The sequence below is a fragment of the Mycobacterium hainanense genome (assembly GCF_041890355.1).
GTDB lineage: Bacteria > Actinomycetota > Actinomycetes > Mycobacteriales > Mycobacteriaceae > Mycobacterium > Mycobacterium hainanense.
Window position 1 is genome coordinate 5,244,314 of record NZ_CP169059.1, and the last position, 113,706, is coordinate 5,358,019.

The window sequence follows — 113,706 nt, forward strand, 5'->3', positions numbered from 1 at the left end:
GGCTTACGCGCAGGTGGGCAAGAACATGCTCCCGGGTGACCCCTACGACATTCCCGGCTTTGACCGCGCTCTGGTGAAGCTGGCTGGCCTTATCAGCTTCAACGCGCAAGACAAGAGGGACGCGGCCGGAGCCGTCATGGGGGAGTCCGGATGCAGCTACGACGAAGCCAAAGCGGTAATTAGGGCCGTCCGTCGCAAGCACTACCACATTAAAGACTACTTCTACTCCGACGCCGGGGCCCGGCTGATGCGGATCGACTCCGATATGGCGGTGGAGATTATGAACCGGGTGATGACCATCACCGGTAGGTGCCCCCTACCTATGCACGACTCTTTCCTCGTGCCAGTCTGTGACGCTGGGGTATTAGCTCAGCTAATGGAAGCAGTAGCTGCTGAATATGGGGTGAGGGCGGACCTCTCTATTACTCGTGCTCATTCAGACGAGAAAGATGACAATACCTCCTCTATCCCTACCCCATATATGGCAGATCATTCCACTGAGCTGCTCATCTCCCTCATTCCCCAAACAGCCTCCGACACCTCCGACGACCCAGTGGACCCCCGATCCGCTTCGCTGGATACCGATAAGGAAGCCCACACCCCACCGGTAGAGACCTCTAGGGAACAGCCGCCAGAACTGACCGCCAAGGCGGGTGGTCGGCACATTCATGTGGGCGGCCCCTACCCGTGCCAAAAACGCCGAGGTTATGTGGGGATCCTTCCGGGGAAGGTCTGGACTGCGCTGGCAAGGCTCACCGGTGACTGGGCAAACGGGACGCCCAGCGATTACGCCACAGTGCGGGAGTGGGACAAGCTAATGTACGGCGCCAGCGAGTTCAGGGATACCTTCAAGCTGTTTGCTCCAAAAGCTGCGGACCTGCCTCCGCTTTTCCCCCTGAATTCGTTCGAGGCTCAAGAAATCGCGGCCCGGAAGGTCTACCGGAACGTCGGCCCGGTCGACCCCGAGACAGAGCACTGGCTCTTCCTGGACGTGCTGGCCGAACAGCACGAAGAGGATGCTGCCCCGCCACGTTGTGCCCAGATCGGCTCAGACAAGATCGTCCAATATGCCAGGTACATCAGGCGCCAGGAAAGGGAAAACGCCGCCGCTCGCGAGAAGGCTAAGAGGAAGGCATTGCGGGAGTATCTGCGTAAGTGTCGAGCGGCGAGGGTAAAGATTGAGAGGCCTGAACGGAGCCCGAAGCTGACGGGGATGGAGTGATGAAGCGCAGAAGTTGGATACCGGACCCCGCGACCATCGCTGATCAACTCGTCGAGGATTACCGCAACGCCACCGACGGCAGCCATGGCGACTTGGACGCAATCAGCACGATGGCCTCGTGGTTCGAGATCGGGCAAGGCCACGGTGAAGAGTTCACAGAGGATGACTGGATAGCTCTTGTGCAGGAGTTAGCCCGACGTCTGACGGACACCGAGAGAGACGATCACCAATCGCCCCAATGAGTGACGCCTCGGCCTGGATCTCGGCAACGTACTCGCGCCCGGGAAGCATGTCGATGAGCGACTCGATGGCGACGAAGCCACATGATTTCGGTAGGAATATTCCGCTGGCGGGACTGTCGCGGATTGGGTGCGCCGTGCCAGCCGACTTGGTCAGTTGGTTAGCTAGCGAAGTTCCGCATTAAGCAGCTCAGAAAAGACGAACCCACTTGATTTTCCGTAGGGATTGTTTTCGCGTTGGGACGGAGCCGGTCATCTGGCCCGCCGGGGCGGCGGTGCCAGTACGTATTCGTGCGTGGACGGTCTACACCAAAATGGGTAGCTTGAGCCCATTGCAATCCGGGAAACGATTCGGTCGCAAAGGCTTGACCCCCTGCCGATCTAACTGAGTGACGGAAATCGACCTCTCCCCAACGGGGGCTGCAGATCGCGAAGCTGAGCGGCCTTCTTCCGAGGGTCGCATCGTAGGATCCGCCTGTGGCCCCAGTCATCTACGCCGCCGACATCGGATCCATCAAATCCCGTAATTTCGGGTGGGCTCGCCTCGATCCCGAACAAGGCTCCGCTCAAATCGAGCGAGACGAGGGCACTGAGATCGCCGAACTCGTCGACGCCGTCGCGCACGACCTCGACGCCGGAGCGCGAGGTGTCGCCCTTGGGTTCGAATGTCCTCTGTTTGTCCCCGTCCCCGAGAATCCGATTCGGCTCGGTGCTGCACGCCCCGGTGAGGGCAACCGCCCGTTTTCCGGTGGCCCCGGTACGGCTGCTCTAGTGACTGGACTGGTTGAGACAGCGTGGATTCTTCGATCGCTACGACAACGATGCCCCGAGGCCATCGCATTCCTGGACTGGGACGAGTTCACCCGTGCTGGACGGGGTTTGTTCCTTTGGGAAGCGTTCGTCACCGGCGACGCCAAGGCGGCAACGCATGTCGACGACGCTCTGATTGCGGCGACCACGTTTTGCGGCTGTCTCCCAAATCCAGCGGCGGCCAATGCCGTCGCAGCCGAAAGCCCTCTGTCGTTGATCTCGGGCGCGCTTCTGTGGAGTGGTTGGTCACAGGAGCCAGCCTTGCTTCACCAGCGTTGTCTTGTGATCAAAGCGGCAGCACCCGAGCGTGCCGCCCCCTCGGCAGAGAAGGCGCATAGTACTGCGGTGGCGAAGTCCTCAAGCTCCCTGCGGGACGGGGTCAGCCAGGTCGCCAAGCAAATACCCGTAGGCAAGTGGACTACTTATGGCGACATCGCGAAGGCAATCAACGCGATTGCGATTGGTGTCGGCGCAGTGGTCGGTGTTGGCGGTATCCCCAATGAGCATCGGATTCTCAACGTCAAGGGGAAATTTCCTGAAGGGGCCCCCGCCAGCCACGTCCAAAAGCTGAAAGCCGAGGGTGTCGGTTTCATCGACGGTCGCGCTGATCCTCAGCGGCGATGGCTAGCCGGTCAATTAGCCCCAGAGCCAGACCTCACATGACGGCGCCTGCTGGCTATCCGCGAGCGCGGACCCCGCAAATACGCTCAACGCCTCAGTGCACCAACCCGCCGGTCAACCAAGGGGTCTACCCAAAAATGGGTAGTTTGAGCCCCTCTGGCACTGGCTGATCTTGCTCGGATTGGCGGGCATGGACTCCAACAACTTAGCCTCGGGCGTGAGCGTTTCGCTCAGTGTTTACGAGTTGGGCTTTCGTACGGCCAAAGAGTCATCCCGCTTTCGCCGGATCAAATCGTCGAGTTCATCAGCTTGGACGAACGACCGGCGGCCGATCTTGATGAGCGACAGTTCACCTTTCTTGACCAGCGCGTAGAACGTGCTGGGGCTGATGCCGCCCAACCACGCCCTGGCCTCGGAGACACTAATTAGGCGCCGCTCACCCCAGACCTTAGGCGCAGGTTCTCCGAACCTCTCCTCATAGTCTCGGCGGATCTCCTCATCGACCGGATCCTCTGGCCGCTCTCCGGGCTTCGGCATATAGCGCGTCGTGCCTTTGATGTTCATGTTTCGCAGATGGGCCTGGCTGCGGGGGGTCATGCTCGTCATACGCCGTGGCGCTTCTTGGCGGGCGATTGCTAATTCGACGGCCTCGTTGATGAGGTCGCGTAGTGCCTGGGCGAGGCGGTCAACGGCATCGCTCATATTTGCTATGTCGGCTCGTCGGTACGTTGAAACGTGTTGCTTTCCAACCATTCACACTGATTTCCCTGCGGGTCCTGCGCTTGCCGTGGGGGACAAGGACGGATCGTGAGCTGAGTCCATGCGAGTTGTTGACGGGCCAGCGAGGTAGCTCCCCGTGAACGTCCGCCGTAGCTACTATGATGCCGGTCATGCGGCTGGCAATGCCAAATCGAGCTTACCTCGCGGACATCGAACGGTTTCTACGGAACCGAAAGGACGACGGCAGCCCAGACCTAACCTTTGATTTGGCGCAAGGGTTCTTCAGTGTTCATCCGCTCGTACTTTGCACCATCGCTGCGATGGCAGCCCACACGCGGCGAAACGGTGGCGACGTTGTGTTACTGAATGACAAATTAGCTCCAAGTATTCGTTATTTAGAGCGCATGAAGTTATTTGATGTGATCGGTTGCGAGAGTGTATGCAGTGTTCAAGAGCACGACCCGGCTGGGCGATTTATACCTGTCACACGAATAACTACTGGAAAAGAATTAACGGATTTCCTTACTGATTTTATTCCTCTGCTGCATGCGGGGCCCGAAGAATCGATGACCATCCGATACGTTCTCGCGGAACTGGTAAGAAATACTCTCGAACATTCGGGACCACCAAGCGAAGCGTTTGTGGCTGCACAAGTCATAAAAACAGATAATCGGCTCGCCGTAGCTGTTGCCGACAGCGGCATTGGGATTCGCGAATCCATCACGCGATACCACGTAGCAGCTAACGATCGCGAGGCTATAGTAAAATCATTTGAGCCGGGGATTTCAGGCGCCACCGGGACATTCGGTGGCAACGAGAATAACGGTGGCGCAGGATTATTTTTTATGAAAGCCATGGCAACGATGGCGCGATGCCATATGGTGACCGTAACTGGCGATAGCGCAATGAAACTACGGCGAACGCCTATCGGGCCAGTTAAGGTACAACCGTCTCTGCTTGACGACAAAGTTTACTGGCGGGATGCAATACCGCCATACCAAGGCACAGCAGTTGGCATAGATATTAAGGTAAGTCCCGACATCAAATTCAACGATTTACTAAGCGAGATTCGAAAAGTCTACGGAATCAGAATCCGCGAGCAGAAAACAAGCAAACGACGGGCGCGCTTTGTCAAAACACATTAAGGTCTTCGACGCAACTGGATCTTTCGCCGAAAATAAAGATGCTGCTGCGAAAATCCGTGAAAAGTCCCTCATGCCTACGCTGACAAAATCAGGCTATGACGTCGAACTGGACTTTGCAGACGTTGAGTATGCAACGCAATCATTCATACACGCCCTGATTGCCAAAGTAATACGAACTAACGTTGAGTGGCTCGATCGTATTACCTTCAGCAACTGCACAGAGGCGGTGCAGGGCATCATCGAAATTGTTGTCGACTATGCGCAAGAAACGGATTAGCTGATGGGTCGATGCGCGCGTTGATTCCCCGTCGAGTCGTCTCCGCGCCTAGCTCCTGGCCTTCCAGCGACATATCTGGCGCCGACCTGTAGGGACAGGATATGGCTGAAGTCGAGCTTGCGCAGTTCGGCGTTCTTGGCCTCCTGCTCGGCCCAGATTTCCAGGACATGAGCATCAGGGGCAGCACGGACCTTCTGCCGTTGGGCATTGGAACAGGCGCATTTGATCGGCCATTGTTTGAATCGGGTCGCAAACCCGCACCGTGGACAGGCGGAGTGAAGGTGGCGATCACTCAGACCTCTTACGCTCACGCCCATTTCCCCTCCCACCGTCTGTGGCGTCCCGGTTATCGACGCTCTTTCGTGAGACTTCAAGACTGCCAGGGTTCTTGCCTCGGCAGCATCGCGCTCGGCCGATAACTCCAGAGGTGGCGACCACGCCTCTTGACCCAGGCGATGCCACTCTCTCGTGGGCTGCGGTAGACCTGTCCAGCCGCACTCAGCACTCGTATGTGCCTCCGTCTGACCGTCGAGACCGACATTGAGACTCCGTGCTTTCCGAACCTTCGCAAGCGAGGCGCACTTGCCAAGACCGGTTGGTGCTCGGCCGCTTCGTCACCCGGACCACCCACGAGCGTGGGGTTGGTATGCGCCGAGCCGGGGCTTGTTGGCGCATCTCGTAAAGCAATGCCAATTCTACTTCGGAAGAAGCCCGGCCGTCGGTGAGAGGTTCGGCAGCTCAAGACATCGCGCAGCAACCGGGTGCCGCCAGGAGTTCGCGTAGGAAGACGACACTCGCCGGTCTGCCCGTCATCGTCTCCGATCAGGTGGACGCCGACACGAAGTTCTGGACATCCCGAGGCGCATGTCGTCCTGTTGGTCCGCGAGAGCACGACGGTCGAGCGGTTCCGGAACGTCCAAAGGACTGCATCTGGGTCCGTGCGGTGTCGCGTATGGGTCTCAGTCTGAACGAGCCCGGTGTGGCTCGCGCCTATGAGATCTCCTGAGCTACGCCCTAACGGGCACAACTGAATACGCAACAATAACGCCGAGGAGGTATGGCCCAACTGGGCCTCTTCCGCCGTCCAACCGCTATGGCTTCTAGAGGGCTACGCGAGCCCCGCCCGAGAACATCGAGTCGTGGAACTCAATAGCTTCCGGCACCGCCCCTGGCGGGATGTCGAACGACACGCTGCCCTCGGTCCCGAGACCGGGGTTGATGTCCTGCATCCATGTGTTGTCGCTGAGCGAGGTCGTCGCGTCGTACTTCTTGCCGTCGATGATCAGCTTCTGGTTGGAAGCGAAGAAGCTCTGGGCCTTATCACCGATGTTCGTCACGCGGATGTTGACGACGAAGAACTCGCCCTTGGCGTGCTGCGGGCTCATGACCCCCTCCTTCGTGGCTGACCGATCGACACCGAGCACCTGGAACTCGAACTTGCCATCGCGCACCGAGGATCCAGGAGCAGCCACCGCAGGCCCAGCGGGCTTCGCCGGGGCGATGGTGCTCCCCGTTGAGGGGACCGACGCGGCCGTGTTCGTCTCGACGGGCTTCTTGTCTTCAGTGCTGGCGATGGCTATCAGGATTACCACTACGGCCCCGACGCCCAGGAAATACTTCTTGTCGAACTTCTTCTGGGGGACCGCGTTCGCGGGCTGGCCAGCGCCGATTTGCGGTGCGGGGAATGGCGCGTAACTCTCGGTCCACGCTGTGCCGTTGAAGTACCGCTGGCGGCTCGGATCAGATGGATCGGGATACCAACCCGCTCTCGGCTGCGTCATTAAGTCCTCTCTATTAGCTGCGCTACCTACAGGCCGAGACAGCATAACCACAGCGTCAATTAGGGCGCAGCCGAATCACGTCGCGACTTACCCAGCCGCTGCAAAGACGTCGCCGTTGTACCCGAAACTTGCCAGCCTTGTCTTTGCTGATCTCGAACTTCGCTGGCATTGCAGTTCTCCCGCTCGCTTTGCCGAACAGTGGGAAACGCCACGCCGGGTCAGGGCTCGCCAGAAGGGTTGTGCTTCGAGCACACCACCCGGACGCTCACTGAGCGGCAACTTGCCTATGCGGTTTCCAACGGGGTGAACTCGGGTAGGCGACACCCGTGACCACCGCCGAACAGCCGCCGCCCGAAGGCGACGGACAACCCCCGCAAGCCATGGATGGCGAAGATGACTCCGACACGCCAGCCTCAGAGTCCGACTACCCGCAAAGGTAAAACATGTCGCGCACCGAGCACCCCGACATGTCGGATTACGAGCGCACGGCATGGCGCGCTCTAACTGCTGAAGCCTCGGCGCCGGATGTAATAGAGGGGCCGCTTCAGCGCCTTGGCAAGTGGCGCCGAAGCGCGGGTTCGCCGAGCTGCCGGACGTGCCAAAGTCACTGCCCTTCGAGTGCCCGGCGCGGATCAGGCGATCGATGCCGTTGACACTGCGATCCGCAAAGCCGTTGACGGGCTTCACACGATGTTCGTTGAGCGGGGCTTGCATTCGGTCACTCCGGGGAAGATCTATCAGACCTTCGCCGCTGAGGGCGTCAATGTTGGCTCCTACGACGACATTTGCAAACTTGATCTGAAACTATGCGACAGGACTGTGCCCCGCCGCAAAGAGCGCTATATCGCCTTGGCAGCCTCGCAGGGTGCGGCCACCTCGCTCGCGGTAACCGGAGCTACCGTGTCCTCTACCGTGTCCGGCGGCACCACGGTCGGCGTCGCGGTAGGAGCAGTCGCCTTCGATGTCGCCGCAGTCCTAACCGGGATGGGTCGCATCGTCGCTTTGGTGGCCGCCCACTACGGCTATGACGTTCGTGAGCCAGAAGAGCAATGTTTGCATCGGGCGTGTTGGCATACTCAACGGCAGGCAACGCGACCGAGAAAGCTACTGCGTTGGCCGCACTTTCGCGACTCACTCAAGAAATGATGCGCCGTGCGACTTGGCGCCAACTTCAACAGCACCAAATCGTCACGGTCATCCAGAAAGTAGTTTCCTCGTTGGGCTTCAAACTGACGCACAGGAAACTTGCTCAGGCCGTGCCGATCGCGGGGACCCTGATCAATGGTGGGCTGAATGCACGCATCGCATAAACACCTTCGAGCGGGCGCAACGTGCCTACCGGCTCCGCTTTCTCACCGGAAAGTAGGATCTAGACCCCACGGCCTGGGAACCCGAACTTGTTGATGGCGAAGTCATCGATGTCCCCCGCGTCGACGCCCTTCTGGAAGAACAGCTCCGACTGGACCCAACCGAGGCAGATCCCGGCGAGGAAGACTTCAGTTGACCAAGTCGCATACCACCTCTATCGGGCAACGCCCGTTCGTGAGAATCATTTTCATCCCGTTGCAATCTGCAAGCTAATGCAAACGGTTACCATGGCGGAGGTCGTGAGGCCGAACACCTATCCGGCCGCCTTCAATGCCTTATAGATGATCGGCACCAGCTCCCCCATGAGCTTCCGTGAAATCTCGGAGTTGTTGAGAATCTGTGTGGACAGGTCAGTGTGGGATTCCATGGCACCGATCACTGCGGTAACGAACTCGCTTTGCAGGTCTGGACTTGCCGAGAACTGTGCCAGCGAGTTGTTCTGTGCCTGCTCTTGTAGGGTCTCGCTCTCTTCGAGCCGGTCCTTAACGTGGCTGACCACGCTGCGCACGCTGGAAGCGGAATGATCCCCGGAGAACAGGTCGTTGATCTGTGCGATGACATCTTCGAGAGCCACCATTTCGGGGTCGCGTGCCGTGCCGGTGCCTGAGTCCTTGGCCGGTTGAAGAGGAACATCACCGGTGAGTTTGCCTGAGGCGGTATTCTGCTTGTGTTGGCCGATATAGTCGAAGTCGACTGTCGACAAATCAATTTCGTGGTGTAGCTGCTGATCAGATATGACCGGTGCAAGATGCCGCAGATAGATGGACAGCTTCTCCAAGGAGGCGTCTTCGTAGTTGACGATCTGTGAGAGGAAGTCGTACTGGCGCAGGAAAGTGCTGACGTCTTTACGGAAAATCTGCAGTCCATCTAGGGCAAGCGTGTCACCGTGGTCGACGGCTTCTCGTTCTCGATCACGGAACCGGTCGCGTGCGGGGGTGACCCATTTGGTCAGTGCGTTGTTGCCCTTATTCGCCAGGTAGTCCGCAACCAGGCCGTTGATTTCGGACTCCTGGTAGATCCCGGCGGCATCGAGCTTGTTCATGGTCTCATGGACGATGTTGGGGTCCGTGACGTCGGCCAAGGTGGTGGCCTCGTAGTAGGGCTCGAACGCTTCGACGATGTCCTCGGCGGCATTGGCGAAGTCCAATACGAAGGTCTGGTCCTTGCCCGGCGCCACCCGGTTCAGTCGGGAGAGAGTCTGCACCGCCGCCACCCCGGACAGTCGCTTATCGACGTACATCGCCACCAGCAGGGGCTGGTCGAATCCGGTCTGGAACTTGTTGGCTACCAACATCACGTTGTACTCATCCGTGGCAAATGCATCTCGGAGATCGCGGCCCTTCAGACCAGGATTCATCGAGTGCTCGGTGACCTTCTCAAGGCCGGACTCGGCATCGGTAACTTCACCGGAGAACGCCACCAATGCCGTGACGTCGGTATAGCGCTGTTCGGCAATGTACTTATCGAACGCGAGCTTGTAGCGCACTGCCGCCTTGCGCGACGAGGTCACGACCATGGCCTTGGCCTTACCCTCCAATCGCCAGCCGACATTCTCGCGGAAGTGCTCGACGATGATCTGCACCTTCTGCGAGATGTTGGTGGGGTGGAGCTTTACCCAGTTCATTACCGACTTGATCGCCGCCCGCTTATCCACCAGCTCCCCACCGGTACCGCCGGATACCTGGATAGTGCCCGCCGCTGCGGTGTCTTGGGTTTCGTAGGTCTGGCCGTTGTGGGTGAGCCGGAAGGCCGTCTTGTACGGGGTGTAGTTGCGCAGCACGTCGAGGATGAATCCCTCCTCGATCGCCTGTTGCATAGAATAGAGATGAAATGGGTGCGGTAAGCCGTCAATGCCTTTGTGCCCGAACAGTTCCAGGGTCTTGGCCTTCGGGGTGGCAGTAAAGGCGAAGAACGACAGGTTCTTGGATTCGGCCCTAGCGGCCATCTCCGCCGCCAACACATCCTCGGCATCCACGGTGCCGCCGTCGGCGAGTTCGTCAAGCTCAGTGGCCGTCAGGGCCGCTTTAAGCCGCTTGGAAGCTTCCCCAGCCTGAGATGAGTGGGCTTCGTCGGCGATGATGGCGAAGTTCTTGCCCTTCAGGTTGGCTTGAGTCTGGATGAGGTCCAGGGCAAACGGGAAAGTTTGGATGGTGACGATGATGATCTTGGTTCCCCCGGCCAGAGCATCGGCTAGTTCCTGCGACTTGGCCCCGCCCAGTCCGGCGATGTGGGCGACAACCCCTGGGGTGCGGTCGATCTGACGGATCGCCTCCTGAAGCTGGGCGTCCAGCACGTTCCGGTCGGTGATGACGATGACCGAGTCGAACACCGGCTTATTGGTGTCGTCGTGCAGTACGGAAAGCCGATGGGTTAGCCAGGAAATGCTATTGGTCTTGCCTGAGCCCGCCGAGTGCTGAATCAGGTACCGATGTCCGGGTCCTCGGTCGCGGGCTGCCTCGACAAGACGGGTGACAGCTTCCCACTGGTGGAAGCGAGGAAACAGCATCGTCTGTTTGCGAATCTTCTTGTCGGAGAGCGGGTTGACGTAATCGTCTACCTGCAGGTGCATGAAGCGCCCGAGGATGTCGAGCCAGGTGTCGCGCTGCAAGATCATCTGCCAGAGATAGGCCGTTGGTGAGCCGTGCGAGTCCGGCGGATTACCAGCGTGCCCGTGGTTACCCCGGTTGAAGGGGAGAAATGCGGTGTCCTTGCCCGCCAGTTTGGTGGTCATCTGCACCTCGCTGTTCGAGACCGCGAAGTGCACCAGCGCCCGTGATCCGAACTGCAGCAGGGGCTCCCCTTTGGGGAGGCGATGGTTCTTGTATTGCAGCATCGCGTCGGTGATGTTCTGCTTGCTTAGATCGGTCTTCAACTCGGCGGTGGCCACGGGAATCCCGTTGACGAATAACACCAAGTCGATGCTGTTGCCATTTTGCGTCGAGTAATGCACCTGCCGCATCACCCGAAGGCGCACAGCGTCATAACGCTTCTTGGTGGTTTCGTTTAATGAGGTGTTAGGCCGGAATTGGCACATCTGGAACTGGGCGTTGAGGTCTTTGAAGCCCCGACGCAACACGCCCAGAGTGCCTCCATTGGCCTTCGGATCAGCACCCAACATCTTCACCAAGGTCGCCAACACCCCGGTCTGGGCCTTCACCAGAGCGTCACCCGACAGGTCCGGCTTGACTCGCTTCGCCAATTGGTCCGGTTGCGTATCGGCGAGCCAGCCGAAGATGTCCTCGGGGAACAACGCGAGTTCGCGGTCGTAACCCGTATCTGTGGCGGAATACAGCCAGTCATGTTGGCCGAGGTAGTCGCAGATCTCGGCCTCGAACGACGATTCGTGATGTTGTTGCGCCACCGCTACGCCGCACCCCGCACATCAATCTTCCCGGTCACTGCATCGGTGACCAGCGCAGACCGATACTCCCGCAGAGTGCGGATCACCTCCTCAGCCTTCGCTATCAATGCGTTGATGCTGGCGCATCTGTCCTCGAGGAAGCTAACAATCTCCTGCTGCTCAACGGGTTTCGGATGAGGCCATTCGAGGCTTTCGAGCTTTTCGGCGGTGAAGTGCGGGATGGTCGCCTTGCCGCACAGAATCGAAACGTGACCGATCTCAGTCGCCGACCGGATCAGATACGCAAGAAAGCGAATACTGTCATCCCCTCGTGCCCGCACCCTATTCAGCGATTTTTGGAAACCCCACCCCGGCAGGTCTTCCCGCACGATGGCGCATCGACCATATGTCGCTCCCCCTTCTACAACCAGGAGGTCATCCTTGCGTACCGAAAGCTTTCGCATCTCCTCAGGCGTAAACCAGCAGAGCATAGGGTCGTCGAGATCGAGTTCAAGCGCCTCATTCAGGCTGCCTGCCTTAAGGTGTGGGAGAAGCTGGTCATTGGACGACTGCCGCGCACCTTGGTACATCTTGCCCAGAACTACTGAGAAGCCGTGCTTAACCTTGCCCAGCGTCCAATGAGACGGAATCTGCCCAAGCCACGGGATACCTGAGTCCACCATCTCCACATCAGGGTCGAGTCCCTTGGTGACGGCGTGGGTGATGGTGGCGATGCGATCCTCGCGAAGGGTGGCGATAAGCTGCTCCTGCTTGGCGATCAACGCATCGATCTTGGCGGTCTCACGATCGAGGAAATCGGCGATGGCACGCTGCTGCTCCATGGTCGGGATGAAAGCGTCGATGGTTTTGAGGACGCTAAAAGGCACTTCGGTGGTGCGGACGTTCGTCTGGTCGCCTGATCCGATACCGCGCTCGCGAGCTATAAGTTCGGCGATGAACGAAGTCGACTTCATCAAATAGACGATGAACCGCGCATCGTTGTCCGGCAGGGGCCGCATCACTTCATAGTGATAGGTAACCAACCCATCTTCCGCAGCGACGCCAAGGGCGCCAGCACGGATGCTCATCTTGTTGAAGACGATGTCGCCAGCCCTGCAAACCTTGTACACGTCCAACGACTCCGCCCGAGGGGGCTTGTCTGTTAATTCGGATCGGCGAATCACACCCCGCGTCTGGGACACGGACATAAGCGGTAAGTCAATACCGGGGATCCGCTCGTCAACCCGACGAACCGACGACCCGACGCGAGTCACGCTCCAACCTCACGGAGCATTACCTGTATCTCCGACACCAAGATTCGGAGGTCCTTCTGAATTTCCTCCAGCGGCCTAGGGGGTATGTAACGGTGGAAGTTTCGGGTGAAGGGGATCTCGTAGCCAACTTTGGTCTTTGCGTAGTCGATCCAGGCGTCGGGGACATGCGGTAGAACCTCGCGGGCGAAGTACTCCTCGATGTCGTCAGTCAGTGGAACATTCTCGGTGTCCCGGATGGTTGGGTCAGGTTCGGGGTTGCCCATAGAGTCAGTGACGACGGTGGCAGTGTCATCGTGCTCGCCGATTGTCGACCAGATTGCCTTTATCAGCGGTGCAGGAGGTTTGGTCAAACCGGCTTTGCGGAGTGCATCCTTGGCTTCGGTAACGAACTCGTCGCGGTCCTTCCATTCCCACCCGATCAACCCGGCGAGGGCATTGCCGATCGCGGCCCGCTCGCCGGGAGAGAGCTTCTCGATGCTTTTCTGGGCCAAGACTTCATCGACCTTGTCCTCGGTAGGGGTGAAGCGCAGCTGCAGGGGCCGTTCGACGGTGATGGTGGAGTAGCCGAACTCCTCACCTTTGAATACCTTTGACAGCGCTGGGCGCTCATCACTGCCTTGCTCATTGCGGAAGCTGTCGTAAAGGTGGCAGATCCGCGTAATGTCCTTGTCCCGCAGTTCTTTCCTCTTGGATCCGAGCGACTTGCGCATCTTTCCGTACATGTCTACGCCGTTGATCAGTTGGATCTTGCCCTTGCGCTTGGCAGGCTTGTTGTTGTCCATGATCCAGATGTAGGTCGCGATGCCTGTGTTGTAGAACATGTCCGTCGGTAGCGCGATGATGGCGTCGAGGAGATCGTTCTCGATAATCCATTGCCTGATGTTGGACTCTCCGGATCCCGCGCCCCCGGTGAAGAGGGGCGAGCCGTTGAGCACGATGGCCAGGCGGCTACCGCCCTCCCCATTCTTGACGGGCTGCATCTTTGATATCAGGTGCATTAGGAACAGCAGCGATCCGTCCGAAACCCGTGGGAGGCCGGGTCCGAATCGCCCTGCGAAACCTCGCTGCTCGTGCTCATCGGTGACTTTCTTCTGTTGGGTCTTCCATTCCACTCCGAAGGGCGGATTGGATAGCAGGAAGTCAAAGTGCTTTGTTCGGAAGCCGTCATCCGTCAGGGTGTCGCCAAGGTAGATGTTGTCGACGTCCTGGCCCTTGATGATCATGTCGGACTTACATAAGGCATACGAGCGCGGGTTGACGTCCTGCCCATAGAGCACCGGTCTGGCTTTGGAGTTCATTTCGACGAGGTGGTCAAAAGCTGTCGAGAGCATGCCGCCGGTACCAGCGGCGGGGTCGTAGATCGTGCGGACGGTGCCCGGTTTGGTGAGCGCGTCGTCTTCAGACAGGAACAAGATGTCGACCATCAGGGCGATGACTTCGCGGGGGGTGAAGTGGTCACCGGCCTGGGTGGCATTGGAGTCGGCGAACTTGCGGATCAACTCTTCGAAGATGATGCCCATGTCGTGGCCGGAGACGGCTTTGGGGTGGAGATCAACGGCGGCGAACTCCTTGACGATCAGGTACAGCCGGTCGGACTTTGCCAGTCTCGCGATCTCGTCGATCAACCCGTAGCCGTCGAAGACATCGCGCACGTTGGGCGAGAACTGCTCGATGTAGTCGATCAGGTTATCGGCGACGCCCTCGGGGTCGCTGGTCAGGGAGGCGAAGTCCCAGCGAGAGGTGTTGTAGAAGTGCAGCTTGAACTTGGCCTTCAGCAGCACGTCCGGGTCGACTTTGGTCGACCTGATCTTCGTGTACTCCGCAAGTACGTGATTCTTGGTGGACTCAAGGATGCAGTCGAGACGACGCAAGATCGTGAAGGGCAAGATCACGTCGCCGTACTGATTGGGCTGGTATGGACCTCGTAAAAGGTCGGCGATCTTCCAGATCAAATTGGCATTGGTCTTCGCCATTGCGCCGCCATCCCCTCCGTTCGACCGGTGAGTGCGAAGTTACCCCAATCTGATCTGGACCTTGCGAGATTGCCGGTCCTATCTCTCTCGTGGTCGTCAAACCCGTTTGGCCTGGGGTGATCGCGGCCAGTGAGCCACATGTCCAGTTACCATCGCCCAATGGCAACGGGGGGGTCCGACCGCCGCTACGCACCCATGACCGTCGAGCATCTGAAGCGCCTTGAGAAGATCGCCAAGCAAGATCGCCAAGAAATGTTCGCCAAGAACCCGCGTCTCGCCGTGTACCGCGACCGCATGTTGCTCGTCGCTCTCTGCCAGGGCGCGGCGCTGCACTACGTCGATGGGAAGAACGGCGTGAAAGACATCGACGTCTACACGTTCTACTCGGCAGTGCCTGGCGTCATGCTCACGCCTCGTCGAAACGTGCCTGCCGACTTCGGGGAGTCGGAGTTCGGCTATTGGTCCAGAGAGGAGCCGATCAAAGGTGAGCGCTACGTAGGCCGGAGGGTTGATCTGCTCCAACGTTCGCTGAAGGTGCCTCCGGATATCGATCCGGTCGAGGCTGTGCGGACTTGGCTTCAAACCAATGGCGGTACACCAAAACGATTGCGACAGGAGGCCGTTGTGGGCATCTGGCCGAGGAAGTATCTCGGCAAGGTGATCTGGCCGATAGATCGCATCGTCTGACTTCACAGAGCGATCAACCCTGCTCCTAAGCTGACAGTATGTCGTCCAACTGGGTGCCAACTCTGGGTACGGTCATCGTGGCTCTTCTTGGATTCGCGGGCGTCCTGATTGCGCAGGTAATCGCCAACCGCCGAGCGGATAAGGAGTGGGAGCGAGAGCGTTACCGCGAAGAGCAGCGGTGGGAACGGGAAACTCAGAGCAGAAGGCGTCGAGAGTTTGCCGAAGCGATCGCTGACTATGCATCGGCCGTGACGTCGCTCAGGCGAGCTGAGTTCAATCGCGGTAGGCAACGAATTGACCAGCTCCCCGAAACGAAGCACGAGCTAGCGAAACAGGAGACGTATCAGCTTCGGGTTGAGGCGGAAAGTAAGCGGTTCATGGTTGTCCTTTTGGCCGACCGCGAAAACGATCAAGACCTGCTGACGGCGGCGCGCGACGTGATCGAAAAATGCCACCAGATCTCGGCGGTATCAGAGTCCATGGCGGACCTGCAGAGCCACGACCTAGCAGCGAAGGAGGCCTTGGACGAGTTGATCGAAGAAGCCAGTCGGCGAGTTTAGGGCAACTGAGCCGTCGCCTCGCCCGCCGTCATTGTCGCGGTCTGGGGCGACTGGAAGCCGTTGTCCCGGCCCCAGGCCGAAGTCTCCTCCGCGAGGTATCGGTACAACGTCGCCCGGCTCACCCCGAGGAACTTGGCAATGTCCCTGCCGGTGTGCCCGTCTTCTTTCATGCGCTTGGCCGTGGCTAGGTCCTGGATTTCCCGAACCTTGCGGGGCCTACCGAACTTGGTGCCGTTGGCGCGGGATGTGGCTCGCTTGAGGGCGGTGCGTTCTTTGATCAGCTCCCGCTCGTACTCGGCAAGGGAGCCCAATACCCCGATCATCATCCGACCCGCCGCAGTCGACGAATCGATCCCGTCGGTAACTGAGATCAGAATGACGCCGCGATCCGTGAGGGTCCTCACGGTCTCCAAGATGTGCAAGGTGTTGCGGCCTAGGCGGTCGAGTTTCCAGACCACGACGGTGTCGCCTTCCCGGAGGTATTCCATCAGCGCGGCCAAACCGGGGCGGTCATCGCGGGCGCCGGACATGGTGTCGGAGAACGTCTTCGTCGTGCCCGCCGCTTCGAGGGCGGCGTTCTGCTGATCGAGGGTCTGCATGACGGTGGAGACTCGCGTGTAGCCGATGCGTTGGCCGGTCGGACGGCGGTCGACGCCGTTCTCATGACTCATATGTACTGGAATCGCAGATTTGAGAAAGTTATTTCCAAGACAAAGTTTTGAGACAACTCGACGTCGGCGAACGCAACGGAGTCGGAGCGCTCGATCGATGTCTCGAATGTGGTCTATTTCAAGACGACTTGGCGGGCCCCCTGTGGATGCCTGGCATCATGCCATCGCCGCCCAAGTGATATGCCCCGCGAAGCCCTACGATGTCGCCGTGTCACGGTAGCCACCCCGGAAATCCGCGTAGGCCGCGAGGTCGCCGCAAGCCCGCGCCAGCAGCGTCCGGGAATGCAGCAACCGGATCTCGCGTATCACTACAACCTTGTTCACCCGCCCCCGTTTTCCGTCTCCTCTCGATCGCGGCGGGTTCGAAAGGCGCCATGCCGAATAACGCGGCTCCAACATCAGCGTTGCGCGGGAGGAGGGTCATCCCCCTCCGGAAACTTCTTCAGGAAATAATTCGAGACCTGATTACGCTCGCGCTCGTACCGCAGGCCCGTGTAGAGAAGCGCAATGGCGGCAGCGATCACGCCACTGGTGATGATGCCGTTGAGCGCCGACTGGAACTGTTCTCCCCGATGGCCCAGTAAGCCTAATACCATTTGAGCCAAAAGAAGTCCCTCCAGAAACACGAAGGATATGAAGGCTTGTCTTCTGAAGTTCCGGACCGCAGGTTCCTCGTGTATCACTACCCGCTCGATCCGCTCCGCTACCGACTGCTCGAGGAGCCTCTTCTCCCGCGCGCCGTCTCTTAGTTCCTTGACAAGTTCGATGTCTCTCTTCAGGCGGTCACGTTCATCACCCTTGGAAACGCGCCGATTAATGAGCGCTACCACGACGGTTGCCGCAGCCGCTGCAAACCCCACAAGCAACGCAACTGCGGGACTACCCATGTCAGGGGTCGCCATGGGGGAAATTCTTCCACCGGGACGCCGGTGTCAGCGGCCCGACTCGCCGTGCTTCCGGCGAGGTGCCTGGCGGGTGCTGCCGTAACCCTGCCAGGTCGCCGCTTTGCATAACGGTTGCCGGTCTGTGAAGAATTCCAAACATTTGGTCGAGGAGTTAGTGACGTGGCAATACGTAGCCGCCGACCGGCCAGTCAGGGGTCTCACGCAAGCAGCACGCGCCAGCGCATCGATGGGCCGATGTGAAAGACGAGGCGTTCACGGGTGCCCCGTCGTTGCCGCCGCGCAGGGGTTAACTGACAACCTTGGTCGCCAGCGCTGGGCGGCGTGGTCATCGATGCCGCATTGCGTTCTGTGGAGATCGGCGGCTTGGGATTTCGCACTCGATACACTTGAGGTCGCTGCCCGGTTCTACCGTGCGGCCAACGGTCTCATCGCACGGAACTGCGGTACCGTGACAAGGTAATGGGCACGACTTACGTTGCGCGCCAAAGAACGCGGATCCGATACGTCGAGCCCGAGGCGGTGATGCAGCAGTGGCTGCGGTGAGTATCGACTAGTATCGCGACCTCTAGCTCTACGGCCGGTTATCGCCTACCCGACCTCTTCGGGCTGGCCTTCTTGACCGGCGCCTTCTTGGCGACGGCCTTGCTGGCCGCCTTCTTGACCGGCGCCTTCTTGGCGACGGCCTTGCTGGCCGCCTTCTTGACCGGCGCCTTCTTGGCGACGGCCTTGCTGGCCGCCTTCTTGACCGGCGCCTTCTTGGCGACGGCCTTGCTGGCCGCCTTCTTGACCGGCGCCTTCTTGGCGACGGCCTTGCTGGCCGCCTTCTTAGTCGCCGCCTTCTTGGCAGGCGACTTCTTGGCGGCTGGCCCCTTATGGGCAGCCCTGTGGATGTTGCCCCAGGTGTCCGTCACGCTATACCTGTCCCATTTTCAATGGCGATAGTGTGAACTACGAAACAACAAGGGGCACAGAAGAAGTCGCGCCGTATCGTCACGATGTCTGGTCGCTCCTTCTCTTCCTGTTCTCGGCTCTCTTCCTTCTCGCGGCGACGATGTTCCGCCTCCTCGCTAGGGTCATTGATGTTGTTTCGTAATCTGTCACGTCAAACGACCTACCTCACAATCAGAACCCATACCAGTAATGCGACTTCGGCAACCAGAAGAATCACCGCTACGCGAAACGCGAGTTGGCGTCGGTCGAGCTTTGGCTGATTTTCCTTGCCACCCTGGATCATTGCGTCGGTAATGAGTGTCCGAATCTGGTCCTCGGTCTTGTTAGCTCGAATGTTCTCCATGATGATTGACGCCGAGGGCACGAAGTGCCATCCCGTCGCTGTCCAAACCACGTAAAACACGCAGCCGCCGAGTAGGACCACGATGATCAGCAGCGCGACGCTCGCGCAGGACGGAAAGACCGCGCCCTTTGTCGGATCGTTGTTGAGCAGTCCTATGCCTGCTGAGAACGAGGTGAACAACGCAGCAGTCGCAAGCAGGGTATTGGCTCGCGTTCGCACGTTACCGAGAGTCGTATCCTGCATCGCCAATTTCTTCTGGGCCGCGTCATACGCGAGCTCTAAACGCTTGTCGGACGTTTGCTCAGCCACCCGCGAAAGCTCCAATCCCGCCCGGCCGTGTCGGCGAACTAACAACGCGTCCGCAGAATAGGACCCAGCGCGGCGGCTTTGAAGGACTCTGATCGGCGCGTCGCGAACCCTGCGATATCCGCTTCGATGACCATCTCAGGCAACGGGCGATATAGACCGCCAACACCGGCACACCGCCCGCCTCGAAAGGTGAATTGACCAGCAGGTCGGCGCCAGTAGTCTTGGCGCCAGCGTGGAAGGGGTTGCGATGCGTATCAGTGCAGGACCGCAGCGTCGTGTCGCCGACCAGTCGTCAGCAACTGCAGCCCCGCTGGAAATTCCGGGCTAATCGAGAACTCCTGACGATTCGATGCAGCTCAAGTACATAAGCATCCCGGCGCTAATCGCCTTCGCGGGCGGTGACCCGTGGGCGGTCAACCGGACTCTGCAAGCAGGCCAGCCGGGGCAGATTTCGAGCCTGGCGAATGCGTTTAAGGCTGCGGGCCACTCCACCGCCGAAGCCGACCATGCCTTCGAGCAGGCGCGCTCTCGCTTCGATGCTGCCTGGAATCATCAGGATGGTGATCATCCGATCAACGACTCCGCTGAAGTGCAGCGGGTGGCGAAGTCCCTTGGGGCGCAGTCCCTCCAACTGCCCAAAATAGGTGCGGATCTGGAAAACATTGCCGCATCGTTGGCCGAGGCCCAAAAGGCCGCCGCTGGCCAGATCGCCTCGCTGGAAGCCCAGCTGAAAGGGCTCGACGACATGATCGCCGAGGCCGTCGAGTTAGAAAACGAGCACCCCGACCTCAGCGCGGCCGACCGAAACGCGCTCAACACCTACATCACCTCACTCGAAGACGACGCCATCCGCGACACGAAGGCCGCGCTGGGCCAGCTCCAAGCAACCCGCGACGGCTACTCGAGCACGTTGCAAAACGCGCTGGGAAACCTCAAAGCTGAGGGATACGACCCGGCAGGTATTAGGGCGCAAGAGGGCCCACTGTCACCAGCACCCCCGTTGCCGGATGACCCCAATCAGTTCGCCCAAGTGTGGAACTCGCTCACTCAAGAGCAAAAAGACGCCGAATACAATCGCAATCATTTCATCGGCAACCACGGGGGCATGCCCTTCGTCGATCGCGACCACTACAACAGGCTCCACCTCGACGAGCTACAGAGTGCCAACCAAGCCGACCTGGACCGGCTGCGTGCTCAGCACCCAGACTGGGCCAATGGGAAGACGCCGTTCCTGAAGACCAACGAGTTTCTGAACTGGCGACGGCAATGGGACGCCGCCAATCGTGCCCGCGATGGGTACTCGAACGTGAAGAGCACTCTCGGCCCGCCACCGGACAAGGTGCCGCCCGGAAAACTGCCGAGATACCTCGGTGTCATCGACGACAAGGGCCACGCCGCTGTCTCCATCAATAACCCCGACACGGCCAAACGGGACGCCACCTTCGTACCGGGTACGGGCCAAGATCTGACGCGTTTCGACGCGAGCGCCTTGAAATCTGAGCGGATGTTGTCGGCTACGCTTGCCGCCGATAAAAGCCTTCGGCCACAAGATGTCTCAGTAACCACGTGGATGGGCTACGACCGACCAATGAGCCTTGTCGACGCGGCCTCAACCAGCTACGCCCACAACGGCGCCGCCGCACTCGACGACTTCCAATCCGGACTGCGCGCCTCCCACAACGACGCGGTTACCGGGGGCCCCTCACTGAACACGGTCATCGGGCACAGTTACGGGTCCACCGAAGTGGGCGCGGCGGCGCTCGGTGGCCACCACCTCGACGCCAACAACGTCGTCGCGGTCGGCAGCCCCGGGGTACTGGCCGGACATGCTAGCGACCTCAACCTCGATCCCGGGGCACACGTGTTTGCCACTAGAGCACAAAACGACGTCATCGGCGTCGTCACGGGCATGACATTAGGCCCGGACCCCATGAGTTCGAAGTTTGGAGGCATCCCGTTTGAAGCGGCCCCCGGACCGGGCTGGCCGTTCGGCCTGCCGACAGTGGCGGCCCACAGCAGTTACTGGGACCCGGGCAACCCGGCGCTTGACAATATGGGCCGTATCATCGCAGGCAGAGTCGATGTCACCGCACCTACCTTCACCCCCTAGACACCCATGCTGAAACCGATCAACCGCACGCTGCCTTGCTTGCTGGCCGTCCTGCTCGCAGCGGGGCTATGTGGCGCGGCGTGCTCATCAGGATCGTCACCTACTTCCACAAAACGATCGGCGTCCGGCACACCGTCTGGTGCAACGATGATCCCAGGAGGTCCAATGGAGTCGACACCAGCCGCTCCGTCACCGAAAGTACCTGCGAGCCAAGAAGAAGCGCAGAATATGGTAGTTCGCTACATCCAGAAGACCGTGGACGCGCTCCCCCCCGGAACCAATGTCGATGGAACCCGCTACAGCGGGGTCGGTTCCGGGATCGCCTACTGTGAAGACGAGCCGAAAGACAAAAACTCTCCCGTCAACTACTCCTACTGGGGTGATCTGAACCTTCCGCAAGGTACGGACGTCGACGCCGTCTTCAGTCAGGTGGAAAACATTTGGAAGGCCTGGGGCTGGCAGGTCCTTGAGCGACAAGGCTTCGAGAAACCCAACAGGTTCGGCTACGCCCCCGACGGTTACGTCGTGCAAATCAAGGCCGCCTATCCGCCCGGTTCGCCCCCAACGATCATCGGGACATCGCCGTGCTTCCCGGGCAACTTGCGCAAAGAAGGGACCCCTGTTCCCACCGTTATAAATCAAGCCTCTCCCGCGAGATGAGCCGACGGAGCGGGATTGGACACCGATCTGGCTGATCGCCGATCAGGTAAGCCATCAACGACTCCCCTTATCGACGCCATGACTCTTGGGGGGACCGACCCCTAGAACATGTGGCCTTAACCCTCACGATCGATCTGTTGAACGTCATGGCCGGTCAGCTGCACTGGTGATGTCGGTGGTTATCTCTATGCTGTGGCCCATGGTGCGACGCAAGCAGGTCTTTAAGATCACTTATCCCAACGGGAAGATCTACGTCGGCTTGGACCTGACTGGGAAGGTCTCTTACTTCGGTGGCCCGAGCGCCGACGAACCCATATCCTCCGACCTTGCTGAGCACCGCCTCGACCTAGCCGTACGCAAGCAAATCTTGTGGGAATCGGACACTGCCACCGACGCTGAAGCTCGTGCAATCGAGACCACGTTAATTCGCGAATATTGCTCTGCTGACCCGAAAGTCGGTTACAACGTTGCGGCCCAAGTTCTGCCGCCTGCGAAGGAGTCGGCGGTACCGCCGATGCGCTGGTACTGCCGCCCCGAAGGTGACAAGCAACAACTGAGAGTCACGCCTCGGCTGGCATCCTGGAATAAGGCCGACGATCCCGATCAAGTTCGGCTGCGCGCTTATCTCGATGACACCGAAGAGCTGCTCGCGGGTTTGCGGGTCGTTGGCCCGTGGGCGCTCCGGCTCGATGTGGGACTCCCGACTGGACGGGACCTACTCAACATGGCGGACCTCGACAACTACGCGTATCCGCTTGCCTATCGCCTCAAGGACCCCGACCTGGTGTCGGTGTGGTGCACGAAGCAGCACAGCGAACAGTCGTTCGTGCGCATCGAACCCGCCCGCGAGATCCCCCCGCCGACAGGGGATGTGCTGGTCGCAAGAACGACCGCATCGACTCAGACGGTCACCTATAAGCAGCAGATCCACGCTGCCGTCGCCGACGCTTCGGAACTGCGGGGCGGACCAGTCAGGCTTGAACTCGCCTTCGTCGTCAGCCCCCGCAGGAACTGGCTGAACCTGTGGAAACAGACCATCGACTCGCTCGAACCGCTTCTGGGGCGAACCTATCCAGACCGCACCTGGAATCCGCTCGACGGCAGGATCATTGAGTTGGGCATGCACCTGACTACTGACCCTACTGCTCGCAACGATGTGGTCATCGGCATAGCTGCCTCGTGCGCGTAATGAGCTATACCAATCGCCGTACGGCGACCGTTCTGCGGAGCAAGCTGCGCATTGTGGTGACTAGAAGTTTCGTCGATTCTTGTACTTACCCGGTTGCACCCACGGCGCAACGCGAAAAGCCAGGTCTTTCTGAGACCAACAATTAGACGACGCGGCCACGGATGCCAGGGCGACGGTGCTCACTTGCGGGCGGTTTCGCATATGCGGCCAGTTTGCCGCACGGCGGCGCAACTTAACATTGCGGACCAGTCAAGCAGGTTGCACCCTATCGAATCTTATCCGAACTATCTCCGCTATAATGGAACCCACTTGCGATGCTGGAATCGAGTAATTCGGGACGGTATATGTCCCCCAATAGGTCGGCTCTCAACACCGCCTTTTGATGATTCTTGGCACACAAGTATAAGCCAAATACATCGGGCCCAATAGCAAAAGGAACGTAGCCAGCGACCCGTCCTTGGTCTGCTATTGTCTGCAGTAGCAAAATATCAACCTTCAACCGCTCATCAACAAGGCCTGATAGGTTGGCGTAGTCGAGCAATTGGACGGCCTCTACTAACCTCTCGAAGGCTTCAGTTTCGCGCTTGTTGCCCAGCTTACCTTCGAGCCGAGTGAACTTTCTCCAACCGCACTGTTCTGCCAAACCGCTCAAGCCATGCCAATCAAAGTTGGTTATCTCTTTGAAAGAATCAACGTTAAATATATTTTTGTTATGAGCTTTCGGTCTTGCTGCATCCCCTTGCGGGCCATCGTTTAACGATTCAATGCTCTCCTTATACTGATCGAATTGAATGTCGCCCGCCTCAAGAATTGCTGCAATTCTGTGGAGGGCGCGCTTCGCATCCGACGGCGCGGTCGTTTCGTTCTTATAGTCGAGCGAATGGCTGATCGACGCCCACGCGTGTTGCAGGATTGTCCTAATCTGCACCTCAGCACGCAAATTTTCAAACGCTTCATTTTCGAGGAGGCTCGCTCGTCCGGGCGACAACTTAACGATCATGTGATATCCGGAGTATCCGAACTCTTCCGCCCGAGTCGATCTACGATCCTGTTCGTCCAGCACCAGAAATTCAGAGGCAATCAGTTCTCGAACTCTAGCAATATCACTTAAATGCCTCACCACGACTCGGACTCCGCACAAGTCTTGTACGCTTCGGTGCGATGTATAATTCTTGCTCTGCATCTTTTTAAGAGCGCTCTCGATATCTTTCGCGCGGGAAGTTATCTGGTCGAGCGGAATCTCGTTACGAGCACAAATATTTCCTAACACACCCTCAAGGTATAGCCCTAGTAAGCGATGATTCTCGCGCACCCCAACGAAGTATTCTTTAGCGTCTGCCGGGCTCATACTTTCCCCATCTTCCGGTGCCACTCAATATGTCAAACACGTAGACCACTCAGCTGCTTCTTGGGGCAAGTCTTTACTCTGCCTTTGCATGGCTCGTAGCACCGCTATGCGTACAACGGAGATTTTTAATCGCGCACCGACACTGCTTTCTATCTGGACATGCCCGCGATGACACAAGAGTCGGCTTATGCATTGAGGATCAGCTTCCCGCGTACTCGATCATTGGTTCGGAGTCGACCTGGCCGCTCGGCGACGTAATTGAGATTCCGTTGGGACGCACCTGATAGCGAGTTCCATCGACCGGGTTGGTGACGTCGAATCCGCCCGAAGACCGGACGGCGTTGGCCAGTTCGATGCTGGCGCCGTCGCTGAGACGAACGCCGCGATAGTAGTAATTCGCCGGTCCGACTTCGCAGACCACGATCAGCGATTGGGTGGTGCGCCCCATCAGCGCTGGCGTGCTTCCCGGATCACAACGACCGCCGGGATAGCCCACGAAACCTTGGGCATCGGTATCCGGCAGGGAGATTTGAGGCTTCGATGTCCTCGTAGCGGATGGTCGGATGGTTGAGGATTCCGTCGTGATATCGCTGCTACTCGGTGCCGTCGACGACATCGTGTCGGAAGCGCTCGTCGGAGCCCCCTGGTTATTTCGCAAGATCAGGAACGCTGCTATTGCTGCGGCAGCCAAGAATGCAGCCACTGCTCCGGCGACCAGTACCAGTCGCCCATGTCCGAACCTGGGCTCTGGTGGTGGAGGGGCGTGAAGGTGATCGGCATAGGGGGTCTCTCCGGTCCCGTCCGGATTCGGCCATCGAGTCGAGAACTCGCGGGTGCCTACTGGCTGTCGAGGGAAGAAAGCGAACGCGGTTGGTGCTTGGGAGGACTCTGCCGCAGCCCTTGCTGCCCCGGCGAGTTCACCTGCAGAGAGGAAACGATCCGCTGACTGTTTCGCCATGCCCCGCGAAATCACGTAGTCAAAAGCAGCGGGGATAGCCGCGTTGAGGGTCGACGGCTTCGGTGGATCAAGGGTGAGATGTGCGGTGATCTGTTGCTCGGCGCTATCACCGGGATAGGGCTGGCTGCCCGTGAGGCACTCGTGCAGCAAGCAAGCTAACGAGTAGACGTCGGCTCGGGCGTCTGCAACTCCGGTGGTGAAACGCTCGGGGGCCATGTACGCCAAAGTGCCAATGATGGTGCCGGTTTTGGTGACTTTGGTTGCTGCGGCGTCGTGGGCGATGCCGAAGTCGATCAGGTACGTGAAGTCCCCTTTGGTCATCAGGGCGTTGGACGGCTTGATGTCTCGGTGAACTAGTCCAGCGGCATGTGCAGCGTCTAGTGCCGCTGCGAGCTGTTCAATGACTCGAACAGCTCGCTGTGGGGTCATTGGACCTTCTCGTTTGAGGAGGGTGCCTACATCGGTGCCGTTGATGATCGGCATGACCAGATACAGTCGGCCGTCGACTTCTCCGGTGTCGTGGACGGGGATGATGTGCGGCTCGGTCAGCCGGGCGGCCGTATGGGCTTCGCGTCGGAAGCGTTCGCGAAACCCGGGCTCAGTGGCTAGTTCGGTGGACAACACTTTCACGGCGACATCGCGGTCGATCACGGTGTCGTGGGCTTTGTAGACCTTGCCCATGCCGCCCTCGCCGATCACCTCGATCAGCCGGTAGCGCCCGAACGCCACCTCATCCATTGCTATGCGTTCCCATCAGACCCCGCAACCTCGGCCCCGCCAGACTGCGGAAACGAAAATTTGAGCCCGGCGTCGGCCTAGTCGTCCCGCCTACTTCGGTCCGGTGTTTATCCGCCTCGAGTCGAGGTGCCTGTGCGAACGAAATCGCTTGCAACACAGGCATTTAGAATGAGGAGACGCTATCGATGCTGACGAACATGCCGTGCCCGGTGGCGTCGTTCGTGAAGCGTGTGCCGTCACTGCTTGGCAGAATCTTCCATCCCTGGATGTCGTATGCCTGGCCGTAGTTCAGTACCAAGTCGTTTTGCGGCTCACCACCGCCGCCGATATTTCCGTCATCCCAATTGAAAGCTCCCGAAGCATGGATGACCGCGAGGTCGAGGTGATTGCCGTACTGACCCATAGGAGCCTGGGGGAAGCCCGGTCCATGTTCACAAGCGACTGCCGGGCCCCCGCCGTGCCCTTGATCATTCACCATCACCAAACAACGCACTTGCCCCGACTGAGTTCGGACGTACTGGCCGGGGTCGGCGAGGGCCGAAGGGACCACCCCACTCATGAATGCAAGGCAAGCCGCCCCACTGGCCGCCGACGCGATCCCCCTAATCACGGCTCCGAGCGTAACTAGCGACTCTCGACACTCGCAGCAGAATGAGCGGGACTCGGGTCATGCAAGACGCGAAATTATGACCTCGACAGTCGTGCCGATCGCCTTGGCAACATGACGGAGTTCGATGACATCGAGTCGACGCTCACCGATCTCGTACTTGCTGACGAACGATTGAGGAACATCTAGCAGCTTGGCTAAGTCCACCTGGGTGAGTCCAGCTTCTTTGCGCAACTGCCGCAGTACGGTACATAGCTCCTGGTACTCCGCCGAGTAGATGGATTTCTCCACCTGGCCAGCGCACCTTGCAGGCAGATCCTATCCCAATTTAGGATATTTTGGGGGGCCGCTCATCGACGTCGGGAAGGCCGAACCCAATGACTCAAAAGCGAGCCTCGCTCGGTATCCGGAGCGCCCTGATCACGGCAGCGACTATCTCGGCCGTCTGCCCGACCGTCATTGTCGCCAGCTCGATAGTTCTAGCCCCCGTGGGCCACGCCGACAAGGGAGAGAATGATTTCCTGCAGGACGTCGCCAATACCGGGATCCCTGTCAACTCACACACCATCAATGCTGGCTACCAGGTCTGCATGGATGTGGCTTCTGGTCAGCCGCCCAGTTTGGAGGCTGGACTTCTCAGCACCAAGAACCACCTCGACCAGGATCGTGCAAATAGGTTTGTCAGGGCCGCACTGCAGGATCTATGCCCCGGGGTAACGTCGTGAAGACCGTCCCGGCCGTTGGCTGGGACTCCGGGAATTCGCGACCGCGTCACTCATCCTCGTCGCAACCACACCGATGGGCGATGCATGGGCTTCGGCTGGCCGTCTGCGAGCGAGAGGGTGGTTCACCCGGCAACCTGGCCTGCACTTCAGTCCACTTCTTGGGGAAACAATGATTCTCGGAGAACCCATGAAAATGATCACTTGGGGCGTCGCCGCGCTGTCGGCCTTCGTTGTTCTGGTGACGTCGGCGCCGGTCGCGCTGGCAACCCCTGCCGACGGCTGTTACGGCAACAACTATTTCAACCGAGACCACTGGCGCTGCGAACAGATAAATCCGGCCCCGCCACCACCAGGGCCGGTAGGGCCGCCGCCACCATGGGCTTGGTGCTATTGGTGTCCCAGCGCCGCCCACTGACCCACCGCTTTAGCGGTGCCACGACTCATCACCCGAGTAGCAAACGAACCGATGCTTGAGTCCTGGTCTGGTCAGAGACCATGCCCGGTCAAATGCAAACCACATCAGTGTCAAACGGGAGTGCAACCCGGCCGGGAATTCTGGTACTTACCGGGATTTTCCGTACTTACTGGTACTTGTTTGGACTATTCACTGCACCTTGTTATTCCCTGGTCGCATTCCCAGCATTTTGTCGATCCGAGCTTGCCAATAGTCCGCTATCCCGGCCGGGTCGTGGTGCCGCTTGGCGTGGATTCGAAGGCTGTCATAGGTTATCCGGTGCCTCTCGTCACGACCCGCATTCAAGGGCTCCACCTCGCGCAAGATATCCATATAGGTGACCGTGTGAGCCTTGCCGCCAAGGCTGAGATAGATTGGGGCACCACGCCAGTCGAGCAACTCGTTGACGTGAACGCGGACTGTCTCGTCACGGCAGATTCGACAGCGCGGTTCCTTGGGTTCGACGGCCTCCTGAGGGAGTTTCGTCGCCTCGTCCATCATGCTCGTCACAAACTCTTCGATGGACGCGAGGTAGGGATCGGATATGGTCATTGCTTTTTCTCGCCAGCCGAATGCGGAGGTAATCGATGGCTCTATTCTTCCACAAATAGTACGTTTGGCCAATGCCGAAGCGATACGATGTCAATAAAGACGGTGTCAAAAATATCTAAATTGAATTCTGCGCACTTTCGCGTTAGTTGCCGATGGGCACCACTTCTGTGACGACCAGATCCCGAGCTGACGGCCTTCGACCACGATCCACAAGCGGGATCACACGAAATGGTGTGGCCTGGCAGCGCTCCTAGTGATGACAGAGGACGCTAAGCTGCGCCGCGATGGCTTCTTCCCGGAGCTGATTGCCACTCGAAGCCGTTGGACCACGGTGGCTCGCTAGTTCACAAAACCACGATCACGTCCCCGGCGTGTAGGGGTGTAGTCCGCCTGCCTCGCACAAGCTCACGATGGCCAATGTGACAAGCTCGTCATAGGGATCGGCGGTCTTTCCACCGGTCAACGTGTCGTCGAGACGACGCACCCGGCAGCGCTGCGATCGATGCCATAGCCGCCTTTGCGGTAGGCCCAGGAAGCGATCATGCCGTCGCTCACTAGTTGACGATCGCTGGTTTGTCCGCCAGTGGGGTGGCTGACTAGCTGGCTGTTGTGGACGAGGGCTAAGAAACCGTCAATACAGTTTTTGCTCGATATAGTGCCCTCGCCGCCGTCCTGGCGCTCCCAACTGATTGTGCAGCCGCTGACGTCGTAACCCCCGGCGTAGACATCTGCGTAGACCGGCGGTGCCAGGGCCAGGAACGCGACGAATGCAAGGAGGATGGAGAGTCTGCACATGGCGTCCCCCACGGAACGTTCCACAAGTCCAATCAGTTTGAGCCTAACGTGACTCAGCGGCTCGTGTCCCGTTTTGTAATTGCTGTGACTTGGCGGTGGGGTGTGCACATTGTGATGCTGTGACCAGTGTGATTTGGCGGCGGGTTCACTGCGGCCCGCATCCGATTCCCGAATGGTGCCGGGGTGGGGTTTCCATCTAGGGATTGACCAGGCAGCTGGTCGTGCCGGGAATGACCAGCGGGCCAACCAGCCCCACGCCGTCGCGGAACCGGCCGCAAGGCGGCGCTGGTCCTGTCGATCTGAACTCCGGGTGCGGCTGTCCGCTACCGGCAATCGTCCGCAGACCGTCCGCAGCAGAACTAGCGGCAATTCATCAAAGCCATCAGAGCCAACAGTCTGAGCTGCAACTTCGCAGCACTACCAACGCAGCTTGGCGCACCAAACGCCCAGATAGGTTCGTCAGCCTCGACAAGGTCAACACGTTCTAGTCCGGACCGCCGATCGCCAACTCAGCCGTCCCATACCAGGTGGCCGTCGGCGCGGCGGCGAGCGCCGTCGGCGGGGCGGTGCGGGCGCAGCCGGCCATCCGGCATGAGGTGTCGCACCGGCACCGCGCGGCCAAGCTCCGCTACATCGGCGATCAGCCGGCGGTGGCAGCGCCACCAGACGCTCTCGCTGCACATCACCGCGGTGGTGCGCCGGGCCGCGTCGCCCAGGACCTCGTCCAGCGCGCTGTCGAACTCCGGGGTCCGGGTGTATGCGGCGTACGCCCGGAATGCGGCCACCGTCCACCAGCTGTCCGGCTCCTCATCTCCCGCCGCGACATGGCGCCGGCCGCCCAGGCGGGGCTCCCACCGGTAGTCGATGCCGCGTTCGGGCAGCCAACTCTCCAGGGCCTCCCGCCGGACATCCGGATTCGTCCAACTGGCCGGATATCGCCGCACATCGACGACCAGCCCAACTCCGGCGCCGGCAAGCAACTCCCCCAGCCGCTCTCGGTCGGCCGTCCCGTGCCCCACGGTCAGCAACGCCCGCCCCACCCGACCAGTCTGCCCGGCAGTCGACACGCGGACCGGACCGATCGAGGATGGTGCGGTGATCCTCGCCGTCGACTTGGGTAAGACGTCGTGCCGCGCGTCGGCACGCGGCCGCCGGGCGGAGGGACCGGGCGCGCCGGGGCTGGCGGCGCCCGGCGGCGTGCGGGCCGCGGAGGCGGCGATCCTTAACGTGGCCAGCCAATTAGCACGCCAGCTCGGCGCGGTCGACGAGGTGATCGTGGGCGCCGCAGGGGCGGAGGCGGCGCCGGACGCGGCGCGTGCGCTGGGCGATGCGCTGCTGACCTCGCTGCGTGCGGAGCGCGTCGCGGTGACCAGCGACGCCGTGACCGCGCACGCCGGCGCGCTGGACGGGCAGCCGGGCGTCGTGCTGATCGCGGGCACCGGCGTCGTGGCGCTCGCGATCGATGCGGATGGTCGGTGGCGGCGCGCCGACGGCTGGGGCCTGTGGCTGGGTGACGAGGGCGGCGGCGGGTGGATCGGCGCCGCCGGGCTGCGCGCGGCGCTGCGCGCGCACGACGGCCGCGGCCCGTCCACCTCGCTGCTCGACGCCGCCCGCGCCCGCTTCGGCGCTCCGCAGACCTGGCCCGCGCGGCTCACCGGCGCCGCCGAGCTCGCGTCCTTCGCACCCGACGTCCTCGCCGCGCGGGGCGACGCCGTCGCGCTGGCGATCGTCGGCGCGGCGGCTGAGGCGCTCGCCGCAACCGCTCGCGCGGCCGGGGATGGCCCGGTCGCGATGGTCGGCGGCCTGGCCAAGTTCAAGGCGCTGCATGAGCGGCTCGACGTCGTCCCCGCCGCCGGTGACGCGCTCGACGGGGCGCTGCGGCTGGGGGCGATCCACGAACCGCACGTGATCCGCGTGCAGGCGGCACCGAAAACCGTTGATGCGCAAGGACTTGACACACTCGCGACCGAAGCCGTGCGTCCGGGTCTGCACGACCTCGACGCGCGGCCCATCGGGGAGGTCGTCGCGCTGCTCGTCACCGCCGAGGGCGAGGCGCACCATGCGGTGGCGGCGGCGGTGCCGCAAATCGCCGCGGCGGCCGAAGCGATCGCCGCGCGGCTCGAGCGGGGCGGCCGGCTGATCTACACCGGCGCCGGGACGCCCGGACGCCTCGGCGTGCTCGACGCGGCCGAGTGTGCGCCCACGTTCGGCACCGACCTCGTGCGCGGTGTGATCGCCGGCGGGCCGGTGGCGCTGACCGAGGCCATTGAGGGCGCGGAAGACGCGTTCGACCCCGCCGACCTCGCCGGCCTGACCGCCGCCGACGCGCTCGTCGGGATCACCGCGTCGGGCCGCACGCCCTACGTGCTCGGGGCGCTCGAGCATGCGCGCGCGGTGGGCGCGCTGGCGGTCGCGATCGTCAACAACCGCGGCAGCAAGGCATCGGCCGACGTGGTGATCGAATTGCTCACCGGCCCTGAGGTTCTCGCCGGATCCACCCGGCTGACCGCGGGAACCGCTCAGAAAGTCACGCTCAACGCGCTCTCGACGAGTGTGATGATCGCGCTCGGCAAGGCCTACGGCCCGCGGATGGTTGACGTGCGGCCGACGAACGCGAAGCTGCGCCGCCGCGCGGTGCGGATCGTGCGCGATGCGGCCGGTGTCGACGAGGAAACCGCGACCGCCGCGCTCGGCGCCGCGGGAGGTCACGCCAAGACGGCGATCGTCGCGCTGCTCGCGGGCGTCGACGCGGCCGAGGCCGTCGTCCGGCTCGACCGGGCGCGGGGACGCGTGCGGGACGCGCTCGGTGGGAACTGAGGCGCCGACGTCCGAGGGCTCACGACGTTGGCAGCCGGCATCAGTACCATCGGTGCCGTGGCACGCAACGGCCCACCCGACGACTTCCACGAACAGGCGACCCGGCATGCCGACTACGGCGTCGCCGAGCCGCCCACCACCGGCGAACCCCCGGTGAACCCCGCCGCCGGGTTCGAGCAGCCCGAAGCGTTCGGCGACCTGGACACCGAACCCACCCCCTGGTACCGCAGGCCGCCGCTGCTCATCGCCTGGCTGGTATTCGTCATCATCCTGATCGGGTTGATCGTCTACGGCATCACCGAACTGCTCAGCGGCGGGCAGGGCACCAGCCCGAGCACCAGCAGCACGAGCACGACGACGACCACCACCACGACCCCGCCGACGACCACCGCGACGACGACCCCGAGCACCAGCGGCGCGGTCGAGCCGCCGGCACAGCAGCCGACGGGGCAGCAGCCCACGCGTCAACCCGGCCAGCAGGAGCCGACGCATCGGCATCACCTGCCCCAGGTGCCGTCGGTGATCACGATTCCGGGCGTACCCACTGTGATCACGGTCCCGCCGGGCCTGCGCTGACCCCCTCGACCGCTAGGGTGAGGACCACCGGGCGATCGGAAGTGGGGTGCGGGGCATGAGCGAGTCGCTCGGGCTGTCGATTGGGGCGGCCAACTTGGTGGCGGCCCGCGCGGGTAGCGCCCCGGTGGTCCGCAGCGCCGTGTTGACCCTCTTCGAGCACCGACCGACCGAAGTTGGCCTGCCCGAGGAAAACCCGAACCTGACCGAAAACGGGATGGTGCTGCGCGGGTTCGTCGAGCGCGTCGGCGACCGAACCCCCGTGGTTGCCCCCGACGGGACGAAGTACCTCGGCGAGGTGCTGACGGTCGAGGCGATCGAGGCCATGGCCCGGGCCGTGGGCTACGGGACACCGATCACCATCGCCGTGCCCGCGTATTGGTCCGACGCGCAGTTCACCGCGCTGCGCGAGGAGTTCTTCGCCCAGCCGGATCTCGCCCGCGGCGGGGTGGCCCCGGTGCTGGTGTCCGACGCCACCGCCGCGCTCGCCGCGCTGCGCGGCCGACCGGGGTTCCCGACCGCGGGCGTCGTCGCGTTGTGCGATTTCGGCGCCAGCGGCACCAGCATCAGCCTGATGAACGCCGGGGCCAACTTCGCCCGCATCGGCCCGTCGGTGCGCTACGCCGATTTCTCCGGCGACGGAATAGATCAACTGGTGCTCGGCCGCCTGCGGGCCTCGGACGACACCATGGCCGACCTGGGCAGCACCGTGCGGATCGGGTCGCAGAGCCGGCTGCTCGGCGAGTGCCGGCGCGCCAAGGAGCAACTGTCCACCGCCGCCACCGCCTCGGTCGCGGGCACGCAATTGACCCGTACCGACCTGGAGCAGCTGATCTCCGAACCGCTGGACCGATTCCTCAATGTCCTCGAGGAAGCCTTGCGCCGCAACGGGATTCCGAAGTTGGCCGCGGTCGCGACGGCCGGCGGCGGCGCCGCCATCCCACTCCTCACGGCGCGGCTGTCAGGGCGCTTCGGCGTGCCGGTCCACACCGCGCCGCAGCCCGCGTTCAGCGCGGCCATCGGCGCGGCGACGCTCGGCGACCAGCAGGCGTCGGCGGGTGTCCCGACCGCCGCGGGCGCCGTCGTGGAAACGCCGACCGAGATGGTGGGCACCGGCGGGATCGACATGACGCAGGCCGCCTGGGCCGCCCAGGCCACCGACGTGGACGGCGCCCTGGCCTGGTCCCAGGACGCCGACGGCGCGGACGAACCGGTGCCCTACACCGGGCGGGACGCCACCGGCGAATATGCCGGCGCGGCACGGACCTTCGACGACGACGGCGATAGCCGCTACCCGGCCCGGGGTGGCGGGCTGCCCTGGTACAAGCGCACGGCGCTGGTCTTGACCGTCGCCGGCGCCGCGGCGGCGGTGCTGGTGGCCGTCCTGTTGGCGATCAACCTGGGGCTCACGAAGTCCAGCCCGCCCAAACCCACGACCCCGAGCCAGCCGGCGCCGCCGCAAACGTCGCAAACCGTGACCATCACCGGGCCGGACAACAGCACCACCGTGACGGTCCTCCCCCCACCCCCGCCGCCGCCGTCGTCGTCCGAGCCGCCGCCGGCCACCACCACGACCGAGCCGCCGACCACGACCACCACCACGACGGCGGCGCCGACGACCACGACCGCCGCGCCCACGACGACGTCGCAGGCACCCACCACATCGCAGGCGACCACCACCGCGGCGCCCACGACGACCCGCTTTCGGCCGCTACTGCCGCCCTTCGTGCCCCAGCCCCGGCCCTGACGCGGTGGCGCAGGTCACGGCGACGAAGCTCACACCCCCGCGCCGCCCTAACGAGGCAGGCCACGGGCGGCCTGAGCTCCCAACTTAGGGCAGCCTTTCTCGCGGCGGAAGCTGCGGAGATGTAACTATGAGCAGGGCTAAGCAGGCAAACAAATCGCAGGCTGAATCAACGATGCATTGGGGAGACCTTCCGTGACGACGCAAATGCTCATCAGACTGATAGTGGGCATGGGCATGACGCTGGTCGTGGCAGCACTCGCTGCCCGGCGCGTCCTGTGGCTGTTCAAGTTGGTCACGTCCGGGAAGCCGGCGCCCGGCCACACGAACGACCCGGGCAGGCGAATCTGGACCGAGATCGCCGAGGTCTTCGGGCAGCGCCGCCTACTCAAATGGTCGATCCCCGGCCTGGCCCACTTCTTCACCATGTGGGGCTTCTTCATCCTGCTGACGGTCTACATCGAGGCCTACGGCCTGCTCTTCCAGGACAACTTCCACATCCCGATCATCGGGCGCTGGGACGCGCTGGGCTTCCTGCAGGACTTCTTCGCCACCGCCGTCTTCCTGGGCATCACCACCTTCGCCATCATCCGGCTGCTGCGCAGCCCCCGCGAGATCGGCCGCTCGTCGCGGTTCTACGGCTCCCACACCGGCGGCGCCTGGCTGGTGCTGTTCATGATCTTCAACGTCATCTGGACCTACGTGCTGGTCCGCGGGTCCGCGGTCAACAACGGCACGCTGCCCTACGGCAAGGGCGCCTTCCTGTCGCAGCTGTTCGGCGCCATCCTGCGTCCGCTCGGGCAGCCCGCGAACGAGATCATCGAGACGACGGCCCTGTTGCTGCACATCGCGGTCATGCTGGCGTTCCTGATCATCGTGCTGCACTCCAAGCACCTGCACATTTTCACCGCGCCGATCAACGTCATCTTCAAGCGGCTGCCCGACGGGCTGGGGCCGCTGCTGCCGCTGGAGCACGACGGCAAGCCGATCGACTTCGAAAACCCGCCGGACGATGCCGAATTCGGCCGCGGCAAGGTCGAGGACTTCAGCTGGAAGGCCATGCTGGACTTCGCCACCTGTACCGAGTGCGGGCGTTGCCAGTCGCAGTGCCCGGCGTGGAACACCGGCAAGCCGCTGTCGCCGAAGCTCGTCATCATGGATCTGCGCGACCACTGGATGGCCAAGGCGCCCTACATCCTGGGTGACAAGGAGTCGCCCGCCGAGAACACGCCGGAGGGCGGTCTCGGCGAGGAGCTGTCCGGTGAGAAGCACGCCGAGGCGCACCACGTGCCCGAGTCGGGCTTCGGCCGCGTGCTGGGCTCCGGACCCGAGCAGGCCACCCGCCCGCTGGTGGGCACCGAGGAGCAGGGCGGCGTCATCGACCCCGACGTGCTGTGGTCCTGCGTGACCTGCGGCGCCTGCGTCGAACAGTGCCCGGTGGACATCGAGCACGTCGACCACATCGTCGACATGCGCCGCTACCAGGTGATGATGGAGTCCGAATTCCCGTCCGAGCTGTCGGTCCTCTTCAAGAACCTGGAAACCAAGGCCAACCCGTGGGGCCAGAACGCCTCCGACCGGACCAACTGGATCGACGAGGTCGACTTCGACGTGCCGGTCTACGGCGAGGACGTCGACAGCTTCGACGGCTACGAGTACCTGTTCTGGGTGGGCTGCGCCGGTGCCTACGACGACAAGGCCAAGAAGACCACTAAGGCCGTCGCCGAGTTGCTGGCCGTCGCCGGCGTGAAGTACCTGGTGCTGGGCGCCGGCGAGACCTGCAACGGCGACTCCGCGCGACGCTCGGGCAACGAGTTCCTCTTCCAGCAGCTGGCCGCCCAGGCCGTCGAGACGCTGGACGGGGTGTTCGAGGGCACCGAGACCGTCGACCGCAAGATCGTCGTCACCTGCCCGCACTGCTTCAACACCCTCGGCCGCGAATACCGGCAATTGGGCGCGAACTACTCCGTGCTGCACCACACCCAGCTGCTCAACCGGTTGATCCGCGACAACAAGTTGGTGCCGGTCAGCCCGGTGTCTCAGGACATCACCTACCACGACCCGTGCTACCTGGGCCGGCACAACAAGGTGTATGAGGCCCCGCGCGAGCTGATCGGGGCCGCGGGCGCGACGCTCACCGAGATGCCGCGCCACGCCGAACGCAGCTTCTGCTGCGGCGCGGGCGGCGCGCGGATGTGGATGGAAGAGCACATCGGCAAGCGCATCAACCACGAACGCGTCGACGAGGCCCTGGCCACCGGGGCGTCCACCATCGCGACCGGTTGCCCGTTCTGCCGGGTGATGGTCACCGACGGTGTCAACGACCGCTCCGAGGAGGCCGGCCGGACCGGGGTCGAGGTGCTCGACGTCGCCCAGGTGCTGCTCGGCTCGCTCGATTACGACAAGGCGACGCTGCCGGAGAAGGGCACCGCCGCAAAGGAAGCCGAGAAGCGGGCGGCGCAGGCACCTAAGGCCACCGCGACGGTCGAGGCACCGGCCAAGGAGACCGAGGAGGCGCCCGCCGAGGCGGCCCCGAAGTCCGAGGCCGCCGCCGCGCCCGCCGCGCCGGTCAAGGGGCTCGGCATCGCCGGCGGGGCCAAGAAGCCCGGCAAGAAGGCGGCCGAACCCGCCGGGGACGGCAAGGCCGAGGCGTCCGCGCCCGCCGCGCCCGCCAAGGGGCTGGGCATCGCCGGCGGGGCCAAGAAGCCGGGCGCCAAGAAGGCCGCGCCCGCGCAGGCCGAGGCCAAGGCGGAGGCGCCCGCGGAGGCGCCCGCGGCGCCGGTCAAGGGGCTGGGGATCGCCGCCGGTGCCAAGCGCCCGGGCGCCAAGAAGGCCGCGCCGGCCGCCGAGGCACCCAAGGCCGCGGCACCCAAGGCCGAGGCTCAACCCGCCGAGGCCGCTGCGCCTAAGGCCGAGACCGAGGACAAGGCGCCCGCGGCGCCGGTCAAGGGGCTGGGGATCGCCGCCGGTGCCAAGCGCCCGGGCGCCAAGAAGGCCGCGCCGGCCGCCGAGGCACCCAAGGCCGCGGCACCCAAGGCCGAGGCACCCAAAGCCGAGGAACCCGAGGCCGAGGCCGCGCCCAAAGCGGAGCCGGCAAAGCAGACGGACGGCGAGCAAGAGCCGCCCGCGCAGCCGGTGAAGGGCCTGGGCATCGCGCGCGGGGCCCGGCCGCCGGGCAAGCGCTGACCTGGGAATTTGCCGCTTGACAGCAAATTTCGGTGGACAGTGGTGGCACCATTAAGGACGTGACCACGCACCAGCTGCCCCTGCACGCCTCCGGCCATCACCGGCAGCGGGTCTTCGCGCAGTCGTCCAAGCTTCAGGACGTCCTGTACGAGATCCGCGGGCCGGTGCACCAGCACGCGGCGCGGCTGGAGGCCGAAGGGCACCGCATCCTCAAGCTCAACATCGGCAACCCGGCGCCGTTCGGCTTCGAGGCCCCCGACGTGATCATGCGGGACATGATCCAGGCGCTGCCATACGCGCAGGGCTACTCCGACTCGCAGGGCATCCTGCCCGCGCGCCGGGCGGTGGTGACCCGCTACGAGCTGGTGGAGGGTTTCCCCCGGTTCGACGTCGACGACGTCTACCTGGGCAACGGCGTCTCCGAGCTGATCACGATGACGCTGCAGGCGCTGCTGGACAACGGCGACGAGGTGTTGATCCCGTCGCCGGACTACCCGCTGTGGACGGCGTCGACGTCGCTGGCCGGCGGCACACCCGTGCACTACCTGTGCGACGAGACGCAGGGGTGGCAGCCCGACATCGCCGACCTGGAGTCCAAGATCAGCGAGCGCACCAAGGCGCTGGTCATCATCAACCCGAACAACCCGACCGGCGCGGTGTACAGCCGCGAGGTCCTGACCCAGATGGTGGAGCTGGCGCGCAAGCACCAACTGCTGCTGCTCGCCGACGAGATCTACGACAAGATCCTCTACGACGACGCCAGGCACATCAACGTGGCCTCGTTGGCGCATGACATGCTGTGCCTCACCTTCAACGGCCTGTCCAAGGCCTACCGGGTCGCCGGGTACCGCGCGGGCTGGCTGGCGATCACCGGCCCCAAGGACCACGCCGAGAGCTTCATCGAGGGCATCAACCTGCTGGCCAACATGCGGCTGTGCCCCAATGTGCCCGCCCAGCACGGGATTCAGGTGGCCCTCGGTGGCCACCAGAGCATCGAAGACCTGGTGCTGCCCGGTGGGCGGCTGCTCGAGCAGCGCGACGTCGCGTGGGAGAAACTCAACGAGATTCCCGGGGTGTCGTGCGTCAAACCCGAGGGCGCGCTGTACGCCTTCCCCCGGCTCGACCCCGAGGTCTACGACATCGCCGACGACGAACAGCTCGTCCTCGACCTGCTGTTGCAGGAGAAGATCCTGGTCACCCAGGGCACCGGATTCAATTGGCCGGCACCGGATCACCTGCGCATCGTGACGCTGCCGTGGTCCCGCGATCTCGCCGCCGCGATCGAGCGGCTGGGCAACTTCCTGGTCGCCTATCGCCAGTAAGCAAGTTCGCAGCCGGCGCCTCTACGGTGGACCGGTGACGCACTCGCACTCGCACGGCCCGCCCGGCCCGGCCCCGGTTGAATCGCTGCCCGCCCGGATCGTCGTCGGGTTGTTGGTAGCTATCGGGGTGGCGGTACTCGGCGGCGCCATCGCGCTGTGGCCCAGTCGCCAGCACGTCGACATCCCGATGCCGTTCCAGAATGCGGCCGGCGGCGCGGTGAGCACCCAGGCCGGGCATGTGCTGTCCAGCGGCATGGGTGACTGCGGGAGCCCATCGGTCAGCCAGGTCCTCACCACCGCGCCGCAACCGGCGCCCCCGGGCGCGGGCCGCTGCGTGCTGACACAGGTGGCGATCGACTCCGGCCCCAACACCGGGGCCAACACATTGCTGGAGTCCTCCCCCGGCCCGGGCCAGCCCAAATTCGCGGTGGGAGACCACATTCGGCTCGTCCGCCAGGTCGACGACCAGGGCGCCACCAGCTACGCGTTCTACGACTTCGAACGTGGCTGGTCGCTGGTGGCCCTGGCCGTCGCGTTCGCGGTGGTGATCGTGGCGGTGGCCCGCTGGCGCGGGCTGCTCGCGCTGCTGGGCGTCGGGGTCGCGTTTCTGGTCCTGGTGGTGTTCTTGCTACCGGCCTTGCGCGACGGCGCGCCCGCGGTTCCGGTGGCGCTGGTCGGCGCGGCGACGATCCTGTACGCCGTCATCTACCTGGCTCACGGCGTGAGCCTGCGAACCAGCGCCGCGCTACTGGGCACGCTCGCGTCGCTGCTGCTGGCGGCGGGATTATCGTGGGCCGCAATCCAACTGGCGCATCTGACCGGCTTGTCCGAGGACCAGAACGCCACCGTCAGCGCCTACCTGGGCAACGTGTCGATCAGCGGCCTGCTGCTCGCGGGCTTCATCATCGGGTCCCTGGGTGTGCTCAACGACGTGACGGTGACCCAGGCCTCCACGGTCTTCGAGCTGGCCCACCTCGGCGGCTCGCGGCGCGCGATCTTCCTGGGCGCCATCCGGGTTGGCCGGGATCACATCGCCAGCACGGTGTACACGCTGGTGCTGGCCTACGCGGGGAGTTCGCTGCCGCTGCTGCTGCTGTTCAGCGTAGCCAACCGTTCGCTGACCGACGTGCTGACGGGCGAAAGTGTCGCCATCGAGATCGCCCGGTCCGCGGTGGGCGGCATCGCGCTGGCGCTGTCGGTGCCGCTGACGACGGCGATCGCCGCGGCGCTGGCCAAGCCTAGTGAAACCGGCTCCGCTCCAACAGATCCAGCAGATAGCCACCATACCCGGACTTGAGCAGCGTGTTAGCACGCTCGGCCAGCTGCTCGTCGGTGATCCAGCCCTGCTGCCACGCCACTTCCTCGGGGACGCTGACCTTCAGGCCTTGCCGTCGTTCCAGCGTCCGCACGAAGTCGCTGGCGTCCAGCAGGGAGTCGAAGGTTCCGGTGTCGAGCCAGGCCGTTCCGCGGGCCATCACCTCGACCGACAGCTTGCCCCGGCTCAGATAGATCTGGTTGACCTCGGTGATCTCGTACTCGCCGCGCGCCGACTTCTTCAGACCCCTGGCGATCTCGATCACGTCGTTGTCGTAGAAATACAGGCCCGGCACCGCGTAATTGGATTTCGGGGTCTGGGGTTTCTCCTGCAACGACAGCGCCATGCCGTCGTCGCTGAACTCGACCACACCGTACGCCGAGGGGTTGGCCACCCAATAGGCGAAAACCGCTCCGCCGCTGATGCTTTGGAAGCGGCTCAGGCTGGTGCCCAGGCCGGGGCCGTAGAAAATGTTGTCCCCCAACACCAAAGCCACCGAGTCGTTGCCGATGTGGTCGGCGCCGAGGACGAACGCCTGGGCCAGGCCGTCGGGCCGCTCCTGCGTCACGTAGCTGATGTCGATCCCGAACTGCGAACCGTCGCCCAAAAGCCGCTCGAAGCCCGCCGCGTCGTGCGGGGTGGTGATCACCAGGATGTCCCGGATCCCGGCCATCATCAGTGTGGACAGGGGGTAGTAGACCATCGGCTTGTCGTACACCGGCAACAGCTGCTTGCTGATGCCCACGGTGATCGGGTGCAGGCGGGTGCCCGAGCCGCCGGCCAAGATGATGCCGCGCATGAGTGGCTCCCCTATTCCACGCTTAATTGACGAGGTCGGATTCGGTGAGTTCGGTGGCCGCCAGCGCGGACGCCAGGTCGTCGTGCCGGAACACGGACGTGACGTGGTCGTGGACCACCCGGAACGCCGACGCGGCGGTCGTCACGGCGCCGGGGTCGTCCTGGGCGCTCAGCTTCTGCTCGACGACCACCACACCGTCGTGCACGTACATGCGCCCGAGTTCGGCCGCGCCGCGGCGGGAAGCGGCCCACCGGCGCAGCGCCTCGTGGCCCTGCGCGGCCCCGTGCGTGTCACCGATCTCGATGTCGTCGCTCGACAGGGCCACCAGGGTTTCCAGGTCGGACGCGTTGAGCGCGTCGTGCCATGCCAGGACGGTGGCGATCTCCGAAGTGGTCATGGTGTGCAAGTTACCGTGTGGGCCCGTGGCTAGAGCGGGGTACGGTTCAGCCAGTTCTGCCACACCGCCTCGTCGCCGAACAGCGCGATGCCCGTGTCGGCGAGCGGCGCCCGGCGCAGGATGGCCAGCAGCAGCTCGGTCGCCCCGCCCCGCAGCGCCGCGGTGCCCTTGCCGTGCTCGTGTGACCAGGTGATGCGGCCGGCTTCGACGCCGATCGTCCACTCGCCGGCCTCGCCGAGCCCGGGGTCGGTGGCGTGCAGGTGCAGGGTGTTGCCGTCCTCGAGCGGGAGCGGCGCCCCCTGGGCGCCGGCCTGGATCGCGACCCGCTCAAGCCATTCGGTGATCGCGTCGGCGGCGATGTCGGCGGCCAGCGTGAACTCCGCTCCCAGGGCCATGGCCGCGTCGGCCCGATGCACGGCCACCTCGTGCAGGCGGCGGCGGACCCACCAGTTCGCCGGGCGCTGCCCGAGGAAGGTCCACACCGGTGTTTCCACGCCGGTCAGCTCGACGGCGTCGACCAGCCGTTGCGCGCCGCCCTGCAGCCAGGAGACGGCGTCGGCCGGGTCGGGGGGCGGCTTGCCGCCTTCGACGGACCGGAAGTCGAGGAACTCCTGCAATCGCTCGCGCACGATCTGCGCCGCCCAGCGGTCGCCGCGGCCGACGTGGCGCAGCAGCTGGTTCAGGTTCCACCCCGGGCAGGTCGGCACCGGCTTGGACTGGTCCGCATCGCGGAAAAGCTCCGAGAATGCGCGGTTCTCGTCGAGGAATGCGCCGGCATAATCCACGCGGGTCAGGCTACTCGCCGCGCCTTCGCGCCGAACGTCACGCCAGCGTGGCATTCGCCGGCCAGCGCCACGCTGGCGTGAAGCTCGGGCGAGAGGCGTCAGGGCCGGGGGGCGCCCAGCCGGAACACCCGCCAGCCCGCGCGTGTCCAGCGGGCGGCGTCGAGGCAGTTGCGGCCGTCGACGATGACCCGGGCCCGGACGCGGTCGGCGAGGTCGGCGGGGTCGAGGTAGATGAATTGCCGCCACTCGGTAAGCACGAGCACCGCGTCGGCGCGGTCGCAGGCCTCCTCGACGGAGACCGCGTAGTTCAGCGTCGGGAACAGCTGCTGCGCGTTGTCCAGCGCCTTGGGGTCGTACACGTTGACCGCGGCGCCGTTGAGCTGCAGCTGCCCGGCGACGTTGAGCGCGGGCGAGTCGCGCACGTCGTCGGATTCGGGCTTGAACGCCGCACCGAGCACCGCGATATTGGCGCCCAGCAGTGAGCCGCCGCACGCGGCGCTGGCGAGCTCCACCATCCGGGTGCGCCGGCGCATGTTGATGCTGTCAACCTCACGCAGGAAGGTCAGCGCCTGGTCGGCCCCGAGTTCGCCGGCGCGGGCCATGAAGGCGCGGATGTCCTTGGGCAGGCAGCCCCCGCCGAAACCCAAACCGGCATTGAGGAATTGGCGGCCGATCCGCGGGTCGTAGCCGAGCGCGTCGGCGAGCACGCTGACGTCGGCGCCAGCGGCCTCGCATACCTCGGAGATGGCGTTGATGAACGAAATCTTCGTCGCCAGAAAGGCATTGGCCGAGACCTTGACCAGCTCCGCGGTCTGCAGGTCGGTCACCAAAAACGGCACGCCGTCGGCGAGCAAGGGCCCGTACAGCTCACGCACCGCCATCTCAGCGCGCGTCGAATCCTGCTGCACGCCAAGCACGATGCGGTCCGGGTGCAGCGTGTCGTGCACCGCGTAGCCCTCCCGCAGGAACTCCGGGTTCCAGGCGATCTCGACGTCGACGCCGGCCCGCGCCAGCCCGGCAGCGCGATGGTTCAGCTCGGCCGCGGTCCCGACCGGAACGGTCGACTTACCCACGAGCACCGATGATCTCGTCAGCCGCGGCACCAGCGCGTCGATGACGGCGTACACGTGGCGCAGGTCGGCACCGTACTCGCCCTTCTTCTGCGGCGTGCCAACGCCGAGGAAGTGGACGTCGGCGAATTCGGCCGCCATGTCGTAGTCGGTGGTGAACCGCAGCCGCCCCGCAGCCAGGTTCTTGGTGAGCAGATTGCGCAGCCCGGGCTCGTAGAACGGGATGTCACCGCCGGCGAGCTTGGCGACCTTGCCCGGGTCGATGTCGACCCCGACGACCTCGTGTCCCAGTTCCGCCATTCCGACGGCGTGGGTGGCGCCCAGGTAGCCGGTGCCGAAGACGGTGCATCGCATAAAACCGGTGTAGGTCGCCGCGATGAGCTAACTGCATCGCGCCGCTGAGCGGGAGGCAAACGGCAGATGACAGGTGGCCCAGCGGCGATCGCGAGCGCGGCGCAGCCGGGCGAAGCGGGTCGCCGCCATCGAGCCAGCGGCGATCGCGAGCGCGGCGCAGCCGGGCGAAGCGGGTCGCCGCCATCGAGCCAGCGGCGATCGCGAGCGCGGCGCAGCCGGGCGAAGCGGGTCGCCGCCATCGAGCCAGCGGCGATCGCGAGCGCGGCGCAGCCGGGCGAAGCGGGTCGCCGCCATCGAGCCAGCGGCGATCGCGAGCGCGGCGCAGCCGGGCGAAGCGGGTCGCCGCCATCCAGACCAGCGGCGATCTGGCTAGCGGCGGCCGAAGCCGCCGTGACCACCGCCGAAGCCGCCGTGGCCGCCGCCGAAGCCCGGGATCCCGGGGATTCCGCCGCCGCCACCGCCGCCGTGCGGCCCTTCCTCGCCGCCGCCGTGCGGCCCGAAGCCGCCGCCGGGGGGCCCACCGATGACCGGCCCGCCGATGCCGGGGATCGGCAGCGGGATCGGCACCGGAATGGGAGCCACCGGGGGTGGCGGGGCCGGAGCCGGCGCCACCGGAATCGGGGCGGGCGCCGGGGCCTCGGGCACCGGGACCGGAGCGGGGGCCGCCGGGGCCGGGGCGGGCACCTGGACCTCGGGCGCGGGCGCCGGGGCCGCTGGAGCCGGGGCCGGAGCCGCCGGTGCGGGTGCTGGCGCCGCGGGCGCCGGGGCCTCGGCCGGCGCGGGGGCCGCGGGGGCCGGGGCGGGCCGGGTGGGCGCGACGACGACGTTCTGGTTCGGGCTGGGCCGGACGTTGGCCGTCGGCCGGATGGCGATCGCCAGCGAGACGACCAGCGCCACCACACCGATGATGAAGACGCCCGCCACGATGCTTCCCACCAGCCGGAACGAGCTGCGCTGGGGATAACCCGCGTCGACGAGCTCGGTGGCGCCGGTGTGCGCGCCGGTGTAGAGATCGTCGACCTCGTCCGGCACAGCGCTGTAGGCCAGCGCGTCCCTGCCCAATGTTCCCGGGGTTTCGAAGTAGCCGGGCGCCACCGCGAACGGGTTGATCGCGCCCGTGCCCGGGTCCTGCGCGTAGGCCAGCGCCGCCGTGGAGGACGAGAACAGCGGGGCGTTCGCCGACGCCAGCGCCGCCCCGCGGGCCAGCGCCGTCTCGGGCTCCTCGGGCGCCGACAACGGCAGCGAAGTGGCCGCCTCCAGCGCGGGCTTGATCAGCGGGAGGTCGATGCCCGAGCCGACGACAAACACGCCGTCGGGCCGCGTCTCCAGCGTCTCGGCGTGCGAGACCATGCTGGCCAGCTGGGCCACCGCGGCCTCGTCGTCGGCCGGCAGCGGCTGACGCTGGACGTCGGCGATCGACCCGTCGGCGCTGTTGACGACCGCCAGCGTTGCGCTGTCGGGCTCGATGTACAGCAAGGCCGTCTGGGCGTAGTTGGTCTGGCTGCCCACGGCTTGGGCCAGGGCGGCCGCGGCCAAGAAGGCCGAGACCAACATCACGTTCTCCACCTTGTGGGCGGCCAGTGCGTCCCGCAGTGCGGCGGCCTCGATCGGGTCGGTGAATGTGACGCCGGTCGATGCCAGTTGGTAGCCGCCCTCGGCCGCGCCCTCGCGGGTGCCCAGGATCGCGGAGACTACCTGGTTGGCCGCGCTGAGCGTTGCCGCCTCGTCTTCGGGCGGAACGTCGAAATTATCTTCGTCGACGGTGGCGCCTTCGCCATTCTGGCCTTCGACCAGCACCATTCGGACTGCCGTCGGCGCCATCGACACGCCAAGTACCGTGTCCAAAGCTCCTCCATCGTTCGATTGCTAGCGCTGATGATGAGAACGTGGCCGCCGCACCCCGCGAAAACGCCAGAGGTCACTGATTCCCCACCGTGTGTTCCCCTAGTCCCCCGATTTTACGCGCGTTCGGCGCCCAAGGGACGGGCCGGGACGCGGCTAGGGGATGGGAATACCGTGCCCGCCCAGGTGTCGATGCAGCCAGTCGTCCCACTGATCGCTGTGAGAGGGGCCCGGCCCGGGTTGGGGCGATACCTGCGTGGGCGGGACGGCCGGGGCGGATGCCGGCGGCGGAGGCGCCGAGGGAGGGGGTGGTGGCGCCTGGACCGCCGGGGCGACGACGTTTTGGGTGATGTCGGGGCGCTGATGCGCATGCGGCCGGATGTCGAAGGCCAGCGCGAGCGCGAGCGCCAGAACACCTCCGACGAATATCAGCGTCGCGGCGACGACGGCCAACACCGGCTTCCGGCTGCGCGGCTCGCCCGAGTGAGCGGCCGCCTCGCTTCGCCTAGCCGCCCGGTCACCCCCTTCGGCGCTGTATGCGAGCTCGCGCCCGCCCGTCGAGGGCTGCCCCGCGTAGGGCATGGCGATCGTCGACGGCGCCCCCAGGTGGGCGTTGGCCGCCGCCAACGAGGCGCCGCGGGCCAGGGCCATCTCGGGTTCCTCGGGGGTGGTCACCGACAGCGAGGTCGCGGCCTCGAGCGCCGGCTTGATGTACGGGATGTCGACGTCTGAGCCCACGAGGAACAGGCCGTCGGGCCGCGCCCTCATCGATTCGGCGCCCGAGGCCAGCGCGGCCAGTTGTGCCAGCGCCGCGCCGTCGCTGTTGGGTAGCGAATGCCGGCGCACGTCGGCGACCGAGCCGTCGGCGGTGTCGACGACGGCCAGCGTCGCGGTGCTGGGCTCCACGAACAGCAGCGCGGTGCGCGCGCTGTTGGTGGCGCTGCCGGCCGCCTGGGCCAGCGCCGCGGCGGCCATCACACCGGGCACCAGCGTGACGTCGTCGATCTTGCGTTCCGCCAACGCATTTCGTAGCGCGGCCGCCTCGGCCTGGTCCGTCCACGTCACGCCGCTCGATTTCACCCTATAGCCGCCCGCGGCCGCGCTCTCCCGTGTGCCGAGAATCGCGGCGACCACGCGGTCCGCCGCGGCGACCGCCGTCGTCTCATCGGCGAGTTCAAAGCCGTCCTGGTCGACGGTCACTCCGCCGGCAGCTTCGCCTTCAACGAGCACCATGCGGACCGTCTCGGGCGCCATAGACACGCCAAGTACGACGTCCACCGCTCCTCCAAGTCGTCCGATTCGATTGCCGTGCGAGGACACGTGCGTTCCCGCCGCGGGGCTTCATCACATCCCAGAATTGGCCGGACGGATTTTCCTCAGCCTTCCCGGCCCCACTCCCCAGTCGCCACCCTAGCGCGCGGAGCTGGACGCGCCCGGCAGTCGCGAGGGGCTACTTGTGCCCGCCGCCCCCACCGCCGCTGTGGCCACCGCCACCGCCACCGCCACCGCCGAAGCCGCCACCGCCACCGCTGTGGCCACCGCCGAAGCCGCCGAGGCCGCCACCGGGGGCCCCGCCGCTGTGGCCACCGCCGAAGCCACCGAGGCCGCCACCGGGGGCCCCGCCGCTGTGACCGCCGCCCGGGATGCCGAAGCCGCCACCAGGGGCCCCGCCGCCGACCGGCCCGCCGCCGTGACCGCCACCGAGGGGTCCGCCGCCGAACAGGCCACCGGGACCGCTGGGTGCACCGCCGCCGGAACCGGGGGTCGGAAGGTGCCCGCCGCCCAGGCCGCCGTCGCCCGGGGGCGAGGAGTGGCCGCCGCCCAGGCCGCCGGGGCCGCTACCGGGAGGCGGCACATGCCCACCACCGGAACCACCAGGACCGCTACCCGGCGGCGGCACATGCCCACCACCAGAACCACCAGGACCGCTACCCGGCGGCGGCACATGCCCACCACCAGAACCACCAGGACCGCTACCCGGCGGCGGCACAAGCCCACCACCGGAGCCACCCGTGCCGCTGCTGGGAGGCGGGGACGAGCCCTGCCCGGGCGGAGTTTGGCGCGGCGGCCACTGCGGGCCCGTGCCACCGGTCTGCGGCGGCTCCGGGACGTGCACCGGAGGCTGGGGCAGCACGGGCGGGGGCGAGACGTGCGGCGGACCCTGAATCACCGGCGGGGTCAGCACCGGGTTGGGCACGGGCACGCGGACCGGGGGCAAAATCACCGGCGCGATCGGCGGGACCACCACCGGAACCGGGACCACCGGCGCCGGGGCCGCGGGAATGGGGGGTGCCGCGGGCGGCGGAGGTGCCGCGGGCAGCGGCGCGGCGAACTGCGGAGTCATCGGCTTGGGTGCGGCCACCTGCTCGGGCAGGTTGAGCTTCGCCGCCGGGGCCGACGCCTCAACGGGCGCGGGCGCCTGCTGCGTCGGGACGATGAGGTGTTGTCCCGGTGTTGGCTGCAGAGCGACGGTTCCGGTGGTGCGGATGCCGATCGCCAGAGCGATCTCGAGCGCCAACACCGCGCTGATGCCGGCGACCGCCAACCCACTCCCGATCAGCAGGGCGGGCCTGCGCCGCGGTTCGCTTTCTTCCGGCATGAAGAGCTTCTCGATGACGACGGTCGGCGAGTCGGCGTCCTCGTCCGGTACCGCGCTGTAGGCCAGCTCGTCGTCGACCGCCTCCGGCGCGAACGGCGCATAGAGGTATTCAGGCAGCGAGTACTGGTCGACCGCACCGGTGCCGGGGTCTTGCGCGTAGGCCAGGGCGGCGGTCGACGAGGCGAACAACGGCGCGTTGGCCGAGGCCAGGGCGGCGCCGCGGGCCAGCGCCGTCTCCGGCTCCTCCGGCACGCTCACCTCGAGGGGCGTCGCGGTCTGCAGCGCCGGCTTCAGCGGGGCGATGTCGACGCCCGAGCCGACCACCAGCACGCCGTCCGGCGCGGCCTGCAGCTTCTCCAGTCCGGCGATCATGCCGCCGAGCTGCGCGGCGGCCTGGTCGTACGAATCGGCGTAGATCGGTTGCTTGTAGACGTCGGGGATGGAACCGTCGGAGGTCTCGACGACCGCCAGCGTCGCGGTGTCGGGCTCCACGAACATGATCGCGGTGCGCTCGTAACCCATTGCGCCGCCGACGTTTTGGGCCAACGCCGTGGCCGCCAGAAAGGCGGACACCAACATGACGTTCTCGATGCGGTAGGCGGCCAGCGCGTCGCGCAACGCCGCCGCCTCGAGCTGATCGGTCCACGTGACGCCGATGGACGACACCTCGAGGCCGGCGTCGGCCGCGCCCTCCCGGGTGCCCAGGATCGCGGCGAGCACTTGGTCGGACGCGCTCGCGGTGGCCGCTTTGTCGGCGGCCGAGACGTCGAACACATCCTCTTCCACGGTGACACCGTCGGCGTATTCGCCTTCCAGGACAACCATTTGGATCGATGCCGGTGCCATCGACACCCCGAGCACGATATCCAAGACAACCCCTCCAAAGGTATTGCGAGACGAACCATGGCGCGGCGGAGGAAAAAACCATGGCTAACTAAGTATCGCGCAGAAAGGGGGTGCGGGAGGCTCCCAGAACCTATGTAGTCCTTATGAAGTTCTGATAGGAGCGCGACGGCGTGGGTCCCCGCTGGCCCTGGTACTTCGACCCAACTTGCGAACTGCCGTAAGGATGTTCGGCCGGGCTGGTCAACCGAAGGATGCAGAGCTGACCGATCTTCATGCCCGGCCACAGCGTGATCGGCAGGTTGGCGACGTTGGACAACTCCAGCGTGATGTGACCGCTGAAGCCCGGATCGATGAACCCGGCGGTCGAGTGCGTCAGCAGACCCAGCCGGCCCAGCGACGACTTGCCTTCCAGCCGGCCGGCGAGGTCCTCGGGCAGGGTGAAGAGTTCCAGCGTGGAGCCGAGCACGAACTCCCCCGGATGCAGCACGAACGGTTCGCCGTCCACCGGTTCGACCAGGGTTGTCAGCTCGTCCTGCTGCTTGGCGGGGTCGATGTGGGTGTACCGGGTGTTGTTGAAGACGCGGAACATGCAGTCCAGGCGGACGTCGATGCTGGACGGCTGCACCAAGGCGTCGTCGTATGGGTCGATGCCCAGCCGGCCGGCGGTGATTTCGGCCCTGAGGTCACGATCGGAGAGCAGCACGCGACGAGCCTATCGGCTGCTCGCCGTCGCGGGTTCAGTCGGCGAGATACATCTCCCCACCCTTGGGGTAACCCCCGCCGGTGGTGGTGACGTGGACGTGGTCGTAGTGCCCCAGCCGGCTCGGTTGCGCGCCGCCCGGCGTGTAGTAAACGCCGCGCCAGATCGCGTCCTGGATCCCGAAGCGTTTTGCGTTACTCATCACGTACGCGACGATCTCGTTGCCCAGGGTGATGCCTTCGGCGCTCTGCGGGTCGGGGATCATCACGTCGATCGCCAAACCGAGCGGATGCCACGGCAAGGGGTCCGGTCGCACTCCACCCATTTCGTGGATCTGGGGAAACTTGGCGCTGATGCTGCGCGAGACCTGGATCGTTCTGACCTGCAGGCCCTGTTCGGGTGCAAGCCCGGCCGGCAGGAAGCGGGATCGGGTGTGGTACCTGGAGGCCGCGAGCGGCGCATCCATGCCGTCGCCGCGGGACACATCCGACGCCAGCACAACCCCCACCGGCTTTGCCGGCACGATTTGTAAGCAGCATGCTGAAGTGTCGCCAATAACGGGTGGCGCGACGGGGCGTGGCACGAAAGGGGCGTCATCGCCGGCCGCCGCGAAGAACACGGCAGCCGGTGCCAGCGCCCCTGCCAGGAGCAGCGGTGTTTTACCCCGCTTCTTGGCTAAGCTGTGCCGACCCACCCCAGGCACATTACGACATGATCACGAAAGAATAAACACGGGTCCTTGAATTTGCAGGACAGCGACCATTCCCTCACCGCAGCCTTTTGTGCGACGGCGACGACGGCGCCGGCCGCGTCGTCTTCGGCCGCCCTACTCATCCAACGGATCGGCCGTCGATGCTAGCCTTCGTTGTCGACGCCGCCGATGTAGTTCAATGGCAGAACATCAGCTTCCCAAGCTGAATACGCGGGTTCGATTCCCGTCATCGGCTCCACGATGGGCAGCGACACCGGACCGGGTTCCTGCCTCGGTGAGGCCAGTGGTCCCGTAAGGCCCCTTAGTCAGTCGGGGTAATCGCCGGGTGCAGGCCGCCGTCCGCCTTATGGAAATGCTTGGCCGGTGCCCGGTTCGGGCCGCCGTCTTGGATGTACGCCGGGGACGCCTCCATCACCGTCCTGGCCCTTGCAAGGCAGCCTCGGCAGCAGACCGCGCATTAACTTCCCTGCTCAGGACGGGCGCGCCTGGGTCATAGTCCAGCGTGAGGCCAGGGCGTCGCAAATGGCGCGTTGCTCGATCTCATCCTGGTCGTGCATAAGGAGTCCTTCGACGGTGAAGATGCCGATCATCACTTCGGCTTCCACAGTCGAGGGTGAGACTCCCGCAGTCTCCAATTCGTAGCGGAACATACTGCCGGTAATCAGATGGAAGTTTCGATGCCACTCGGCGATGGCGACCGAATGTTCGACGCGGGCGTGCACCGTCGTCACTAGGCGGCTCATCTGGCGTAACTGGCGAACCACCCACAGAACTCGAGCGGGGATCGGTTCGGTCGCAACTTGTTGGTACTGCGGCCAGATGTCGGCCATGACGGAGTCGAGCACAGCGATTAGAACGTCGTCCTTGTCCCCGAAGTACCAGTAGATGGTGTTCGGTGCCACCCCGGCCTCCTTCGCAAGGCGGCTCATCGGGGTGGCGTCGTAGCCAGTATCGATGAACAGCCGGCGTGCTGCCGCGACAATTTCTGCACGCTTCTCTTCGGCGGCCTGCGGGCGTTTGTTCCGTGCCATCGTTCCCCTGCACCGATCAGATCACACTATGTTGAACGACGTTCAAGAACTTGTTAGGTTTGTTGAACACCGTTCAAGATACCCGATGGAGACAGGCGTGAACCAACCACTCAGCTACGTGCGACGCGACGTGACCTTTATGTCCGGGGACACACCTTGTGCGGCGTGGCTGTACCGTCCTGATGGCGTCGAGAATCCGCCCATCGTCGCACTGGCTCACGGGTTCGCCGCCCTCCGCGAACTGCGCCTAGACGCCTACGCCACACGATTCGCCCAGGCCGGCTACGCCGCCCTGGTGTTCGACTACCGGCACTGGGGTGCCAGTGGCGGCCAACCTCGCCGCATCCTTGACATCGCCAAACAGCACGCTGACTGGCGGGCCGCCATCGCCTACGTTCGCAGCCTGGACAACGTCGACACAACCCGCGTGGTGGGTTGGGGTTCCTCCTTCGGCGGTGGTCACGTTCTCGACTTGGCAGCCCATGACCACGATCTCGCCGCCGCCATCGTCCAGGCGCCTCACGTCACCGGCCCCGCATCAGCGTTCTCGCAGTCACCCAAACTGATCGCACGCCTCATCGCCGCAGCACTGCGCGATCAGGTCGGCGCATGCCTCGGGCGGGCACCGTACCGAGTGAAGTCCATCGGCAGGCCCGGCGAGGTCGCCATGATGACCTCACCTGGGGCTTATGAACTGGTCGAAGCGATGGCCGGGGATAAACGCGACGAACTTTTCGCCGAAAACGACGTCGCCGCTCGCATCGCCCTGCGCGTGCCGCTGTACTCCCCGGGACGCAAGGTCGCAGACATCACCGCGCCGACTTTGGTGCAGCTCGCCAAACGTGACGACGTGACGCCGTACGCGAAAGCTAAGAAGATCGTCGCCCGCCTCCCCCACGGTGAAGTCCGCTCCTATGACTGCACGCACTTCGAGCCCTACCTGGAGCCGCATTTCGACGGGATAGTGACCGACCAGATCGACTTCCTAAATCGCCACGTCCCACTGGTATGACCCCTTGGTGTCCGATCCTGAACCCGAGGAGAAGCTGCGCGGGCATTACGCGTGTCGGCGCAATTCGCGACGAGAATTATGAGAACCTACCGCCGCTATTGTGGCGCTCAACACACTCACCTGACTGTTTTCCCGGCGAATAGCGTTGTAGTACAGTCGAATCCAGAGCTAAGTCACCCGCAATCTGCACAGGGTCTGTGACGGGCTCGTTTCCGCATTTGTACGGAAGTCAAGCGGCAAGCTCGCAACGAACACGGGCGCTGTGCAGACAGCAAGTAAGCCAGCGGAATCGCGTGATGCGCGAGGACCTTGACCGCGACACAGCGGTCGATACACGTCCGCCGCCACAATGCGGGTAATCACCCGGGCTCTGAAATACCGCGTCGAGCGTCGATGAAACCGAGCACATCGTAGGAGGCCATGAGGATGCCCGGCCCGCCCGCCGATCAGCCGGAAGCGCTGATGGCCGCCGCCGACCTGATCGACCCCGACGACAACCCGCTCTGCTAGTGGCCGCAGACGACCGGACCGATCACAAAAGTGGGTCAGCCTGCGATGAGACGCTGACCGCGAGTTCGCCCTCTCGTAGGACAGCGGAGTGCGGCGCGGAAGCGTCGCCGAGCGCAGTCGCACAAGCGGGAGCGGGAAAACAACTGACCGGCGCCGTGGTCATCATTGCGCTCGTCGCGGCGATCTCGGGCGTGCTCTACGGCTATGACACCGGTGTCATCTCGTGGGCTCTGTTGCAGTTCACCGAGGACTTCAACATCACCGAGGGCTGGAAGCAGGTGATCGCCGCCAGCATCCTGCTCGGCGCCGTCGTCGGGGCCTTGACTTGCAGTTGGTTGTCCGAGTGGCGCGGTCGCCGCGGCACTCTGGTGATGCTGGCGGTCCTATTCATCGTCGGCGCGCTGTGGTGTGCCGACGCACCCGATGCCCTGCTGCTGTCGCTGGGACGCGTGGTCCTGGGCTTCGCGGTCGGCGGAGCCACACAGACGGCGCCGATGTACGTCGCCGAGCTCTCGCCGCCGGCCTACCGGGGACGGTTGGTGCTGTGCTTCCAGATCGCCATTGGGGCGGGCATCCTCTTCGCGACCATCGTCGGGGTCTCGGGATCGGTCCCCTGGCGAGGGCCGATCGGATTCGCCTGCGTACCCGCCGCGATCATGCTGTGGTTGTTGCTGCGCCTGCCGGAAAGCCCGCGCTGGCTGATCAAGCAAGACGATCGAAACGCTGCACAAGCGGTTCTCGAGAATGTCCGGCCCGACGGCTACGACGTCGCCGCCGAGCTGGACGAGGCGGCCGAACTCGCGCGCGTCGAACGCACATCCAGCACGCGCGGGTGGGCTGGGTTGCGCGACGCGTGGGTGCGCCCCGCCCTGGTCCTGGGCTGCGGTATCGCGGTCTTCACCCAGCTCAGCGGCATCGAGATGATCATCTATTACTCCCCGACCCTGTTGACCAACGACGGCGTGTACACGTCCGTAGCGCTACGGGTGTCGGTGGGGTTGGGAGCGACGTACCTGATCTCCCAATTGGTCGGGTTGGCCATCATCGACCGGGTCGGTCGGCGCCGGCTCACCCTCATCATGGTGCCGGGCGCGGCGATCAGTCTGTTCGCCCTGGGCCTGCTCTTCGTCACCAGCGACAGCGGTCACGAGGTGCTTCCCTACATCATGATCTGCCTAGTCGCCTTCATGCTGTTCAATGGCGGCGGCCTGCAGCTTATGGGATGGCTGACCGGCTCGGAGACCTATCCGTTGGCGGTGCGACCGGCGGCCACCGCCGTCCAGTCGGCGACGCTGTGGGGGACCAACCTGCTGATCACGCTGACAATGCTGTCGCTGGTCAAGGCGATCGGGGTCGGGCCCTCGATCTGGCTCTACGCACTGTTCAACGTGGCGGCGTGGATCTTCGTCTTCTTCCGCATGCCCGACCTCACCGGTAAAAGCCTGGAAGAGATTGAAAACAAGCTTTTCGAGGGCAAGTTCCGCCCATCAGACTTCACGCGGTGACGAATTCGGTTGAGCGGTAGGTTTTTTGGCCCGCGGCCCGAATGCCTCGGCTCGGTTCGCTGTTAGCGATTGGCCGGGCTCGGTACCGAGGGACTGCGTGGCCCTCGGCCGCGGCCCGCGAGCCCGAAACCGGGCGCGACACGGCTTCAGGCTGTGTGCACCGAGCGTATTCCCGAGGTCTCAAAGTCCTCCTTCGTCCATCCGAAACCCCAGCGCAACACCTCATTCTCGAACTAAACCCCCGTGGCCGAACCGTGACCGAGGCGTGGCCAAATGCTAACGCGCCCTTGCGCTTCCGCTGGTCATCGGCGCTTTACGATCCTCCTATTACAACTATGTCAGTTAAGAGGAATCGGAGCCATGCGAGCGGTCGTTCGGTGTGTTCTTGCGGTGGGTGGGATCGCTGTAAGCGTGGTTGCGGGACCGACTGGCACCAGCATGGCGGCGGCCAGTCAACCGCATGAATTCGCCATTGCTTCGGTCCTGCCGGCGCGGGACACGACGGTGGGCGTCGCCCACCCCGTCGTCGTGACGTTCAACGCGCCCGTCGCAAACCGGCACGCCGCCGAGCGCGCCCTCGGGGTCACGTCGACACCGGCGATGACCGGCCGGTTCGAGTGGCTGGACAACAAAGTCGTGCAGTGGGTACCAGACCACTACTGGCCGGCGCACAGCACGGTGGCGCTTGCGGTCGACGGCCGCTCCACGGAATTCAAGACCGGCCCGAAGGTCATCGGTGTCGCCAACATCACCGACCACACCTTCAAGGTGAGCGTCGACGGAGTCGACGCGGCTCCACCACCCACTCCGCATCACCGGCCCCACTTCGGCGAAGAGGGCGTGTTGCCCGCATCGATGGGCAGGCCCGAGTTTCCGACGCCGGTCGGCAACTACACCGTCTTATCGAAAGACCGCTCGGTGCTTATGGATTCGAGCAGCGTTGGCATTCCCGTCGACGACCCCAACGGCTACATGCTCAACGTCGACTACGCCGTCCGGATCACCAACCGGGGCCTCTTCGTTCATTCCGCCCCCTGGGCCGTTTCTTCATTGGGGCTGGAGAACGTCAGCCACGGCTGCATCAGCCTCAGCCCCGACGATGCCGAGTGGTACTACAACACGGTCAATGTCGGCGACCCGGTGATCGTCAAGCAAGACCTGTGGGAGCGGCCGCCTTCCTGAGCGGCTCCTCGCCCGATCGCTTTGAGCGCGAGGGCTTTTCACCTACCAGCAACCTGCGCCGAGTGAAGTTAGTTTCACGCTCGCGGTCGACTGTGCCGCTAACTTCACGCTCGGCGGGTGAAACGCCCTCGGCGGCTGGAGCGCGGCCGGCGGGTGGGGCCGCCGACGGCTGGGACGCCGCGGGTGCGGCAGACACAAACGAACGGACCCGCTGGTCGAAAACCAGCGGGTCCGTTCCCGTCGAAAGGGAATGACGCTCAGTGCGCGCCGGGGCCGGGCGCAACCGGCTGACCGGGCTGGGGCCCGCCGGTTGGGGCCGGACCGGTCGGGGCGTCCTTGACCCCGGACATGTCGACCAGCGGGGCACCGTCGAGAGGAGCACCGGCCGCCAGGGGGCCGCCGAGGGCAACCAGCGGAGCGCCGGCCGGGACCACCGGCGCGATGGGCAACGGCGCACCCAGCGGCACCGGGGCACCCAGGGGTACCGGCACGGGAGCTCCCACCGGCAACGGCCCGGGCACGGCCAACGGAACACCGGCCATGTCGGTGAGCGGCGCGCTGGCCGCGCAGACCCCGGCGGTCGGCGCGCCACCGGCGGCCGCTCCGCCCGCGGCGGCCGGCCCGCCGGCCAGGGGCGCGGCCCCGACCTCGCCCGCCTGGCCCTGAACGCAGGCGTATCCGCCCGTCTTCAGGGGAGCGGCTGCCGCATCCGGGCTCAACGCAAGTGCGGCTCCGCACACCCCAAGGCTGGCAACTACTTTCATGTTGAACCGATCGACGATCGCCATCAGCGCCGACTCTCCTTTAATTCGCGCTCACATATCCGATGCAGCAGACAACGGGCCAATTGTCGGCAGCCGACGTGAAACACGGGACGCGCCGCACCGCGCCGTATCCAAATGGTGACGTCACAAGGGCGTCACGAGCCGGGTGCGACCGCGCAGGGAAAAGGCATCCGGCCGAGGCAACGTTTCGGTCTCGCTGATCGGAACTTTCCGCAGCTCATTCCCAGGGAATTTTTGGCGACCCAACATGTCTTGAAGGTTCTATATAGGTGAACGGACAGTGAACGAGGAGAGGGAGGATCGGCATGACGCAACGGCGGCCCTATGGCCGATTCATCAAGACAGCGCTGGTGAGCGCCCCCATGCTGGCGGCCGGAGTCGCGCTGGCCGGCCCCGCGCAGGCGGACGCGACCACGTTCGTCAATGACCTGCACAGGAACGGGATCCACGCGGTCAGCGGCGGCGACGAGGCGCTGGTGCAGATGGGCCTGAACGTGTGCCAGCAACTGTCGTGGGGCGCCCCTCCGACGCAGATCGAGGGCCTGGCGTTACAGCGCTCCGACAGCAGGCAGGGCGCCGGCGGGATCACCCCCCAGCAGGCCGACGACGTGGTCATCGACGCTGTCCGCGATCTCTGCCCGGACGCATAGCCACTGGTCTTTGCCCACAATTCACCATCGAGATTTATCTTCCGCGGCGTGCTCGGCGGCGCTTTCGTGTAAAAGTGCATCATCCGCGATTCGGGCACGGGACGAAGGAGAAGATTTCGATGGCAGCACAGCGGCCCTATGGCCGGTTCATGGGCGCAGCCGGCGCAGCCCTTGCAGGGGGCCCACTTCTGGCCGCGGGCATCGTCTGGGCCAGCCCGGCCCGGGCCGACGGGGCTGCCTTTCTCAACGACCTGCACAGCGCCGGCATCCACGCCGTCAACGGTGGTGACGACGCGCTGCTGCAGATGGGCGCGGACCTGTGCCAACAGCTTTCCTGGGGCGCCTCCCCACAACAGCTCGAGGGCTTGGCGGTCCAGCGTTCGGACGCCGACCAGGGCAGCGGCGGGATCAACGGCCGGCAGGCCGCGGACGTCGTGATCTTCGCCTTGCGCGATCTATGCCCCAACGCTTAGCGGTGCGCTAAGTTCCGGGAATGGAGCTGAGCGCGCGCAACCTGAGCGCACTCGGCATCCCCACCCCGGCCTACGACCGCAGCCAAATCACCGTCGGCATCGTGCATTTCGGCGTCGGCGGGTTTCACCGCGCCCATCAGGCGATGTACATCGACAGGCTGCTTCGCGACGGCCTGGCCCGGGACTGGGGAATCTGCGGCGTCGGCGTGCTGCTCGGTGACCGGCGGATGCGCGACGTGCTGCGCGCCCAGGACCACCTGTACACGTTGGTCCTCGAACACCCCGACGGCACCCGGGAACCCCGCGTCATCGGCTCCATCGTCGACTTTCGTTACGCCCCAGACAATCCCGAGGCGGTCATCGAGCTGCTGGCCGCACCGACCACCCGGATCGTCTCGCTCACCATCACCGAGGGCGGCTACCACCCGCCGCTGAGCGACGTGTACCCGCTGGTGGCCGCGGCGCTGAACCGGCGGCGCGAACGTGGCCTGCCCTCCCCCACGATCGTGTCCTGCGACAACATCGTCGAGAACGGGAGCGTGGCGCGGGAGGTGTTCACGTCCTACGCCGAACGGCTCAGTCCCCAACTCGCACAGTGGATGCGCGAGCACACCAAGTTCCCCAACTCGATGGTCGACCGGATCACCCCGGTCACCACCCCGGCCGCGATCGAGCGCCTTGACACCGAATTCGGCGTGCGCGACGCCTGGCCGGTGGTCGCCGAGCCGTTCGCCATGTGGGTGCTCCAAGACGACTTCGCCGACGGCAGGCCCCCGCTGGACAAGGCGGGAGTCCAGCTGGTCGACGACGTGGCTCCGTACGAGGCGATGAAGCTGCGGCTGCTCAACGCCGGCCACCAGGGGCTGTGCTACTTCGGCTACCTGGCCGGGTATCGGTTGGTGCACGAGGCCGCCCACGATCCACTGATCGCCGAATTCCTGCACGGCTACCTGGAATACGAGGCGATGCCCACGCTCACGCCGGTCCCCGGGTTGGCCGATTTCAAGGACGGGCTGCTCCCCCGCTTCGGCAACGCCTACGTGCGCGACACGGTGGCCAGGCTGTGCGCCGACTCGTCGGAACGCATCACCAAGTGGCTGCTGCCCGTGGTCGCCGACAACCTGGCGCGCGGCGGCCAGGTCCGGCTGTCCGCGGCGATCGTGGCGAGCTGGGCGCGCTACGCCGAGGGCGTCGACGAAACCGGTCAGCCGATCGAGGTGGTGGACCGGCTCGCCGACACGCTCGTCCCCATCGCCCGCTCCCAGCGGGACGACCCGACCGCGTTTCTCGCCAACCGAGCGGTGTTCGGTGACCTCGTGGACCAGCCCCGCTTCCTCGAGCCCTACCTGTGGGCGCTGGACTCCCTGCACCGCCGCGGCGCGCGCGCCACGTTGCGGGCACTCGCCTGGGCCGGCGGATGACGCTGGTCGCCGGCGTCGACTCCTCGACGCAGTCGTGCAAGGTGCTGATCTGCGACGCGGACACCGGCGAGGTGGTCCGCGAGGGCCGGGCCGGCCACCCCGACGGGACCGAAATCGACCTGGCGGCATGGGAATTCGCGGCCAACGCGGCGATCGCGGCCGCGGGCGGCCTGGACGGCGTGGAGGCGATCGCGGTCGGCGCGCAGCAGCACGGCATGGTGTGCCTCGACGCGGCGGGTGGGGCGGTGCGGGCCGCGCTGCTGTGGAACGACGTGCGCTCGGCCGACGCGGCCCGCGCCCTCACCGACGAGCTCGGCGGGCCCGGCGCGTGGGCCCGAGCCGTCGGCGTGGTGCCGCTGGCCGCGATCACGGTGGCCAAGCTGCGCTGGCTCGCCGACCACGAACCGCGGCATGCGGACCGCACGGCGGCCGTCTGCCTGCCGCACGACTGGCTGAGCTGGCGGCTGCGCGGGGGCACCGATGTCGCGGCGCTGACCACCGACCGCAGCGATGCCAGCGGCACGGGCTACTACGACGCCGCAAGCGGCGCCTACCGCGTCGACCTGCTCGAGCTGGCCCTGCGCGGCCGTCGCCCCCACCTGCCCGCCGTGCTGGGACCCGCGGACGCAAACCTGAGCGGGACAACCACGTTCGGCGCGGGTCTCGGTGACAACGCCGCGGCTGCGCTCGGCCTCGGCGCCGACGAGGGCGACGTCATCGTGTCGGTCGGGACGTCGGGCGTGGTGGCCGCGGTGACCGCCGACCCGGTCCGCGACGACGCGGGGTTCGTCGCCGGGTTCGCCGACGGGACCGGCCGCTACCTCCCGCTGGTGTGCACGCTCAACGCCGCGCGGGTGCTGGACGCGGCAGCCGCGATGCTAGGGGTCGACCACACCGGGCTGTCGCAGCTCGCGCTGTCCGCGCCGCCGGGCAGCGCCGGCCTGGTCCTGGTGCCCTACCTGGAGGGTGAGCGAACCCCCAACCGCCCCAATGCCTCCGGCGCGCTGCACGGCCTGCGGGTCGCGAACGCCACGCCGGCGAACCTGGCCAGGGCCGCGGTGGAGGGGCTGCTGTGCGCTCTCGCCGACGGCCTCGCCCACCTGGTCGCTCAGGGCGTGGTCGCGCGCCGCATCCTGCTGATCGGTGGCGGGGCGGGGTCGCGGGCCCTGTGCGCGATCGCCCCCGCGGTGTTCGGCGTACCCGTGTTGGTGCCCGCCCCCGGGCAGTACGTCGCGCTGGGCGCGGCCCGGCAGGCGGCCTGGGCGCTGAGCGGATCGGCGCGACCGCCCGCGTGGGCACCGCCCCGGACCGACGAGTACACCGCCGACCCGACGCCGCAGGTGCACGAGCGCTACGCGCAGGTGCGGGACTTGACCGAGGGGGCCTAGTCGCAGGGGCGGAACACCGGGAGCACCCGGTATTTCGCGGAGAAGCTGGCCTTCTCGTATTCGTCGCCCACCTCGCCGTCGCACGCGATGACCGTCGGGCCGTCGACCGCGGTGAACGCGAACTCCGGCACCTGCAGCTCGTGGTACAGGGGGCTGCGCTCCAGCCGCCCCAGCGCGAGCGCGGTCAGGATCCTGGTCCGCGACCACCGTCGTCCCGCCTCGAGCATCCGGACGTCGATCAGCCCGTCGTCCATCCGCGTCCGCCGCGACGGGGCGAAGCCGGTCGGCAGGTAGAGCGAGTTCCCCAGGAAGAACAGCGACGTCAGCAGCGTCTTGTTGTCGTAGCAGATCCGGACGGGCTCGTCGCGGCGCAGGGTGTGCAGCATCGCGTAGAGACCGGCAAGCGGCTTGCCGATGCGTTTCTCCAGCTTTTCGCGCTGCTGCACGAAGGCCGGGTAGGCGCCGATGCTCGCCGTGTTGAGGACCATCTGACTTTCGTTGAGGCACACCAGGTCCACGCATGCCACGCTGCCGCGGCGGATCGCGTCGACGGTCTTGGCCACGGTGTCGCAGCCGATGTCCTTGGCGAAGTGATTGAACGTGCCGGCGGGGAACACGGCCAGCGGCAACCCGGCCTCGATGGCCACCCCCGCCGCGGTCGCCACCGTGCCGTCGCCGCCGCCGACGGCAAGCACCTCGGCGTGGGCGGCGGCCTCGCGCAGAGCCTGCTGCGGGTCGTCGTCGGGGCCGAGTTCGCGGATGTCCGCCTTTGGCAGCGCCCGGCGCACCTCGTCGACGACGCGGGACCCGGTGCCGCCGCCTGATTCGGGGTTGATGACCAGCACCACCCCGTCGCCGTCGGGCCGTTCGGGTGCCGGGACGCGAAGCGGTTCGGCCTTGGGCAGGGCGGTTTCGACGATCGGCGGAACCAGCCGACCACCCAGCACCGCCACGCCCGCCCCGATGCCGAACCCGGCGACGACGTCGCCCGGGTAGTGCGCGCCGGTGGCCACCCGCGAGAGCCCGACCAGCCCGGCCAGCAGCGCCAGCCCGAAGCCCAGCATCGGGTTCTCCAAACCGACCCCGACGGCGAACGCGGCGGCGCTGGCGGAATGCCCCGACGGGAAGGAGTTGGACGTCGGCCGACGGCGGACCTGTCTGACCAGCGGGACCAGCTCGTACCCGGGACGCGGGCGGCGGCGGATGCGTTTGGCGACCTGATTGGTGACCAGGCTGGTGACCGCGAGCGCCACGACGCCGCGCGTCGCGCCGCGCTGCGCGCTCTTGTTGCCCGAGGCGGTCAGGGCCGCGGCGATGGCGAACCACAGCTTGGAGTGGTCGGCGGCCCGGGTCAGCGGCGGCATGATCGCGTCCAGCAGCGGGGTGTCGGTCTCGGCGATCGCTTCGAAGATCTCTCGGTCCAGGGTGCCCAGCCCCTGGGTGATCTGATTGATGCCGCGCGCGCGTCGCCAGGGCCGCCTGTTCATTCGCTACACCCTAAATTGGTTGGCGGACATGGACGCACCGGGTTACTTCCAGGCATGGCGGGACAACGCCGCGCGGCGGGGCGTGGCCCCGGACGTCGTCGCGGAGATCACCCGGCGGCATGCCATCAACCCGGACACCTTTCGGGTGCTCGGGGCAACGGCGGAGATCCGGGATCCGGACAACAAGTCCTTCTTCCTCCTGCCCCGCGGCATCGGGGGCGGCGACGCCCGCGCGGCGACGCTGTGCGCCTACGTCCTGAACGCGGGCACCGGCTACGGCACCAAGGGGGCGTACCGCACCGACTTTCCGCCGACGCCGTACGGTGCGGCGGAAATCACGCGAATCATGCGGCGGCAGAAGGCGAATCGCTGGAGCTACACCCGCGACGTCAGGTTCGTGGACCGCAACGGCGGGCGCCTCGTCGCGACGCCGAACGGCATCCTGATGGGCCTGGGCGGCAATTGGGTTCAGCGCCAATTCTGCCGGCGCGGCGGCACCACGTGGGGTGACATTTTCATGATCAACATCGGCGCGGTCACCGACCCTGCGGGATGGCTTCGCCGGATCGTCGCGTCCGGACATGCCTGGTACGTCCGCGCCGACGGGACGCCCGTGCAGAGCCGCCTCGACCTGGATCGCGTCCTACACCACGAGGAGCGGCACTGCCGGCAATGGGCGGCGAAGGGCTACGTGGGCATGCTGCGCGACTATGGCCGCGAGTTGGTCCGCGAATACGCCCTCGGCGCGATCAACAGGCTCGAGGAGGAAGCGGGGCTGGCCGACGGCGGCTACAGAGCGTCGATCCCGTGGTAAAGCACCATCGCACCGATCACGACCAGCACCGCCGCGAGCAGGGCGGCGTTGTTACGGTCCATCCAGTCCTTGAGCCTCGCCAGCGTGTCGTCGAGCCGGCTGCCGGCCGCCGCGTAGGCCAGGAGCGGGAGGGCGACGCTGGACGCCGCGATCGCGACGAAGAACGCGGCGGCCGCCCAGTCACCGGCCAGCCCGAGCCCGGCGGTGCCGATGCCCAGCCCGGCCGGGACGCAGATGAGCAGCACGTCCGGCCGCACCACCGCCAGGACCGCCCCCATGATCCCGGCCCGGGCCGGGGTGATGGTGGTGAACGAACGCATCCATTTCGGCGACTCGGTGTGCCCGTGCCGGTTCAGCCATTTGTAGATGCCGTAGACGATCAGCCCCGACCCCAGCACCACCCGCAACCACGACGACCACCGCGGCGGCGACTTGTCCAGGCCGCCGAGCAGGTGGGAGGCACTGACGGAGAGCGCCGTCAGCGCGGCAATGCTCAGCGCCCAGCCGGCCAGAAACGCCAGGCCGGTCGGCCGCGGCCGCGGCGCCTGCAGCACCAGCACCGCCGGGATCACCGTGAGCGGCGAGAGCGAGATGACCAGTCCGAGCGGAACGAGCCCGGTGAGCACGGTGCCCCAGCTGCCTGCCATGGGCAGCAATCTACAGGGCGTGAATCCCGTTGTAGAGCACCATCAAACCGATCAAAACCAGGATGATCGCGAGCAGCGTCGCGTGGTTTTGCTCCATCCAGACTTTGAGACGTTCCAGCGGGTCGTCGAGGCGCTCGCCGGCGCCGGCATACGCCAATATCGGGATGGCGACGGTTGACGCGGCGATGATGACGAACACCGCGGCGGCCACCAGCTGGCCGGCCGCGTCGAGGCTGCTGCTGCCGACGGCCAGGCCGGCCGCCGCGCACATGATCAGCACCTCGGGTCGCAGCACCGCCAGGACCGCCGCGGTCACGCCGGCACGCGCTGGGCTCAGTGTGGAGAAGGAGCGCATCCAGCGCGGCATGCTGCCGTGCCGATGCCGGGTCAGCCATTGGTAGGCGCCCAACGCGATCAGCGCCGACCCCAGCACCACCCGCGTCCACGACGCCCAGGTCGGTGGCGCCTTGTGCAGGCCGCCGAGCAGCTCCGAACCGCTGACGAAGACGGCGGTGAGGGCCGTCAGGCCCAACACCCATCCGGCCAGGAAAGCCATACTGGTCGGGCGCGGCCGCGGCGCGTGCAGGACCAGCACCGCCGGGACGACCGTGATCGGCGAGAGCGCTATGACGGCCGCCAGCGCGACGAGCCTGGTGAGCACCGAACCCCAACTTGCGTCCACGGGCAGCAATCATCGCATCGGCGTGGCGCGCCCGCATGGGTCCGGCGTAAGCGCCGCCCTCAGAACGGCTTTCGGCGCAGCATCCAGGCGGGCACCCAGTGCGTGACGGTCTTGCGCTCGGAGCCGTAGGCGACGGGGTAGGTGACCAGGCCCCACCAGTCGCCCTGCTCGCAAAGGCCCCAGCAACTGAGCAGCCCCTCGACGACTTTGTGCAGTTGCAGCCCGTTGGGTTGGTACCGGCCGGAGCGGTGCGGCTCCCGAGGGAACAGCACCGTCAGGTCCACAAGGACCGTCAGCGGTGGCCGCACCACCCGGAACGGGCTGCGGACCGGCTGGCCGTTGTACCCGATGGACGCGAACTGCCCCATCGATCGATCATACGTTCGAATGCGGCCGGTTCGTCGACTTCTCCATTTCCGGCCACGCCGCCGGGCCGGTGGATATAGTCGGCGCAGCTAACAAGGGGAGGTCCCACATGAAGATGGCTTGCGCCGCTGGCCTGTTGACGTTGGCCGGGCTGCTCACCACCGGGGTGGGCGTGGCCGGTGCCGACCAAGTTGAGGTCGAGGGCAACTATTCGAGCCTGGCCGGTTGCGAAGCGGACGCCCCGAACGTCGAGATCACGCACAACGACCACCTCTACACCCACTGGGACTGCCGCGAGGGCTCCGACGGCTTCTGGCACGTCTGGCTGCTCAACTGATCCGGTCGTAGGCGACCAGCGGCGGGAACCCGATCGGGCTCTGGCACCATAGCGGCGTGCGGAACCCGCTTCGCCGCCCGTCGGCCGCGCTGGACCCGCTGCTCGTCGGGCTGCTCGCCGTCGCGGTGAGTCTGGGCGGCGCGGGGCGCCCGTCGTTCTGGTACGACGAGGCCGCCACCATCTCGGCCGCATACAGTCGATCGCTTGCCCAGCTGTGGCGGATGCTCGGCAACGTCGACGCCGTGCACGGCCTGTACTACCTGCTGATGCACGCCTGGTTCCAGGTCTTCCCGCCCAGCGAGTTCTTCTCGCGCGTCCCGAGCGGCCTGGCCGTCGGGGCGGCGGCGGCCGGAATCGTGGTGCTGGGCAAGCAGTTCTCGTCACGCACCGTCGCGGTCGCGTCCGGCGTCTTCTGCGCCGTCCTGCCCAGAACGACGTGGGCGGGCATCGAGGCCCGCCCCTACGCGCTGTCGATGATGGCCGCCGTGTGGCTGACGGTGCTGCTGGCGCTTGCCGCGCGCCGCGACACCGGTTGGCTCTGGGCGGCCTACGGCGCCGCCCTGGCCGCATCGATCGCGCTCGAGGTGTACCTCGCGCTGATGGTCGCGGCGCACATGGTCCTGCTGCTCGTAATCCGTTGCGCGCGAGGGGCGTTGCTGCGGTTCGCCGTCGCGGCGGCCGTCGGGATCGGGGCCATGGCGCCCTTCCTGGTGACCGTCGCGGGGCAGGCGCATCAGATCAGCTGGATCGCGCCGATCGGTCGGCGGACGCTCGAAGACGTCGTGGTGCAACAGTATTTCGAGCGCAGCCCCCCGTTCGCCGTACTGTCGGCGCTGGTGATCGCGGCGGCTATCGTGTTGTGGCTCAGCAAGTCCGCGCCCTTGGCGCGGCCCGACGCCCACCTGCTGGCCCTCGCGGTGGCGTGGCTCGCGCTGCCGACCGCGACCATCGTGGCCTACTCGGCGCTGGTGCACCCGATCTACACCCCGCGCTATCTGTCGTTCACGGCGCCGGGCATGGCGCTGATCCTCGGCGTCTGCGCCGCCGCGGTGAGCGCCCGGCCCTGGCTGACTGCGGCCCTTGTCACGCTGTTCGCCATCGCCGCTGCCCCGAATTATGTTCGGGCGCAGCGCAATCCGTACGCCAAGTACGGGATGGACTACAATCAGGTGGCCGACCTGATCAGCGCCCAGGCGGCCTCGGGCGATTGCCTGTTGGTGAACGACACGGTGACGTTCATGCCGGCCCCCATGCGCCCATTGCTGGCGGCGCGCCCTGATGCCTACCGCAAGCTGGTCGACCTGACGTTGTGGCAGCGGGCGACCGATCGCAACGACGTCTTCGACACCAACCTCATTCCGGAGGTCGTCGCGAAACCGTTGAGCCAGTGCGCCGTCGTGTGGATCATCACCCAGGCCGACCCGTCAGAGCCGGCGCACCAGGAAGGACCGGCGATCCCGCCCGGGCCGGTCTACGGGGCGACCCCCGCCTTCGCGGTCCCGCACGACTTGGGCTTCCGGCTCGTCGAGCGCTGGCAGTTCAACCTGGTGCAGGTTTTCAGAGCGACGCGCTAGTCACCAGATGCGGATGTAGTCGACCAGCATCGAGGCGGGGAAGGTGCCCGCGGCCGGATCACCGGCGCCGACACCGCCCACTGCGAGCGTGAACATCGGCGTCATCCAGTAGCCGGGCTTGTTGAACGGCCACCGGAAGTCGTCGGGAGCACCGCCGGCGACGTGGATGGGCTTATTGGGCACCTTGAAGTACTCGGCCCCGTCCCGCGCGAACTCGAATCCCTCTTCGCCCCAATGCATTCGCCAGGTGTGCCAAGCGCCGTCGACCAGCCCGGGGATCGACTTGCCTTCCCAGGTCTTGCCGTTGGACGCAGCGTGGACGGTGGTGCCCGCGGGCCACGAGCCGTTGCCGTACCACTCGAAGATGTCCACCTCGCCGTCGGGCAGCGGGTCCTCGTTGACACCCCAGAACGAGGGCCACAGGCCGGGGTACAGGCAGTCGAGCTTGATCCGCGCCTCCCAGGTCTGGTTGATCATGCTGCGGAAGTTGCCGCGCAGCTTGCCGCTGTAATACGTGTTGTTCAGCAGATCGTGGGTGGCGCACAGGACAAGGTTGGAGTGCCCGTCCTGGAACACGTTTTGGCGGTCGTCGCGGTAGATGCCGTCGACCGGCGGGAAGACGTCGTCCTGCCAGGTCTGGATCGTCCACTTGCCGGGGTCGGGCGGCGAGCCCGCGGGGCCGTCGAACTCGTCGGCGAAGATGTAGGGGCCGCCGGGACCGGCCGACGGGGGCGCCTGCGGCGCCGACGGGGTGGCCCATGCGCCCGGCAAGCGCATCGCAGCGCCCAGCATGCCCAACCCCGAGATCAACATCATGCTGCGACGATCCATCTACAACCCACCAATCGTGAAAGGCGGTTCCGATCTACCGCGCTACCCCTGAGCAACTTTTGCAAACGGTGTTATGAAACCACGCGCTGGGGTGGCACGCATGCCACACCCGGGCCGTGGCGGCGACTTTCCGCGTGGTAGGGACGGCGCGGGTCAGCGGGAGGCCGGTTCGCTGAGCTTGACCAACGTCTTGCCGATGTTGACCCCGGTGAACAGCCCGTTGAGGGCGTCGACGCAGGACTCGATGCCCTCGAAGACGGTCTCCCGGTGCTTGAGCCGGCCCTCGGCCTCCCATTGCCGCAGCGCGGCGAACGCCTCGTCGAAGCGACCCCACTGGTCGAGGGCGTTGAATCCCTGCATCAAGGCGGTCTTGGACAACAGGTTTACGTAGTTCGCCGGACCGGGGTGCTCCCCGGTGAGGTAACTGGAGATGACCCCGCACAGGACGACCCGGGCGTGCGGGGCCAACCGGCCCAGCACCGCGTTGAGGATGGGCCCGCCGACGTTGTCGAAGTAGACGTCGACGCGCTTCGGGCAGTGCCGCTTGAGCGCCGCGGCGACGTCGTCGTTCTTGTAGTCGATGCAGGCGTCGAATCCGAAGTCCTCGACCACCGCCCGGCATTTCTGCGGGCCGCCCGCGATCCCCACCACCCGGGCGCCGGCGATCTTGGCGATCTGCCCGGCCACCGACCCGGTGGCCCCGGCGGCCGCCGAGACCACCACCGTCTCCCCCGCCTTCGGCCGGCCGATGTCGGTCATGCCGAAGTACGCGGTGGCGCCGGTGGGCCCGTACACCGACATGATCGCCAGCTGATCGTCCTCGCCGGGGATGGGCGTGCTGAACAAATCGTCGCGGATGATCGCGTACTCGGAGAAACCGGTGAGCGTGGTGACGACGTCACCGACGGCGTAGGCGTCACAGCGCGAGGCGACCACCTCACCGATCCCGGCGGCGCGGATCACCTCGCCCAGCTGCACGGGCGGCAGGTAACTGGGCTGGTCGTCGAGCCAGGTGCGGGCGGCGGCGTCGATCCCGACGTAGGTGGTGCGCAGCAGCGCCTCACCCTCCGCGGGCTCGGGCGCCGGGGTGGTGACCAGCTCGGTGTCACCGGGCTGAACGAGCCCGGCGGGGCGGCGACGAAGGAGGACCTGACGGTTCGGCAACTCGGGCACGATGCAAGAAACTACCGAACCGGCCGAAATAGGCCGGGCGAATGGCATATTCATCCCATGGCAGCAAACGACGACCCGGAGGATCGGATCCGGGAACTCGAACGCCCGCTCGCCGACGCGGCGCGGGCATCCGAAGCGAGCAGCGCGCAACCCGCAGGCCAGGCCTACCAGCCGGGGCCGGCGTACCCGCCCGGCCCGGCCGGCCCCCCGCCGCCGCCCCCGTGGAGCTATGGCGGCCCGCTGGGCGGCCCGCCGCCGCAAAGCCCCTCGGGCAACCGGATGTGGTGGATCGTGGGCACTTTCATCGCCGTCGGCGTGCTCGCACTCGCGGGCGGCATCGCCGCCTTCGCGGCGCACCAGCTCTCCGGCGTCCGGTCGATCATCAGCTCCCCCCCGACCTTCACCACCACGTTCAGTCCCCCGGCCACCACACCCGGCGGCACCGCCCCGTCCACGACCACCCGTACCAAGACGCCGAGCTCGACCGCCACGTCCACCTCACCCACGCCGCCGCCGGGCAGCCAGGTGACGGTCTCCGGGATCGGCGAGAACCGCACGATCGCGTGCACCGACAACGTGGTCAACGTCAGCGGTGTGTCCAACACGGTGGTGATCAGCGGTCACTGCGCAAGCCTCAGCGTGTCGGGGGTGCAGAACGAGATCACTGTCGACGCCGTCGACAGCATTGAGGCCTCGGGAATCAGCAACAAGGTCACCTACCATTCGGGCACGCCGAAGGTCAGCAACTCGGGCAGCGCGAACGTCGTCCAGCAGGGCTGAGGCGCGTTACGGTTCCTCGGTGGGTTCCTCGTCGTGCGAATCGCCGTCGAGGACGCTGACCGCGATGCCGTAAGGCAAAAATCGCACCTTGCGCGTGGGGTCGACGTTGTCCTTGTTGGCCCGCAGCGCATCGAGCTCGGTCGCGTAGACCTGTTCGACGTGCGCGCCACCGTCGGCGTCCACCGTGTAGATGGCCCAGACACCGTCGCCCGCCTCGCCGGCGGTCTCTGGCTCGGGGCGGGGGCGCCGCGAGAAGTCTTCGAAGATCGATGACCACCCGGACCGCGCTCCGGGTGCCGCGACAAACCTGCTGACCCGCTCGAAGACGTCGCGCAGCCCCTCGCTGCCTTCGCGGATCATTCGATCAAACTCTTCGGGATCGAACCCGAACGCACCGTATTCGCCCACGCGACCTCCTCGCCGCTCATGCCGTTATCGCCCAGTGTGCGCGCAGTGGCTCGCGCGCGCCACGTCGTTACGGCGGGGGCGCCGGAGGCGGCGGCGGCGTGATCGGGATCGGCACCGTGACGAACGGGAAGTGCAGGTACATCGTCACCGGGGGCTGCGCCGGCGCGGCCGGCGCCGGTGGGGGCGCGGCGGGCGGCGGAGGTGGCGGGGCCGCCGGCGGCGGGGCGGGAGCCGGCCGTTGGACGGGCGGCGGCGTGTATTGCGGGGCGGGCCGGGTCGGGGCCCGGTAGACGGGTGCCGCCGGGGGCGGTTTCACCGGCGCTTGGGGCTGCTCCGCCTCGGGCGGGGCCGGCTGCGGGGCGGCGACCGCGGTGGGGGGCGGGGGCGCGGGGGCAGGCGAGGGCGTGGGGGCGGGCGGCTGCGCCGCCGGCGGAACGCTCGCGGCCGGGGCGGGCGCCTGCTTGGCAGGGCTGGCGGCGTTGACGCGCGGGTTCTGCGGCAGCTCGGATGCCGGCCGATCGGAGGTCAGCGACACCAGCACGACCCCGGCTGTGACGGCGGCGATGCCGGCGAGCGCGCTACCGGCCAGGAACATCGGCCGGCGCAGGCGCGGGACGACCTCGTCCCCGTCGACCTCGTCGGTGAGGGCGCTGTAGGCCAGGGATTCGGCGTCGGCGTTGCCCCAGACGTCGAGGTAGGTCGGGCCGAGCGGTCGCGGGCTGACCTCTCCGGTGCCCGGGTCCAGCGCGTACGCCAGGGCCGCGGTGGACGAGGCGAACAGCGGCGCGTTCGCCGACGCCAGGGCCGCCCCACGGGCCAGCGCCATCTCCGGCTCCTCGGGGGCCGTCACCTCGAGCGGCGCGGCCGCTTCCAGCGCGGGCTTGACGGGCACGATGTCCGTGCCGCAGCCGATCAGGAACACGCCGTCCGCGCGGGCACCCCGTGCGCCCAGACCGGCGACCATGGTTGCCAGCTCGGCGGCGAGCGACTCCTCCCCGGCGTTGGCCAGCTGCTGGCGGTGCAGGTCGACGATCGAACCGTCGCTGACGTCGACGACGGCCAGCGTCGCGGTTTCGGGCTCCACGAACAGCATCGCGATGTGCGCGTAGTCGAGCGCGTACCCGACCGTCTGGGCCAGCGCGGCCGCGGCCAGCAACGGCGACACCAACATCACATTGCCCATGCCGTGGCGGGCCATCGCTTCCCGCAGCGCGCCGACGCCCGCGGGGTCCGTCCAGGTCACTCCCGTCGACACCAACCGGTGCCCGCCCGCCTCCGCACCTTCGCGGGTGCCGCCGATCGCCGCGATGACCTCGTCGACCGCGCCGCCGAACTCGTCCTGCTCGACGGTGACACCGTCGGCGTTCTGGCCCTCGATGACCACCAGGCGGACCGTCCCGGGAGCCATCGAGACTCCGAGCACGATGTCCACTTCACGCCTCCACAGTCCGCTGATTGCTCCGCGATCCCTCGATGAGGGCACCGCCGGATAGACCCGCCCGACCGGGTGATACCACGCTACCCGCGCGGAAACGGACGCGCTCGTGGAGCGCGCTCAGCAGCGACGACGCGGACTAGTAGCCGGGGCTCAGGAACGGATTCTGGGAGTTCCCTGGATACTGCGGATACTGCGGGTACTGCGGATAAGGCGTGTACTGCGGGGCCGGCGCCTGCGGAGCCTGGGTCTGCGGGACCTGGACCGGAATCGGCACCGGCAGCAGCGGCACGTGGATCCACTCGGTGGTCATCGGGACCGTCGTGGTCGTGGTCGTGGTCGTCGACGGCGGGGGCGGCGTCTCGGTGGTGGTCGACGGCGGCGGCGGGGGCGTCGTCATGGCGGTCGTGGTGGGCGCCTGGGTGACCGGCGGCGCGGTGTGCCGCGGGGTATAGACCGGTGGCGCCTGGGTGGTGATCACCACCGGCGGGGGCGGGGGTGGCGGCGACGGCGGGGGTTCGGGCGGCGGCGCCGGTGCGGGACTGGGCACCGGCGCGGCGCTCGGCGGGGGCGGCACGGCCGTCGGGGGCGGCGGTGCGACGGTGCGGGGGACCAGCGGGCTGGCCGGCGCCGGCCGGGGGGCGACGCTGGGCGCCGGCGGGGCCTGGCGGTGTTCGATGCCGGTCAGCGTGTAGGCCACGCCGCCGATCGCCGTCATGGCCACCAGGGCCGACATGCCGATGATCAGCTGGGAGAGCCGGAAGCGGCGCCACGGCCGCTCCGGGGGCGGGTCGATCACGTTCAGCCGCATCGACCAGCCGGATGGCCCGTCTTCGTCGTAGGTTTCGCCGCCGAACCGCACCCGCAGGTCACCGGGGTACTCGGTCTGCGACCAGGCCAGCTCGCGATCCGTCAGCGCCTCGTCGTCGATCACCAGCACGTCGCCGGCCCCGAGATCGACGACATCGCCGGTGGCGTTGGCCGAAGCCAGCAGGCTCATCGACGTCCTGGTGCGCAGGCTCAGCTCCTCGCCGCGGGCCGCCAGCAGCAGCGCGCCGGAGGCCGCCGCGAGTGCAGGCTGCGACGGCGTCAGGACCGGCGTGCGGCCGTGGATCGAAAGCCGTTCGGCGACAAGCGGAATCTGCGCGCCACCGCCGACGGCAACCACCGCCGCGAGGTCGCCCCAGTTCTTGCGGTAGCGCACCAGCATGTCGTCCAGGGCGTAGATGAAGCCGGTCAGCCGATCCGCCATCAGGTCTTCGAGATCGTCGCGCTTGAGCGTGAAGCTGCAGCTGCGTTCGCCGAGCACCGCGGCGATCTCGGTCACCACGTCGGTGGACAGCCGCTCCTTGGCCAACCGGCACTGTTCGCGCAGTTCGCCGAGCTGCCCGACGGCGGCCGTGCTGGCCGGATCGATACCGCTGCCGCGGCCCAGCTCCTCGAAGACCCGCAGCAGCACCTCCTGGTCGATCTCGTCGCCCGACAGGCCCGCGTACCGCATTGTGGCGCTGAGCAATTCGAAATCACCGCCGACGTTCACCAGCGTGGCCGACGTCCCGCCGCCACCGAAGTCGAGCAGCCCCACCACGCCTTCGTCGGGCAGGCCGAGCTCCGCCTTCACCGCGGTCAGCGACGCGATAGCGTCCGACACCAGCCGGGGCGCCATGCCGCTGCGGACGAAGCCCAGGTGGGTCCGCAACCCGTCGCGCAATGCCTGCACTGTAACGGGTTTCCAGTACGCGGGCACGGCGATGGAGATCTCCGCGCAGGATGCGTCCGCGCCGACGGCGCGCACCATCGCGTCCAGGGCCTCCACCGTGAGCAGTTCCGGGTCGTGTGCGGACCCGTCGGCCGACACCAGCGCCACCGAGTCGCCGATGCGCTCCACGAAGCCCTTCATCATCACGCCGGGCTCAAAAGGATACGAATTCTCTTCGGGCACACCGACTTTAGGCGCGCAGTGCGGATATAGGGTCAGCACCGAGCGCCGGGTAACCGGTGGGCTTTCATTACGCGCAGCGACCAGGTTGGTGGTCCCGATCGACAACCCAAGTGGGTCGTACATAGAGCGAAAACCTTCGTCTATAGGGGTCGGTGGCCAGGGTTAACCATAGCCGCGGACACGCCCAAAGCCGATGGCTTGCAACGTCATCGGTACCCGGTCGATGCCGCCCCGTCACCGAAGCGATACCGCCGGCCTCTTGACAAATCGACGCTGGCGCTTACACCACGGTCAGCGGCAACGAACGCCTCGGCTCGAACTGGAATGTCGCCCCGCCGCTGACCTTGGTTACCGACACCTCGGGCAGTTCGGCCGCCGCCGTGTCGGTTTCGACCAATTCCGCGGTCCAGTCGGTGCCGGTGCCGCTGACCCGGACCTCGATGTGTGGGTCGACGGCGGTGGCGATCGCCTGCAGCGGCTGCACGGAATCCGGGGAGCACAGGGCGATCCAGGCGGCGTCGTCGTGTGCCGGTGAGTGGTGCACGACGAGCCGGTCGGCCGTTTCCGCGCGGACATAGCCGGCGGGGTTCAGCAATGGGTGCAATTCGAGCACCTCAAGCACCCCTGCAACGCCGCCGGGGAGTCCCAATGCGCGGTGTATCCGCTCGGCGGCGACACCCGCGATGCCGGTGAGCCCCTGGGTGCACACCGACACCGCCTGGGCGTCATCGACGGCGCGGGCGCGCACCGCTATGGCGAACGACAGATAGAGCAGGTGCATCTGCAGACACACCTCGTCGGCCATCCGGACCAGCGCGGAATGCGAGAAGCCGGCGAAGTCGAAGTCGGACAACAGCGGGCCTGAGTAGTCCGCGTTGCCATCGTCGGATCGGTCGACCGGATCCAATTCCCATGTGGCGGCGCGGGTTCGGCTAACAATGTCCAACGCGGGGATGCTCTGGGCCTCGGGATAGGACTCGTCGATGATGACGGTCCATGCGCAGTGCGGATGCCGATCCGCCGGCGTCCGCGGCGGCCGGTGGATGGGGCGCACCTGGGCGCGGGGGTTGGTCGCCACCGCGGTGGCGTCGAAGGTCGGGTCCTCGATGGTGTGGCACATGCCGAAGACGTACTTCTCCCCCATCGGCTCGACGTCGAGCAGCGCGCCGCAGTGGTCGAGGTGGAATTCTCCGTGCCAGCGGTCGTGCACGGTGTAGCGGAAGTCCATGAATTGCGGTGGGGCGCCGATGTCGAGCTGCAGCCCCTTGAAGATGGTCGGCACGTCGTCGCCTTCGAAGTTGAGCGCCCGCTGCATGCGCCGCGTGTAGACGGGGCTGGCGCCCGCCCACTCCTCGATCGCGATCTGCACCATCTCGTCGCGTCCGAACTCGCTGATGCACCAGGCCATGCCCGAGCGGTCGATCAGCTGCCCGATCAGCAGGAGTTCGGGAACCAGGACGGCCAGCTGCTCGCGCGTCAACCGCGCGTATCGGGATCGGCTCACGGCCCAAAAATAGACTTGGCTATGTTATAAAGTCAACAATGTCGATTGCCGCAGGTCAGGTAGCCGGGGGCCCGGTTGGCCCCACCCGGCGTACCAGTGCGCCACGCAAGCGCGGTGACGACACCCGCGCGCGCATCATCGACGAGACGGTCCGCTGCATCATCGAGGAGGGCTTCCCGGCTGCCACGGCCAAACACGTGGCCGAGCGCGCGGGCGTGACGTGGGGGGTCATCCAGTACCACTTCGGCGATCGCAACGGCCTGCTGATGGCCGTCGTCGACGACGGCGTGGACCGGCTGATCGAAAGCCTGTCGTCGGCCGATGTCAGCGAGCTGCCGCTGCGCGAGCGCATCGAGGTGGTCGTGGACACCGCCTGGGGCTGCTACAGCAGCCCGACTTCGATGGCGGCGTTCGAGATTTTGCGGGCGACGCGTGGCGGGCCCGGCGAGTCCCCGCGGCGGCACCTGCTGGAGATGAACGACGCGATCGGTCAGCTGGGCCGGCTGATCACCACCGATCCGGCGAATGCCGGTGTGGCCGAAGTGATTTGGGCGACGCTGCGGGGTGTGGTGCTGGTGCAGATGGTCACCGGCACGGCGATCGACTGGAGCCTGGAACGGCGGGCTCTGATCGACATGGTGGCCAGCGTCCTGCAATGACGCTCACGGACGTCGCGACTTATAACCTACGCACACGACACGCCGATCGGAGTCGCAGCCGTTTCTATCTCGGCGAAGGTCAAAGCTGACCGCAGGCGGCCTTTCCCCGTGTGCTGCAATGACCTGATGACCCCTCAAGATCTCGCCGACATCGAAGCCATCAAGCAGGTGAAATACCGGTACCTGCGCGCTCTGGACACCAAGCACTGGGACGACTTCGCCGACACGCTCGCCGAGGACATCAAGGCCGACTACGGGCCGTCGATCGGCAACGAGTTGCACTTCACCAACCGCGCCGACCTGGTCGAGTACATGCGTACCTCGCTGCCCGGCAACGTCATCACCGAGCACCGGGTGACCCATCCCGATATCGTCGTCGATGGCGACACGGCAACGGGCAGTTGGTATCTGCAGGACCGCGTGATCGTCGCCGACTTGAACTTCATGCTGATCGGTGCGGCCTTCTACCGCGACACCTACCGGCGCACCGACGCCGGCTGGAAGATCAGCGGCACCGGCTACGACCGAACCTACGACGCCACAATGTCGTTGGAGGGCATGAACTTCACGCTCAAGCCCGGTCGCGCGGTGGCCACCGACGCCTGAGGCGCGCTACTTGGTGATGGCGATGACCGCGCCGGGCCGCAGCCACTTCATGATCGACACCAGCTGAGCATCGTCGACCGCCACGCAGCCCTCGGTGGGTTTCCCGTCGGTGGTGTGGAAGAAGAACGCCGCGCCGCCGCCGGGGGTCTTGTTCTTGTTGACGCCCATCACGACCGCGTGCTTGTACTGCGGGATTTGCAGGTTCTCGCTTTCGGCGGTGTTGAACGGGCACTGCGCCTTCTGGCACACCTGCATGGAGTTGAACGTGGGGCTGTGGTCGTCGCCGCTCCACCAGTGGTTGGGGCCCACCTGCGTGTAGGGCAGCCCCGTGCCCGGATTGGGGGCGGTGCCGAACGCGGAGTCCAGCGTGTAGACGCCCATCGGGGTGGCCGGCACCCCGCTCTTGGCCTGCGGCGCCATGCCCGCCGAACCGACGTGAGTGGGGATGCCGGTCCGCAGCGCCTGCCATCCGGCGGCCGTGCGCTGATAGATGTCCATCGTCGCGTTGGATCCGCCGGTGCTCACCACCGAAACCACTTGCGTGGCATCGCCGACGGCGTTGGCGAACCAGGGGGCGCCGGCCGCGCCGCTGATCGGCGCCAGGCCCAGTGCCACGAAACACGCGCACGCCGAAGCGAACAGCGAAGTGAGCAGTCGGCGCATGACCTCAATCGTCAAACCCGCGCGGCGCAAGGTCAAGTAAAGCTTCGGACCCGGTTAGGTCACCGCGCCGTGACCAAATCGGCCGCCGCACTGGGCTTTCGGGAAAACGCCGCGCGCGGGGGCCGAATCACCGTGTAGCACAACAGGAAATAAAGATAGCCCAACGACCAGCCGGCCACCACGTCGGACGGGTAGTGGACGTTCAGCGCCACCCGCGAGGCGCCCACCGCCAGCACGACCACCGCGACCACCGCGGCCGTGACGCCGCGCATCACCCGGTTCATCGTCGGCAACACCAACGACAACGCCGCGAGCAGCGCGGCCGTCACCTCCAGCGCGTGCCCGGACGGAAACGACGTCTCGGCAGCGGCCACCAGCATGGTCGACGGGCGCGGCCGGTCCACCAGCGCCTTGGCCGCCACCGTCACGAGCCCGCTGAGCGGCGCGCAGGCCAACAGCAACAACCCCGCCCGCACGCGGCCCGCCACCAGGGCCCCGGCCGCCGCCACCGCGCCGAGCACCCGCAGCGGGACCGGGCCCAGCGCAAAGGAGACGTCCGAGAAGAATCGCACCCAGAACGGGTGTTTGACCGCGCTGTCGCGCGCGGCGTTCAGCAGCGACCAATCCAGGCGCTGCTGCCAGTGCCAGCCCTGCGCGTAGCCCACCCACATCAGCGCGTAGATCGCCGCCGCGGCCAGGGCGACGCACAGGGCCGGCTTAGTCCGCGCTCGGGTCATATCCCCACGGATACCAGCACGGCTCCGCGCAGCGCCCGGCGGCCCGACCACGCCGTCGCCCGGCCCGCGCCATACTGGCGTCATGGCCGTATTTGTCCGCAGGTTGCTCGGCATCGGCAAGCTGCCCGACGACGTGTACGCGCAGCTCGAGGCGGAAGGCCTGCGCTACCTCGCCGACTTCGTGGCGGTGACCCGGCGCTTCAAGGGCGCCATCCCGGGCGTGCGATTGCCGCACAGTGTCGCCAGCTACACCGGTTCGCTGGCGTTCACCTCCGAGCGGGTGCTGGCCACGCTGTCGATGCTGCCCCGACTGGCCGGGCCGACCGTCGACGTTCGCTGGGACGCGCCGCAGACCGGGGCGGCGCGGGTCGAGATCTCGGCGACCGGTCTGCAGGTCGACGTCGACGTCGCGCAGGTCGACCCGAAGTTCAGCGGCGAGTTGTCGCTGCACTACAAGGCGGCCATTCCCGACGATGTGCTCGGCGGCCTGCCACGGCGATCGCTGGCCTTCGCCATGCCGCCGGAGTACGTGTTCCGCGCGGTCGGCGTTACCTATAGTCCGTGATCGTCATCCGCGGCCAGGGCGGCTGGCGCAGCACCGCCAGGCTGGCGATCACCGCCGCCAGCAGGCCGGTGATCACCCCGATCAGCGCGACGCGGTTGCCGTCGACGGCGGGCTTCCAGGAGGCCTCGCCGTTGCGGACGACGAAGACGCCGGGCGGTTTGACCACCGGAATCACGGTGGTGCCGTCCGGTGTCTGATAGGGCTCGCCGTACACGCGGCCCGCGGCCCCGTCAGTGGGCGGCAGGTCGAGCAGGTCGATGGGCTTCACGGAACACTCCTTTCCTGGGTGTTCACCCGGTCCGTGTCGCAGACACGGTTCACGCTAACTCGGATTTCCTACGATGACTCCGTGACCGAGCAGGCCTTCACCCCGCAGGAGCGCCGCGCCATCTATCGGGTGATTTCGGAGCGGCGCGACATGCGCCGGTTCTCACCCGGGGTGGTGGACGAGGCCGTGCTGGCGCGCCTGCTGCAGGCGGCGCACGCGGCGCCCAGCGTCGGCCTGATGCAGCCCTGGCGCTTCGTACGGATCACCGACGACTCGCTGCGCCGGCGCATCCACGCACTCGTCGACGAGGAGCGCCCGCTCACCGCCGCCGCCCTGGGCGAGCGCGCCGAGGAGTTTCTCGCGCTGAAAGTCGAAGGCATCCTGGAGTGCGCGGAGCTGCTGGTGGTGGCGCTGTGCGACGACCGGGAGAGACACGTGTTCGGCCGCCGGACCCTGCCGCAGATGGACCTCGCGTCGGTGTCGTGCGCGATTCAGAACCTGTGGCTGGCCGCGCGCGCGGAAGGCCTTGGCGTGGGCTGGGTTTCCCTGTTCGATCCGCAGCGGTTGGCGTCGTTGCTCGAGATGCCCCCGGGGGCCGAACCGGTGGCCATCCTGTGCCTGGGGCCGGTGCCCGAATTCCCCGATCGGCCGGCGTTGGAACTGGACGGCTGGGCCGTCGCCCGGCCGCTGTCGGAGTTCGTCTGCGAGAACCACTGGAGTGGGCGCTCCCAGCCTCTGCCCGACTAGCTGCGGTATCGTCGCGCGTCGCGGGCAAGTTGGAGAGGTGACGCAATTGGCGCCGGGCGAAGAAGCCGACCGGAACGACAACGTGTTGATCGTGCACTGGCACGATTTGGGCCGCTACCTCGGCGTCTACGGCCACCCTGACGTCAAGAGCCCACGGCTGGACCGCCTCGCCGCCGAGGGCATCCTGTTCACCAGGGCGCACGCCACGGCACCGCTGTGCTCGCCGTCGCGCGGGTCGCTGTTCACCGGCCGCTACCCGCAGAGCAACGGCCTGATCGGCCTGGCGCATCACGGCTGGGAGTATCGCAGCGGCGTGCGCACCCTCCCCCAGATTTTGACCGATGCCGGTTGGTACTCCGCGCTTTTCGGCATGCAGCACGAGACGTCCTACCCGCAGCGGCTGGGTTTCGACGAGTTCGACGTGTCGAACTCCTACTGCGAATACGTGGTGGACCGGGCCTCCGACTGGCTGCGAGACGGCACCGAAGACCTCGCGGACCAACCGTTCCTGTTGACCGCCGGGTTCTTCGAGACGCACCGGCCGTATCCCCGGGACCGCTACCGGCCGGCGGAGCGCGCCGAGGTCGACCCGCCCGATTACCTACCCGACATCCCCGAGGTGCGCGACGACCTGGCCGGCTTCTACGGGTCGATCGCGACGGCCGATGCCGCCGTCGGCCGCCTGCTGGACACGCTGGCCGAGACGGGACTCGACGCCACCACCTGGGTGGTGTTCTTCACCGACCACGGCCCGGCGTTTCCGCGCGCCAAGTCCACGCTGTACGACGCGGGAACCGGCATCGGCATGATCATCAGGCCACCCACCGGCCGGGCGCTGCCCCCCCGGGTCTACGACGAGCTGTTCAGCGGCGTGGACCTGTTGCCCACGCTGCTGGACCTGCTCGGGCGCGACGTTCCGCCCGATGTCGACGGGGTCTCGCACGCGCGCGCCCTCGTCACGCCCGAGCCGCACACCGTGCCGGTCAGGGACCACGTGTACACGACGAAGACCTATCACGACTCGTTCGATCCCATTCGCGCGATTCGCACCAAGGACTACAGCTACATCGAGAATTACGCATCCCGGCCGCTGCTGGACCTGCCGTTGGACATCGAGGAGAGCCCGTCCGGGGCCGCGGTGGCGCCGTTCATCACCGGCCCGCGCCCACAGCGCGAACTCTACGACTTGCGGGCCGATCCCACCGAGACCACCAACCTGCTGGCTGGTGACGACGCCGACGCCGACGCCGACGAGATAGCGGCCGATTTGGCTGTGCGGCTTCATGATTGGCGTCAACGCACGGGTGACGTGATTCCTTCGGAGTTCGCCGGCACCCGCATCTCGGCCCGGTACACCGAGACCTATCTGCACATCCATCGGATGAAGCCGACGGCCCGGTCGGCGCTGGCCGTCGACCGCGGCATCGAGGAGCAGGCGAGCGGTTAGCCGCCGGACCGCCGGGAGCCGCCGACCTCGGCGACGATGAACACCCGCCGGAACGGGAAGATCGTCGTTCCGTCGGCCCGCGGCGGGTAGGCGTCGTCCAGCAGTGGGATGAGTTCCTCACGGAACCGTTCCCAGTCTTCGTCGCTGAGCCGATCGCGCACCGGCACCAGCGCCGTCCCGGTGATCCATTCCAGCACCGGGTTCGCACCGGTCAGCTGGTGCAGGTAGGTGGTCTCCCACACGTCGACCTTGCACCCGGCGTCCAACAGCAGGTTGGCGTACTGGATCGGTGGTTGGACGACGGCGCCGACGCGAAATGGTATGTCGCGCATCACCTTTGCGTATGGCTTCCGACGGGCCAGGGTGCGCACCGTGGCGTGCGACGGTGTCTCGAAGTTGCCGGGGATCTGGACGGCGATCCACGACCCGGGCGGCAGCTCGGCCGCCCACCGGACCAGCAGGTCGGCGTGCTCGGGGACCCAGTGCAGCGCGGCGTTGCTGACGACGACGTCGGTATCGGGCTTGGGCTTCCAGTCCCGCAAGTCGCCGATGACGGCGTCGATGCCGCGTTCCTTCGCGGCGGCGACCATCTCCGGCGATGTGTCGATCGCCTCGATCACCGCGTCCGGCCAACGCCGGGACAGGTACTTGGTCAGGTGGCCGGGCCCGCAGCCGAGGTCGACCACCCGCCGGGCCCGCTCGGCCCCCACCCGGGACAGCAGGTCGTAGAAGGGCCGGCTGCGATGGTCCGCAAACGCCAGGTAGACCTCTGGATCCCACATGTCGGTCCTCCTGATCAACGCGCCGCCGCTAGCCGGGGAGATAGACAAACGGTATTACCGCACGCGGCCCGGCCGCCCGAGTGGCCCCGGCAGCCCCGCCGGGACGTCAACGTGACGTTCGTGGCGCCCGACGCTTCGAATGAACCTCCCATTCCCGCCGCCTTCGAGGGCGCGGACGTCCCACCGACGACGGCTACTGCCGCCGAAATCCGCGCCGTCCCCCCGGCAGCGCATGCTAGTCGAGGACTCGGCCACCGGCCACCTGGCCCTGCGCACCTGGGTGTCGTCGCTGCGCCTGTCTTACGCCGCACGGGGTTGTCGCACGGGCTCGGCGGTCGGATGGCGCCACCGGACCATGCCGTCCGGTTGTGGGAGCACCGGGATCGGTGCGCGCTGCACTGGTTTCCGGGCAGTCGTGAGCTGCGCGTGAGCCAGGCGGACTACCTGCCCCGGATGACCGCGTTCCCGCAGACCGTCATGTTCTAGCGGCCTCGGCGGCCGACGTCTCGCGTATGGGGGTCGGCCAGTCCAGCTGCGCCAGCAAGCCCGCCGGCACCTCGGCGTGGCCGTCGAGCCGACGGGTGGACAACAGGTCCAGCGCCTGCAGCGCCGGCCGGTGATTGCCGCGTTGCGGGATCAGCCCGCCCGGCGGGTCGATCCGCTCCGGCGCCGTGTCGGTCAGGAAGGCGCAGGCGGCCGCGATGGTCGGGTGCGTCCCGTCGCCCGCGAGCTCCAGCGCGGTGCACGTCTCGCGCGCGGGGTGCTCCCTGATCGCCTCGAGGGTCTCCGCCAGCCCCTCGCCAATCGGGATCTGGTATGCCGCAAGGTAATCCGAATCGCCGCGCTGCACCCCGGACCATCTCTCGCGGGGGTTGGAGGTGAGCAACCGCGGGATTTCGTCCGGCGCGACGCTGGTGACGTCCCAGCCGAGCTCCCGCAGGTGGTCGGCCAGCCGGCGCGCCGCCACCTGGGCGGTCTCGTGCAGTGGGATGCGGGCCGAGCGCGCCCGCAGCGCGTCCAGGTTCTCGATGGCCGAAATCGTCAGCCCGATCCACGTCTCGCGCCTCGACGGGTCGGATGCGTTGTCGCGGTTGGTGATCCGGATCTTGTGCGCCCGAATGCCGTAGCGGTCCAGGTAGCGTGCGATCAACGGCAAGGGCAGCACGTCGGCGCCGTGGCGCGGTACCTCGACCCGCAGCAGCGCGGTCGTCGCGGTGGCCGGGTCGGATTCGGCCGCGGCGGTCTGCCCGCGTCCCATGATTGCCAGCCGGCGGCGCGCCAGGGTGGTGAAGTACAAGCCGCGCCAGCAGCCGAACAGCACGATGACGACGGCGACGGCGATGCCGAGCAACCAGTAATCCCTGGGTGATCGCCAGGGATAAGCCATCACAGCCGGCACGACGGCCAGCAGCGCCAGCGTGATTCGGCCGGGTCTGGGGGTGGGCATCCAGCGGTGCGGGCTCACGGAGTGGGGTCCTTTCGTCGGCGGGTGGCGGTGGCGGCGACCGCGCCCGCGACTGCGACGAGCACAGCCAGCGCGGCGGTTCCGGCCAGCGCGACGGTCCGCGGGGTGGTGTCCTTGGGCGCGGGGGCCGGCGGAACGGCGACGGGTTTGACTTGCGCGGCGGGCGGTTGATTGCCGGCGGGCAGTTGCCAGGTCAGCGCCGCGACGGGATCCACGCTGCCGGTGCCGACGACGTTGGAGGGCGCGCGTGCGCCGCCGTGCGCGGTGGCGGTGATCCGATGGATGACCTGTGTGGCGTTGAGGTCGGGGTACTTGCTGCGGACCAGCGCCGCGACGCCGGCGACGTAGCCGGCCGCGTAGCTGGTGCCGCTCAGCGCGACCTGCTGCTGGTGGTCGTCGGGCAGCCCGTTGGCCAGGCCGCCGCCGTCGGCGTTGCTGACCGAGACGATGCGTTCCCCGGGCGCCGCGATGCCCACCCACGGCCCGGCCATGGTGAATTTCGACGGCTGCCCGTCCGGCGTCAGGGACGCCACCGACAGCACGTAGGGCTGCCATACCGACGGGATGGAGACGGAGGTGACGCCCGCCCAGTTGCGCGGGTCGTCCGCTCGGCCCAGGTCGGTAAGCGGGTTGGACTCGCAGGAGGTTCCGCCGCCAACCGATCCGGTCGCTCCGGTGTTGCCCGCGGCGGCCACGATCACCGCGTCCTTGTCCACCGCCGCGTAGCGGATCGCCGCGCCGAGCGCGGCCTGGTCGACCGGCCGGTCGGCGGGAAGGCATGTGAGCGTGGAGATGTCGATCACCCGGGCGCCGAGGTCGGCCGCGTGCACGATCGCGCGACCCAGCGTCGTGACGTCCAGCGCCGCCCGCGCCAGCAGCGGGTCGCCGCCGGGCGTCCGCGGCGAGAACTTGGCCGACGTCGTCCTGATCGAGACCACCCGCGCCGCGGGCGCCACCCCCGAAAAGCCGTCCTCACCGGGGCCGCCGGGCTGGCCGGCGATGAGCCCGGCGACCAGGGTGCCGTGGCCGTCACAGTCGGTCAGCCCGTCGGTCGCCTCGACGAAGTCACCGCCCGGGTCGACGTTGGGCAGCCGCGGACCCGGCCGCACCCCCGTGTCGAGCACCGCCACCAGCTGGCCCTCGCCGCGCGAGAATTGCCATGCCGCAGGCAGATTCAGCGTCGCCTGGCTGGGCGTGACGGCCGCGGGATCGCTGCCGGGGATGACCCCGGAGGCGGTGCAGGGGCCGCGCTGCTCCATCGGCTGCACGGCGCCCGGCGCCCCGCTGGGCGGCGGGACGCCCGGGTCCACCTTCGGCGCTTCGATGGCCATCGCCGACGGACACGTCCACAGCATGGCCGCCAAAGCCGCTGTGAGACAGGCCGATCCGGATCGGATCATCGATTGAGTATCCAGGTGAAGATGCCGACCAGGAAGGCCATCACGGGGATAAGCGAGGCGTCGAGCCCGGTCGCCACGAAGCCCACCAGCCGGCGCACCGGAAGCGAATAGCTCTCCGGCTCGGCGATCTGCGGGTTGAGCGCCACCACGACCCACACCAGGGCGAGCGCGACGAGCACCAGCGCGGCGCCGAGCGCGGCGGCGTAGCGTCCGGTCGCGGTGTAGATCACCAGCAGCACACCGGCGGTCAGATACGGCTGCGCCAGCAGCCACGCCTTGCACGCGGCCGAATCCCACACCCGGGCGCGCAGCACGGACGTCGCCGCGGTGGCGCCGACCACGTACCAGCCCACACCGCTGCAGGCCTCGGGCCGCAGCGCGATCGCCACCGAGCCCAGGACGCTGAGAATCACTGCGGCCGCGATGAACCCGTTCTGGTGGGCGTCGCCGACCCGCACCCGGCGCGGCAGGTCCTCGAGCACCCGCAGCGACGGCGCCGACGGGGTGGGGTCACCGGGCGCCGGGATGACCGGCAACGGGAAACGCGCCCACAGCGCGGAGAGCTGCGCCGCCTCGATGGTGACCAGCAGCGCCGCGACGATCAGTCCGCAGCCGATGGCCACCGGGCGCAGGTGCCAGAGCACCTCGGCGCCCGCGGCCAGCAACACCCCGGCCCCGACCACCGCGGTCGCGGTGAAGAACCCGACCACGCGCTCACGCTCGGCGCTGGGCACCATGAGCGCGATCAGTGACCACGCGGTCACCCCCGCCGCGGCGAGCATGATCTGGGCCGGCCCGAACCGTCCGGGCACCGCCAACGCCAGGGCCGCGCCGATGGGCACCAGCGCGGCGATCGAGCACGCCGTCGCGGTGCGCGGCGAGCGGGCCGCGACCAGCAGGCCGACGATCGCCGTCAGGGCCGCGACCGTGCTGACGGCCACCAGTCCTGCCAGCGCGCCGGTGGTGACGCGGTAGGTGACCGACAGCCCGGTGGCCAGGAACGCGACGGCGATCACCGCGGCCAGCGCCCCGCGCTGGATATGCGTTGCGCCCCAGGGCTTGAGCCGCGAGGTCGAGAAGATCATGGCGGCGTCGGCGATGTCCTCGACGATGCCGGGGGCCGCCTGGCCGACCGGCACCGGCTGCAGCGCCAGCAGGTCGCCGTCCACGACCCCGACCGTGTCCAGGCTGGCGTCCAGGCTGAACGGCGCGCCGCCGATGGGCGCGAGGCTCAGTTGGGTTGCGGCGCCGAGGTCGGCGGCGCCCCGGGCCGTGTCGTCCGATTCGCCGTTCGACGCCGACGGGACCACCAAACGCTGGACCGCGGGCAGGATCTCACGCAGCGGCAGCTCGGCGGGCAACGCCATTTCCGTCAGCCTGCTGTCCGCGAGGATTGCCACGCGGACGATCGGCATGACGGCGCCGGACGTCACCGGACCCTCGAAGGACGCTGGGGCCATACCTGAAACATCGTTGCTCTCTTTTCCGTTGGGGTTATGCGTGTTGCGCGGTGAAATCTCGGGCCAGGCGGTGGCCGGGGAACCAGTCGGACTCCGGCAGTAAAGCGGTCAGCTGTTCGATCGCGAGGGCGATCGCAAATGGGGTGCCGGGGGCGAAAGTCGACACCCACTCGCCGTCGAACGCGCGCGACGGGCTCACCAGCACGCGGCCCGCCGCGGCGTCGACGATGCTCATGCCCACCTCGGTCATGGCGTGCCGGCCGTCGCGGTGGCAGCCGGCGACGATCTCGACGTAGCTGCGCGGGCCGTTGAACACCGACTCCACCACCGGCCGGGCCGACTGCGGGATGCCAAGGTAGTCAACGACTTCGGCCAGCGAGGCGCCCGAACGCAGCCGCTCGTCGGCCCGCGCGCCGACCCGGGTCGGCATGCTGAACGCCTCGAATCGGGCCGGCGGCTGCTGTGCCAGCCCGACGCTGAGGACCGGAACCAGCGCCCGCGGGTCGTCGATGTCCATGGCGGTGAACGTGATCAGCTGCGCGCTGCGCAGCGCGACGATGGTCTTGCCGTTGGTGGCGGGGCGCTGCGCCACGATGCCGCGCAGCAACTCCGGACTCCCGGCGTCCTTGGCGGGGCCCACGTAGCGCAGGTCGAGCCACCGCTCGGGGAAGCACACCACTTTGATCCAGTCGGCCACCGCCGCGTTGACGGTGCCGCCCTCCGTTACCAGACCCATCCGGGTCAACTCGGCTCGCTGACGGTCGAGGAACGGCTGGCGTTGCGCGGCATCGGTGTAGGGCGAGGTGATCGCCAGCACCCACGGGAAGCTGCCCGCCCCAATGGTTTCCGCTATGAACCAGGCGTGATCGACCGTCAGCTCGACGGCGTTGGGCTCAGCGCTCATCTAACACGGACTAGCCGCCCCACTTGGCGGCTTCGGCCTGGTCCCGGGCGAGCATCGACGTGGTGTTGGCCTCGTGGGTGCTGGCCATCGACTGGTAGGCGCGCACCAGGCTTTCCATCGCCTGGTTCCACTGGGCCTGCCAGGCCTGGTAGGTCATACCGGTGTCACCCTGCCAGGCGTTGGACAGCGTGGCCTGCTCGCTGGCGATGTCCGAACCGAGCCCCTGCAGCGTGCCGGCATAGCCGGCCATGTCGGCGGCGTGGCTCAACATCGCCGGGTAGTTGTACATGATCTGGGACATGGGAAGTCCTTTCGCGGTGGTTGGCTGCTGTTGATCTAGAAGGCGTTGTAGCCCGACGCGGCGGCGGCGTCGGCGGCCACGTAGGTTCCCGCGGCGTCGCCGAGATTGGCCTGGGCGATGTCGAGCAGGGTGTTCACCCGCGCGGCGGCCTCGACGAAGCGGGCGTGCGCGGCCTGGAAAGCGGCCGAGGACTCGCCCTGATGGAACGCCTGCGCCGACATCGCTTCCTGCTCGGCCTGGCTGATGGTGCTGCGCATCAACGCCGCCTTGGCGCTGAAAGCCGACTGCGCGGCCACCAACTGCGGGATGTGAGCGTCCAACATACTCATAATGCTTCCTTTCTCTGCGGTCTCATGGGGTTTCGCTGACTGACGAGCATCGGGCTGACTGCCTTATCCCCCTTCCCTGGGCTCGGTCGGGCGCGCCGGGTCGTGATCCCAGGTGCCGGGCATCATCGGCATCCTTGGGCCGCTGCCGAATTCGCTGTCGGCGAGCTTGGTCAAACCGGCCGCGCGGAAGGTGTTCTCCTTGCGTGCCGCGCCGGCGAAGCCCAGCGTCCCGGCCCCGGCACCGGAGGCCACCGCCGCGGCCAGGAGCTCGTCGTCGTCGTAGTCCGGGGGCACGCCGATGTCGGAATCCATGTCCGCGAACTCGTCGGCGTGGTCACGCATCGCGGCCCGCCGGCGTCGCCGCACGCGCGCCTCGGCCCGGCTGGCCGCCGCCGCGCCGGCCGCCGGGATGGTCGCCGCCGGTGCCTTGACGCCGCCGCGACCACCCACCGTTGGGCCCACGCCGGCCTCCGGGTCACCGCCGTAGGCGACCAGGTACGCGAGGGTGCTCGGGGCCGGGGCCGGGGCCGGCGCCGGAGCGGCAGCGGAACCCGCCGCGACCGAAGTTGCCGGTGCCCCAGCGGGAGTCGCCACCGTCGGGGCCAGCGCGACCGCCGGCAGCAGTGACGTCGGTCTGGTCGAGGCGACCAGCGGTGCCGCGGCGTCCCCCGCCGCCACGGGGGCGATCTCGGCGGGCGCGGTGACCAGCGTGCTCAGGCCGATGCCGAGCAGCAGCGGAATGAGGAAGGGCGCGGTCAGGATCGCGCCCCAGGTCGGCCAGCCGACGGCGTTGAAGAACACCTGGTAGGCGACGAAGAACAGCAGCGGACCGTTGGCGGCCAGCAGCGCCGGAAGGTTCGAGACGAAGTTCTGCAGCATCTGTTGAATGTTCTGGAAGAAGTCCTGCAGGAACTTGGCCAGCTGCTGGAAGAAGTCGGAGATGGCGTTCCCGGGGTTGGACGGGCTCTGCGCCGCGTTGACCGCGGCGTCGTTCGCCTCGCCGCCCGGCCGCACGATGGCCGGCGCCGGGGTGCTGCGTGGCGCGGAGGCCAGCGCCGCGCCCGAGGTGGCCTGGTAGGCGCCCATGACGGTCGCGGCCTGCACCCACATCCGCGCGTAGTCGGCCTCGTTCAGCGCGATCGGAATGGTGTTGATGCCGAAGAAGTTCGTCGCCACCAGCACCCCGTGAACGGTGTGATTCGCGGCCAGCTCGCCCAGCGTCGGCATGGCCGTCAGGGCGGCGGTGTAGGCCGCGGCCGCGATCTCGTGCTGCGCGGCGACAGCCGCGCTGTCGGCGCTGGCCTGCTGCAGCCACGCCAGGTAGGGCGCGTGCGCGGCCGCGTACTGCTCGGCCGTCGGCCCCTCCCAGGAGCCCGCCTGGGTCTGGCCCACCACGCCCGTGAGTTCCGCTGCCGCCGTTGCGTATTCGGTGCTCAGCGCGGTCCACGCGCCGGCGGCCGCCAACAGCGGCCCCGGTCCGGGACCGGCGCTCAGCAGCGCCGAATGCACCTCGGGTGGCGAAGCCATCCAGAGGGGCGCAACGGGTGACGTCATGGTCAGGTGCCCTTTAGAACCCGTAGGTCGCGGCGGCCGAGGCGTCCCCGGCGAGATAGCTGGCGCCGGCTTCGCCGACGCCCACGCCGGCGCGGCCGAGCTCTTCCACGCCTTGGGCGGCCACGGCGGCGTGCTCCTGACCCTGTGCGCTGAAGCCGAGGGCGGTCTGCAGCGACACCGGATCCACCGCAGGCGGCACCACCGCGGTGATGGCCGGCGCGGCCGCCGCGTGCGCGGCCGCCAGCCGCGCCGTCAGCGCCTCGACGGCGGCGCTGGTCGCGGCCAGGCCCTCGGGAACCACTCGCAACGTCATGACTCTCCCCTTTCACCAAACATCGCGGCCTCACCCACCAGCGGGTTGACCAACTGCACGTACGTCGGACTATCGCTGTCGTCCAACAGAATCGCCCGCCCAGCGGGCAGCCGGCCGAAGCGCTGACCCCGGATCTTGCCGCTGTCCTGCGGGTTGCCCGCCAGCATCAGCGTCGTCGCCTGCAAGTCGTTGAAGCGGCGCAGCAGCGGGTTGGTCATCAGGGCGTGCCCGGATCCGGTCGCACGCGCCGTGACGATCACCCGCAACCCCAAATCGGCTGCCTGCGAAAGGATTCCGATCAACGGCGTCCACGGCCGCTGCCCGACATACGGGCCACTCATCGCCGGCGCGTCCGGTATCTGGTCGACGTCGTCGATGATCAGATAGTGGGTGTGGCCCGCGTACGTCCACCGGGCCAGCTCCGCGGGCGACAACCCGGCCGGTGGACGCCGCGACTCGATGAGGTTGGCCAGGCCCAGCATCGCCGGGATGATGCGGTCGACGTTGGCGGTGTACTCGTTGTCGGCGAACAACGGCTCGTCGACCAGGTGCAGCCGCCGATCCAGCACCGTGAAGGCGACCTGGTCGGCCGTGGAGTTCTCGCGGATGGTGCGAATGATGTGGCGCAGCAACGTGGTTTTGCCGGACTTGCTGTCGCCGAACACCATCAGCAGCGGCTCGTCGGCGAAGTTGACGACGACGGGTGCCAGGTCCTCCTCGCGCTGGCCGATGACCACCTGCTCCGGGCCGCGGTAGAGCGCGCCGAGCGCCTCGGGCGCGAGGTTGGTCGGCAGCAGCCGCACCGGCGGCGCGGCCATGCCCGGGTAGCGGGCGTTGATCGCGGCCACCTGGTCGAGTTCGGGGTTGGCGAACAGGAAATGCTCGGCGGCCATCGTCAACCCGCGGCCCGGCTGGTCGTGCGGCACGGACTCCGCGGGGCGGCGCAGCGCGCCGAGGAGCCGCACGTTGCTGTCCCGCGGGTCGTGCAGCTTGAGCTCGAGTCGCAGCCCCAGGCCGTCGCGCATCGCCAAGGGCACCTCGAGCCAACTCGGGGTGGTGATGACGACGTGGATGCCGTAGGCGAGCCCGACGTTCACCAACTCACTCACCTTGGCCAACAACGGATTACGGGTGTTGAACTGGTCGGTGTTGTCCCGGCCGAACGCGTACAGGTTGTCGATGACCAGGAACACTTCGCCGTACCCGTCGTCCGGAGCGGCGCCGTGTCGATCCCGGAACATTTCGCGCCGCTGCCGGGACAGCAACAGCTGCTCCAGCTCGCCGAAGGTGCGCCGGATGCGTTCGGGTTCCAGCGCCGAGGCGACGCTACCGACGTGCGCCAGGTCTTCGAGCGCCCGCAGTTTCCCGCCGCCGTAGTCCAGGCAGTAGAACGTGACGTCGCGCGGCGAGTGCAGGCTGGCCGCCGATAGGATGAACGTCTGCAGCGCAGTCGATTTCCCGGACTTGGGGCCGCCGTGGATCACCATGTTGCCGGCCGAGGAGGTCGCGTCGAACACCAGCGGGTCGCGGCGCATCTCGAAGGGTTTGTCGATCTCGCCGAGCGGCCATTGCCACTGGCGCTGCGGTACCCCGGCCCGGGCCAGCACCGCGGTCAGCGCGATCGGCTCGTCCAGCGGCGGCAGCCACAGTTGCGGTGCCCGCGGCCCGTAGCGTGCCAGCTGGTCGCCGATGGTGGCGATCAGCTTGCGCGGCGGCCCGGTGAACTCCTCGTACTCGGCGACCGGGATCACCACGTCCTGCTCCGGTTCGACCCGTCCGGCCGTGAATAGCTTGGGCTCCGGAACCGCCTGCGCCACAAGGGCTTTGGCTTTCTGCGGCGGTTCGTAGATGCCGTCGACATAGGTGCTGCGGAACTTTATCGGGGTTGCACCCGGGGCGGGCACCAAGAAGCCCACGCCCTTGTGTTCCTTGCCCGATTCGATGTGGTAGGCGTCCTCCACGCCGATGATCTGGCGCGAAACGCTGGGGCTGGCCACCTTCAACCCGATCCGGTAGGAGGTGTTCTTGTCGATGTCCTTGATCTTGCCCACGTCCAGCGTCTGGGACGCGAACAGGATGTGGATGCGGAACGAGCGGCCCTTGCGGGCAACGTAATCGAACAACTCCGCGTATTCCGGGTGGTCGGCCAGCATCAGGGTGAACTCGTCGGCGACCACGAACAGCGTCGGAATCGGCGGCAGGTCATGCCCCGCCGCGATCGCGCCCTCGTACTCGGTCACCGAGTTGAACGCGCTGCCCTGCACGCGGCGGCCGGCCTCGCGCAGCAGCGTTTCGCGGCGGGCCACCTCACCGCGCAGCGTGTCGGCGAACCGGTCGGCCAGCGACTTCTTCTCGGCCATGTTCGAGATCACCGCGACCACCTGTGGGAAATGGCGGAAGCTGTCCGCGCCGGCCTCGCCCTTGAAGTCGGCGTAGATCACGATCAGCCGGTCGGCGGAATGGGTTGTCAGCAGCGACAACAGGATCGACATCAGCGTCTGCGACTTGCCGGATCCCGTCATACCGATCATCAGGCCGTGCGGCCCCATGCCGCCCTCGGCTTCGTCCTTCAGGTCGAAGAACAGCGGTTCGCCGGTCGCGGTGACGCCGATGGGCACGCGCAACTCGTCCTCGCGGCGGCGCGGCGCCCACAGCGCCGGCACGTCCAGCCGCGAGGCGTCTTGAATGCCCAGCAAGGTGGTGAAGGTGGCGCCGCGCGTGGCCGCCGAGCGCAGCCCGGTGTGGGTCGGGTTGGAGTCCCAGCGCGACAGCTGGCGCGCCAGGTGGGCGGCCTCGTCGGCGCCGAGCAGGTCGGCGTCGTCGATGTAGGGCTGCCAGCCGCCGGTCTGCCAGCGCTCGATCGCGCCGTTGGCGACGCGCAGGATCGGCTTCTCCGGGTCCGAATACTGCTCGCGGTGCGGCGGGGTGGCGGAGCGGTGCACGACGGTGACGCCCGCGCGGCCCAGCGCCAACGTCGACGTGCTCAGGTCGAAGTCGGGGTCGTCGACAACGATCAGCAGGTGCCGCAGCGCGTCGGCGGGCGCGCCGGTGAACGCCGGCCGGTCGACGAACGCGGGGCCCAGCAGCAGGACCAGCTCGTCGGGGTTGGTCGACAGGAGGCGAGCCGGGCCGACGCCGTCGAACTCTCCCGGAACATCGGTGTGCGCAAGCCACTTCAGCCACGACCAATCGGGGCTCTCCAGGTCGCGGGCGACCAGCGCCACCCCCAGCACGGTCGGGTCGTGCCACGTCACGGCCTGGGCGACCCAGGCGCGCATCGCCGCACGGGCATCGGCGGGCTCCCCGAGCACGGTGATCCGCGAGACCTTGGTCAGATCGATCCCGGTCGGCACGTCGCGCACGATGCGGTGGGTGTCGAGCAGGCTGCGTAAAGCGCTGTGCGACACCGGCTCCAGGTCGACCTCGTCCGCGGTGTCGTTGACGCGCAGCGCGGTGCTCAGGGGGACCTGGTGGCGGCCCGCACGCAGCACCAGGAAGTCAGGGTCGTGCGGGTCGCGCTCCCATTGCCGGCGCGACCCCGGCACGCCGGCCAGGGCCGCCGGGTCCGGGTGCGACCACTCGGCGGACGCCCGCTGCTGGGCGGCCTGGGTGCGGATGTTGTCGCGGACCACCGACAGGTAGCGCAGGTAGTCGGCGCGTTCGGCGTCGACCTCCTCTGTGCGCGTCTTGTTGTCGTTGCCGCGGTACATGGCGGTGGCCGCCAGCAGCAGCACGAACGGGAAGAACAGCGTCTGCGGCGAAATCAGCCGCATCCCGGTGGCGAACAGTGCGACGACCATGCCGACGATCAGAATGACCAGCACGTACGGCATCGCCCGGCGCAGGAACGACGGCGGGATCACCCGCGGCAACTCGGGCGGCGCCTCGATGTTGATGGTGCCCTTGCGGGTGACCGGCGGCGCCAGCCGGCGGCGGGCTTCGAAGATGAGTCGGCTCATCGGGGCGCTCCCTCTGCTGATGCCACGCGGCCGGGCTTGGTGTCGGGCGCCAGTCCGTCGTGCGCCAGCAGCGCGTCCGCGCGCGACAGCGTCGGGCCGCTGGCGAACAGCGAGAGCACCGACCACGGGGCGGGCACCGCGGGCTCGCTCAAGCCCAGGGCCTCAACGGTTTTCCCGTGCCCGGCGGCCGAGTTCTCCGCCTCGTTGTCGATGCCGTAGCGAACCCCGGTGTCGGACACCCAGAACAACGACCCGGTGCCGGGCGCGCCCGCGCCGCCGGTGACGGTCTGGGCGAAGTAACCGGTGCCCGGCGCCAGGGCGACGCGCGTTGCCGTGGCCGGGGAGGCGCTGCCGACCAGCTCGACGGTGCGGATCGCTTCGGGCACCGGCAGGGCCGAGCCGGACATCAGGCTCAGCGAGCTGGTGGCGGCGCCGGCGGGCTTGCTCCAATAGGCGCACGTGACAGGGTCTTTGGCGGCGTCGACGAGCGTGAGCTGCTGGTCGGGATAGCGCGCGGTGTCGAGCATCCGCGACACCGGCAGCTTGGCCACCGCGTCGGCGCCCAGCCGCGGCGGCTGGTCCAGGCCGTAGGAGTTGGTGTTGCGCAGGATCGCCGCCAGCACCGGGGAGATGGGCTGCAGGCCGTCCGGCAACACCGCGTAGTAGCGCACCGCGCCCGACGAGTTCTGGTCCAGGGCATAGGAAACCACCACCGCCCCGATCGGTGCCGGCACGCTGAAGCCCGCCGGGGCGCCGGCGTTCGGGATGGCGGGCGCCGTCAGCGACGGCGCTTCGGGGATGGCGTTGAACAATCCCAGCGCGATGGGCCGCGGCGCGGGCACCTCAGTGTTGTTCAGTCCCAAGCCAAGCGCGTTGGTGACCGCGTGGTCGCCCAGGTTGATCTGGCTGCGCCTGCCGTCCCAGAGGAGCCACGTGCTGTTACCGCTATCGACCAGGACGGCCCGCTTGGCGTCGAGTTTGGCCGCGCGCGCGCCGCCGCTGTCGGGGCGTCCGGCGATCACCGTGACGCCGGTGCTGTGGACGGCGTGCGCCGTCCCGCCGATGCCGTCGCACACGGTCCAGTCGGCGTCGCGCGTGGTGTTTTGCACCATGCGTTCCGGCGCGCCCGGGATGCCGACCAGGTTCCCGCGCGGAAACCGGTCCAGCTCACTGCTTTTCACCGTGGTCGGGTTGACCGGCTTGCCGACGATCAGCCGGGCCGACGTCAGGTTGAGCACCGGGTGCAGCTGGTCACCCACCCGGACGTAGAGGGCGGCCGTCGACCGGTCGGCGAGTACCGCGTTGGTGCCCGCCGTCCCGTTCGGCCGGATCAGCGAGAACACGAAGCAGCCCGCCAAGCCGGTGACCAGCAGGACCACCCCCATCAGCACCGCGCGCGATTGGGTGCGCAGCGGGTCGACCAGCATCCTGGTGTCGTGCAGGGCGATGCCGGAAGCAATGCGCCGCATCACGAATCGCCAGCCGCTGACCTGGTGGCGGGTGACGAAACCGCGGCGATACTCGACCTTGTCGGGGTTGTCGTTGACCGGGGTGCGCGACGCGAATGTGCGCCGTTCGTCGCCGGATTCCGGATTGGTCATGCCGGCACCTGCAGGCCGAGACCTTCAAGCAGCGGCTCGACCGAATTGTGCACATCCGCCGCGGTGATCGTGACCAACTCCTCATCGGTGAACTCGCCGGTTTCGGCATGCTCCGAGTGGTCGAGTCGGAACTCGCGTTCTTCCTCGGACTTCTCGACCACGTTGCGGACGAACCGGCCATTGCCCGCAATATCCAGGCCTCGACGCTCCACGCCGGCGGCATCCGCCTTCGACGCCTCGGCCAGGTGCGTGAACACTGCCTCGAGCTCAGCGAGCGCGGCCTGATCGAAGGCGCTGTCGCGCTTGGCGGCCATGAAGTTCGCGATCTCGATGAGTTCGGCGGGCTTGTACGACGGGAAGTCGATGCTGCGGGTGAAGCGCGACCGGAGCCCTTGGTTGGTGTCGAGGAACCGATCGAGGTCGGCGCGGTACCCGGCGATGATCACCACCAGCCGATCGCGGTCGTTCTCCATCCGGGCCAGCAGGGTGTCGATGGCCACCAGGCCGAAGTCGTTTTTAGCGCCCGTGGCGACGAGCGAGTACGCCTCGTCGAGGAATAACACCCCGTCCAGTGCGCTGTCGATGATCGCGTTCGTCTTGGCCTCGGTCTCGCCGATGTGCTGACCGATGAGGTCGGCGCGGTGCACCTCTCGGATATTTTCCTTCTTCAAAAGCCCGAGGCCGCAATAGATTTTGGCGATAACGCGGGCGATGGTGGTCTTGCCCGTCCCCGGCGGCCCGGTGAAGACCAGGTGGTGGGTGCGCTGGGCCACCTCGAGCCCGCGCTCTTTACGCACCAACTCCATGGCGACCGCGCTCTTGAGCCGGGCGACCTGATCTTTGACCTTGTCCAATCCGATGAATTCGTCGAGCTCGCGTTCCGCCTCGTGCAGCAGCTCGCGTTTGCGCTCCTGGGCTTCGGGGTCGACGAAATCACCGGGAGATGGCTCGGTGTCAGGGTCCCATGGGTCGGTGCGCGCCGCGATGCGGTCCGCGGTGGTTGTCACGATCCCGAAGCTGGTGTCGGACAGGGCATGTTCGACCTGTTCGTTCTCCGGATGAGCCGCGTACAGATCCTGCAATACTTCGCTCGCCGAGTCCTCGTCGACGTGAGCGCGTAGCACCAGCGCCTTGGCCAGTGCGCCGTCCGTCGCCGCGACGGTGACCGGGCCTTCGGGCTCCTCGAGGTAGGAGAGGGCAGGGGCGAACATGCCCAGGCGGGCGAGCGCAATGCCCAAGGTGATCTTGGCCGCGTGGGTGAAAGCCTGGTCGAGATCGGCGTCGTTGACGATCGGGGTCAGCAGCTTGACGACGTCCGACCACCGCTCGGCGCGGTAGTTGACGACGACGGCGACCCACCGGGCTTCGCGCCAGTTCGGGCGGCGCTCGGTCAGCCCGGCGACGATCTCGTAGGCATCGGCAAACCGTCCGGCCGACGCCAATGCCGCCGCGTAGGCGAGGTGGAAGTCGTCGGGCGTCGCCGCGCGGAACTGCAGATACAGGCCGGTGTCGTAGCGGAAAGACAGCGCGCCGGGGGTCAGATCGATCTTCCGCTGAAGCGTGCCGGCGGTGGTGGTGGCGGTCCGCGAAATGGCCTCCAGCACCCGTAGGGACACGTCGCCGGCGGCCGCGAGGCCCGTCCAGGCGTCGCACTGGTCGTGCGCGACCCGGGTCAGCGCGGTGAATCCGGAGCGGGCGGCGGCCAGATCGGCCGGGCGCTGACGCTGGTAGACCGAGATGCCGAGCGCGCGGCAGCAGGTGGCGAACCGGCTGACGACGTCGCCGTCGACCCTGGCGTCCGCGCGAATGTTAACGGGCTGAGCGGCGAGCACGCCGGCGTCACCGAGTTCCACGGCCACGTCTCTCCATTTGTGTAGCCTCCCCTAACCTGACCCGCCTGAAGTTAGCATTGCATAAGCTAAGTGTCGAGGCGCGAGGGCCCGTCCGACTCACCACACCACTCCCACGTCGTCACCGCTTTTGCGGCTGCTCAAGGGCGCAATTGGCCGCACTTCCGGTCCGTTCCCCCGCACCACGAGGTGGTCGGCCGTTGCCAGCCCCCTCTAAGCGGGCGAGCTTATCGAAAACCGTTTTCATTAGCAATCCGAGAATGCAGCCAATAGTCGTCCGCCGCACCCGAAAAGTTCCGGCTCGCGGCCTGCTCCTCGCTAGTCCCCCTCCCATGAGCCCGGCAGCAGGGGCAGCGAGGGGCCGCCGCCAAAGTCGTCGCCGGCCAGCGTCGTCAGCCCTGTCGCCTCGGCGGAACCTTTGCTCGCGGTTCCGGTGAACCCCAAAGGACCCGCGCCCCGATCCGATGCGACCGAGGAGGTGGCCGGCGCCGCCGGATGCTCGGGCGCCGACTCGACATCGGGCTCCATATCCATGACTTCGTAGCCGCGGTAGTGGTCTTGCAGCCCCGCCTTCCGGCGGCGACGCGCCCGCCGTTGCTCGCGCGCCGACGCCGCAGCCGCCGCCGCGGCCGCCGCGGAATCGGGCTCCGGTGCCTTCCGTTGCGCCCCGGCGGTGGCCCCCGAGCCGAAACCCGCCGGCGGCCCGCCGATCAGGTAGGGATAGGCGGCTCCCTCGACGCCGCCGGTCGGTGGCGGGGTTCCGGTCGCCGACATCGACGCCGGAGCGGGCGCCGTGGCGGAGGTCGGGGTGGGGGTCGGCGCCGAAGCCGCGGCGGGTGCGCTGGCCGGCGGTCCGGCGGCCAGCGCTGGCGTCTTCGGGCCCGCCGGCAGGGCTGCGGTCGCCGGGAGGTTAGGGGCCGGCTCGGGCTGAATCGAGGTCAGCCCGACTAGGCCAACGAGGCCCGTCGCGGCCGCGACCGGCAGTGCGAGCGTAAGTACCGCGATTTGCGGGGCGAACGCCTGGAACGCCTCGATGGCATGGCCGAACTCGTCCGCTATCAGCAACCCGATGTCCTGCCACAGCTGCGTCAGCGCCGCGGACGGGTTCTCGGGAAATTCCTCCAGGTCCCGTCCGATTGTTTGGAAGATCTCCAGGAATCGGTTGATCCACCAGCTCAGCTGATACGGGTTGCCGCCGTCGTTGTCGACGATCCCGCCGTCGCCGTCGTCTTCATCGTCGGCGCTGTCGGCGTGCAGGATGACGGGGGCCGGGTCGGTCTGCGGGGTCGTCGCGACCGCCATCGTCGAGACCGCCTGGTAAGTGGACATCGTGGTGGCCGCCTGGACCCACATCCGCGCGTAGTCGGCCTCGTTGACCGCGATCGGGATGGTGTTGATGCCCAAGAAGTTCGTCGCCACCAACACCCCGTGAATCGTGTGGTTGGCCGCCAGCTCGGGCAACGTCGGCATGGCGGCCAGCGCCGCGGTGTAGGCGGTGGCCGCGGTCTCGTGGCGGGCGGCGGACGCCGCACTGTCGGCGCTGGCCTGCATCAGCCAGGCGAGGTAGGGCGCGTGGGCGGCCGCGTACTGCTCGGCGGTGGGCCCCTCCCAGGCGCCGGCCTGCGCGGCCGCCAGGGTCGCCGACAGCTCGTCCGCCGTCGACGCGTACGTCGTGCTCAGCGAACTCCAAGCGGCCGCGGCGGCCAGCAGGCCGGCCGGGCCGGGGCCGCTGCTCAGCTGGGCCGAATGGATCTCCGGGGGCAGCGCCATCCACACCGGTGCGGTCATCGTGACCCGCCCGCCAAGTGCGATGTGGCTGGTGCCGTGGATTGCTGCAGGAACGCGCCTACCGTCATTTCGAGACTCCTCGCCCGGGGCATCAACGACCGCCTGGGCTGTAGACGGCACAGCATTCGCCCACGCAGTAGTCGCAGAGTGGGCCGCGAAAGTTCCCGGCGGGCAGCGACCCATAGAAGATTCATCACCCGGCCGACGGCAATCAGCGGCGAGCGCTCGTCCGTGCCACGCTCACCCGGACCCCTCGAACCGCGAAATGGCTCGAGTCCGCGGGCTCGATCCCGGTGGATGATTCGGCTTCCCCGACCGAACCTGCGCCGTTATGCTATTGAAAATCGTTTTCGTTACTGGCCATCCGAGCGGGAGCCCCGATGTGACTACTCGAAAGAGTCGCCACGTCCCGATCCCCGTCGGCGCAGTGCTGACGCTCGTCGCCGTGGCGCTGGCCGGTTGCGGTTCCCATCCCTCGCCGCGGCCCACGGGGTCGGCAGCCCAGCTCGGAGTGGTGGCCGGGGAGAATTTCTGGGGGGACATCGCCAAACAGATCGGCGGCAGTCATGTCACCGTCACCTCGGTGATCACCGACCCGAACGCCGATCCGCATCTGTACGAATCGGATGCGGCAACCGCCGCCGCGGTGAGCGGCGCCCAGCTCGTCATCGTCAACGGCCTGGGTTACGACGATTTCATGGGCAAAGTGCTGGCCACGTCGCCTAATCCGGCCCGCAAAGTGCTGACCGCTGCCGCCGTCATGCAGATTTCGGGGGGCAACGCCAACCCGCACATCTGGTACGACATTGCGAAAGTTCCCCAGGTGAGCTCGGCGATCGCCGCCCAGCTCGGCGCACTCGACCCCGCCGATGCGCCGGCCTTTGCGGCCAACGCGAAGACGTTCAACGACAGCCTGGCGTCTCTTGACGCCGCGATCACCAATATCAAGATCAAGTACGCCGGCGCTCCCGTCGGCTACACCGAGCGGGTACCGGGCTACCTCCTGGACGCCGCCGGGTTGAAATTGGCAACCCCCACCTCGTTCGCTCAAGCCATCGAGGACGGCAATGAACCCAGCCCCGCCGACAGCGCGGCGATGGACTCGGCGGTGAGAAGCAAGGCGATCAAGGTCCTGCTCTACAACGCGCAGGTGACCAGTCCAGCCACGGAGGCGGTGAAAACGCTCGCCCAGCGAAGCGGGGTGCCGCTGGTCGGCGTCACCGAGACGTTGCCGGGTACCGACGCGAATTTTCAGGCCTGGCAACTGCGGCAGGTCAACGAGCTGACCAGCGCGCTGGGGAGGTAGGCCGATGACCATCCATGCCGATCGCGAAAACCCGGTGGCCGAGCTGTGTGCCGCCGGGCTGGACTTCGGGCCGCGCAAACTCTGGCAGAACGTCGACCTCGAGGTGGCGCCCGGTGAGTTCGTCGCCGTGCTCGGCCCTAACGGGTGCGGCAAAACGTCGCTCGTCAAAGTCCTACTCGGGTTGACTGCCCTGACTTCGGGATCGGCGAGGGTATGCGGTGCTCCGCCGCGGCACGGCAGCCACACGATCGGTTACGTCCCACAACACCGGGGCTTCGACCGTGACCTGCCGATCCGGGGCACCGATCTCGTGCGGTTCGGGGTTGACGGGCATCGCTGGGGTATCGGGCTGCCCAGCCGGGCGCGCCGGCGCCGCATAGACGCCGCGATCGAGGCGGTTGGCGCTTCCCGGTTCGCCAACGCCCCGATCGGTCGGTGTTCGGGCGGGGAGCAGCAACGCCTGCGGATCGCGCAGGCACTGGCCGGGCGCCCCAAGCTGTTGTTGTGTGACGAACCGCTGCTGTCGCTGGACATCAGATACCAGGCTGAGGTCGTCGACAGCCTCGATCGGCAGCGTCACGCCTCCGAGATAGCGGTGATGTTCGTGACCCATGAGATCAATCCGATCCTCGGGGTCGTCGACCGCGTGCTCTACCTTGTGGGCACGCGTTGGGCGATCGGAACACCTGACGAGGTGTTGACCACTGCCGCCCTGAGTGAGCTGTACCAGACCAACGTCGAGGTGCTGCGCGTGCACGGGCGTCTCCTCATCGTCGCGGCGCCCGAGACGACCGTCGGCGGCCATCACGGCGACGCGGTGCTCGCGCTGTGACGCTGTCGGACTACCTGAACGACGCGTTCGTTCAGAACGCCCTCATCGCGGCCACGCTGGTGGCCGTCACCGCCGGACTGATCGGCCCCTTCGTGATCATCCGTGACCTCGCATTCGCGGTGCACGGCGCGGCGGAGCTGGCGTTCACCGGCGCGGCCGCCGGCCTTCTCGTCGGCGACAACCCGGTGCTGGGTGCGCTGCTCGGATCGGTCGTCGTGGCCACCGCGATCGGTCTGCTGGGTGACCGTCCCCGCGAGCGAAACTCCGCGATCGGGGTGATTCTCGCCTTCGGCCTCGGCGTGGGGGTGTACCTACTTTCCCTGTACACCGGGTTCGCCACGGCCGCCACGAACATCTTGTTCGGTCAGCTGTTCGGCGTCAGCCCCGGCCAGATCGCTCTACTCATCGCCGTCGCGATCGCGGTGCTCGCCACGATGACGCTGCTATACCGTCCGTTGTTGTTCGCCTCGGTCGATCCCGACGTAGCACTCGCGCGTGGGATCCCGACCCGGCTGGTCGGGTTGCTGTTCGTCTACCTGCTCGCGCTGACCGTCACCGAGGCTGCACAAATCGTCGGCACGCTGCTGGTCCTCAGCCTGGCGATCACTCCCGCGGCGGCGGCCACCCGCCTTACGGCACGCACCCCGGTGCTGATCGCCCTCTCCATCGGGTTCGCGTTGATCGCCGCCGACGGCGGCCTGCTGCTGGGTCTGCTCAAGCCACACGTCAAAGCGAGTGTGTTCATCAGCGCCATCAGCTTCGCCATCTACGCGGTGGTCCGGCTGGCCAGCCCCGAACTTCGCCGGGCCATAACCGGTAGCCGCGCAGCGAGGAGGTCGGCGACCGGTCCTCGCGCGGCGGCAAACAAGTAGCGCAACCCGCCTTTTGAGCGCTCGCGCCTTCGACAACAACGCGGGCGGGCTCGTCGCTCGTGCTGATGGCCCGAGCCACTCGCCTTCGCCGCACCTGACGGCGTTAGCGGAGCCGTGCCACTTTGCTGAGCTTAATGAAAATCATTATCATTAAGCGCATGGCGTCATCGACTCTCGACCTCTTGCCAGTCACTGTGTTGTCCGGGTTTCTGGGAGCGGGGAAGACCACTTTGCTCAACCACGTTCTCGCCAACCGTGAGGGCCGGCGGGTCGCGGTGATCGTCAACGACATGAGCGAGGTGAACATTGACGCCGCGCTGGTCGCGGGGACCGGCCACCTTGACCGCACCGAAGAGAAGCTGGTCGAACTGACCAACGGCTGCATCTGCTGCACTTTGCGCGAGGACCTCATCGAGTCCGTCGCCCGGCTCGCCCGCACCGGTCGCTTCGATCACCTACTGATCGAGTCGACGGGCATCTCCGAACCGATGCCGGTGGCCGCCAGCTTCAGCTGGGAGTTCGACGATGGTTTCAGCCTCGGTAGCGTCGCGCGGCTCGACACCCTGGTAACCGTGGTCGACGCGTCGACCTTTGTGACCGAGCTTGCGCGTGGTGAGGCACTCGCCGACCGTCAGTTGGCAGCGGTCGACGGCGACCTCCGGACGATCGCCGACCTGCTGGTCGACCAAGTGGAGTTCGCCGACGTGATCGTCCTCAACAAAGCCGACCTGGTGAGCGAAACCGCCGGCGCGAGGGTGGCCGCATTACTGCGGCGCCTGAACCCGTCGGCCAACATCCTGACCACCGACCACGGCCGGGTCCCACTCTCGGAGGTACTGGGCACCGGCCTCTTCGATCCCGACCTGGCGGCGGAGTCGCCGGGCTGGGAGCAGGAGATCAGGAACGGACACACGCCCGAGACCGAGGAATACGGCATTTCCAGCGTGACGTTTCGCGCGCGGCGCCCCCTGCATCCGCAGCGGCTCGATGCGGCGCTGGATCAGCTGCGAGGCTTGTTGCGCAGCAAGGGCTTCTGTTGGATCGCCAGCCGGCCCGACCTCGCGGCGATCTGGTCGCAAGCCGGACCAAACCTGGCGATCGAGCCGGCGCAGTACTGGTCGACCGCCGACTTCCCTCCGGGCCAGGAGATCGTTTTCATCGGGGTGAAGCTGAACCACCAGCACGTGCTGGGCCTGATGGAGGCGGCGCTGCTCACCGATGCCGAACTGGCCGAGGGCGCGGACAGATGGGTGGACTACCCCGATCCGCTGCCACCCTGGGGCGTTGTGCACACCAGCTGATTTCAACAGCCACTACAGGAAATCTATGACTCAGGCGTCTCGCTATCGGCCGGGCGATCATCGGTCGCGACGGGAAATCGACCGCGCGATCGGCGTCCTCATGGGCGTCCGACGTTGCTCGGCTGAGGATGCTTTGGAGTTGCTGGTTGCTGCCACGCGCGCCAGCGGAGTGGGACTCGGCGGGGTCTCACGCACTCTGCTCAGCATCGTCACCGGCGACGTCGAGACCTCAGCCGCCCATGAGGCCGTCGCGCACTGGCAGGCGGTGCTGGACCCGCTCGCACGTCGTGGTTGCTGAGCGGCCGCCCGGGGTCACTTGCCCCGAGCTGCTGACCAGTCAATGATGAGGCGCGTGAGTAAGGTAACCCTAACTACCGAATTGCCGATCCCCATGTCGACGGCCGCCGCCTTGGCTCGTAAGCCCGAGCTGATGAAGTACGTACTGAGTCCGATATTGCGCGTCTACCGGCTCCGTGTCCCCGAACAGATCGAGGTCGGCACCCAAGGATCGGCGCGATTCTGGTTGTTCGGCGTCATTCCGGCATGGACCCATCACCTCACCGTCAAGGAGCTCGAGGCCACCGAGATCTACACGCACGAACACGGCGGACCCGTCCACACCTGGAATCACCGCCTCACGTTCGCTCCCATTGACGACAGTCACTGCCGCTACACCGACGAGATCGAAACTGACGATGGCTGGCGGGGAGCGGCGACCCGCGTGTTCATCCGGCTGATGTTCCGGCATCGTCACCGGCGGTGGCGCACCCTCGCAAGGATCCTGCAATGAATACAAGCCGGGACCAATCGGCGACGCGGTGGGGTTACAGTGCGGCCGGGGTTCTCACACGCTGACTCACTAGGGCGCCGCGGGGTTGGGCGGAGACGGTTGCCGATTCCCGTATCGGCGACGGAATTTCTCCACCTGCCCTGCGGTGTCGACGATCCGGCGTCCGCCGGTCCAGAACGGATGCGAGTCGGCGGACACCTCGACGACGACGAGCGGGTAGGTCTGCACACCGTCCGGCGTCGGCCATTCGACGGCGCGCGAACTGGTGATGGTTGACCGGGTCAAAAACATCGCGCCGGTGTTGGCGTCCTGGAAGACGACGGGGTGATAGTCGGGGTGAATCCCGGGCTTCATCTCCGGTCCCCGTCCTGAGCCCGCTGGGCAACGGCGTCTTCGGCGTTGTCTGCCAACCCTTCGCACCGGTCTTCATGCCAGTCGCCGAACGGGTCGTCGTAGTGCGGCCAGTCCTGCGGGGAGCCCAGTTCGTCGTCGGTAAGCAGGGCGCTGTTGAGGGCGTCGACGATTTCGGTGGCGCTAGCCCCACACACCAGGATGGTCATGGCGGTGTGCCGGTCCCCGTAGAGGTCATCCCACCGCAATTCGGCAAAGGCGTGCCGTTCTGGATCGATAGCGGCCCGCTCGGCGTTGGTCATCGCCGCGACCCACTTCCCGGCGGAACCGACCCGTAATCCCGCGCCGGCCGACTCCAGCCACATCGCCTCGTCGGGTCGGCTGGACAGCCACACCCGTCCGCGGCTCCGGATCACACCTTCGAGCAGCAGGTCCAGGCGCTCGTGCAGTCGCTGGGGATGAAACGGGCGCCGGGCATTGAACTCGACGAGGTTGACGGGGCCACGAGAGTCCAGCGGCGGCTGCCCGGGGAGCAGTGGTCCGTGCGGATCGTCGCTTTGGCCTCGCCGCGCGTCGCGATAGAGGTTCTGCAGCGTCATCTCGATGCCCTGGGCGCCCACTCGAACGCGCGCGCGGGGGGCGAGCCGGCGCAGCACCGCGGCCACGAAGGGATCGGGACGGTTGAGCACGACCGCGTCGGCAAATTCGGCCTGCGCGACAACCACCTGAGCTTGGGTGCGACCGTCGTTGAGTTCGCCGTCACCCAGCGCCTGGTCGAGCCATTCCGACGTGTCGACACAGGTCACCACCGCGGCGACCGACACGTCGAGGGCAGCGGGACCGTCGACGTATCCCGGCGCCACCCGCACGCGAACATGGTTGATCGCTACACAGATCGGTTCCGGTTCCAGCCACGGAGCCAGGTGCACCACGATGCGGTCAACGTCGTCGCGCCGGTGCAGCTGACGGAGCAGCACCAGCAGATCGTTGCGGATCGTGCACGACGCACAGCCATGCGCGAGTTCCAGCGGCTCCTCGGCGGTCGTCAAGATCCCGCGGTGCAGGGTCGCCGTTATCCGTCGCACCACGTGGCCGTCGAAGCGGTGCTCGACGACGAGCGTCCCAGCAGTGAGCAGTAGTGCCCCGACCACAGAGTCGGTGTCCGTCTGGCCGCTCACCAGGATGACAGGCGTCCGCATCGCCCTCCTTATTGGTAATCATTTTCAATAACGCTATCCGTACGGTACCGTCACCGGAAGAGCTTGTCGAAAATGATTTTCAGTAAGCCCCTGAGGATCCAGGAGGTCGCACAGTGTCCGCCCAGTGCCAAGTGACCGGCCGAGCGCCCGGTTTCGGTAACGCGGTGTCGCATTCCCATCGCCGAACCCGTCGGCGTTGGTCGCCGAACATTCAGGTGAAGACGTATTACTTGGCGTCCGAGGGCCGTCGGATTCGCCTTCGGGTCAGCGCGAAAGGGATCAAGGTCATCGATCGTGACGGCATCGAAGCCGTGGTGGCGCGCCTGCGCGCCCAAGGACAACGAATCTGATGGCCCGCAACGACATTCGCCCCGTCGTCAAGCTGCGCTCCACCGCGGGCACCGGTTACACCTACGTCACCCGCAAGAACCGGCGCAACGACCCCGACCGGCTGGTACTGCGCAAGTACGACCCGGTGGTTCGCCGCCACGTCGAGTTCCGAGAGGAGCGCTGAGGATGGCCAAGAAGCCTCCGCGTCAGCGCCGCGCCGCCCCCCTGGGTACCAGGACAAAGAAGAAGAACCTGCTCGACAGCCTCGGACTCAGCGCGGTCGACTATAAGGACACCGCCGCGCTGCGGGTGTTCATCTCCGAGCGGGGCAAGATCCGGTCGCGCCAGGTCACCGGTCTCACCGTCCAGCAACAGCGGCAGGTTGCGACGGCCATCAAGAACGCCCGCGAAATGGCGTTACTTCCCTACCCGGGGCAGGGCGGCCGACCTTGACCTCCCCGCGCCGCGGTACCGATCGCCCGTTCACCGTAATTGTCTGTGCCGCTTGCGCGGCCGGCCGCAACCTGTCGATCATCGACGAATTGCGGCCCGCCATCCGCCGCTGTCCCCACGCCATGCTTGTCGCCGCGGAATGCATGCTGGGCCCACTAACCTGCGCCTGTCGCCCTACCGGTTGCGGCGTCATGGCCCTCGTCCAGCCCTGCACGAACGATCGGGTGGCCTGCGGACCGCCCCACTGGGTCGGTCCGATCACTGACGATCGCGAGGCGGCGGCCCTGCGCGATTGGCTCGAGCTCGGCCAATGGGAAACTTCCCCGATGCCAAGTCAACTCGCCCGGCACCAGCTTTGGGCCCGCAGCGCCAGTCGACGCAACTGAGCGCTGCGGCGGTTTGGCCCGGCCTCAGTGGGGATAAGCGTAGGGATTGGCCGGGGCGTCGATGCGCGTGACCGTCGTGGCCTGCAGTGTCGGGATGACGGCCGAGTGAGGTTGCCGCGCAACGGGAATCACTTGGCCCTGGACACGAAGCCAGGTATTGTCCGGCAGCCCGGCCGCGGCGGCGGCGGCCGGGCCCCGCAGATGGATGCGGGCCAGCTGAGCGTCGGCGGCACAGCAGATGATGACGATGCGGCCCAGGTCCACACCGTGCACCTCGTTGAGCACGAAGCCGGTCACGGTGATCGACCGATTCGTCAATGACCCGGTGGTGTCCTGGGCCTCGCGCATCAGCACCTCAGGCAACGACACCTCAGGTGCGGCGCCCGGTGGCAGCGGTGGGAATGCCCGATTCAGAACATCATTCGACACCGCGGTGACGGACGGCGCGGCGGCCGATGGCCGCAGGGGTGGCGGCGTCACGAAACACAACAGCAGGATGGGAATGACGAGGAGCCACACGATAGCCGCCCGGTGAGCGTGCTCGTGACTTTTATCACCGGCTGCATCGCCCCGCCGCGCACCGCCGCGGCGGATGTCGCCGATGATCGCCACCAACGCCAACGCGATCAGCAGCACCGCGGAGGCCACCAGCCAGGGCAACAGTCCCGGTTTGACGTAACGGGTGAACGCGCCCGACACGACGATCAAGACGAGGCTGATGCCCACCAACAGCAGGACGGTGTTCTCGGTTTCGCGGCTCATCTAGGCCCCGCCGAGACAGAAGAACCCGATCACGCTGGCGCTGGCCGTGGCAATCAGGAAGGTGATGGGAGCGAAGCGGACCGCGAACGCGCGGCCGAACATACCCGCTTGCATAGCGAAGAGTTTGACGTCGACGGCCGGGCCCACTACCAAGAAGACCAGCCGGGGCAGCAGCGGCACCATCGTCATGCTGGCGGCCACGAACGCGTCGGCCTCCGAACACAACGCCAGCACCACCGCCAGGGCGCCCATCACGGTGACCCCGAGGATGACATCCCCCGCCAGATGCGAGAACACCCACGGCGGCACCAGCACGTGAAGCATCGCCGCCGCGGCGGCACCCAGCACCAGATACGACGCGGCCTGCAGGAAATCGTGCCGGGCCGCCTCGGCGAACACCGCCCATCGCGACTGGATCGCATCGGCCGAAGGGGGCAGTCGGCGGGTGATCCACTCCGGGCGGCCCCACCGCGCCCACGCCCAGCCCATGACCACCGCGGTGAGAAGTGACGCCCCCATCCTGGCGAGAACCATCATGGGTACCCCCGGGAACGCCACGGCCGTGGCTACCAGCACCACCGGGTTGATCGCCGGCGCGGCGAGCATGAACGTCAACGCCGCGGCCCCCATCGCCCCGCCGTCGCCAAAGAGGCGCCGGGCCACCGGAACCGAGCCACACTCGCAACCGGGCAACGCCGCCCCCCCGATGCCGGCGGCCAGCACCGCCACCGCCGGGCGCCGTGGCACCCAGCGCGCCAACCGCTCCGGAGACACGAACGTCGCGATCAACCCACTGACCACCACGCCCAAGGCAAGGAACGGGACCGCCTGCACGAAAACCCCGCAGAATACGGTGCCGGCCGTCGACAGGGCGGCGCTGTTGAGCACCGCGTTACGCAGCATCGCCGCCGAGAAGGCGCAGGCCAGCATGATGCCCACCAGGACTTCCATCGACCCGACGCGCAGCCTGAAGCCGGACTTTGGCGTCGACACCGTCTCAGTATGTCAGCGCGTCGACAACGGCAGGCGGACCCGAGAGACCGATGTGGTCCGGGGCGAGGCTCGGCCGCGGAGAGTCAGGCTTTGACGGCGCTCATCAGGGTGTTACGCGAGATCATCGACCCGGCATCGGTGTCGGGTCCGGGCACCGGCCTGCCGTTTTGGCGCAGGAAGTCGGCCAGCGGGGTGCCGACGGCGGTCCAGCCCCGGTCGCCGAACCATTCGGTGGCCGGCGCCACCCGCTCGTTGTAGACCAGCTGATAAAAGGGCCGCTCTGCACCGTCGGCGCGTTCCGCCTCGCGTCTCGCCTCGAAGTCGTCCTGGTCGAGCGGGGCGCCGTCCTCGACCGCGACGTGGCTGCCGGGGCCCGCCAGGTTGTCGATGCCGGTGAACAGCTGCTCCTCCGCGGCGGCCGGGAGGTAGATGAGCAGGCCTTCGGCTATCCACGCCGACGGCTTCGCGGGATCGAACCCGCTGTCGCGCAGGGCCTGCGGCCAGTCGTCGCGCAGGTCCACCGCGATCTCGCGGCGTTCGGCCTTGGGTTGGGCGCCGTGGCGGGAGAGCACATCGCGCTTGAAGTCGAGGACCTGGGGTTGATCCAGCTCGAAGATCGTCGTCCCGGCCGGCCAGTCCAGCCGGTAGGCCCGCGAGTCCAGTCCGGCGGCCAGGATGACCACCTGGCGCACGCCCGCGCCGGCGGCGCGGCGGAAGTAGTCGTCGAAGTATTTGGTGCGGGCGCCCTGGAAGTCGACGAAATACGCGCCCCAATCCGGGGTCTTGAGCTGGTGGTCGGGGAGCTTGCCGTCGAGGACGTCGGCCGCCTGCCCGCCCACGGCACGACAGAACAGCTCCGCATATGGGTCGACAGCCAGCGGGTCCGGCTTCTGCGCCTCGAGCGCTCGCGCGGTCGCCACGAATAAGGCCGTCGAACCGACACTTGTTGTGATGTCCCAGGTATCGCCTTCACTACGCACGAATTCGACAGTACCGGCGGTCGGCCAATTGGTGGCGGGGGCGCCGCCCGCCGCCGCTGAGGAGCCCCTTTCGGACCTATCCTGTTTAGGCATTGCGCCACCACGGGAGGGAACATTGTGAAGTTGGCCGAGGCATTGTCACTGCGGGCCGATGCGCTGCGGCGCATCGAACAATTGCGCACGCGCATTGTCAGCAATGCCCGCTACCAGGAGGGCGAAGAACCCGCCGAAGACGCGGCGGCGCTGCTCGCCGAAGTCGAGGGCGTGCTGGGTGACTACGAAGTCTTGATCAGGCGCATCAACCGCACGAACGCAGCGACGACGATCGGCGCTGACGGCACGCTGACCGACGCCCTGGCGCGCCGGGATGCGCTGCGTTGGCGTCACCACGTTCTCAAGAGCGCCGCTGACGCGGCTGCCGGGAGCACGCAGCAGGGCTACTCGCGGCAACTGCGTTCCGAGCTAAAGATGTTGTCCGCCTTGACTGTTGCCGATGTGCGTGCCCAAGCCGACCAGGTGGCTCGCGAGCTTCGCGAGCTCGACGTGCGGATCCAGCGATCGAACTGGGAGGTAGACCTGTTGGAGTAAAGGTTCCCGGGTGTAGCAGGTAATCGTCGCGGGAGCGCGCACGAGCCCTGACCGGCGGGCCAAGTCCGGTCTCTCCTGGCGCACGAAGGGCAGTGCAGGGGGTTCGACTCCCCAACTCACACCGCAGCCCAGCATTGCGCACAGGTGACGGGGCACAGCGCACAGCACATCACCGCGTGCGGATCCGTGACGACGAGGGCGGGCATGGGGCACACACCCGAGCGGTTCGAAGCAGTCAGCCGCTGTCTATCGCCGGCAAGTCGCGACGTCCGGTTTTCACTCGTCAGTGGATCTGGTTGGCCAGCTTAGTGACCAACGCCGTGTTGAGGTAGCTGGTGGCGGCTGGGCCGCCGGAGTTGAGCGCGGCGATGGTGGCGGGGTCGTCGACGATGACCAGGGTGCCGCCGAAACTGCCGTATCGGGCGGGCAGGCCGGCGTATCCCCCGCCGCCGGCAGCCGGATCGGTGCGGAGCAACAGCATGACGTCGCTGCGGGCGGAGTAGTCAACCTCGTTGATGTCGAACGGGACCTCCGCCGGACCGCCGGGGCTGCGCTTGTAATGGGTGTTGTAGGTGAAGCCGATGCTTTCCAGGTAGCCGCTCGGCGGTGACGGGGTTGCGGCGGCGGTCGTGGCCGTGCCGGTGTAGTTGACCACCACGATCGACTTGCCGGAAAAGGCGCCGTGCTCGGAGCGGATGGTGTTCTGCTCGGATTGCGCCTTGCCCACAAGGGTTTTGGCTGTGTCGGTGCGGCCGAGGGCGGTGGCGATCCAATTCAGCTGCGTCTGCCACGTCCAGCCCTGGGTGTTGTCGGCGGGTTGAGCGAGAGTGGGCGCGATTGCCGCCAGCGCGTTGTAGGTGGGTTGGTCGATGTCGCCGGTGTCGATGATGAGGTCGGGCTTGGCGGCGGTGATCGCCGCGGTGTCGGCGGCGGCGAACACCGGCGGGGACGAATGCAGCAGTGGCTGCAGCCAATTCGGCACGGTTGCGTTGGCCGCATTCATCAGGACGGGCTGAGCGCCCAGCGACAGGACGGCATCGGGATCGCCGGGCCCGAGCGCCGCGATCGCCGTCGGGCGTTTCGCAAGCTTGACGGTGCCGAATTTCGTCGTCAGCGTTTGTGGTTCATAGGGACCCAGGCCGCCGCCGCTGCGGCCGAACAGGTGAATGCCCACGACGGTGGCGGCAGCCAGCACCGCGACCACGACGGCCGCCGCAGCGACGCGGCGAGTGCGTTTGCGCCGCTTACCTTTTGGCGACGCCCCAATCGAGGCGGGCATGCCGGTGAATTGGTGGGCCGCCGCGTGGTGCGGGGGCCCGGCCGCCCCGCGGGGATCGTACGCGGGCCACCCAGGCGCCGGCGCCGCTCCCGTCGGCAGGGTTGGTGGATAGGTCACCGTGGGATTGGTCTGGTTGCTCGTCGGTGCCCCGGTGGGGCCGGGGGGCGTCATGGGCGCCGGGTTGCCGGTCAACGCGGCCACGGTGGCGGCCGCCAGCGCGCCGGCGGTTTGGAAACGCTCCGCGGGATCCTTGGCCAGCGCCCGGGCGATCACGTCGTCGATCTCGCGGGGCAGGGCCGGATTGATGTCGGTGGCGCGCGGGGCGGGCCGCATCAGGTGTCCGGCCAACATGGCCGGCAGCGAGTTGTCCTCGTAGGGGGTGCGGCTGGTCAGCAGCCGGAATAGGGCGCATCCCAGCGAGTAGATGTCGCTGCGGGGGTCGGCCGCCCGGCCCTCGATGGTTTCCGGCGCGGCGTAGGCGGCGGTGCCGACCATCGAGCCCGTGGCGGTCAGTGTGGTGGCGTCGTCCAGGGCGCGGGCAATGCCGAAGTCGGCCAACAAAACTCGTTCATGGTCGCTGCCCGGCGCAGAGACCAGAAAGTTTCCGGGCTTGATGTCGCGGTGCAGCACCCGCCGGGAGTGCGCGTAGTCGAGCGCGGCGGCGACATCGGTAACGATGCGCACGATGCGGGTCCGGGTGAGATTGGCACGGCCCAGGTCGTTGGCTGCGGTTCCCTCCACGTACTCCATGGCGATCCACAGGTGTCCGTCGTCGGTCTCACCGCGGTTGTAGACCCGCACGATGTTCGGATGGTTCAAGGTGGCGGCCAGGTCGGCCTCGCGGGTGAACCGCACCCTGAATTGGTGGTCCACAGACAGCTCGGCCGACAAGATCTTCAACGCATCGCTGCGGGGCAGCGTCGGGTGGCGGGCCAGGTACACCGTGCCCATCCCACCGGAGCCGAGCACACCTTCGATGCGGTATCCGGCGATGACCGTTCCGACGGCGAGTGGCATCAGGCGCTCATTTCCCGGTGAGCAGGCGATATTGGGCGGCCATCATCTGGTGTAAGGCATTCTCTTGTTCGTTCTGCATCTCGTAGGCGTATCGATCCGCGCGCGCCACACACCAGTAGCCCAACGCCTCGTTGAAGCATTTCGCCTTGGGCATGCCGGTAATCCCCCCGACTTGGTGCGGCCCGGTCGTGTCGGCGACGATGCGCGCCGCCGCCCCGGCGTCGGGGGTCTGATAGACCCTGGTCTCCAGGACGTAGGCGACCTCTTGCACGTTGGCGGACTTGAACAATGCCTGCAGGCGCACCGGGTCGTCGGTCTCCAGGTGTAGCGCCCCGTGTGCGTCATAGATGCCGTCGTTGATCGACTCGTTCTCCCGCCGGGGCGGTACGGTGCGCGCCATCAGCCCGTCGGGATCCAGCGGCAGCTGGGCCATCCGATCCGGCGGAGTGGGCTTGAACGCGTCGATCAGCGGCTCCTGCAGATCCAGTGTGGTGGCGATCAATTGCGCTGCGAGATCGGCGGTGTCGGACGACGTCGCCGTCTGGGCGAGTAGGTATTGGCCGTGGGCGCTCAGGGCGGTCACCGAGAAGCGCGGGCCGCCGGGGGCGGGATACTGCTCGGTCCACCGGAAGCTCAGCGCGGCCGTCCCGGGATGACGGGGAATCGAAAAGGGCTGCGTGGGAAGCGGTTTGCTGTCGAACGGCATCGTCAGGGTAGCGCCTTTGGCGGTCATGTCGGCGGCCGCTGCGGTCGCGTCGGCCGGACTGGACAGCTCCAACACGATGTTGAGCAGACCCTTGTAGGGGCCTTTTCCGGTGTGACGCGAGCTGGAGAACCCGGCCAGCAAGTTATGGCCGCTCAGCGCGTCGCCCATCGGGATGCCCAGCAGCGCGTTGACCGCGTCGGTGTCTTTGACCACGCCGGAATCGATTTGGGCGTACTCGGTCAGGTCGCGGTCGACCTCCCAGGGACCGACGACGGCGCCGGCCAGGCGCCGTCCCTCGGCCCAGCCGCCGCGCAGCGCGTCACCGGCGGTGCCCAGCGGATCGCGCGGGGTGGTGGGGAAGTTCCCGGCATCGAGCAGCGCGGGGTCGACACCGTCGGAACTGTCCGCCCCCGGGGCCCTGACGGCGGTTCCCGCGATGGTCGAACTGCAGGCGACCGTCAACGCCGCGGCCGCGACGGCGAAGACCCACAAGCGGGCGCGGCGCGTCATGGCGCGGTCAACATCAGGTATTGGGCCGCGACGATCTGATGTGCCTCGACCTCCTGGGCGGCAGTGACTTTGAACGCGTAGCGGTCGGCGGTCGCCAAGCACAGGAAGCGCACCGCGCCCAAGTCGGTGATATCGGGCCCGCGGTCGAAGCAGCGCGCCGAGGGCAGCCCGTTGATGCCGGGGGCGGGGTGGTAGCCCAGGAAGGGAACGTCGATGCGGGTGAGCCCGTCGGCCGCCCGCTGGGCGCCGGTGGCATCGACGGCCTCGTAGACGGTGGTGCGGTCCACGGCGACGTGACCGATGCCGGCGTCGGTGAACATCGCCTGGGTGGCCACCGGGTCGGGCCGGAAATGCAGCACGCCGTGCGGTGGATAGACCGCGGCCTGGTTGACGCTCGGGTCGGTGGCGGGCACCGTGCGGGCCAGCAGTCCGGTCGGGTCGGCGGGCAGGGCGGCCAGCTGGTCCACCGGGGTGGCCTGGAAGTGGTCGGCCATCGGGCTTTGCAGGTCAAGGGTTTTGGCGATCATGTCGGCGGTGGCGCCGGCGCTCTCTTTGGAGCCGGCGAACTGGAAGAACACATAGGGGCCGTGAGCGGTGAACGCTTCGGCTTCGAAGCCGCCCGACAACGGCGCCACGTTCGCCACCGTGTCGGGATAGTGCGGGATGGGCAGGCGGGTGGCCGGGATGTTGCCCGGCCGGATGGTGGCCATGTCGGCGGCGGCCATCGCCGCAGCCGCGTCGGTGGCGTCCTGAGGGCCCGGGAAACGGAAGACCCCGTTGTCGAGGACCTTGGGTTTGTCCGTCGGGGGCTGGCCGGGTGGGGGCGGCGGGGTGACGCGCCCACTGACGAAGCCGGCCACGAAGTGATGGGCGGCGGCGATCGCGGCGATCGAATCACCACGCACCAACGCCGAAAGCCGCCCCGCTTCGGGAAGCGCTGTGGTGGGGGCGATTTCGGCGCTCAGCGGGCTGCTCAGCATCCCGTCGACCTGCCAGGGGCCCGCCACCATGTCCGCCATCCGCTGGGCTTCGACCCGGCGCCCGGCCGCGTCGTCGGCGACGGTGCCCAGTGGCGGCCGCGGCCGGCGCGGATAGTTGCCGGGGTCGAGCAGCGCCACGTTGGCCGCCGGTGGCGCCGGACCGCCGGACTTGACGGCACTGCCGGTGACCACCGTCGAACAGCCGCTGCCCAGCACGGTCACCGCGGCAGTCGCGGCGATCAGCAACGACGGCGATCGCGGCCGGGCGCCAATCGGATTCTGGGCCGCACGGATTCGGCGCAATTCGGCCCCGACGTCGTCCCGGGCGGCGCCGGGCAGATGG

106 protein-coding genes, 1 tRNA gene, 2 pseudogenes and 1 riboswitch (2 of these 110 only partly in view) are annotated in these 113,706 nt (G+C 66.9%); of the genes and pseudogenes, 47 read left to right on the forward strand and 62 right to left on the reverse strand.

Features of this window, described 5'->3' with window-relative positions; genetic code table 11:
- The 3 genes from ACEL92_RS24730 to ACEL92_RS24740 form a co-directional block, all read left to right on the forward strand.
- Positions 1-1,222, forward strand: the 3' portion of a protein-coding gene (locus ACEL92_RS24730) for a hypothetical protein (protein ID WP_374023204.1). The gene continues 782 nt to the left of window position 1, outside the view; 1,222 of the gene's 2,004 nt are visible here — the last part of the coding sequence; its start codon lies off the left edge, out of view; its stop codon occupies positions 1,220-1,222.
- Complete coding sequence (locus ACEL92_RS24735) at positions 1,222-1,464, forward strand: hypothetical protein (RefSeq protein WP_374023205.1); 243 nt, start codon at positions 1,222-1,224, stop codon at positions 1,462-1,464. Before ACEL92_RS24730 ends, ACEL92_RS24735 begins: the two co-directional genes overlap by 1 nt.
- 474 nt (positions 1,465-1,938) lie before the next feature.
- On the forward strand, positions 1,939-2,934 hold the full coding sequence (locus ACEL92_RS24740) for a hypothetical protein (RefSeq protein WP_374023206.1): 996 nt from the start codon (positions 1,939-1,941) through the stop codon (positions 2,932-2,934).
- Positions 2,935-3,129: 195 nt separating this feature from the next.
- Here ACEL92_RS24740 and ACEL92_RS24745 read toward each other — a convergent pair whose 3' ends face one another.
- The gene (locus ACEL92_RS24745; RefSeq protein WP_374023207.1) at positions 3,130-3,594 is read right to left on the reverse strand and encodes a helix-turn-helix domain-containing protein; all 465 of its coding nucleotides are present in this window, start codon (positions 3,592-3,594) and stop codon (positions 3,130-3,132) included.
- 188 nt (positions 3,595-3,782) lie between these two features.
- Between ACEL92_RS24745 and ACEL92_RS24750 the strand changes: the two genes are divergently transcribed.
- Together ACEL92_RS24750 and ACEL92_RS24755 are read left to right on the forward strand one after the other, a co-directional pair.
- Positions 3,783-4,757 (forward strand): ATP-binding protein, encoded by a 975-nt coding sequence (locus ACEL92_RS24750; protein ID WP_374023208.1) that lies wholly within the window; start codon positions 3,783-3,785, stop codon positions 4,755-4,757.
- Positions 4,741-5,034 carry an STAS-like domain-containing protein gene (locus ACEL92_RS24755; RefSeq protein ID WP_374023209.1) on the forward strand — a complete coding sequence of 98 codons (294 nt, stop codon included), beginning with the start codon at positions 4,741-4,743 and terminating at the stop codon, positions 5,032-5,034. The genes ACEL92_RS24750 and ACEL92_RS24755 overlap by 17 nt, the downstream gene beginning before the upstream one ends.
- A 573-nt stretch (positions 5,035-5,607) precedes the next feature.
- Positions 5,608-5,718, reverse strand: a riboswitch (SAM riboswitch).
- A 416-nt stretch (positions 5,719-6,134) separates the two neighbouring features.
- Here the strand turns inward: ACEL92_RS24755 and ACEL92_RS24760 are convergent.
- Positions 6,135-6,815, reverse strand: coding sequence for a DUF4352 domain-containing protein (locus tag ACEL92_RS24760; protein WP_374023210.1), 681 nt, complete (start codon positions 6,813-6,815; stop codon positions 6,135-6,137).
- 618 nt (positions 6,816-7,433) lie between these two features.
- Here ACEL92_RS24760 and ACEL92_RS24765 point away from each other — a divergent pair.
- Positions 7,434-7,961, forward strand: coding sequence for a hypothetical protein (locus ACEL92_RS24765; RefSeq protein ID WP_374023211.1), 528 nt, complete (start codon positions 7,434-7,436; stop codon positions 7,959-7,961).
- Between the two features lie 475 nt (positions 7,962-8,436).
- Here ACEL92_RS24765 and ACEL92_RS24770 read toward each other — a convergent pair whose 3' ends face one another.
- The 3 genes from ACEL92_RS24770 to ACEL92_RS24780 all read right to left on the reverse strand — a co-directional run bounded on the left by ACEL92_RS24770 (position 8,437) and on the right by ACEL92_RS24780 (position 14,770).
- Positions 8,437-11,544 carry a type I restriction endonuclease subunit R gene (locus ACEL92_RS24770; protein WP_374023212.1) on the reverse strand — a complete coding sequence of 1,036 codons (3,108 nt, stop codon included), beginning with the start codon at positions 11,542-11,544 and terminating at the stop codon, positions 8,437-8,439.
- 2 nt (positions 11,545-11,546) lie between these two features.
- Complete coding sequence (locus ACEL92_RS24775) at positions 11,547-12,653, reverse strand: restriction endonuclease subunit S (protein ID WP_374026374.1); 1,107 nt, start codon at positions 12,651-12,653, stop codon at positions 11,547-11,549.
- Positions 12,654-12,793: 140 nt separating this feature from the next.
- On the reverse strand, positions 12,794-14,770 hold the full coding sequence (locus tag ACEL92_RS24780; protein ID WP_374023213.1) for an N-6 DNA methylase: 1,977 nt from the start codon (positions 14,768-14,770) through the stop codon (positions 12,794-12,796).
- Between the two features lie 195 nt (positions 14,771-14,965).
- Between ACEL92_RS24780 and ACEL92_RS24785 the strand changes: the two genes are divergently transcribed.
- Entirely contained in the window at positions 14,966-15,457 is a 492-nt protein-coding gene (locus ACEL92_RS24785; RefSeq protein ID WP_374023214.1) for a hypothetical protein, read from the forward strand.
- Between the two features lie 38 nt (positions 15,458-15,495).
- Entirely contained in the window at positions 15,496-16,017 is a 522-nt protein-coding gene (locus tag ACEL92_RS24790; RefSeq protein WP_374023215.1) for a hypothetical protein, read from the forward strand.
- Here the strand turns inward: ACEL92_RS24790 and ACEL92_RS24795 are convergent.
- The 5 genes from ACEL92_RS24795 to ACEL92_RS24815 form a co-directional block, all read right to left on the reverse strand.
- Positions 16,014-16,688, reverse strand: coding sequence for a recombinase family protein (locus ACEL92_RS24795; protein ID WP_374023216.1), 675 nt, complete (start codon positions 16,686-16,688; stop codon positions 16,014-16,016). The two genes, ACEL92_RS24790 and ACEL92_RS24795, sit on opposite strands and share 4 nt — an antisense overlap.
- Before the next feature lie 195 nt (positions 16,689-16,883).
- Complete coding sequence (locus tag ACEL92_RS24800; protein WP_374023217.1) at positions 16,884-17,012, reverse strand: hypothetical protein; 129 nt, start codon at positions 17,010-17,012, stop codon at positions 16,884-16,886.
- A gap of 74 nt (positions 17,013-17,086) precedes the next feature.
- A complete protein-coding gene (locus ACEL92_RS24805) occupies positions 17,087-17,590 on the reverse strand; it encodes a hypothetical protein (protein ID WP_374023218.1) in 504 nt (167 codons plus the stop codon).
- 584 nt (positions 17,591-18,174) lie between these two features.
- The gene (locus ACEL92_RS24810) at positions 18,175-18,504 is read right to left on the reverse strand and encodes a hypothetical protein (protein WP_374023219.1); all 330 of its coding nucleotides are present in this window, start codon (positions 18,502-18,504) and stop codon (positions 18,175-18,177) included.
- A 200-nt stretch (positions 18,505-18,704) separates the two neighbouring features.
- Entirely contained in the window at positions 18,705-19,196 is a 492-nt protein-coding gene (locus tag ACEL92_RS24815; protein ID WP_374023220.1) for a hypothetical protein, read from the reverse strand.
- A 349-nt stretch (positions 19,197-19,545) separates the two neighbouring features.
- Here ACEL92_RS24815 and ACEL92_RS24820 point away from each other — a divergent pair, with 349 nt between their 5' ends.
- From ACEL92_RS24820 to ACEL92_RS24830, 3 genes are all read left to right on the forward strand, one after another.
- Entirely contained in the window at positions 19,546-21,306 is a 1,761-nt protein-coding gene (locus ACEL92_RS24820; RefSeq protein WP_374023221.1) for an alpha/beta hydrolase, read from the forward strand.
- A 165-nt stretch (positions 21,307-21,471) separates the two neighbouring features.
- Positions 21,472-21,966 carry a hypothetical protein gene (locus ACEL92_RS24825; protein ID WP_374023222.1) on the forward strand — a complete coding sequence of 165 codons (495 nt, stop codon included), beginning with the start codon at positions 21,472-21,474 and terminating at the stop codon, positions 21,964-21,966.
- A gap of 199 nt (positions 21,967-22,165) precedes the next feature.
- The gene (locus ACEL92_RS24830) at positions 22,166-23,155 is read left to right on the forward strand and encodes a hypothetical protein (RefSeq protein WP_374023223.1); all 990 of its coding nucleotides are present in this window, start codon (positions 22,166-22,168) and stop codon (positions 23,153-23,155) included.
- 265 nt (positions 23,156-23,420) lie between these two features.
- Here the strand turns inward: ACEL92_RS24830 and ACEL92_RS24835 are convergent, their stop codons facing one another.
- From ACEL92_RS24835 to ACEL92_RS24850, 4 genes are all read right to left on the reverse strand, one after another.
- A complete protein-coding gene (locus ACEL92_RS24835; RefSeq protein WP_374023224.1) occupies positions 23,421-24,503 on the reverse strand; it encodes a GTP pyrophosphokinase family protein in 1,083 nt (360 codons plus the stop codon).
- A 199-nt stretch (positions 24,504-24,702) separates the two neighbouring features.
- Positions 24,703-26,199: a serine/threonine-protein kinase gene (locus ACEL92_RS24840; RefSeq protein ID WP_374023225.1), complete on the reverse strand. Its 1,497-nt coding sequence runs from the start codon at positions 26,197-26,199 to the stop codon at positions 24,703-24,705.
- A gap of 163 nt (positions 26,200-26,362) precedes the next feature.
- Positions 26,363-26,758, reverse strand: coding sequence for a hypothetical protein (locus ACEL92_RS24845; protein ID WP_374023226.1), 396 nt, complete (start codon positions 26,756-26,758; stop codon positions 26,363-26,365).
- A 108-nt stretch (positions 26,759-26,866) separates the two neighbouring features.
- Entirely contained in the window at positions 26,867-27,097 is a 231-nt protein-coding gene (locus ACEL92_RS24850) for a helix-turn-helix domain-containing protein (RefSeq protein ID WP_374023227.1), read from the reverse strand.
- 86 nt (positions 27,098-27,183) lie between these two features.
- Between ACEL92_RS24850 and ACEL92_RS24855 the strand changes: the two genes are divergently transcribed.
- Positions 27,184-27,531: a DUF732 domain-containing protein gene (locus ACEL92_RS24855; RefSeq protein ID WP_374023228.1), complete on the forward strand. Its 348-nt coding sequence runs from the start codon at positions 27,184-27,186 to the stop codon at positions 27,529-27,531.
- Positions 27,532-28,135: 604 nt separating this feature from the next.
- On the opposite strand, the gene ACEL92_RS24860 is transcribed toward ACEL92_RS24855, so the two are convergent.
- The 3 genes from ACEL92_RS24860 to ACEL92_RS24870 all read right to left on the reverse strand — a co-directional run bounded on the left by ACEL92_RS24860 (position 28,136) and on the right by ACEL92_RS24870 (position 30,372).
- Positions 28,136-28,537 (reverse strand): hypothetical protein, encoded by a 402-nt coding sequence (locus tag ACEL92_RS24860; RefSeq protein ID WP_374023229.1) that lies wholly within the window; start codon positions 28,535-28,537, stop codon positions 28,136-28,138.
- A 459-nt stretch (positions 28,538-28,996) separates the two neighbouring features.
- Positions 28,997-29,344, reverse strand: coding sequence for a hypothetical protein (locus tag ACEL92_RS24865; protein ID WP_374023230.1), 348 nt, complete (start codon positions 29,342-29,344; stop codon positions 28,997-28,999).
- Between the two features lie 497 nt (positions 29,345-29,841).
- The gene (locus ACEL92_RS24870; RefSeq protein ID WP_374023231.1) at positions 29,842-30,372 is read right to left on the reverse strand and encodes a DUF488 family protein; all 531 of its coding nucleotides are present in this window, start codon (positions 30,370-30,372) and stop codon (positions 29,842-29,844) included.
- Between the two features lie 55 nt (positions 30,373-30,427).
- On the opposite strand from ACEL92_RS24870, the pseudogene ACEL92_RS24875 reads away from it, so the two are divergent.
- The 7 genes and pseudogenes from ACEL92_RS24875 to ACEL92_RS24905 all read left to right on the forward strand — a co-directional run.
- Positions 30,428-31,156 (forward strand): annotated as a pseudogene (locus ACEL92_RS24875) (BadF/BadG/BcrA/BcrD ATPase family protein); the annotation flags it as partial.
- Positions 31,157-31,246: 90 nt separating this feature from the next.
- Positions 31,247-32,149 (forward strand): N-acetylmuramic acid 6-phosphate etherase, encoded by a 903-nt coding sequence (locus ACEL92_RS24880; protein ID WP_374026375.1) that lies wholly within the window; start codon positions 31,247-31,249, stop codon positions 32,147-32,149.
- A 57-nt stretch (positions 32,150-32,206) separates the two neighbouring features.
- Entirely contained in the window at positions 32,207-32,725 is a 519-nt protein-coding gene (locus ACEL92_RS24885; RefSeq protein WP_374023232.1) for a hypothetical protein, read from the forward strand.
- A 55-nt stretch (positions 32,726-32,780) separates the two neighbouring features.
- On the forward strand, positions 32,781-34,469 hold the full coding sequence (locus tag ACEL92_RS24890) for an Hsp70 family protein (protein ID WP_374023233.1): 1,689 nt from the start codon (positions 32,781-32,783) through the stop codon (positions 34,467-34,469).
- Positions 34,470-34,661: 192 nt separating this feature from the next.
- Positions 34,662-37,652, forward strand: coding sequence for a heterodisulfide reductase-related iron-sulfur binding cluster (locus tag ACEL92_RS24895; RefSeq protein ID WP_374023234.1), 2,991 nt, complete (start codon positions 34,662-34,664; stop codon positions 37,650-37,652).
- A 32-nt stretch (positions 37,653-37,684) separates the two neighbouring features.
- A complete protein-coding gene (locus ACEL92_RS24900) occupies positions 37,685-38,974 on the forward strand; it encodes a pyridoxal phosphate-dependent aminotransferase (protein WP_374023235.1) in 1,290 nt (429 codons plus the stop codon).
- Between the two features lie 34 nt (positions 38,975-39,008).
- A complete protein-coding gene (locus tag ACEL92_RS24905; RefSeq protein WP_374023236.1) occupies positions 39,009-40,271 on the forward strand; it encodes a YibE/F family protein in 1,263 nt (420 codons plus the stop codon).
- Here the strand turns inward: ACEL92_RS24905 and rfbA are convergent.
- From rfbA to ACEL92_RS24950, 9 genes are all read right to left on the reverse strand, one after another.
- Positions 40,213-41,088, reverse strand: a complete 876-nt coding sequence (rfbA, locus tag ACEL92_RS24910; protein WP_374023237.1) for a glucose-1-phosphate thymidylyltransferase RfbA — start codon at positions 41,086-41,088, stop codon at positions 40,213-40,215. The two genes, ACEL92_RS24905 and rfbA, sit on opposite strands and share 59 nt — an antisense overlap.
- A 22-nt stretch (positions 41,089-41,110) precedes the next feature.
- Positions 41,111-41,485, reverse strand: coding sequence for a nuclear transport factor 2 family protein (locus tag ACEL92_RS24915; protein ID WP_374023238.1), 375 nt, complete (start codon positions 41,483-41,485; stop codon positions 41,111-41,113).
- A 29-nt stretch (positions 41,486-41,514) separates the two neighbouring features.
- On the reverse strand, positions 41,515-42,270 hold the full coding sequence (locus ACEL92_RS24920) for a maleylpyruvate isomerase family mycothiol-dependent enzyme (RefSeq protein WP_374023239.1): 756 nt from the start codon (positions 42,268-42,270) through the stop codon (positions 41,515-41,517).
- A 98-nt stretch (positions 42,271-42,368) separates the two neighbouring features.
- A complete protein-coding gene (locus tag ACEL92_RS24925) occupies positions 42,369-43,694 on the reverse strand; it encodes a UDP-glucose/GDP-mannose dehydrogenase family protein (protein ID WP_374023240.1) in 1,326 nt (441 codons plus the stop codon).
- 369 nt (positions 43,695-44,063) lie between these two features.
- A complete protein-coding gene (locus tag ACEL92_RS24930) occupies positions 44,064-45,494 on the reverse strand; it encodes a hypothetical protein (protein WP_374026376.1) in 1,431 nt (476 codons plus the stop codon).
- A gap of 198 nt (positions 45,495-45,692) precedes the next feature.
- Positions 45,693-46,814 carry a hypothetical protein gene (locus ACEL92_RS24935; RefSeq protein ID WP_374023241.1) on the reverse strand — a complete coding sequence of 374 codons (1,122 nt, stop codon included), beginning with the start codon at positions 46,812-46,814 and terminating at the stop codon, positions 45,693-45,695.
- 172 nt (positions 46,815-46,986) lie between these two features.
- Positions 46,987-49,005 carry a hypothetical protein gene (locus ACEL92_RS24940; protein ID WP_374023242.1) on the reverse strand — a complete coding sequence of 673 codons (2,019 nt, stop codon included), beginning with the start codon at positions 49,003-49,005 and terminating at the stop codon, positions 46,987-46,989.
- A 106-nt stretch (positions 49,006-49,111) separates the two neighbouring features.
- Positions 49,112-49,684 carry a dCTP deaminase gene (gene dcd / locus ACEL92_RS24945; RefSeq protein WP_067304154.1) on the reverse strand — a complete coding sequence of 191 codons (573 nt, stop codon included), beginning with the start codon at positions 49,682-49,684 and terminating at the stop codon, positions 49,112-49,114.
- A 34-nt stretch (positions 49,685-49,718) separates the two neighbouring features.
- The gene (locus tag ACEL92_RS24950) at positions 49,719-50,375 is read right to left on the reverse strand and encodes a hypothetical protein (protein ID WP_374023243.1); all 657 of its coding nucleotides are present in this window, start codon (positions 50,373-50,375) and stop codon (positions 49,719-49,721) included.
- A gap of 182 nt (positions 50,376-50,557) precedes the next feature.
- On the opposite strand from ACEL92_RS24950, the gene ACEL92_RS24955 reads away from it, so the two are divergent.
- Positions 50,558-50,631 (forward strand) — tRNA-Gly (locus ACEL92_RS24955).
- Positions 50,632-50,863: 232 nt separating this feature from the next.
- Here the strand turns inward: ACEL92_RS24955 and ACEL92_RS24960 are convergent.
- Positions 50,864-51,424, reverse strand: coding sequence for a TetR/AcrR family transcriptional regulator (locus tag ACEL92_RS24960; protein WP_374023244.1), 561 nt, complete (start codon positions 51,422-51,424; stop codon positions 50,864-50,866).
- Positions 51,425-51,509: 85 nt separating this feature from the next.
- Between ACEL92_RS24960 and ACEL92_RS24965 the strand changes: the two genes are divergently transcribed.
- The 3 genes from ACEL92_RS24965 (at position 51,510) to ACEL92_RS24975 (ending at position 55,633) form a co-directional block, all read left to right on the forward strand.
- The gene (locus ACEL92_RS24965; RefSeq protein ID WP_374026377.1) at positions 51,510-52,436 is read left to right on the forward strand and encodes an alpha/beta hydrolase; all 927 of its coding nucleotides are present in this window, start codon (positions 51,510-51,512) and stop codon (positions 52,434-52,436) included.
- A 563-nt stretch (positions 52,437-52,999) separates the two neighbouring features.
- Positions 53,000-54,451: a sugar porter family MFS transporter gene (locus ACEL92_RS24970; protein ID WP_374026378.1), complete on the forward strand. Its 1,452-nt coding sequence runs from the start codon at positions 53,000-53,002 to the stop codon at positions 54,449-54,451.
- A gap of 360 nt (positions 54,452-54,811) precedes the next feature.
- Positions 54,812-55,633 carry a L,D-transpeptidase gene (locus ACEL92_RS24975; protein WP_374023245.1) on the forward strand — a complete coding sequence of 274 codons (822 nt, stop codon included), beginning with the start codon at positions 54,812-54,814 and terminating at the stop codon, positions 55,631-55,633.
- Positions 55,634-55,890: 257 nt separating this feature from the next.
- On the opposite strand, the gene ACEL92_RS24980 is transcribed toward ACEL92_RS24975, so the two are convergent.
- Entirely contained in the window at positions 55,891-56,421 is a 531-nt protein-coding gene (locus ACEL92_RS24980; protein WP_374023246.1) for a hypothetical protein, read from the reverse strand.
- Between the two features lie 302 nt (positions 56,422-56,723).
- Here ACEL92_RS24980 and ACEL92_RS24985 point away from each other — a divergent pair, with 302 nt between their 5' ends.
- The 4 genes from ACEL92_RS24985 to ACEL92_RS25000 all read left to right on the forward strand — a co-directional run bounded on the left by ACEL92_RS24985 (position 56,724) and on the right by ACEL92_RS25000 (position 60,350).
- The gene (locus ACEL92_RS24985; RefSeq protein ID WP_374023247.1) at positions 56,724-57,068 is read left to right on the forward strand and encodes a DUF732 domain-containing protein; all 345 of its coding nucleotides are present in this window, start codon (positions 56,724-56,726) and stop codon (positions 57,066-57,068) included.
- Positions 57,069-57,217: 149 nt separating this feature from the next.
- On the forward strand, positions 57,218-57,541 hold the full coding sequence (locus ACEL92_RS24990; protein WP_374026379.1) for a DUF732 domain-containing protein: 324 nt from the start codon (positions 57,218-57,220) through the stop codon (positions 57,539-57,541).
- Between the two features lie 20 nt (positions 57,542-57,561).
- Positions 57,562-58,962 (forward strand): mannitol dehydrogenase family protein, encoded by a 1,401-nt coding sequence (locus tag ACEL92_RS24995; RefSeq protein ID WP_374023248.1) that lies wholly within the window; start codon positions 57,562-57,564, stop codon positions 58,960-58,962.
- Positions 58,959-60,350 carry an FGGY-family carbohydrate kinase gene (locus tag ACEL92_RS25000; protein WP_374023249.1) on the forward strand — a complete coding sequence of 464 codons (1,392 nt, stop codon included), beginning with the start codon at positions 58,959-58,961 and terminating at the stop codon, positions 60,348-60,350. The genes ACEL92_RS24995 and ACEL92_RS25000 overlap by 4 nt, the downstream gene beginning before the upstream one ends.
- Here ACEL92_RS25000 and ACEL92_RS25005 read toward each other — a convergent pair.
- Positions 60,347-61,837 (reverse strand): bifunctional phosphatase PAP2/diacylglycerol kinase family protein, encoded by a 1,491-nt coding sequence (locus ACEL92_RS25005; RefSeq protein WP_374023250.1) that lies wholly within the window; start codon positions 61,835-61,837, stop codon positions 60,347-60,349. The genes ACEL92_RS25000 and ACEL92_RS25005 overlap by 4 nt on opposite strands.
- A 28-nt stretch (positions 61,838-61,865) precedes the next feature.
- Here ACEL92_RS25005 and ACEL92_RS25010 point away from each other — a divergent pair, with 28 nt between their 5' ends.
- Positions 61,866-62,651: a hypothetical protein gene (locus ACEL92_RS25010; protein WP_374026380.1), complete on the forward strand. Its 786-nt coding sequence runs from the start codon at positions 61,866-61,868 to the stop codon at positions 62,649-62,651.
- Here ACEL92_RS25010 and ACEL92_RS25015 read toward each other — a convergent pair.
- From ACEL92_RS25015 to ACEL92_RS25025, 3 genes are all read right to left on the reverse strand, one after another.
- The gene (locus ACEL92_RS25015; RefSeq protein WP_374023251.1) at positions 62,627-63,298 is read right to left on the reverse strand and encodes a GAP family protein; all 672 of its coding nucleotides are present in this window, start codon (positions 63,296-63,298) and stop codon (positions 62,627-62,629) included. The two genes, ACEL92_RS25010 and ACEL92_RS25015, sit on opposite strands and share 25 nt — an antisense overlap.
- A 10-nt stretch (positions 63,299-63,308) precedes the next feature.
- Positions 63,309-63,959, reverse strand: a complete 651-nt coding sequence (locus tag ACEL92_RS25020; RefSeq protein ID WP_374026381.1) for a GAP family protein — start codon at positions 63,957-63,959, stop codon at positions 63,309-63,311.
- 80 nt (positions 63,960-64,039) lie between these two features.
- Positions 64,040-64,348: a hypothetical protein gene (locus ACEL92_RS25025; RefSeq protein ID WP_374023252.1), complete on the reverse strand. Its 309-nt coding sequence runs from the start codon at positions 64,346-64,348 to the stop codon at positions 64,040-64,042.
- Positions 64,349-64,455: 107 nt separating this feature from the next.
- Here ACEL92_RS25025 and ACEL92_RS25030 point away from each other — a divergent pair, with 107 nt between their 5' ends.
- Together ACEL92_RS25030 and ACEL92_RS25035 are read left to right on the forward strand one after the other, a co-directional pair.
- The gene (locus ACEL92_RS25030; RefSeq protein ID WP_374023253.1) at positions 64,456-64,683 is read left to right on the forward strand and encodes a hypothetical protein; all 228 of its coding nucleotides are present in this window, start codon (positions 64,456-64,458) and stop codon (positions 64,681-64,683) included.
- A 56-nt stretch (positions 64,684-64,739) separates the two neighbouring features.
- The gene (locus ACEL92_RS25035) at positions 64,740-66,257 is read left to right on the forward strand and encodes a hypothetical protein (protein ID WP_374023254.1); all 1,518 of its coding nucleotides are present in this window, start codon (positions 64,740-64,742) and stop codon (positions 66,255-66,257) included.
- On the opposite strand, the gene ACEL92_RS25040 is transcribed toward ACEL92_RS25035, so the two are convergent.
- A complete protein-coding gene (locus tag ACEL92_RS25040) occupies positions 66,258-67,088 on the reverse strand; it encodes a family 16 glycosylhydrolase (protein WP_374023255.1) in 831 nt (276 codons plus the stop codon).
- Positions 67,089-67,241: 153 nt separating this feature from the next.
- Positions 67,242-68,261 carry an NADP-dependent oxidoreductase gene (locus tag ACEL92_RS25045; RefSeq protein WP_374023256.1) on the reverse strand — a complete coding sequence of 340 codons (1,020 nt, stop codon included), beginning with the start codon at positions 68,259-68,261 and terminating at the stop codon, positions 67,242-67,244.
- A gap of 57 nt (positions 68,262-68,318) precedes the next feature.
- Between ACEL92_RS25045 and ACEL92_RS25050 the strand changes: the two genes are divergently transcribed.
- On the forward strand, positions 68,319-69,041 hold the full coding sequence (locus ACEL92_RS25050; RefSeq protein ID WP_374023257.1) for a DUF3060 domain-containing protein: 723 nt from the start codon (positions 68,319-68,321) through the stop codon (positions 69,039-69,041).
- Positions 69,042-69,047: 6 nt separating this feature from the next.
- On the opposite strand, the gene ACEL92_RS25055 is transcribed toward ACEL92_RS25050, so the two are convergent.
- The 4 genes from ACEL92_RS25055 to ACEL92_RS25070 form a co-directional block, all read right to left on the reverse strand.
- Complete coding sequence (locus ACEL92_RS25055; RefSeq protein WP_374023258.1) at positions 69,048-69,449, reverse strand: hypothetical protein; 402 nt, start codon at positions 69,447-69,449, stop codon at positions 69,048-69,050.
- A gap of 67 nt (positions 69,450-69,516) precedes the next feature.
- Positions 69,517-70,881 (reverse strand): hypothetical protein, encoded by a 1,365-nt coding sequence (locus tag ACEL92_RS25060; RefSeq protein WP_374023259.1) that lies wholly within the window; start codon positions 70,879-70,881, stop codon positions 69,517-69,519.
- A gap of 142 nt (positions 70,882-71,023) precedes the next feature.
- Positions 71,024-72,949 (reverse strand): Hsp70 family protein, encoded by a 1,926-nt coding sequence (locus ACEL92_RS25065; protein WP_374023260.1) that lies wholly within the window; start codon positions 72,947-72,949, stop codon positions 71,024-71,026.
- 157 nt (positions 72,950-73,106) lie between these two features.
- Positions 73,107-74,330, reverse strand: a complete 1,224-nt coding sequence (locus ACEL92_RS25070; protein ID WP_374023261.1) for a hypothetical protein — start codon at positions 74,328-74,330, stop codon at positions 73,107-73,109.
- A 38-nt stretch (positions 74,331-74,368) separates the two neighbouring features.
- Here ACEL92_RS25070 and ACEL92_RS25075 point away from each other — a divergent pair, with 38 nt between their 5' ends.
- On the forward strand, positions 74,369-74,989 hold the full coding sequence (locus ACEL92_RS25075; RefSeq protein ID WP_374023262.1) for a TetR/AcrR family transcriptional regulator: 621 nt from the start codon (positions 74,369-74,371) through the stop codon (positions 74,987-74,989).
- A gap of 108 nt (positions 74,990-75,097) precedes the next feature.
- Positions 75,098-75,595: a nuclear transport factor 2 family protein gene (locus tag ACEL92_RS25080; protein ID WP_374023263.1), complete on the forward strand. Its 498-nt coding sequence runs from the start codon at positions 75,098-75,100 to the stop codon at positions 75,593-75,595.
- 6 nt (positions 75,596-75,601) lie between these two features.
- Here ACEL92_RS25080 and ACEL92_RS25085 read toward each other — a convergent pair whose 3' ends face one another.
- Together ACEL92_RS25085 and ACEL92_RS25090 are read right to left on the reverse strand one after the other, a co-directional pair.
- Complete coding sequence (locus ACEL92_RS25085; RefSeq protein WP_374023264.1) at positions 75,602-76,258, reverse strand: L,D-transpeptidase; 657 nt, start codon at positions 76,256-76,258, stop codon at positions 75,602-75,604.
- 59 nt (positions 76,259-76,317) lie between these two features.
- A complete protein-coding gene (locus ACEL92_RS25090) occupies positions 76,318-76,995 on the reverse strand; it encodes a phosphatase PAP2 family protein (protein ID WP_374023265.1) in 678 nt (225 codons plus the stop codon).
- An 82-nt stretch (positions 76,996-77,077) separates the two neighbouring features.
- Between ACEL92_RS25090 and ACEL92_RS25095 the strand changes: the two genes are divergently transcribed.
- Positions 77,078-77,560, forward strand: coding sequence for a hypothetical protein (locus ACEL92_RS25095; RefSeq protein ID WP_374023266.1), 483 nt, complete (start codon positions 77,078-77,080; stop codon positions 77,558-77,560).
- Here ACEL92_RS25095 and ACEL92_RS25100 read toward each other — a convergent pair.
- Positions 77,544-77,828, reverse strand: a complete 285-nt coding sequence (locus ACEL92_RS25100; RefSeq protein ID WP_374023267.1) for a hypothetical protein — start codon at positions 77,826-77,828, stop codon at positions 77,544-77,546. The two genes, ACEL92_RS25095 and ACEL92_RS25100, sit on opposite strands and share 17 nt — an antisense overlap.
- Positions 77,829-77,909: 81 nt before the next feature.
- Between ACEL92_RS25100 and bluB the strand changes: the two genes are divergently transcribed.
- Together bluB and ACEL92_RS25110 are read left to right on the forward strand one after the other, a co-directional pair.
- Positions 77,910-78,575, forward strand: a complete 666-nt coding sequence (gene bluB, locus ACEL92_RS25105) for a 5,6-dimethylbenzimidazole synthase (RefSeq protein ID WP_374023268.1) — start codon at positions 77,910-77,912, stop codon at positions 78,573-78,575.
- A gap of 37 nt (positions 78,576-78,612) precedes the next feature.
- A complete protein-coding gene (locus ACEL92_RS25110; protein WP_374023269.1) occupies positions 78,613-80,022 on the forward strand; it encodes a sulfatase in 1,410 nt (469 codons plus the stop codon).
- Here the strand turns inward: ACEL92_RS25110 and ACEL92_RS25115 are convergent.
- Complete coding sequence (locus ACEL92_RS25115; RefSeq protein ID WP_374023270.1) at positions 80,019-80,804, reverse strand: trans-aconitate 2-methyltransferase; 786 nt, start codon at positions 80,802-80,804, stop codon at positions 80,019-80,021. The genes ACEL92_RS25110 and ACEL92_RS25115 overlap by 4 nt on opposite strands.
- Before the next feature lie 324 nt (positions 80,805-81,128).
- Here ACEL92_RS25115 and ACEL92_RS25120 point away from each other — a divergent pair.
- Positions 81,129-81,290 (forward strand): annotated as a pseudogene (locus ACEL92_RS25120) (alpha/beta hydrolase); the annotation flags it as partial.
- On the opposite strand, the gene eccE reads toward ACEL92_RS25120, so the two are convergent.
- The 12 genes from eccE to ACEL92_RS25180 form a co-directional block, all read right to left on the reverse strand.
- The gene (eccE, locus tag ACEL92_RS25125; RefSeq protein WP_374023271.1) at positions 81,280-82,269 is read right to left on the reverse strand and encodes a type VII secretion protein EccE; all 990 of its coding nucleotides are present in this window, start codon (positions 82,267-82,269) and stop codon (positions 81,280-81,282) included. The pseudogene ACEL92_RS25120 and the gene eccE overlap by 11 nt on opposite strands.
- Positions 82,266-83,669 (reverse strand): type VII secretion-associated serine protease mycosin, encoded by a 1,404-nt coding sequence (mycP, locus tag ACEL92_RS25130; RefSeq protein WP_374023272.1) that lies wholly within the window; start codon positions 83,667-83,669, stop codon positions 82,266-82,268. The genes eccE and mycP overlap by 4 nt, the downstream gene beginning before the upstream one ends.
- Positions 83,666-85,129 carry a type VII secretion integral membrane protein EccD gene (gene eccD, locus ACEL92_RS25135; protein WP_374023273.1) on the reverse strand — a complete coding sequence of 488 codons (1,464 nt, stop codon included), beginning with the start codon at positions 85,127-85,129 and terminating at the stop codon, positions 83,666-83,668. Before eccD ends, mycP begins: the two co-directional genes overlap by 4 nt.
- Positions 85,130-85,163: 34 nt before the next feature.
- Positions 85,164-86,033 carry an ESX secretion-associated protein EspG gene (locus tag ACEL92_RS25140; RefSeq protein WP_374023274.1) on the reverse strand — a complete coding sequence of 290 codons (870 nt, stop codon included), beginning with the start codon at positions 86,031-86,033 and terminating at the stop codon, positions 85,164-85,166.
- Between the two features lie 10 nt (positions 86,034-86,043).
- Positions 86,044-86,334: a WXG100 family type VII secretion target gene (locus tag ACEL92_RS25145; protein ID WP_067278112.1), complete on the reverse strand. Its 291-nt coding sequence runs from the start codon at positions 86,332-86,334 to the stop codon at positions 86,044-86,046.
- 35 nt (positions 86,335-86,369) lie between these two features.
- Positions 86,370-86,663: a type VII secretion system protein EsxG gene (esxG, locus tag ACEL92_RS25150; protein ID WP_067278108.1), complete on the reverse strand. Its 294-nt coding sequence runs from the start codon at positions 86,661-86,663 to the stop codon at positions 86,370-86,372.
- A gap of 63 nt (positions 86,664-86,726) precedes the next feature.
- Positions 86,727-88,217, reverse strand: a complete 1,491-nt coding sequence (locus ACEL92_RS25155; RefSeq protein WP_374023275.1) for a PPE family protein — start codon at positions 88,215-88,217, stop codon at positions 86,727-86,729.
- Positions 88,218-88,230: 13 nt separating this feature from the next.
- On the reverse strand, positions 88,231-88,530 hold the full coding sequence (locus ACEL92_RS25160) for a PE family protein (protein ID WP_068079915.1): 300 nt from the start codon (positions 88,528-88,530) through the stop codon (positions 88,231-88,233).
- Positions 88,527-92,489 (reverse strand): type VII secretion protein EccCa, encoded by a 3,963-nt coding sequence (gene eccCa, locus ACEL92_RS25165; protein WP_374023276.1) that lies wholly within the window; start codon positions 92,487-92,489, stop codon positions 88,527-88,529. The genes ACEL92_RS25160 and eccCa overlap by 4 nt, the downstream gene beginning before the upstream one ends.
- Positions 92,486-94,090 carry a type VII secretion protein EccB gene (eccB, locus tag ACEL92_RS25170; protein ID WP_374023277.1) on the reverse strand — a complete coding sequence of 535 codons (1,605 nt, stop codon included), beginning with the start codon at positions 94,088-94,090 and terminating at the stop codon, positions 92,486-92,488. Before eccB ends, eccCa begins: the two co-directional genes overlap by 4 nt.
- Positions 94,087-95,943, reverse strand: a complete 1,857-nt coding sequence (eccA, locus tag ACEL92_RS25175; RefSeq protein WP_374026382.1) for a type VII secretion AAA-ATPase EccA — start codon at positions 95,941-95,943, stop codon at positions 94,087-94,089. The genes eccB and eccA overlap by 4 nt, the downstream gene beginning before the upstream one ends.
- Positions 95,944-96,258: 315 nt before the next feature.
- A complete protein-coding gene (locus ACEL92_RS25180) occupies positions 96,259-97,728 on the reverse strand; it encodes a PPE family protein (protein WP_374023278.1) in 1,470 nt (489 codons plus the stop codon).
- 382 nt (positions 97,729-98,110) lie between these two features.
- Here ACEL92_RS25180 and ACEL92_RS25185 point away from each other — a divergent pair, with 382 nt between their 5' ends.
- From ACEL92_RS25185 to ACEL92_RS25210, 6 genes are all read left to right on the forward strand, one after another.
- Positions 98,111-99,034, forward strand: a complete 924-nt coding sequence (locus ACEL92_RS25185; protein ID WP_374023279.1) for a metal ABC transporter solute-binding protein, Zn/Mn family — start codon at positions 98,111-98,113, stop codon at positions 99,032-99,034.
- Between the two features lie 4 nt (positions 99,035-99,038).
- A complete protein-coding gene (locus tag ACEL92_RS25190) occupies positions 99,039-99,866 on the forward strand; it encodes a metal ABC transporter ATP-binding protein (RefSeq protein ID WP_374023280.1) in 828 nt (275 codons plus the stop codon).
- Positions 99,863-100,738, forward strand: coding sequence for a metal ABC transporter permease (locus ACEL92_RS25195; RefSeq protein WP_374023281.1), 876 nt, complete (start codon positions 99,863-99,865; stop codon positions 100,736-100,738). The genes ACEL92_RS25190 and ACEL92_RS25195 overlap by 4 nt, the downstream gene beginning before the upstream one ends.
- A gap of 158 nt (positions 100,739-100,896) precedes the next feature.
- The gene (locus ACEL92_RS25200; protein ID WP_374023282.1) at positions 100,897-102,039 is read left to right on the forward strand and encodes a GTP-binding protein; all 1,143 of its coding nucleotides are present in this window, start codon (positions 100,897-100,899) and stop codon (positions 102,037-102,039) included.
- A gap of 25 nt (positions 102,040-102,064) precedes the next feature.
- A complete protein-coding gene (locus tag ACEL92_RS25205) occupies positions 102,065-102,337 on the forward strand; it encodes an ANTAR domain-containing protein (RefSeq protein ID WP_374023283.1) in 273 nt (90 codons plus the stop codon).
- A 93-nt stretch (positions 102,338-102,430) separates the two neighbouring features.
- Positions 102,431-102,829, forward strand: coding sequence for a hypothetical protein (locus ACEL92_RS25210; RefSeq protein ID WP_374026383.1), 399 nt, complete (start codon positions 102,431-102,433; stop codon positions 102,827-102,829).
- A 69-nt stretch (positions 102,830-102,898) separates the two neighbouring features.
- Here ACEL92_RS25210 and ACEL92_RS25215 read toward each other — a convergent pair whose 3' ends face one another.
- Both ACEL92_RS25215 and mrf read right to left on the reverse strand, forming a co-directional pair.
- Positions 102,899-103,183 (reverse strand): type B 50S ribosomal protein L31, encoded by a 285-nt coding sequence (locus tag ACEL92_RS25215; protein WP_374023284.1) that lies wholly within the window; start codon positions 103,181-103,183, stop codon positions 102,899-102,901.
- Entirely contained in the window at positions 103,180-104,379 is a 1,200-nt protein-coding gene (gene mrf / locus ACEL92_RS25220; RefSeq protein ID WP_374023285.1) for a ribosome hibernation factor-recruiting GTPase MRF, read from the reverse strand. The genes ACEL92_RS25215 and mrf overlap by 4 nt, the downstream gene beginning before the upstream one ends.
- Before the next feature lie 113 nt (positions 104,380-104,492).
- Between mrf and rpmB the strand changes: the two genes are divergently transcribed.
- From rpmB to rpsR, 3 genes are read left to right on the forward strand one after another with little or no spacing between them, the layout of a single operon-like run.
- Positions 104,493-104,729, forward strand: coding sequence for a 50S ribosomal protein L28 (rpmB, locus tag ACEL92_RS25225; RefSeq protein ID WP_374023286.1), 237 nt, complete (start codon positions 104,493-104,495; stop codon positions 104,727-104,729).
- Positions 104,729-104,893 (forward strand): 50S ribosomal protein L33, encoded by a 165-nt coding sequence (rpmG, locus tag ACEL92_RS25230; protein ID WP_374023287.1) that lies wholly within the window; start codon positions 104,729-104,731, stop codon positions 104,891-104,893. Before rpmB ends, rpmG begins: the two co-directional genes overlap by 1 nt.
- A 2-nt stretch (positions 104,894-104,895) precedes the next feature.
- Positions 104,896-105,162 (forward strand): 30S ribosomal protein S18, encoded by a 267-nt coding sequence (gene rpsR, locus ACEL92_RS25235; protein ID WP_374023288.1) that lies wholly within the window; start codon positions 104,896-104,898, stop codon positions 105,160-105,162.
- 410 nt (positions 105,163-105,572) lie between these two features.
- Here rpsR and ACEL92_RS25240 read toward each other — a convergent pair whose 3' ends face one another.
- The 3 genes from ACEL92_RS25240 to ACEL92_RS25250 form a co-directional block, all read right to left on the reverse strand.
- Positions 105,573-106,310, reverse strand: coding sequence for a TIGR03943 family protein (locus ACEL92_RS25240; RefSeq protein WP_374023289.1), 738 nt, complete (start codon positions 106,308-106,310; stop codon positions 105,573-105,575).
- A complete protein-coding gene (locus ACEL92_RS25245; RefSeq protein ID WP_374026384.1) occupies positions 106,311-107,261 on the reverse strand; it encodes a permease in 951 nt (316 codons plus the stop codon).
- Between the two features lie 125 nt (positions 107,262-107,386).
- Positions 107,387-108,283 carry a class I SAM-dependent methyltransferase gene (locus ACEL92_RS25250; protein WP_374023290.1) on the reverse strand — a complete coding sequence of 299 codons (897 nt, stop codon included), beginning with the start codon at positions 108,281-108,283 and terminating at the stop codon, positions 107,387-107,389.
- A gap of 117 nt (positions 108,284-108,400) precedes the next feature.
- Here ACEL92_RS25250 and ACEL92_RS25255 point away from each other — a divergent pair, with 117 nt between their 5' ends.
- On the forward strand, positions 108,401-108,871 hold the full coding sequence (locus ACEL92_RS25255) for a DIP1984 family protein (protein WP_374023291.1): 471 nt from the start codon (positions 108,401-108,403) through the stop codon (positions 108,869-108,871).
- A gap of 283 nt (positions 108,872-109,154) precedes the next feature.
- Here ACEL92_RS25255 and ACEL92_RS25260 read toward each other — a convergent pair whose 3' ends face one another.
- The 3 genes in view from ACEL92_RS25260 to ACEL92_RS25270 are tightly spaced (at most 7 nt apart) and all read right to left on the reverse strand, a layout consistent with a single transcriptional unit that may run on beyond the window.
- On the reverse strand, positions 109,155-111,167 hold the full coding sequence (locus tag ACEL92_RS25260; protein WP_374023293.1) for a serine/threonine-protein kinase: 2,013 nt from the start codon (positions 111,165-111,167) through the stop codon (positions 109,155-109,157).
- 7 nt (positions 111,168-111,174) lie between these two features.
- Positions 111,175-112,383 carry a hypothetical protein gene (locus ACEL92_RS25265; RefSeq protein WP_374023294.1) on the reverse strand — a complete coding sequence of 403 codons (1,209 nt, stop codon included), beginning with the start codon at positions 112,381-112,383 and terminating at the stop codon, positions 111,175-111,177.
- Positions 112,380-113,706 carry the 3' portion of a hypothetical protein gene (locus tag ACEL92_RS25270; protein WP_374023295.1) on the reverse strand. 44 nt of this gene lie beyond the right edge of the window, so the window shows 1,327 of its 1,371 coding nt (coding positions 45-1,371); its start codon lies off the right edge, out of view; the stop codon is at positions 112,380-112,382. Before ACEL92_RS25270 ends, ACEL92_RS25265 begins: the two co-directional genes overlap by 4 nt.

Excerpts from the sequence above, each read along its gene's own strand:
- ACEL92_RS24735 (WP_374023205.1), top strand. The coding sequence starts at position 1,222 with ATGAAGCGCAGAAGTTGGATACCGGACCCCGCGACCATCGCTGATCAA.
- ACEL92_RS24745 (WP_374023207.1), bottom strand. The coding sequence starts at position 3,594 with ATGAGCGATGCCGTTGACCGCCTCGCCCAGGCACTACGCGACCTCATC.
- ACEL92_RS24750 (WP_374023208.1), top strand. The coding sequence starts at position 3,783 with ATGCGGCTGGCAATGCCAAATCGAGCTTACCTCGCGGACATCGAACGG.
- ACEL92_RS24760 (WP_374023210.1), bottom strand. The coding sequence starts at position 6,815 with ATGACGCAGCCGAGAGCGGGTTGGTATCCCGATCCATCTGATCCGAGC.
- ACEL92_RS24780 (WP_374023213.1), bottom strand. The coding sequence starts at position 14,770 with ATGGCGAAGACCAATGCCAATTTGATCTGGAAGATCGCCGACCTTTTA.
- ACEL92_RS24785 (WP_374023214.1), top strand. The coding sequence starts at position 14,966 with ATGACCGTCGAGCATCTGAAGCGCCTTGAGAAGATCGCCAAGCAAGAT.
- ACEL92_RS24790 (WP_374023215.1), top strand. The coding sequence starts at position 15,496 with ATGTCGTCCAACTGGGTGCCAACTCTGGGTACGGTCATCGTGGCTCTT.
- ACEL92_RS24795 (WP_374023216.1), bottom strand. The coding sequence starts at position 16,688 with ATGAGTCATGAGAACGGCGTCGACCGCCGTCCGACCGGCCAACGCATC.
- ACEL92_RS24805 (WP_374023218.1), bottom strand. The coding sequence starts at position 17,590 with ATGGCGACCCCTGACATGGGTAGTCCCGCAGTTGCGTTGCTTGTGGGG.
- ACEL92_RS24820 (WP_374023221.1), top strand. The coding sequence starts at position 19,546 with ATGCAGCTCAAGTACATAAGCATCCCGGCGCTAATCGCCTTCGCGGGC.
- ACEL92_RS24825 (WP_374023222.1), top strand. The coding sequence starts at position 21,472 with ATGGAGTCGACACCAGCCGCTCCGTCACCGAAAGTACCTGCGAGCCAA.
- ACEL92_RS24830 (WP_374023223.1), top strand. The coding sequence starts at position 22,166 with ATGGTGCGACGCAAGCAGGTCTTTAAGATCACTTATCCCAACGGGAAG.
- ACEL92_RS24835 (WP_374023224.1), bottom strand. The coding sequence starts at position 24,503 with ATGAGCCCGGCAGACGCTAAAGAATACTTCGTTGGGGTGCGCGAGAAT.
- ACEL92_RS24840 (WP_374023225.1), bottom strand. The coding sequence starts at position 26,199 with ATGGATGAGGTGGCGTTCGGGCGCTACCGGCTGATCGAGGTGATCGGC.
- ACEL92_RS24845 (WP_374023226.1), bottom strand. The coding sequence starts at position 26,758 with ATGAGTGGGGTGGTCCCTTCGGCCCTCGCCGACCCCGGCCAGTACGTC.
- ACEL92_RS24855 (WP_374023228.1), top strand. The coding sequence starts at position 27,184 with ATGACTCAAAAGCGAGCCTCGCTCGGTATCCGGAGCGCCCTGATCACG.
- ACEL92_RS24860 (WP_374023229.1), bottom strand. The coding sequence starts at position 28,537 with ATGACCATATCCGATCCCTACCTCGCGTCCATCGAAGAGTTTGTGACG.
- ACEL92_RS24890 (WP_374023233.1), top strand. The coding sequence starts at position 32,781 with ATGAGCGAGTCGCTCGGGCTGTCGATTGGGGCGGCCAACTTGGTGGCG.
- rfbA (WP_374023237.1), bottom strand. The coding sequence starts at position 41,088 with ATGCGCGGCATCATCTTGGCCGGCGGCTCGGGCACCCGCCTGCACCCG.
- ACEL92_RS24915 (WP_374023238.1), bottom strand. The coding sequence starts at position 41,485 with ATGACCACTTCGGAGATCGCCACCGTCCTGGCATGGCACGACGCGCTC.
- ACEL92_RS24925 (WP_374023240.1), bottom strand. The coding sequence starts at position 43,694 with ATGCGATGCACCGTCTTCGGCACCGGCTACCTGGGCGCCACCCACGCC.
- ACEL92_RS24930 (WP_374026376.1), bottom strand. The coding sequence starts at position 45,494 with ATGGTGCTGGTCGAAGGCCAGAATGGCGAAGGCGCCACCGTCGACGAA.
- ACEL92_RS24960 (WP_374023244.1), bottom strand. The coding sequence starts at position 51,424 with ATGGCACGGAACAAACGCCCGCAGGCCGCCGAAGAGAAGCGTGCAGAA.
- ACEL92_RS24965 (WP_374026377.1), top strand. The coding sequence starts at position 51,510 with ATGGAGACAGGCGTGAACCAACCACTCAGCTACGTGCGACGCGACGTG.
- ACEL92_RS24975 (WP_374023245.1), top strand. The coding sequence starts at position 54,812 with ATGCGAGCGGTCGTTCGGTGTGTTCTTGCGGTGGGTGGGATCGCTGTA.
- ACEL92_RS24980 (WP_374023246.1), bottom strand. The coding sequence starts at position 56,421 with ATGGCGATCGTCGATCGGTTCAACATGAAAGTAGTTGCCAGCCTTGGG.
- ACEL92_RS24985 (WP_374023247.1), top strand. The coding sequence starts at position 56,724 with ATGACGCAACGGCGGCCCTATGGCCGATTCATCAAGACAGCGCTGGTG.
- ACEL92_RS24990 (WP_374026379.1), top strand. The coding sequence starts at position 57,218 with ATGGGCGCAGCCGGCGCAGCCCTTGCAGGGGGCCCACTTCTGGCCGCG.
- ACEL92_RS24995 (WP_374023248.1), top strand. The coding sequence starts at position 57,562 with ATGGAGCTGAGCGCGCGCAACCTGAGCGCACTCGGCATCCCCACCCCG.
- ACEL92_RS25000 (WP_374023249.1), top strand. The coding sequence starts at position 58,959 with ATGACGCTGGTCGCCGGCGTCGACTCCTCGACGCAGTCGTGCAAGGTG.
- ACEL92_RS25005 (WP_374023250.1), bottom strand. The coding sequence starts at position 61,837 with ATGAACAGGCGGCCCTGGCGACGCGCGCGCGGCATCAATCAGATCACC.
- ACEL92_RS25010 (WP_374026380.1), top strand. The coding sequence starts at position 61,866 with ATGGACGCACCGGGTTACTTCCAGGCATGGCGGGACAACGCCGCGCGG.
- ACEL92_RS25015 (WP_374023251.1), bottom strand. The coding sequence starts at position 63,298 with ATGGCAGGCAGCTGGGGCACCGTGCTCACCGGGCTCGTTCCGCTCGGA.
- ACEL92_RS25025 (WP_374023252.1), bottom strand. The coding sequence starts at position 64,348 with ATGGGGCAGTTCGCGTCCATCGGGTACAACGGCCAGCCGGTCCGCAGC.
- ACEL92_RS25030 (WP_374023253.1), top strand. The coding sequence starts at position 64,456 with ATGAAGATGGCTTGCGCCGCTGGCCTGTTGACGTTGGCCGGGCTGCTC.
- ACEL92_RS25040 (WP_374023255.1), bottom strand. The coding sequence starts at position 67,088 with ATGGATCGTCGCAGCATGATGTTGATCTCGGGGTTGGGCATGCTGGGC.
- ACEL92_RS25050 (WP_374023257.1), top strand. The coding sequence starts at position 68,319 with ATGGCAGCAAACGACGACCCGGAGGATCGGATCCGGGAACTCGAACGC.
- ACEL92_RS25065 (WP_374023260.1), bottom strand. The coding sequence starts at position 72,949 with ATGTACGACCCACTTGGGTTGTCGATCGGGACCACCAACCTGGTCGCT.
- ACEL92_RS25075 (WP_374023262.1), top strand. The coding sequence starts at position 74,369 with ATGTCGATTGCCGCAGGTCAGGTAGCCGGGGGCCCGGTTGGCCCCACC.
- ACEL92_RS25085 (WP_374023264.1), bottom strand. The coding sequence starts at position 76,258 with ATGCGCCGACTGCTCACTTCGCTGTTCGCTTCGGCGTGCGCGTGTTTC.
- ACEL92_RS25090 (WP_374023265.1), bottom strand. The coding sequence starts at position 76,995 with ATGACCCGAGCGCGGACTAAGCCGGCCCTGTGCGTCGCCCTGGCCGCG.
- ACEL92_RS25095 (WP_374023266.1), top strand. The coding sequence starts at position 77,078 with ATGGCCGTATTTGTCCGCAGGTTGCTCGGCATCGGCAAGCTGCCCGAC.
- ACEL92_RS25115 (WP_374023270.1), bottom strand. The coding sequence starts at position 80,804 with ATGTGGGATCCAGAGGTCTACCTGGCGTTTGCGGACCATCGCAGCCGG.
- mycP (WP_374023272.1), bottom strand. The coding sequence starts at position 83,669 with ATGATCCGATCCGGATCGGCCTGTCTCACAGCGGCTTTGGCGGCCATG.
- eccD (WP_374023273.1), bottom strand. The coding sequence starts at position 85,129 with ATGGCCCCAGCGTCCTTCGAGGGTCCGGTGACGTCCGGCGCCGTCATG.
- ACEL92_RS25140 (WP_374023274.1), bottom strand. The coding sequence starts at position 86,033 with ATGAGCGCTGAGCCCAACGCCGTCGAGCTGACGGTCGATCACGCCTGG.
- ACEL92_RS25145 (WP_067278112.1), bottom strand. The coding sequence starts at position 86,334 with ATGTCCCAGATCATGTACAACTACCCGGCGATGTTGAGCCACGCCGCC.
- esxG (WP_067278108.1), bottom strand. The coding sequence starts at position 86,663 with ATGAGTATGTTGGACGCTCACATCCCGCAGTTGGTGGCCGCGCAGTCG.
- ACEL92_RS25155 (WP_374023275.1), bottom strand. The coding sequence starts at position 88,217 with ATGACGTCACCCGTTGCGCCCCTCTGGATGGCTTCGCCACCCGAGGTG.
- ACEL92_RS25160 (WP_068079915.1), bottom strand. The coding sequence starts at position 88,530 with ATGACGTTGCGAGTGGTTCCCGAGGGCCTGGCCGCGACCAGCGCCGCC.
- eccCa (WP_374023276.1), bottom strand. The coding sequence starts at position 92,489 with ATGAGCCGACTCATCTTCGAAGCCCGCCGCCGGCTGGCGCCGCCGGTC.
- eccB (WP_374023277.1), bottom strand. The coding sequence starts at position 94,090 with ATGACCAATCCGGAATCCGGCGACGAACGGCGCACATTCGCGTCGCGC.
- ACEL92_RS25180 (WP_374023278.1), bottom strand. The coding sequence starts at position 97,728 with ATGACCGCACCGGTGTGGATGGCGCTGCCCCCGGAGATCCATTCGGCC.
- ACEL92_RS25190 (WP_374023280.1), top strand. The coding sequence starts at position 99,039 with ATGACCATCCATGCCGATCGCGAAAACCCGGTGGCCGAGCTGTGTGCC.
- ACEL92_RS25200 (WP_374023282.1), top strand. The coding sequence starts at position 100,897 with ATGGCGTCATCGACTCTCGACCTCTTGCCAGTCACTGTGTTGTCCGGG.
- ACEL92_RS25205 (WP_374023283.1), top strand. The coding sequence starts at position 102,065 with ATGACTCAGGCGTCTCGCTATCGGCCGGGCGATCATCGGTCGCGACGG.
- ACEL92_RS25210 (WP_374026383.1), top strand. The coding sequence starts at position 102,431 with ATGTCGACGGCCGCCGCCTTGGCTCGTAAGCCCGAGCTGATGAAGTAC.
- ACEL92_RS25215 (WP_374023284.1), bottom strand. The coding sequence starts at position 103,183 with ATGAAGCCCGGGATTCACCCCGACTATCACCCCGTCGTCTTCCAGGAC.
- mrf (WP_374023285.1), bottom strand. The coding sequence starts at position 104,379 with ATGCGGACGCCTGTCATCCTGGTGAGCGGCCAGACGGACACCGACTCT.
- rpmG (WP_374023287.1), top strand. The coding sequence starts at position 104,729 with ATGGCCCGCAACGACATTCGCCCCGTCGTCAAGCTGCGCTCCACCGCG.
- rpsR (WP_374023288.1), top strand. The coding sequence starts at position 104,896 with ATGGCCAAGAAGCCTCCGCGTCAGCGCCGCGCCGCCCCCCTGGGTACC.
- ACEL92_RS25240 (WP_374023289.1), bottom strand. The coding sequence starts at position 106,310 with ATGAGCCGCGAAACCGAGAACACCGTCCTGCTGTTGGTGGGCATCAGC.
- ACEL92_RS25245 (WP_374026384.1), bottom strand. The coding sequence starts at position 107,261 with ATGGAAGTCCTGGTGGGCATCATGCTGGCCTGCGCCTTCTCGGCGGCG.
- ACEL92_RS25260 (WP_374023293.1), bottom strand. The coding sequence starts at position 111,167 with ATGCCACTCGCCGTCGGAACGGTCATCGCCGGATACCGCATCGAAGGT.
- ACEL92_RS25265 (WP_374023294.1), bottom strand. The coding sequence starts at position 112,383 with ATGACGCGCCGCGCCCGCTTGTGGGTCTTCGCCGTCGCGGCCGCGGCG.